This window comes from Yersinia sp. 2545 StPb PI, assembly GCF_052217125.1.
Taxonomy (GTDB): Bacteria; Pseudomonadota; Gammaproteobacteria; order Enterobacterales; family Enterobacteriaceae; genus Yersinia; species Yersinia enterocolitica_E.
This window is the reverse complement of record NZ_JAZGPY010000001.1, coordinates 1,672,476-1,787,818: the sequence shown is the minus strand read 5'-3', so window position 1 is coordinate 1,787,818 and position 115,343 is coordinate 1,672,476. Positions and strand designations below refer to the sequence as shown.

Sequence of the window (115,343 nt, the reverse complement as noted above, 5' to 3'; positions counted from 1 at the left end):
GTCGCTAAAGCCAGCGGCCGTATCACATGGCGTCAACTGGCATGTAACTGGGTTAATGTCTATATTGGGAATCTGTTCGGTGCACTATTCTTTGTGTGTCTTATTTGGTTCGCAGGCCAACATACTGTGGCAAATGGTCAATGGGGTCTGAATGTTTTGCAAACAGCCGACCATAAATTGCACCATACTTTTATTGAAGCGGTGTGTTTGGGTATTTTAGCTAACCTGATGGTCTGTCTGGCGGTATGGATGAGTTACTCCGGCCGTACCATAATGGATAAAATGTTCGCGATGATCTTACCGGTGGGGATGTTTGTTGCCAGCGGCTTTGAGCATAGCATCGCAAATATGTTTATGATTCCTATGGGTATTGTGATTAAAAATTTCGCTTCGCCTGAATTTTGGCAATCCATAGGATCAACACCTGAGCAATTTGCTCACTTAACCGTAAGTAACTTTATTATTGATAACCTGATCCCAGTCACTATCGGTAACATCATTGGTGGCGGATTATTGGTTGGGTTGACTTATTGGGTAATTTATCTGCGCGGTGACCAGCAACATTAATATGTGGCCGCTACGTCTGGTTTTCGAAGAAATTAACATTAAAAGGTAGATGCATTATGACCGAACTTAATGAAAAATTGGCCAAAGCATGGCAAGGTTTTACCAAGGGTGACTGGCAGAACGGTGTAAACGTTCGTGACTTCATCCAGAAGAACTATACCCCTTATGAAGGCGATGAGTCCTTCCTTGCCGGCCCTACCGATGCGACCGACAAACTGTGGGCGCAGGTTATGGAAGGCATCAAACTGGAAAACCGCACCCATGCGCCAGTTGATTTCGATACCGACGTAGCTGCAACCATCACATCTCATGATGCTGGCTATATTAATAAAGATCTGGAAACCATCGTTGGCTTGCAGACTGAAAAACCATTGAAACGTGCACTGATCCCATTCGGTGGCATTAAAATGGTAGAAGGCTCTTGCAAAGTTTATGGTCGTGAACTTGACCCACAACTGAAAAAAGTCTTCACCGATTACCGTAAAACACACAACCAAGGTGTGTTCGACGTTTATACCAAAGACATCCTGAACTGCCGTAAATCTGGTGTACTGACTGGTTTGCCAGATGCCTATGGCCGTGGCCGTATCATCGGTGACTATCGTCGTGTAGCCGTTTACGGTATCGACTTCCTGATGAAAGACAAACTGGCCCAGTTCAATTCATTGCAAGATGATTTGGAAAACGGTAAAGACCTGGAAATGACTATCCAGTTGCGCGAAGAAATTGCTGAACAGCATCGTGCTCTGGCTCAAATCAAAGAAATGGCGGCCAAATATGGCTGTGATATCTCAGGTCCGGCAACTAACGCCCGTGAAGCAGTACAGTGGACCTACTTCGGCTATTTAGCTGCGGTTAAATCCCAAAACGGTGCGGCAATGTCCTTCGGTCGTGTATCTACCTTCCTTGACGTGTACATCGAACGTGACATGAAAGAAGGTAAGCTGACTGAAATTGAAGCGCAGGAATTGATTGACCATTTGGTTATGAAACTGCGTATGGTTCGCTTCCTGCGTACCCCTGAGTATGATGAACTGTTCTCTGGTGACCCAATCTGGGCAACTGAGTCTCTGGCCGGTATGGGCGTTGATGGCCGTACTCTAGTGACCAAAACCAGCTTCCGCTTCCTGAACACCCTGTACACTATGGGGCCGTCTCCAGAGCCGAACATGACCATTCTATGGTCTGAAAAGCTGCCACTGAATTTTAAAAAGTATGCTGCTAAAGTCTCCATCGATACTTCATCTGTGCAATATGAAAACGATGATCTGATGCGCCCTGACTTCAACAACGATGACTATGCTATCGCTTGTTGTGTTAGCCCGATGATTGTCGGTAAACAAATGCAGTTCTTTGGTGCCCGTGCCAACCTGGCAAAAACCATGTTGTACGCAATCAACGGCGGCGTTGATGAAAAAATGAAGATCCAGGTTGGCCCGAAAGAAGCGCCAATGATGGATGACGTGCTGGACTATGACAAAGTCATGGAACGCATGGACCACTTTATGGATTGGCTGGCTAAACAATACGTTACCGCGCTGAACATCATCCATTACATGCATGACAAGTACAGCTATGAAGCTGCGCTAATGGCACTGCATGACCGTGATGTTTACCGTACTATGGCATGTGGTATTGCAGGTCTGTCTGTTGCGGCTGACTCCCTGTCTGCTATCAAGTATGCCAAAGTAAGCACCATCCGTGATGCTGACGGCCTGGCTATCGACTTCAACATCGAAGGCGAATATCCACAGTTTGGTAACAACGATTCACGCGTTGATGATATCGCTTGTGACCTGGTTGAGCGCTTCATGAAGAAAATTCAGAAGCTGCGTACTTACCGTGGTGCAGTGGCAACTCAGTCCGTGCTGACCATCACCTCTAACGTGGTTTATGGTAAGAAAACCGGTAACACCCCAGATGGTCGCCGTGCTGGTGCGCCATTCGGTCCAGGTGCTAACCCAATGCATGGCCGTGACCAGAAAGGTGCTGTTGCCTCTCTGACTTCGGTTGCTAAACTGCCGTTTGCTTACGCGAAAGATGGTATCTCTTACACCTTCTCTATCGTGCCAAACGCATTAGGCAAAGACGACGAAGTACGTAAAGCTAACCTAGCCGGTCTGATGGATGGTTACTTCCATCACGAAGCGTCCATCGAAGGTGGTCAACACCTGAACGTGAACGTAATGAACCGTGAAATGCTGTTAGACGCGATGGAAAACCCGGAAAAATATCCGCAGTTGACTATCCGTGTATCAGGTTACGCAGTACGTTTCAACTCGCTGACCAAAGAACAACAGCAGGATGTAATTACTCGTACCTTTACACAGTCGATATAATTCCCTGCCGCAGTAAAATGGCATAAACTTAAAGGCTCCACTTTAGTGGGGCCTTTATTCATCCAGCGTTGGAGAAATCCTGCTATGTCAGTACTTGGTCGTATTCACTCATTCGAATCCTGTGGCACTGTTGACGGCCCGGGTATCCGATTTATCGTATTCTTCCAGGGCTGCTTGATGCGTTGCCTGTATTGCCATAACCGTGATACTTGGGATACCCACGGCGGTAAAGAAGTTACCGTTGAAGAATTAGTCAAAGAAGCCATCACCTATCGCCACTTTATGAATGCCTCTGGCGGCGGTGTGACTGCATCAGGTGGCGAAGCTATTTTGCAGGCCGAGTTTGTGCGCGATTGGTTTCGTGCGTGTCATGAAGTAGGCATCCATACCTGTCTGGATACCAACGGTTTTGTACGCCGTTATGATCCGGTCATCGATGAGTTACTTGATGCCACAGATTTAGTGATGCTGGATTTAAAACAGATGGATGACAGTGTGCATCAGAATCTGGTGGGGGTATCGAATCATCGAACACTGGAGTTTGCCCGTTACTTGGCAAAACGTAACCAGAAAACCTGGATCCGCTATGTGGTGGTGCCGGGTTGGTCAGATGATGATAAATCGGCGCACATGTTAGGTGAGTTTACCCAGAACATGACCAATATCGAGAAAATCGAATTACTGCCTTACCATGAGTTGGGTAAGCACAAATGGGTCGCCATGGGCGAAGAATACAAACTGGATGGGGTGAAGCCCCCTACCACAGAGATCATGGATCGGGTGAAAGGCATTCTCGAAAGCTATGGTCACAAAGTAATATATTAAGTCATTACAGTTGCAAGCAGCTAATGGTGCGGCAACTTCAAACAAGAAGGGGGGCGTAGTCAGTTAATTAACGCATCCCCATAGATACCGCCAAATTGGGTTATGCCACTGGCGGTATTTTTTTGGTTGTTATATGGCAGCGTAAGGGGTCTGTTGTTTACCTGGCTTACGCAGCAACATCATCAAATACACTAAGGCGACAGCGGCTATCATGATAAACAGTAAATTATCGGAATAGCGCTGCATCAGCAGCGAGGTCATTGTCGGGCCGGTCAGACTACCGAGGGTATAACTCATCAGTAATGCCTGATTCATTGCCACTAATTCATCAGCGCTGGCCTTTTCACACGCCCAGGCCATGGCGACCGGATAAAGGGTAAAACCGGCACACCCCAGAATAAATAATGCCGGGGCCAAGGCATAATTACCTAAAATGGCTACACTGCCGAGGATGACGACAAACACTTGAATGCGCAGCACCAGTAAACGACCATAACGGTCCGCCATTTTGCCTATCGGCCATTGACCGATAATGCCTGAGCTAACCAGCAAAGCCATCCACCATCCAACGCTGGCATCACTCATGCCCTGATGCGATAAATAGAGCGGCAACAGGCCATAGAGCGAACCTAACAGTACCCCTGAGATAATGCAGCCATTAATACCCAGGCGAGCGCTACGGCGCTTAAGCATCGGCCAAATGGCAATGTGTGAGGACTCACTGCTACCCTGATGTGAGAAGTGGGCAAACAGCAGCGGCAGCATAGCTGTAATAACCAATGTACTGACCCAAGGGATAACATTGAGTAATTGCGTTGACACGACACCTAATAATAATTGCCCGGTGACGGTTCCCAGATAGTAGACCATCATATAAGCTGCCAGCAGTTGCCCACGGTTAGCTAACGTGCCGCTGCGCAGTAACGCACTTTCGACAATGACCCAAATCAGGGCGCAAGCCACGCCGGCCAAAAAGCGCCACCCCAGCCAACTCCAGAAATCCACTGATAGCATTAATCCGCAAGTCGCCAACGCAAATAAAAAACAGGCGTAATGGTAGCTGCGATTAAATCCAAGTTGCTGGATCAAGCGCCCCGCAATCAGTGTCCCAACCAGATTCCCACTAAAATAAGACGAGCTAACCATCCCCACCTGCCAAGTCGGCAATTGTTGATGGGATAACCATAAGGGAACCAATGTATTTAGCACTGCGATAGAAATCGTAAACAGCAAAAGCCCACAGAGCAGAAGCAGAACCGGGCGAGAATATGCGGACATAATAAGACAGGAGCCGTCGGGACGATAAAAGTGAGCGCATCATGCCACCGGCGATATAAAAGTCAATTACTGCGCGGGAGGGGATAGCACGATATGTTGGAAGCACCTACGAGCAACCTTCAGCCTTTACTCTGGCTATACGCCAAAAAGAAAAAGCGCCCTGGGGCGCTTTCTGCATATTGGATTAGTGATTAATCCGTATGTTATTAACCGATAAAGTCCAGGCCACCCATATATGGGCGTAATACTTCTGGAACCTCAATTCGGCCATCTGCCTGCTGGTAGTTTTCAATCACTGCAACCAGGGTGCGGCCAACCGCCAAACCAGAACCATTCAGGGTATGAACTAAACGGGTTTTTCTATCGGTTTTATTGCGGCAACGAGCTTGCATACGGCGCGCCTGGAAATCCCACATGTTAGAACAGGAAGAGATTTCACGGTAAGTATCCTGCGCTGGCAGCCATACTTCCAAATCGTAAGTCTTGCTGGAACCAAAGCCCATATCACCAGTACACAGCAGCACTTTGCGGTATGGCAGGCCCAGTAATTGCAGAACTTTCTCTGCATGACCGGTCAACTCTTCCAGTGCCGCCATCGAATCTTCCGGGCGAGTAATCTGCACCATCTCAACTTTGTCGAACTGATGCATACGAATCAAGCCACGGGTATCACGACCATAGGAACCCGCTTCAGAACGGAAGCATGGGGTATGGGCCGTCATTTTCAATGGCAGAGTGTCTTCTTCCAGAATCTCATCGCGTACCAGATTGGTCAGCGGCACTTCAGCGGTCGGAATCAGTGCATAGTTACTGCTATCTGACTCTTCTTCCAGCGGTTTGGTGTGGAATAAATCTTCACCAAACTTAGGTAACTGGCCAGTACCATACAAAGTGGCATGGTTAACCAGATAAGGAACATAAGCTTCTTGATAACCGTGTTTTTCGGTATGCAGGTCCAGCATAAACTGGGATAACGCACGGTGCATACGGGCTATTTGCCCTTTCATCACCACAAAACGCGCACCGGTCAGCTTCACTGCAGCAGCAAAATCAAGACCACCGGCCATTTCGCCCAGCGAGACGTGATCTCTCACTTCAAAATCATACTTACGCGGCTCACCCCAACGGCTGACTTCAAGATTGTCTTTCTCATCTCTCCCCACAGGGACAGAATCATCCGGCAGGTTAGGAATAGACAACGCCAGTAAGCGGATTTCGTTTTGCAGTTTGTCCAGCTCAGCCTTAGCCGCATCCAGCTTCTCACCCAGCGCATTCACTTCCAGACGTAATGGTTCGATATCTTCGCCACGCGCCTTGGCCGCACCAATCAATTTCGATCGGGAGTTACGTTCTGCTTGCAGACTTTCTGTTTCAACCTGTAAAACTTTGCGGCGCTCTTCTTGTTGGCGCAACATCTCAACATCAAGTTTAAAACCTCTGCGAGCAAGTTTTTCGGCGACTGCGTCTAGCTCATTGCGCAGCATATTGGGATCGAGCATGCTAGTCCTGTGCTTGTAGTTATAGAATGCCTTTCATCTTTGAAGTTGCAGCGGTATTAGCAGCGTTCTCTCACCCGAATCACTTACCTCAGTAAACTCATCGAGACTCGCTTACTTGCTGCCTACCTGCCACTTCAACTATTTTGGGCATAATGGTTATTAAAGGAGAATTTCATGACATAAGCGGTATAAACAGCCACTTACCATATAGCGCTAACCTTACCGCAACAGCAAGACTAGCGGTAGCGTTTTATCGGGCTATTTTGATCCTGCTCAGCCAACCATGCCAGCTTTTCACCGATTTTACCTTCCAGACCACGGGATGAGGGTGAATAGTAGCGAGTCGCGGCCATTTCTGGCGGGAAATAGTTCTCACCTGCAGCATAAGCATGCTGTTCATCATGGGCATATCGGTACTCCGCCCCAAGCCCCATCTCTTTCATCAGTTTGGTCGGTGCATTACGTAGGTGTTCTGGCACATCAAAGTCAGGCTTATCACGCGCGTCCTGCATCGCTGCTTTAAACGCGGAATAAACCGCATTACTTTTTGGTGCACAAGCTAGATAAACAATGGCCTGAGCAATCGCCCTTTCACCTTCTGCCGGACCGACTCGAGTAAAGCAGTCCCACGCTGATATAGCCACTTGCATGGCACGAGGATCGGCATTACCGACATCTTCCGAGGCAATAGCCAATAAACGGCGGGCGACATAAAGGGGATCCCCCCCTGCAGTGATAATACGCGCATACCAATATAGCGCCGCATCCGGGGCCGAGCCGCGAATGGATTTATGCACCGCCGAGATCAGATCATAATAACGATCACCTTTGTTATCAAAACGGGCGCTCCGCTCGCCAGACACTTCTTTCAGCAAATCAGGGGTTAATACTCGCACCCCGTTGGCATCTATTTCTGCCATATCTGCCATCATCTCAAGGCTGTTTAACGCGCGACGAGCATCACCACCAACCAGCTCCGACATCATGCGGCGGGTCTCGTCCGGCAGTTTGATATTCTGCCCACCGTAACCACGGCTGCCGTCTGACATCGCTTGATCAATCACTTTCTCGATATCTGCGGCGGTTAATGCCTTAAGCAAATAAACCCGCGCTCTGGAGAGCAATGCCGAATTCAGTTCAAACGAGGGGTTTTCAGTCGTAGCACCGATAAAGGTAATAGTGCCATCCTCAATATGCGGCAAAAAAGCATCCTGCTGGCTTTTATTGAAACGATGGACTTCGTCAACAAACAAGATAGTGCGCCGACCAGCATCACGGTTTTGCCGTGCGCGTTCGATGGCCTCACGAATCTCTTTAATACCGGAGGTCACGGCAGAAATGCGTTCCACATCAGCTTGGCCGTAACGACCAATAATTTCGGCCAATGTGGTTTTGCCCGTCCCAGGTGGCCCCCAGAGGATCATGGAGTGTAACTGCCCCGCAACGATTGCCCGTGGTAGCGGTTTACCCGGTGCCAGCAAATGTTGCTGACCAATATATTGATCCAACGTCAAAGGTCGCATCCGCGCGGCCAGTGGTTGAAACTCATTTTGGGAAAAGTCGAGGGACATATTACTCACGCAAACCTCACTGCCGCTGGTCGTCCAGCGTCACCCCTTTTGGTAGGGTAAATTTAAATTTGCTGGCGTCAGCCGAGCTATTTTGTTGGCCTTTCAGGGTGTAAGCACTGCGCTGCCCATCTTGCTCAACCGCAGTAAAACTCTTGATAGTCCCCGTCGGCGTAACCGTAATGGCAAATTGCTTCAGATTACCGCTGGCACTTTTAGGTGTCAGTTCAAAATCATCGCCTTTCTGCTTAACATTGTACTGTTTCCAGTCATCCGGGTTGTTGCGGGTAATCAGCATAAACGGAGTGTTACCGGTTGCATTCTTCAACCAGGTTGCCGTGGCCTGCTCAACAAAGGGGTTGTAGAACCACAAGGTTTCCCCGTCTGAGATAAGTACGCTTTCATCCGGTGAGGTCATATGCCAGTTAAACAGATTTGGCCGTTTCACCCATAGCTCCCCTTCACCTTCCTGCACCGTCGCGCCATCAGCGCTGGTCACTTTTTGCGAGAAATTAGCATGGAAACTGTTCACCTTACTCAGACGACCTTGCAAATCGGTACTGACATCCGCCAGAACTAAAGCTGAAATTAAACCCGATAACAGACAGCAAGCAACAAGCAGTTTTTTCATTATTCTAAATACCTTATAAAATTCTCTGATAAATACGGGGTTATGCTTCTTTGCATAAGGGCCGCAAAGCGGCCCTGTCTATACCCGTCATCTTTCAAGATGCAGGGGTGTTAGCTGCCATCACTCACCCAACTCATTGAGTTATCTCAACTCCTTGGGTTCATTTCGTTGCCGCCTACCTGCAACTCGAAATCTATTGGGTATATGTTAACTTCCTCAGAGCAAAATATGACTACTCATGTGGCGGCGGGGCCAACACTTCACGATTACCATTATGGCCCGGCGTACTCACAATCTGCTGGGCTTCCATCTGTTCGATAATACGTGCAGCACGGTTATACCCAATACGGAATTGGCGCTGCACGCCAGAAATTGACGCCCGGCGTTTCTCTAACACAAAGCTCACGGCCTGATCAAACAGTGGGTCCAGCTCTTCATCACTGTCCAATCCAAGACTACCGCCTTCCCCTTCTTCACTACCACTAAGAATGCTCTCAATGTATTGAGGACGACCTCGGGCTTTCCAATCATTAACCACGGCATGCACTTCTTGGTCACGGACAAAGGCACCGTGCACACGTACCGGAATCGAAGAGTTTGGTGCCATATACAGCATGTCCCCCATCCCCAGCAGTGATTCCGCGCCGCCCTGATCGAGGATAGTCCGTGAGTCGATTTTACTGGAAACCGTAAATGCGATACGGGTTGGAATGTTAGCTTTTATCAAACCGGTGATGACATCTACCGATGGACGCTGGGTAGCCAGCACCAGATGGATACCGGCAGCACGGGCTTTCTGTGCCAGACGTGCTATCAACTCTTCAACTTTTTTGCCCACTGTCATCATTAAATCGGCAAACTCATCCACCAGCACCACGATATAAGGCAGTTTCACCAGCATCGGCGGTGAGATGTCCATGCTATCGGATGGCTTCCAGAATGGATCAGGGATTGGCCGCCCCATAGCTTCAGCCTGAGCTACGCGCTCGTTATAGCCTGCGAGATTACGCACGCCCAGCGCCGACATCAATTTATAGCGCCGTTCCATCTCGCCGACACACCAGCGCAATGCATTCGCGGCATCCTTCATATCAGTAACCACTTCGGTTAGCAGATGAGGAATGCCTTCATACACCGATAACTCCAGCATTTTCGGGTCAATCATGATAAAGCGCACCTCATCTGGTGTGGCTTTATACAAGATACTGAGGATCATCGCGTTCACCCCAACCGACTTACCAGAACCGGTAGTACCGGCCACCAGCAAGTGTGGCATTTTGGCTAAGTCTGCCACCACCGGCTGCCCGGCAATATCTTTACCAAGCACAATAGCAAGCGGAGAAGGGTTATCACGGAATTTGGCACAGTCGAGCACTTCCCTCAGGTAGACCGTTTGACGATGCTTATTCGGCAATTCAAGCCCGACATAAGGTTTGCCCGGAATAACTTCTACTACACGCACAGCGATAGCTGATAGAGAACGGGCCAAATCGCGGGAAAGATTGGAAATGCGCGACGCTTTAACACCTGGAGCCAAATCCAACTCAAAGCGAGTAATGACTGGCCCTGGAGAAATACCCACTACTTCCGCTTTTACCCGATAATCACCTAAACGTGCTTCAACCAGACGAGCCGTTTGCTCTAAAGCAAACATATCAACTGGTTCTTCCTCCGCTGGCGGAGAAGAAAGTAAATCAAGCGTAGGCAGTGGTGTGGTCGGTTTAATCAACGGCTGATCATTACGCATCAGGAACGGGTGAATCAAGCTGTCCATTGCTGGCGTTGGTTGCACGGGGGCGACAGGTGGTACCGGTATTGTTGGCTCAACAGCAGACGGGGCTATTGCCGGAGCATGTGCTGTTGTCGGTGCATAAGTAGGCGTTGCCGCAGACTGCGTATAGGGTGCTGGCACCGATGTGACTTGCCCTGAATGCGTTTGATGCACTGATGGCTGCTGATATTGCGCTGGTTGCTCAGGCGAAATAGCGTCTGGAGAAGCGGCGGGTTCCCCTTCATCAACATAGGGAGAAAGCGTGAACAAGGGCTCACGAGGGCTATCATCAACAAGATCTGCGACCGGCGAGAATGTATAGGCGCGGCGGATATCAACAGGCTGCATTCCTTCTGCGACACTGTTTTTGTGATGAGTAGAGTCTTCGTGATGAACAACGTCTTGGTGCTGAACCGCCCCATAACGATGCTGTTGTTGTGCTGCGAATGCCTGCCGTAATGCGGCTTCTTCTAAAGCTTGCTCATCTTCTGGCTCAGGGGCGGTGAACGTATTACCCCCTGCGTCTGATGATTGCTCGTAACGCTCGGATTGCTGGTCGGCAAACGCTTTACGCAAGATAGCCTGCTGCAACGCATCATCATCTGCTGATAGAGGCTCGCTGTCGAACGACGCTGCAGTAACCTGAGGATTTTGCGCTTCTTGTTCGCGTTGTTCCTGTTCCGCCATACGTTGTGAAGGCAACTTGATACCGTAAGAGGCCAACTCACGCCGCGTTGGAATACGCACAGGGTTTGGCCGTGGTAACTCAGGACCGATACCCTGTTTTACCTGAGAACCGGTGTCACTAGTAGCAGTAAATGCTGGCATAAACGTCGCTGCTGCACTCGCAGCGGCGATGGCTGTTCCCGACAAACCGTGATGAGACAATGGGTTATTTGACAAGCTGCTATTGATCAATGGGTCACTAATCAGTGGATCACTGGCCGAACTTACTGCGGCCAAACCATCAAGGGCACGGCCAAAACCAGTGTTCGCATTAGGAACACTATCGACCTGATCACTATGGCGCTGTGCTGTTGAGAAATCGAACGGCGAATGGCTGACAGGTGCAGGTGGTACATCCCATGCCCCCATTTGTGGCTCTGGCCGCTCAACAGGCGTGGCAACGCGAGTCTGAACCGGTGATGGCATCTCTTGCGGAATTTCAAACGAATATAACGGCGGTGTCGCTGTCGAGTTAGCCGTCATCGGTGCCGTGCTATGGCTGCTAACAGACTCGGCTATCACCCTAGGAGCAGGTTGATAGTCATCATCTGTTGCCCGCAGGCTGCTTAATAGAGGATCATAGTCGCCATTGGACCCCGGCGCTGGGGATAAGGCCGGCTCAGGCGCATTGGCGATGGCGTCGGTTGCTGATGGCGCGGAGAATAGCACGTCGTCATCAGCATGAGCCGCAGATGCCGCAAGTGCGGCGCTAGCCGCGCCTACTGCTAGCGCTTTATTTGAAGCCGCCCGCTGCTCTTGTTCAGCAACGTCGGAATCTTCAACCTGATAATCGTCATCTTCATCGTCATAGCGTTCTTCACGACGTGAGCGATTAGTCATAAATGTCAGTGAGCCTAAGACCACTCCGCCAATTTTCTCAGCAATGACCAACCATGACCAGCCGGTAAACAGCGTCAGGCCAACAGCCCAGATACAGAGCAATGTCAGTGTTGCACCGACACCATTGAACCACGGCAACATGGCATTACTGAACAAACTGCCAATTACCCCACCAGAGGCAAAGTAATAAAGATCGTCAACATTCAATGCAGCCAGGCCACATGACGTTAAAATCAGGGCTAATGTGCCAATCAGACGTAAAGAAAGAGCAAAGTAATCAACGTGTTCATTGGCATCGCGCTGACGGAAAGCCGCCCAGCACAACATCACCATAATCACAGGGATTGCGTAAGCCAAAACACCAAAGGTGAAGAACAGTGTATCGGCCATCCAGGCACCAATACCCCCACCAAGATTGTGGATAGGCTCATGCCATGCAGTTTGGGACCAGCTTGGGTCCGAAGGATTAAAACTGAGCAGCGCCGCCATCAGGTAGGCTGCCAAAATTGTTACCACAATCAAAACCGCCTCAAGTAAACGACGCCCGCTGCTGAGTTTTTTCAGGGTAACTTCTTTATCTTCTGTATATTCCTGGCTCAAGAAAGGCTCTCCAGGTTCCTGTTAACTGGTATGAGTGACAACGCCGAGAACCCTCCCGGCGTTGAAACTGTATGAATAAACAGGAGTGTAACCAAATTACTCAGGTTTTGCACCTGCCTGTTTACCGCGTTTTAATGACTAGGCGGTTACTCTGCTTCACTTCTTCCATGACCACATAGGTACGAGTGTCATTGACGCCCGGCAGGCGAAGCAAGGTCTCACCGAGTAATGTACGGTAAGCAGACATATCAGGTACGCGGGTTTTCAACAAATAGTCGAAATCGCCGGAAACCAGGTGACACTCTTGAATTTCCTCAAGATTTTTAACAGCGGCATTAAATTGCTCAAACACATCCGGAGCGCCACGATTCAGAGTAATCTCAACGATAACCAGCAGCGATGCATCCAAATACTGTGGATTAAGCAGTGCGGTATAACCTTGGATGAAACCCTGACGCTCTAAGCGGCGAACTCGTTCCAAACATGGTGTTGGTGATAATCCTACTCGTTTTGAAAGCTCAACGTTAGAGATGCGCCCATCCTTTTGTAATTCATTCAGGATGTTACGATCTATACGATCAAGCTCTTTCCCCGGGCGTTTTTTATTATCTATCATCTTATAGTCTCTCTTAATTTCCTTGAGTCTGTGACATGCTCTCATCGTGCTTATACTTCGAGCCTGCTACAGACAACGACCCGCAGCCTGTTTTATGCAAATATATCAACACGTTGTTATCTCACACCCTGTCTGTCCAACTGTATGCGAGGTACTCGATGATTATTAGCGTTGAGGAAGAGATAGCACATCACGAACCGCCGTAGAAACTCCCCCCTACAGTTGTTCGAGAACTTACTTCACACGCCATCCAGCATTAATCGAAAACGTTCCAGGGTTTTCGCTTGGCATCACTGATACCAAATCTGAAATTTATGGCGCGCAGATAATTTCTTCTTCCTATGATGTTTTCGCAAATGCACAGCCGATTGTCAAAGTAAAAGAAGTTAAATCAGTAGAACGTGCCAGAATTAAAATCCCAGAGTGTTTCCCTTAGCTATTTTTTCGTCCTAAATTTGCTATAAAATGGTGCAAAAAGGTGGTTTTGTGTCATGGCTATTTTTTGCTCAATCGGCTTGCAAGCCACATTTTTTATAGGGTCAAAGCTTTTCAGCGCGAATTGGCGCGTAACGTAAAAATTAATTTGGGTCCAATTTGCCCGCAGCCTGACGTCGCTTCACCGCTAACTGCCGATTCTTAATACATTTAGTTCATTAAATAGGCATCACCTATCAAACAAATCGCTAACAACATTTTTGTCTGCTTTTTTTAATGCCCAATTTTCCCTACAATCGCTAACATTGTCCGCCATTGTGGGAAAGAGGTATTCATGAGCACGGCTAAACATAGCAAATTGATTATTCTGGGTTCTGGCCCTGCGGGTTACACTGCGGCGGTTTATGCTGCACGCGCCAACCTGAAACCTGTATTGATTACCGGAATGGAGAAAGGCGGTCAGTTAACCACCACTACTGACGTGGAGAACTGGCCTGGTGATCCTGAAGGCTTGACTGGTCCTGCTCTGATGGAGCGGATGCATGAGCATGCAGAAAAATTCCAAACAGAGATTCTATTCGATCATATCAACAGCGTTGATTTGCAAAACCGCCCATTCCGCCTGTTTGGTGATGGTGCTGAGTACACCTGTGACGCGCTGATTATTGCTACAGGGGCTTCTGCCCGCTATCTGGGAATGGCGTCAGAAGAAGCCTTCAAAGGCAAAGGGGTCTCTGCCTGCGCGACTTGTGATGGTTTCTTCTATCGGAATCAGAAAGTGGCGGTAGTCGGTGGCGGTAATACTGCGGTTGAAGAGGCGTTGTATCTGGCGAATATCGCAGCTGAAGTTCATTTAATTCATCGTCGTGATAGCTTCCGCTCAGAGAAAATCCTGATTGATCGCCTGATGGAAAAAGTAAAAAACGGCAACATCGTATTGCACACTGATCGCACCTTGGACGAAGTTTTGGGTGATGATATGGGTGTCACCGGTGTCCGCCTTAAATCCACCAAAAACAGTGAGACAGAAGAGATTGCTGTTGCTGGCGTCTTCATTGCGATTGGTCACAGCCCAAATACCGCCATCTTTGATGGTCAGTTGGCACTGGAAAACGGCTACATCAAAGTTCAGTCAGGTCTGCAAGGCAATGCCACACAAACCTCCATTCCGGGTGTGTTCGCTGCGGGCGATGTTATGGACCATATTTATCGCCAGGCAATTACCTCCGCCGGTACCGGCTGTATGGCGGCACTGGATGCAGAACGCTATCTGGATGGGCTAGTAAACGATAAGTAACGATTCCGCATGGGGATCCAAGCGCTATGTGGCGGGTGGTTTACGATAAGTGAACCACCCGTTTTTTATTTTCACTCGCCCGCATCCCAATTAAAAACAGTAAATTACTCCTGTTGTGGAATGCGGCGACTATCACAACCTAATGGTTTCACCTCTCGTCATGACAAGGTAATATTGCCTTTCGCGAGTTTGCCACCGTCAACGGTGACAGACACTTTTTGATATTTTCTAGCTCCCTGCGCAGATAAATTGCCTGATGAATAAAACAAGACAGTATGAGTTGATTCGTTGGCTGAAAAAACAAAGCGCCCCCGCGCAACGTTGGCTCCGCCTGTCCATGTTACTTGGCCTCCTCAGCGGGTTATTGATCATCGCTCAGGCATGGTTACTGGCCACCCTGCTGCAATCTCTGATTATCGACCAACTCCCCCGATCGGCATTGACTGCTGATTTTTGGCTACTGGCCGGAACCTTTGCATTGCGCGCCGTGATCAGTTGGTTGCGTGAACGGGTGGGATTTATCTGCGGAATGAAAGTTCGCCAGCAGATCCGTAATGTCGTTTTAGACCGATTAGAACAGCTCGGCCCTGCGTGGGTGAAAGGTAAGCCCGCGGGCAGTTGGGCAACCATCATTCTGGAACAAATTGAAGATATGCAGGACTACTACTCCCGCTATCTACCACAGATGTATCTGGCCGTATTCATTCCATTGCTTATCCTGATTGCCGTCTTCCCTATCAACTGGGCGGCAGGTTTGATCTTGTTTGTCACCGCGCCATTGATCCCGCTGTTTATGGCACTGGTCGGGATGGGTGCCGCCGACGCCAATCGGCGTAACTTTGTCGCACTGGCACGGTTGAGTGGCAACTTCCTTGATCGCTTACGCGGATTAGACACGTTACGGTTATTTAACCGCGCTAAAGCAGAAACCGACCAAATTCGTGATGCCTCAGAAGATTTCCGCCGCCGCACCATGGAAGTGCTGCGTATGGCATTCTTATCTTCAGCCGTATTAGAGTTTTTCGCCGCCATCTCTATTGCCGTGGTTGCCGTCTACTTTGGTTTTTCCTATTTGGGTGAACTGAATTTTGGTAGTTATGGTTTTGGCGTCACCCTGTTTGCGGGTTTTCTGGTATTGATCCTGGCCCCTGAATTCTTCCAACCGCTGAGAGATTTAGGCACGTTTTACCACGCAAAAGCTCAGGCAGTTGGCGCAGCAGAATCGCTGGTCACATTTTTGAGTAGTGAAGGCGAAGCGATTGGCCAAGGTGACCAAGTGCTGACAGGTAACCAAGCTATCACCCTGGAAGCCGACCAACTGGAAATTCTGGCTCCTAATGGCACCCGGTTGGCCGGACCGTTGACGTTCTTATTACCCGCAGGCAAACGCGTTGCCATTGTTGGTCTGAGTGGCGCAGGTAAAAGTTCATTACTCAACCTGCTGCTGGGCTTTTTACCCTATAGTGGCTCACTGAAAGTGAACGGGGTTGAATTACGCGAACTGGAAGCACCAGCGTGGCGTAGACAATTAAGCTGGGTTGGCCAAAACCCACATTTGCCGGAACAGACGCTGGCGGCCAACATTTTGCTGGGCCAGCCAGATGCGTCACACAGCCAATTACAACAGGCGGTGGAGCGTGCCTATATCAATGAATTCCTGGCTGATTTGCCACAAGGGCTGAATACTGAAGTCGGCGACCATTCTGCACGTCTCTCCGTTGGGCAGGCGCAACGTGTTGCCGTTGCCCGCGCCTTACTGAATCCGTGCCGCTTATTGCTACTGGATGAACCCACCGCCAGCCTTGATGCTCACAGTGAACAGTTGGTGATGAAAGCACTAGAGGAAGCCTCTCGCAGGCAGACGACGCTACTGGTTACCCATCAGTTAGAAGATACGCTGGGTTATGATCAAATCTGGGTAATGGATAGTGGCCTTCTGATTCAGCAAGGTGATTACTCCACCCTCAGCCAGTCTGACGGTTCATTTGCCAATCTGCTGTCCCATCGCAGTGAGGAGCTTTAATTATGCGCGTACTTCTTCCTTTTTTGGCGTTGTATCGCCGCCATTGGTTCCTGATTTGTCTGGGTATCGTGCTGGCAATTGTCACGCTGCTGGCCAGTATCGGCTTGCTGACATTATCCGGTTGGTTCCTGGCGGGTACCGCCATCGCTGGCCCTGCTGGATTATATACGTTTAACTACTTACTACCGGCTGCCGGTGTCCGAGGGGCCGCAATTACCCGTACGGCGGGCCGCTACGCAGAGCGAGTTGTCAGCCATGACGCGACATTCCGTGTACTGGCACATCTGCGGGTCTTCGCTTTCCAGAAGATCCTACCACTCTCCCCTGCCGGTATTGCCCGTTTTCGCCAAAGTGAACTGCTGAACCGGTTGGTCGCCGATGTTGATACCCTCGATCATCTCTATCTGCGCGTCATCTCACCGCTGGTGGCCGCCATCGCAATTATTGCTGCCGTGACGTTTGGTTTAAGCTATCTGGATGTCAATCTGGCCCTGACACTCGGTGCAATTCTGCTGGGGTTATTACTGCTCGTCCCATTGATCTTCTACCGTGCCGGTAAGCCCATTGGTCGTGACCTGACGGACCTGCGTGGTCTTTATCGTTCGCAACTGACCTCTTGGTTACAGGGGCAGGCAGAGTTATTGGTATTCGGTGCGTTGCAGCAATTCCGTGCCTCGTTGCAGGATATTGAACAACGCTGGATGAAACGCCAACAACAGCAAGCATCCTTGGCTGGTTTAGCGCAGGCGCTAATGATTCTGGCTACTGGCCTAACGGTCACGCTAATTTTATGGCTCGCCGCTGAAGGTATTGGCGGGAATAATCAACCAGGCGCATTACTGGCGCTCTTTGTTTTTACCTCTTTAGCCGCATTTGAAGCCTTGCTGCCGGTGGCTGGTGCATTCCAACACTTGGGGCAAGTTATCGCTTCCGCGACCCGCGTTGCGCAATTGATGGAACAACAGCCTGAAGTGACATTCCCGACCAATGGTCCAGAGCTGACCGCACAGGTGGCGCTAGAAGTGACAGGGTTGAGTTTTACCTACCCACAGCAGCCTTTACCCGTTTTGCAGAATATATCGCTGTCACTGGCCGCAGGGGAGCATATTGCGCTACTTGGGCGCACAGGCTGTGGAAAATCCACACTGTTACAATTATTAACCCGGGCCTGGGATGCCAGCCAAGGCAGTATCACGCTTAATGGGGAACCATTGGCCAATTATGACGAAAATACCTTGCGCCAAATGATGACAGTGGTCAGCCAGCGGGTACATGTCTTCAGCAGTACGTTACGTGAAAATCTGTTGCTGGCTTGCCCTATGGCGTCTGATGCACAGTTGAAAACGGTTTTGGAACACGTCGGGTTAGCCAACTTACTTGATAACAGTGAGGGACTGAATGCCTGGATGGGGGATGGTGGCCGGCCACTCTCTGGCGGTGAACAGCGTCGTTTAGGAATTGCCCGTGCCTTGCTACATCCAGCGCCTCTTTTGCTACTTGATGAACCTACCGAAGGGTTAGATGCTGAAACAGAACAACAAATTCTGGCTCTGCTGCGCCAACACTGTCAGCACAAGAGCCTGATCATGGTCACTCATCGTTTATACGGTCTGGAATATATGGATCGAATCTGCGTGATGGATGGTGGCAAGATAGTCGAGCAAGGCAATCACCACAGTTTATTGCAACACAAAGGGCGCTATTACCAATTCCATCAACGCCATTGAACAGTGGGCTGCGTGAATTGTGAATGAGTCACCTGATGCGAGCAGGTAATTAGCATAATTCGCGCTAATATGAATAAAAACCACTGAAGAAAAAGTGGTATTCATTGTTATTTATTATACCCAGCGAACTGAGCGTAGCAGCTAACAACGCTGTGGGTTCAAGTACCAAGGCTATGGAGCCTGAAGATATCATCAGGGGGATTTATGCGCATTACACAGCTATCTTCTCAGTCATTTGCATTCCCCTCACCTGAGCTGGCTCTGCGCGAACCTAATGGTTTGCTGGCTCTTGGGGGCGATTTAGCCGCTCCTCGCCTGCTGGCAGCTTACCAAAAGGGGATTTTTCCTTGGTTTAGCCCCGGAGAGATGATCCTATGGTGGTCACCGGACCCGCGCGCGGTGTTATTCCCAGAAGATTTGCATATTAGCCGCAGCATGCGCCGCTTTCTGCGCCGTTGTCCTTATCGCCTCACACTTAACCATGCTTTTGCCGATGTGGTCAGCGCTTGTGCTGCGCAACGTGATGAGGGGACGTGGATTGGCGAGGATGTACAGCAAGCTTATTGCCAATTACATGCATTAGGGCACGCGCACTCAGTTGAAGTTTGGTTGGAAAATGAACTGGTTGGCGGATTATATGGCATTGCAGTAGGTAAACTGTTTTGCGGAGAATCGATGTTTAGCCGAGCTGACAATGCTTCAAAAAGCGCATTAATGGTTTTTTGTCATCATTTTACCCGTCAAGGTGGAGAACTGATTGACTGTCAGGTCCTCAACGCTCACACTGCGTCGCTGGGTGCGATTGAGATCCCACGAAACTTTTTTATGCAGCAGTTGAGTCAACTCCAGTTTAGTCCACTACCGGCTGAATGCTGGTTACCGCAATCGTTGAATTTTTCATCCGCGATGCAGTAAAGATCAACCGTTGAGAAAGTACCCCACATTAGGCTTTATCCCCTCTTACCGGCAGACTAATTTTGCTGAAATGGTGCGATGACCGCCAACACTTCTTTACATAATGTGGGTTTTTCGGCATTATCTTGCCGGTTAAAAACTAAGGTAGTAACACCTAGAGGATTCGATGGCCAAAGAAGACAATATTGAAATGCAGGGCACCGTTCTTGATACGCTGCCGAACACCATGTTCCGCGTTGAATTGGAAAACGGGCACGTGGTAACCGCTCATATCTCCGGTAAAATGCGTAAAAACTATATCCGCATCCTGACGGGTGACAAAGTCACTGTAGAGCTGACCCCGTACGACCTGAGCAAAGGCCGCATTGTCTTCCGTAGCCGTTAATCGGCTAATCTGTCGCCAGTTTAAGACTGGCGAGCTCTGAGGATGTAGTCCCCCTCCGGCGCCCTTCCCATTTATGGCAAGGGCGTTTTGCGTTTTCTTTTTTATCGATTGAGTAGGTTTATTCATCGTGAAATAAACAGCAAAATGCAAAAGTCACTAATCGTGGAAAACAAAAAGGGCGATAAGTTTATAGCTTATCGCCCTTTTTTATTGCCCGGTATACTTGACGCAGTAGTCGTGTAACGCCGATATCCCCCGAATCACTCAATACTCACTCATCGGGAATCTTTCATTTGCCATCGACTGCAACGCCACTTATTTCGGACATCTTACATTTAATGAACGGCACCTTCAGTTTTGCGTTTTTGCGCACTCTGAAACTCATAAGCCAGTTGTTGTTTTTCTTTATCCAGCCCAACAGTGACCGAGCCACCATCAACCAGAGAACCAAACAACAGCTCGTTTGCCAGCGGTTTCTTCAGATTCTCCTGAATCACCCGCGCCATTGGTCGTGCACCCATCGCTTTGTCATAGCCTTTATCAGATAACCAATTACGGGCTTCTTCACTGACTTCCAGCGACACGCCTTTAGCATCTAATTGCGCCTGCAACTCAACAATAAATTTATCGACCACCTGCTGAATAACAGTAGGTGACAAGTGGTTGAACCAAATAATGTTATCCAACCGGTTTCGGAATTCCGGGGTAAACACTTTTTTGATCTCTTCCAGTGCGTCAGTGCTGTTATCTTGCTGTTTAAAACCAATTGAGGTCCGTTGCGTTTCACGCACACCAGCATTGGTGGTCATCACCAGAATGACGTTACGGAAATCAGCTTTACGCCCATTGTTATCCGTCAGAGTGCCGTTATCCATCACCTGTAGTAACAGGTTAAACACATCTGGATGGGCCTTTTCAATTTCATCCAGCAGCAGAACTGCATGAGGATGTTTGATAACCGCATCGGTCAACAGACCACCTTGATCGTAACCTACATAACCCGGAGGCGCACCAATCAGGCGGCTGACAGTATGGCGCTCCATATATTCAGACATATCAAAACGCAGCAGTTCGATATCCAGTGCTTTGGCCAATTGCACCGTAACTTCTGTTTTACCAACCCCTGTTGGGCCAGCAAACAGGAACGATCCGACCGGCTTATGCTCGTGCCCTAATCCTGCGCGGCTCATTTTGATCGCCTCAGATAGCGCATCAATGGCTTTATCCTGACCGAATACCAACATATTCAGCCGATCACTCAGATTTCTCAGCACATCGCGATCACTGGCAGAGACGGTCTTCTCAGGAATACGGGCGATACGAGCCACCACGGATTCAATATCCGACACATTGACAGTTTTCTTACGTTTGTTAAGTGGCATCAGGCGGCTACGAGCACCAGCCTCGTCAATCACATCAATGGCTTTATCCGGTAAATGGCGGTCATTAATATACTTAACCGACAACTCCACCGCTGCGCGTATCGCTTTCGCGGTATAACGCACATCATGATGTGCTTCATATTTCGGTTTCAGGCCGTTAATAATCTGAACGGTCTCTTCCGGTGTCGGCTCAGTAATATCAATTTTCTGGAAACGCCGTGCCAGTGCACGATCCTTTTCAAAGATATTGCTGAATTCCTGATAAGTGGTAGAGCCAATGACCCGGATCTTGCCACTAGAAAGCAGTGGTTTAATCAGGTTAGCTGCATCCACTTGCCCACCGGAGGCAGCACCTGCGCCGATAATAGTATGAATTTCATCGATAAACAGGATGCTATCTTTGTCATTTTCTAACTGTTTCAGCAGCGCTTTGAAACGCTTTTCAAAGTCACCACGGTATTTGGTTCCGGCCAGCAGTGAACCGATATCCAGTGAGTACAGAGTGCATTCCGACATCACTTCAGGAACATCGCCCTGCACGATACGCCAGGCCAGGCCTTCTGCGATAGCCGTTTTACCGACACCGGACTCTCCGACCAACAGCGGGTTGTTTTTACGCCGACGGCACAATACCTGAATAGTCCGTTCCAGCTCTTTGTCGCGACCGATAAGTGGGTCAATGCCCCCCACCCGAGCCAGTTGATTCAGATTGGTGGTGAAGTTTTCCATACGGTCTTCCCCTCCTGCCTGCTCTTCATTTACCGGGTTTTCTGCATTCGGTGCTTGACCCGGTTCGTCCTTACGAGCGCCGTGGGAAATAAAGTTCACTACATCCAGACGGCTGACATCATGCTTACGCAGCAGGTAGGCCGCCTGAGACTCTTGTTCACTGAAGATGGCGACCAACACGTTGGCACCCGAGACTTCATTGCGCCCAGAGGACTGGACGTGGAAAACTGCACGTTGTAACACGCGCTGGAAACTGAGCGTAGGCTGGGTGTCACGCTCTTCTTCGCTAACAGGTAATGTTGGTGTGGTTTGTTCGATAAACGCTTCCAGCTCCTGGCGTAACGCTACCAGATCAACCGTACACGCCTCCAGCGCTTCCCGCGCAGCCGGATTGCTTAGCAATGCCAGCAATAGGTGCTCCACGGTCATAAACTCGTGTCTGTGCTCACGCGCTCTGGCGAAAGCCATATTGAGACTGAGTTCAAGTTCTTGATTGAGCATAGGCACCTCCCAATAATTGCCTTAATCAGGCTTTTTCCAGCGTACAAAGCAATGGATGCTCGTTCTCCCTGGCGTATTGATTTACATGTGCGACTTTCGTCTCTGCAACTTCAGCAGTAAAAACACCGCAAATCGCCTTTCCTTGATAATGCACATTGAGCATCAGTTGTGTTGCACGTTCAATATCATAAGAAAAGAACTTTTGCAGAACGTCAATCACAAATTCCATCGGTGTGTAATCGTCGTTGTTAAGTATAACTTTATACATAGACGGCGGTTTGAGCGCCTCTTTCTGTTTATCTTTGACTAAATGTTCAAAATTTAGCCAATCGTTGTTGTTACCCATTGCCTGCCCATCGTTTCACAGAACCATACAGGAGCAATACCTCACTCCGGTTATAAGACCATTTCATGCAGATATCTATTATTATTTTAACATCACTTATGCCATAACGCCGCCAGAGAAAGAAGTCGGTTTTTTTGCGTTAAAAGTGATTAAATTGTAACCAGATAAACACAATAGCGTTAGCTACATCAAACTTTGAATAACTGCCTTGGTCAGACAAAAGCCCTCCCCTTGACGTTAAGGCCATTTCCACTAGAGTGTATTTTCGTGAGCTGTTGGAGTTTTAACCAATTCGCGCTCACTTTAACCAGTTATTACCTCATCTCAAACTAGAATAGCCTTGCGAGGAACGTAGAAGTATGGAGACGGGTACTGTTAAATGGTTCAACAATGCCAAAGGTTTTGGCTTTATTTGCCCTGAGGGCGGCGGCGAAGATATCTTCGCTCACTATTCAACTATTCAGATGGATGGCTACCGCACATTAAAAGCCGGTCAGATGGTTAACTTTGATGTCCATCAGGGACCAAAAGGAAACCATGCCAGCCTGATAGTTCCACTCGGGTTAGAGGTCCTATTGCAAGAAGCCATACCGCAGGAACTCGCTGCAATGGCCTGACACCACGCATTCACTCGCCTGCACCTGCCCATCAGCGAAACAGTCTGGTGCCAACGGTATTCCCCGGGCGGCGTGTTGCTACTAACATCGATTGCGTTTCAAAATGCCAGCCAACGATGACTGGCATTTTTATTTCTCATACTTCTAATATGCGGCCATATGAACCAAGTTCAATCCTTTGACTGATCTATTCACCAGCTAATTTATTCTCGAGCCAATTTATTCTCGAGCTAATGCATCAATCGGGTTTAGTCGAGCAGCACTGCGGGCCGGTAGATAACCAAACACAACACCTATCACTGTAGAGCACAAAAATGCGCTGAACAATGCAACCGGCGGGAAAGCTATCTGCCAGTTAGGCAGAAACATCTCTACAACCAGACCGATGGCAAAGGATAGCGTGATACCCAGAGCTCCACCGACCAGGCAAACCAGAATCGCTTCAATTAGGAATTGCTGCATAACATCACTGGATCTCGCCCCTACAGCCATGCGAATACCAATCTCTCGAGTGCGTTCGGTCACCGAAACCAGCATAATATTCATCACCCCAATTCCCCCCACCACTAATGAAATTACTGCCACCAGTGTCAGGAACAATTGCATGGTACGGGTAGTTTTTTCCGCCGTTTGCAACAAACTATCCATGTTATAGGTGAATATGTCTTTCTTGCCGTGGCGCATCGTCAACAACCGCACTAGCTGCTGCTCAGCTTCTTTGCTGCTATACCCCTCTTTAATGCGGATAGTTATCGAATCAAAGTAGGCACGCCCCATCAGACGGCTCGCCATGGTGCTGTAAGGTACCCATATTCGCAGCGCTTTACTGCTACCAAACATAGATTGCTTTTCTTCTACCACCCCAACCACGGTGGCAGGCATATTCCCCACCAATATGACCTGCCCTACGACGTCTTTCATATGCGGGAACAAGCGGCGCTGGGTATTACGGTCAATAACAGCAACTTGCGACTGGCGTTCAACCTGCTCACGGGTAATGGCCGTTCCCTGTTCGAGTTTCATACCATATACACGGAAATACTGTTCACTGACCCCCGATACGCTGGCGGCAACATCAATATTGCCATAGCGGAGCCGCATACTGCCTGCGATGGTCGGGGATACAGCACTGACGTAGGACTGTGCTTTCAGTGCTGCCATGTCGTCATAAACCAATGCCTGCCGGGTACTGGGGTCGTCATCACCGAAATCTTTGCCGGGATAAACATCAATAGTATTGGTGCCAATAGCCCGGATATCAGCAAGAACGAGTTGTTTGGCCGCATCCCCAACTACCAAGATAGAGACAACAGAGGCAATACCGATAATGATGCCCAACATGGTCAAGGCCGTGCGCATTTTATTGGCCGACATAGCACGCCAGGCCATTAATAAAGCCTCGCGGAAACGACCCGCCAGTTGCTGCCATGATGGAGCGGGTGGCGTCAGACTAATTGCCTCAGAAGCGGCCACTGCTTGCACCGTTTTCGAGCCTGAATCCGCCATAATGCGGCCATCTTTTATTTCGATAACCCGCTCAGCTTGAGCCGCAACAGTAGGGTCATGAGTCACAATAATAACCGTGTGCCCCTGCTGCTGTAGCTGTTTCAGAATAGCCATAACTTCAACGCTGGAATGACTATCCAGTGCACCGGTTGGCTCATCAGCCAAAATCACCTGCCCACCATTCATCAGAGCACGGGCGATACTGACACGCTGCTGCTGCCCACCAGATAGCTGGTTGGGTTGGTACCCGACACGGTCGCCCAGCCCCAGACGGGTGAGTAACATATTGGCCCGCTCGCGGCGTTCATTTTTACCCAAACCGGCATAGACCGCCGGTACTTCGACATTGTGGGCAGCACTGAGATGCGGCAGCAAATGATAACGCTGGAAAATAAAGCCAAAGTGCTCACGGCGCAGAGCCGCGAGTGCATCATTATCCAATACCGCCACATCCTGCCCTGCGACGCGGTAAACACCAGCACTAGGCTTATCCAGACAACCCAGAATGTTCATCAGCGTCGATTTACCCGAACCGGAAGCGCCGATAATTGCTACTAACTCACCGGCATTAATTGTCAGTGAGACATCCTGCAATACATCCACGGTCTCTTCACCGGACTGATAGCTACGACGGATGCCTTTTAACTCAAGCAATGCCGTCATTACGTCTCCTCCGTGCCACCGCGGCTAACGATGACCTCATCACCGATATTCAAACCAGAAATCACCTGTGCATCAACGTTATTACGGATACCAATCGTCACTTCACGTTTCTCTTCTTTACCGTCTTTCAGCACCGCGACCTGATAACGGTTAGTCCCTAACTCATCACCCAAGGCCGATAACGGAATAACCATTGCCTGTTTTACGTTGGCAAGTTGAATTGAAACCTGCGCAGTCATTTGCAGGCGTAATAAGCGATCTGGATTCGGCACCTCAAAACGTGCCGAGTAGAAAATGGCATCATTTACTTTTTCTGGTGTTGGTTGAATATCTTTTAACTCCCCATCAAAGTGTTTCCCAGGATCACCCAGCACGGTAAATGAGGCTTTCATCCCCGGTTTAAGATGAATGACATCCGCTTCGGATACCTGCGCATTCACCAACATAGTGCTCATATCCGCCAACGTCAGAATATTAGGCGCTTGCTGAGCGGCGATCACTGTTTGCCCCTGCAAGGTGGTGATTTGCACCACATCGCCATCCATTGGCGCAGAAATTTTGGTGTAATCGAGATTAATATTGGCTGTATCCAAACTGGCTTTAGTTTTATTAATTTGCGCATTAATCGTCTCTACCTGCGCTTTTTTCACTGCCAGCGTGGTACTGGCCTGATCCAAGTCTTGGCGTGATACCACCTGTAATTTTGCCAAATCCTGTTGGCGGCGCAGGGTGACCGCGGCCAGTTGCATTTCAGCCTTCGCCTGTGCCAACTGAGCATTCAAATCCTGTAATGTCGCCTCTACTTCTTTAATTTGGTTCTGTGCCTGTTGCGGGTCGATCATCGCCAGCAATTGTCCTTGCTTAACTTGATCGCCAATCTCCACATACAGTTTTTCCAACTGGCCACTGACCTGTGCACCCACATCAACTTTACGTACCGCATCGAGTTTGCCGGTTGCCAGAACATTCTGTTGCAAGTCACGATTGGCAACTTTTACTGTTTGGTATTGCACCGGGGCTGGGGCCGTCAGATGTCTGATGAGGAAAAAACCCCCGATAATTAACACGGCAATTATGGTAAGCCATCGGCGCTGACTGCGACTGAACTGAATCAAATCAATTACCTTCCCTATTCGTCAATTTTTCAATCTGCTGAAAATAGCATCAGAAATTCTCATTTAACTAAACCAAATATCAATACAACCGTGCTATAGGCGAAATCTAAGATGCATTGAGCCTCTGTTTAGTTCCCGTTTGTTTGAATAGCGCCAGAAACACAGCGATATTACGGATTTAATCATGCATAACATCAATAACACAGCATCAATCCCCAACAATATTAACCGTTGGGGGTTAATTACATTGCTATTCAAAGGTAGTCAGGCTCTGGGCGGCTCATGGCAAAAGTTGCGGTTTCGGCTTAAATTTATCGCCCGGACCCTTATCAGCCCAAAACTGACCTTTCGTTTATTGGGTGTACTGGTAAAACAACCGTTACTAAACAGTATACTGCGCGCACAACCCGATTTGCCTTGTAAGTTGCATCGTCCTTATCTGACTAACACGCTCAATAATCGCCAAAAACTGGGGGTGCTACAGGATCATTTCCTCTTGGTAAACCAATGTATGCCTGCAGCATTACGTCGCAACTACTTGCATACTTCGCCCTATAAACTGGCTGAATTAATTGGCAAGAATGAGGAAAAGTATTCTCTTTATTTGGGTGTTATTCCAAAACTCAATAAGGAGGGAGAAATTACGCTGATGCTGGCAAATGAGCAACAGCAAACGCTGGCGGTGCTGACTTTCAGCCTGTTTTACTATCAACAGCAAAAAACATTGTTTATTGGTGGGTTACAAGGTGCCGATAATGGAACACCACACAGCGCAATTCACACCAGCACTAAAGCTTGTCATGGTTTATTCCCTAAACGTTTGGTATTGGAAGCCGCATGCTGTCTGGCAGAGTTAATGGGAATAACACAAATTAAAGCCGTGGGGAATGAAACGCACATTTATCAAAACTGGCGCTATCGGGCCAAGAAAAAAGAGAAATTGCATGCTGACTATGACAGTTTTTGGTTGTCTGTTGGCGGAGAAGCGTGCACAGAAGGCCATTTCAATTTACCGACCAAAATCGCGCGTAAACCGATTGAAGATATTGCTAGCAAAAAACGGGCAGAATATCGCCGCCGCTATGAGTTACTTGCACAACTTGAGGGGGCGTTAGCCACGCATTTTACTCACGACGTGGCGTGACCCGTGTTGAAGTGATCTGGTGCTAATCGGCTCGACCACGCGCCAGCCAAACTACTTGAGAGAACATTTTTTTCAGTAATAGGGGGACAGATTCTACCCCCCTCTCTTTGGCCTGACTGGCAACCTCAATAGCCAGATCCGGCTTTGAGGTACGGTGAATCGCCTTTTCAATCACTCTACGCGGCTGCATTTTGGCATTGGCAGGAATTGCTGAGATCCGATGATAGACATCATCAAAGCCAGCGCGATATAAAAAGTGTTCCATATCTGGTGCTGGCAATATGGTCAGGCGATCCCGTTCATGATCGCGCCCATTGTCCGCCATATTACGCACCGTGGCGGCATACTTTTTACCGGCATCATCGCCATCAGTCAGAACATGCCATTGAATGCCCATCCGGTTGGCAAACTTAAGCAGCGGGCGCAAACCACTCTGAGCGAACTCAATAACTTTTACTCCTTCAGCTTCAAAGTGGTAACCACACTGGCGAGCAAACTCATTGAGTAACCAGATCTCTGTTTCACCTTCCACCAGCAGCCAGCAACGAGCAAACAGGGCTGAGGGCCGATTGAAACGAATATGGAAAGCGATACGGCGGCTATCTTCAGGGCTCATGCCACGAGAGCCAATACGATAAGTCGCGACTTTTGCCGATTCGCGCACCAATCGGCAAATGCTCTCTATCGGCACTAATGACACTAACTCACCGGAATTTGTCGTGGTAATCCGTTGCAGAGGGAGCTGGCTGAGCAACCCCCAGGCGACGGACAGCATTATCGGATGCAAGCGGGTTTCAGGGTCTTCTACCAGTAGCAAGGGCCGAGAATGGGGATCGAGACTCAATGGCCCTTTAGCCTGCAATAACGTTGAAAACATCCCTAAAAGTATCAACCGCATACTGCGGCTGTTCGGCTCAGCCACCATCCGGTTTATATTGTCGAGGGCCAGCCAAGCTTCACGTTCCGGTTGTGGCCGATAACGGTGATTACGCAAACCGGCGGACTGCGATCCAGACTCGGCAAAGTAGTGTTCCAGCAGTTGGCGCATCGCCTCCAAGCCCCGGCGTAATTCTGAATTAGTCAGTTTCTGTGGGTTACGGACCAACTCACGGCTTAATTGATCCAATTGCTGGTTCAACGCCACTTTATCAGGTGCATGGCTGTTTTCGGTGCTGCTACGGAGCCGGCGCATAAAGCGCGCATCACGCAATCGCAATACCGGGTGGATACGAATAACGCCACGTGCCAACTTCTCAATATCGTGCAAAGACAGTGGCTGGCCTTCTAAATCAAGGAACGTACGCCAGGTACACACCGTGCCATCATCAGCCAGTTCCCCCTCGACCCGATAATAAATACGATGCAGACCATCATCATTTTTTATCCATAATGGGGCTAAATGGCGGTAACGTGGGGAGTGCCAATGACCAATGTCTTTCTCACAAAAGGTAAAAATAACCTGTAAATGGCGCTCTTTAGCCGTCTCGTCCCCTGCCGGATAATAAAAATCCTGCACGGTAAAATGATAGAGTTGAGGTTCGGGAGACAACAGCAACGTGAGCGCATCTAATAAGCTGGATTTACCCCAGGCGTTCTCACCGATTAGCACAGTATTATCGTCAAGGCTCAATGAAATACGATTAATACCGCGAAAACCGACAATATCAACACGTTCAAGATACATGCTACGCCTCCGGTGCGAATTTATTCATACTGATACTACAGATAACACTGTTAACTCAGCAATCATAGTCGATTGTCTTGACGCCAGACGCAAAAAAACCTTACGGGTCAAGTGCCGCGGCCCGTGCGTACTGCTTTACTCTGCCGCTGATTTTAGATAGCTTATTGCGCCACAGCTCATTATTCATCTGCTCATGATAACCAAAGTCATTGGCGTTACAATAAGTCCACAAGCGAATGATTAATCGGTCTCGAACCGATTTGCACAACATTCATGCTCGTTCACAGGGTGAGTCTCAAGTAGGTTCATTCATTCCGATGAGCTTACATCGATAAGTGATTCGGGTGGGCAAGTGCAGCTAACACCACAGTAACGTCAATGAAGAAGGGTATAGGACGGTATAACTCGTGTATTCAGGATTGTTGATCATACTTTTGCCGTTAATTATTGGTTATCTGATCCCACTTAGTCGCAAACCATTAATTCAATTAATCAACCGCTTATTAAGCTGGATGGTTTACGTTATTTTATTTTTTATGGGGATCAGCTTGGCCTTTTTGGAAAACCTCAGCGCTAACCTGCTGCTCATTTTCCAGTACACCGGCATCTTTTTTCTGTGTATTTTTTGTGCCAATTTGCTCGCACTGTTTTTGCTCGAACGCAAAATACCGTGGAAGAATACTCATCGGCAGGAAGCATTACCCTCACGGCTGCATATGGCGCTAGAGTCATTAAAACTGTGCGGCGTAGTCATTGTTGGCTTCCTGTTGGGTCTAAGCCAATGGGAGTGGTTGCAGTTTGCCGCCAAAGGCAGCGAGTTGGCACTGATTTTCCTGCTGTTCTTAGTGGGGATTCAATTGCGTAACAGTGGTATGACACTGCGCCAGATAGTGTTGAACCGCCGTGGCACCATGGTGGCATTTGTGGTAGCAATCAGTGCCTTACTCGGTGGTATGCTTGCTGCACTACTGATCGGTTTGCCGGTTAAAACCGGGCTGGCGATGGCCTCTGGCTTTGGTTGGTATTCACTGTCTGGTATTTTGCTGACTGATGCGTTCGGCCCAGTAATTGGTAGTGCCGCATTCTTTAACGATTTGGCGCGTGAATTAGTGGCAATCATGCTGATTCCAACCTTAGTCCGCAGTAGCCGCTCCACGGCGCTTGGCTTATGTGGCGCCACTTCTATGGACTTCACCTTGCCGGTATTGCAGCGCAGTGGTGGGCTGGAGATGGTCCCTGCCGCTATCGTCCACGGTTTCTTGCTAAGCTTACTGGCCCCGGTATTGATCGCTTTCTTTTCTTAATCACTTTATTACCCAGCGCCGTGGATCAGCCGATTCACTGTGCGCTGTTCCTACCTAATAGTGAATAAATTCTCATTCGCAGCAAAAGTTGCGCCAAATCAAAACAAGTGAAAGTTGCATTAAAAAAGCCTTTTTAAACCTCGGGTGCACCTCTATGCTTTTAAACACGCATTACAAATGCAACTTTAAAAGGAAAAATAATTATGTTCTGTGTGCAATGTGAACAAACTATCCGAACACCTGCGGGTAACGGCTGCTCTTACGCGCAGGGGATGTGCGGAAAAACCGCCGAAACCTCTGATTTACAAGACCTATTAGTTGCTGTACTGCAAGGGCTTTCCGCATGGGCATTGACCGCCCGCGAACTTGGTATTATCGATCATCAGATTGATAGCTTTGCACCCAGAGCTTTTTTCTCGACCCTGACCAATGTGAATTTCGACTCAGACAGAATCGTCGGTTACGCGAAAGAAGCCATCTTATTGCGCCAATCACTGGCCATTCGTTGCCGCTTGCTTGATAGCACTATCACGGTTGATCACCCACTGGCTGAGCTACAACTACTGTCCGACGATATCCCTACCCTGCAACAACAATCGCTGCAATTTGCGCTAAACAACGATAAAGCTGACGTCGGTGACGATATCCACGGCTTGCGCATGCTGTGCTTGTATGGACTGAAGGGGGCGGCGGCCTATATGGAACATGCCCATGTCCTGGGGCAGTTCGATGAGCAGATTTATGCTGATTATCATGCTTATATGGCCTGGTTGGGTACCCAACCGCGTGATGTCGACACGCTACTGAATAATGCAATGGGTATTGGCAAAATGAACTTCAATGTGATGGCCATTTTGGACCACGGCGAAACCCAAGCCTATGGCGATCCACAGCCAACGTCGGTGAATGTGCGCCCGGTTGCCGGTAAAGCTATCTTGATCTCCGGTCATGATCTCAAAGACTTACAAATGCTGTTGGAGCAAACTCAGGGAACCGGCGTTAATATTTATACCCACGGTGAAATGCTGCCTGCTCACGGCTACCCTGAGTTAAAACGCTATCCACATCTGGTGGGTAACTATGGCAGTGGCTGGCAGAATCAGCAGACCGAATTCGCCAAATTCCCCGGTCCGATCCTAATGACATCTAACTGTATCATTGACCCGAACGTAGGCAATTACGGTGATCGTATCTGGACCCGCAGTATTGTTGGCTGGCCGGGTGTTAATCACCTGGATGGGGAAGATTTCACCCGCGTCATTGAACAGGCATTGGGGATGGCTGGCTTCCCGTATAATGAGCTGGAACACTTGATTACTGTCGGCTTTGGCCGCCAGACCTTGTTGAATGCGGCAGATACCGTTATTGATTTGGTCGCCACTAAAAAGCTGCGTCATGTATTCCTGGTCGGGGGATGTGACGGTAGCCGTACAGAACGTAGCTATTTCACTGATTTTGCCCGCAGTGTGCCACAAGATTGCATCATCATGACACTGGCTTGCGGCAAATATCGCTTCAACAAACTGGATTTTGGTACCTTGGAAGGCTTGCCACGCCTGCTGGATGTCGGCCAGTGTAATGATGCTTACTCCGCCATCATGCTGGCGGTTAAATTATCAGAAAAACTGGGTTGTACCGTCAATGACCTGCCACTCAGTCTGGTACTGTCATGGTTTGAACAGAAAGCCATTGTCATTCTCCTGACCCTGTTGTCATTGGGTGTCAAAAATATTTATACCGGCCCGACCGCGCCAGGTTTCCTGACTGACAACCTGATGGCCATCCTCTACGAGAAATTTGGTATGCGTCCTATTACCACCGTAGAGCAAGATATGAGTGCGATTTTGGGGAGTTAAGTCAATATTTTGGCTCATTAAGTAATGGCACATTGCCCGGCCAGAGTGGTTTATTGCCACTGGTCGGGCACTATTAATGGCTTTTTGCCCGAAAATGACCTGATTCGTTGTGAGGTTTTGATGACTGATTTTATCCCAACCGACTGTCCTACCGCCCTGTGCCCTAACCGCATGCAAGTTCATTCCATCTGGCAAGAAACACCCGATGTCTGGAGCCTGCGGTTAATTAATCACGATTTTTATCCTTATTTGCCGGGCCAATATGCCTTGGTAAGCATTCGCAATAGTGATGAAACGCTGCGGGCATATACGCTTTCCTCGACACCCGGTTTAAGTCCGTTTATCCAGCTCACCGTGCGCTGTTTAGCTGATGGGGAAGGATCACGCTGGTTGACCCAGCAAGTCAAGGTGGGGGATTACCTGTGGCTTTCCGATGCTCAGGGCGATTTTACTTGTGCTCACGCTGATGATGACCACTACCTGATGCTAGCTGCTGGCTGTGGTGTCACTCCCGTGATGTCGATGTGTCGTGACTTACTGGCACGGCGTGCACAAGCAGATATCCGGGTGATATTTAATGTGCGCTCACCAGCAGATGTCATTTTTGCCGCTAGCTGGCAAGCCTTGTTACAGCGCTATCCACAACAATTACAGCTCACATTGATGGCTGAATCAGAGGCCAGCGATGGGTTCGTTGCAGGTAGAATCAATGCACAAATAATGCAACAGGTAGCACCTGACATTGCCCACCGCCGGGTGATGACTTGTGGGCCCGCGCCCTATATGGATTGGGTTGAGCAGTATTGCCGCGAACAATCAGTTCCAGCAGATCATTTCCAGAAAGAGCAGTTCCGCACCCGTGACGACGTTGTCGATAGCGGTAATGAATTGACGATGACCATCAGCCATCCTTTGCGCAGTGTTAAAGTCCCGGTGGGTACGTCCCTGCTATTCGCCTTGGAACAACACAAAGTACCGGTGATGGCCGCCTGCCGCGCGGGTGTTTGTGGTTCTTGTAAAACCCGTATTCTGCATGGCGAATATACCACCAGCAGCACCATGACGCTGACAGCAGAAGAGATTGCTCAAGGTTATGTGTTAGCTTGTAGCTGCCAGTTACAAGGTGATGTCCAACTAGCCTGAATGCCGATTAGCCTCCATTAATGGCGCAATTATTGCCAAACGCGCCATACTTTGACCTCATAGAATAATGACTCGCCATTAATCCTTGAGGGAACACAACTATGAAGCAAACTGTGGCAACACTGGTCGCAAAAACGTTGGAACAAGCAGGTGTTAAGCGAATATGGGGTGTAACCGGCGACTCACTCAATGGCCTGAGTGATAGTCTGCATCGGATGGGCACTATCGAATGGCTGGGTACTCGCCATGAAGAGGTGGCCGCCTTTGCCGCCGGGGCTGAGGCACAACTCACCGGGCAGTTAGCAGTCTGTGCCGGTTCCTGTGGCCCGGGTAATTTGCATTTGATTAATGGCCTGTTTGACTGTCATCGTAATCATGTCCCCGTATTGGCTATTGCCGCACATATTCCCTCCAGTGAGATTGGCAGTGGTTATTTCCAGGAAACCCATCCGCAAGAACTGTTTCGCGAATGCAGCCACTATTGTGAGCTGGTTTCTAACCCGGAACAGTTGCCACGGGTGCTGGAAATCGCCATGCGTCAAGCTATCCTCAATCGCGGCGTATCAGTGATCGTATTGCCAGGTGACGTGGCGTTACAACCTGCACCAGAAGATGCCGCCATCGTGTGGCAAACACCCAAATTACCGCTAGTTCAGCCGCTGATGAGTGAGTTGAACATTTTGGCGCAAACGCTTAATCAGGCGAAAAATATCACGCTAATGTGTGGTAGCGGCTGTGCTGACGCCCACGATGAAGTGGTGAAGTTAGCTGAAATGCTGCAAGCCCCGGTAGTACATGCCCTACGCGGGAAAGAACATATTGAGTGGGATAACCCTTACAGCGTTGGCATGACAGGGCTGATTGGTTTTGCCTCCGGTTATCATGCCATGCTCAATGCCGATACCCTGATTCTGCTGGGAACACAATTCCCCTACCGTGCATTCTATCCAACCAACGCCAATATCATCCAAATTGATATCAACCCCGGCAGTATTGGTGCGCATTGCCCGGTCAATATGGCGCTGGTCGGCGATATCAAAACCACGCTTAGCGCGCTGTTGCCACAACTAGAAGTCAAAAGTGACAGCACATTTTTGCAAAAAGCGTTAGAGCACTACCGTACCACCCGTAAAGATCTGGATGGTTTGGCGATCGCCAATGATAATCAACCCATCCACCCGCAATATCTGGCACAACAGATTAGCCGCCATGCCACTGATGACGCAATATTCACCTGTGATGTCGGCACACCGACGGTATGGGCGGCCCGCTATCTGGAAATGAACGGTAAGCGGCGTTTACTGGGATCGTTTAACCATGGATCGATGGCCAATGCCATGCCACAAGCCATTGGCGCGCAAGCAACGGCCCCTGACAGGCAAGTGGTTGCCTTATGCGGTGACGGTGGTTTCACCATGCTGATGGGGGATTTTCTCACTCTGGCACAATTAAAACTGCCGGTGAAAATTGTGGTGTTTAACAACAGTGTTCTGGGGTTTGTCGCCATGGAGATGAAAGCCGGTGGCTATCTGACCGATGGCACTGACTTGCATAATCCAGACTTTGCCGCCATTGCCAATGCCGCCGGTATCAAAGGGATTCGGGTCGAGAAAGCCTCCGAATTAGATGCCGCACTAGAGAGTGCTTTCGCTCATCCGGGGCCGGTTTTGCTCGATGTGGTCACCGCCAAGCAAGAGCTGTCGATGCCACCACAAATCAAATTTGAGCAAGCCAAAGGATTCAGCCTTTACATGCTAAGGGCTATCATTAATGGCCGTGGCGATGAGGTGGTCGAGCTGGCAAAAACCAACTGGCTCCGCTGATTCCCTAAGCCATCTGGTAACAGAATAATTAGCAATGAAAGTGGTTTTTTAATCACTTTCATTGTTTCCCCCCTCCAGTTTCTGATTGAGACAGAAATTATCCTTATATTTTATGTGTCATAAACGACATTTTTTACTCGTCACCCAGCAAAATAGCAAATAGAGGCGTACTGTCTTTTAATCAGTGGTTGCCATTATTTATCAGGATAATTGTTAGTAGCTATATAAGCAGCACGCTAACTTTATTTATGGTGGTGTCATTATGTCAAAGAGAGCCAAATCAGGGACTTCGGCTACGGCTGAATTAACCTGTTTACTGCGGGCAAAGTCATACGGTGATAAACGGCCTTATTTTAAAAGTGATGATTACGTGGCGGTTATTCTAAGCCAGACCTTCCATTCATTCTTTTCTATGATGCAGAAAACCTTTCTATTGGGCGATGATAGTTTACATATCGCTACCCCGGCAGGAATTTACCCTTATATTGTCGCCAGAACCTTGTATATCGATGATCTATTTAAGAAAACCGCGGGTCGATTTAGTAAAATATTTATTCTGGGTGCGGGCTTTGATTCAAGAGCAATTCGTTTCTATCACGCACTGCAACATAGCCGGGTTTATGAGATAGACCATCCAGCCATGCAACAATCTAAAATAGAGAAACTCCGTGAGTGCGATATCACCCCACCTACCAATCTAACTTTTTTACCCCTTGATTTTAATCTGCAAAGTCTGGCGGACATTCTGGCGGATATCCCGTTACAGGCGGGTGAAAAATGCCTGTTTCTGCTGGAGGGGTTATTGATGTACCTCGAGCCAGAACAGGTAAAAACACTGTTTAGTGCCATAAGTGACTACTGCAATGAAGGTAGCCAAATTATCTGCGACTTTGTTTACGCTCATCTGTTGACGGAACTCTCGGTATTAACCGACGAAGAAGGCTTACCCCAGCACAACCCGGAATATGGCGCAAAAGAGAGTGTTGAACGTGTACGCAGTATTGGCGAAGAGTGGACGTTTGGTATCACTACCCGCGGCATAGATACCTTGCTGGAGCAATACGGTTTCATATTATTGGATAAGGCTGATGCCCACGAACTGGAAACGCGGTTTTTTACCGATAAACAAGGCAAATGCCTGGAGGAAATTAATACATCTTCGTGTTTGGTCTATGCCCAGCGAGAAAAATCCTAATAAATCAGCCAATAATGCCAATTCGAATTAATTATCAGTTATCACGATAAATATTACTCACCAAATAGCTAAATAATACCTTTCACTCCTTTCTTGTTTTATCAATCTGGCTATGATGAAGAATATCTTCTTATTCTGACCGCGAGAAAATTATGCTGATCGATTTACGTAGTGACACAGTAACTCAACCTGACACCGCAATGCGCAATGCGATGGCTAACGCTGAAGTGGGTGATGATGTCTATGGCGATGACCCAACGGTTAATGCCTTGGAAGCTAAAGCCGCCAGCCTGTCAGGTAAGGAAGCGGCACTGTTCCTACCAACCGGCACCCAGGCCAATCTGGTGGCACTATTAACCCACTGCCAGCGGGGTGAAGAGTATATTGTCGGTCAGAAAGCCCATAACTATCTGTATGAAGCTGGTGGCGCGGCAGTGCTTGGTAGCATTCAGCCACAACCTATTGAAGCCAATGATGACTGTACCCTGCCACTGGATAAAGTGTTGGCAGCCATCAAACCCGATGATATTCATTTTGCTCAGACCCGGCTGTTGAGTTTGGAAAATACCCATAGCGGCAAAGTGTTGCCTCTTCGTTATTTACAGCAAGCTTGGGCGCTGACTCGAGAGAAGAAACTGGCACTGCATATCGATGGCGCACGTATTTTTAATGCTGCCGTCGCCTTAAATGTGCCACTAAGCGAGATCAGCCAGTATTGCGATACCCTGACGATTTGCCTCTCAAAAGGGTTGGGCACACCGGTGGGTTCCCTGTTGTGCGGCAGTGCTGAGTATATTCAACGCGCCCGCCGCTGGCGTAAAATGACCGGTGGCGGTATGCGTCAGGCGGGTATTCTGGCCGCGGCAGGCTTGTATGCCTTAGAGCACAATGTCAGCCGGTTAAAAGATGACCATGACAATGCAATATGGCTAGAGCAGCAACTGCGCGCATTGGATATCGAAATTGCAGCACCCGGAGCGCAGACCAACGTACTGTATATTAAGCAATCCGCCGAGGCTGCCGCCAAGCTTGGCCCTTGGATGCGTGAACGCGGTATATTGATCAGTGCAGGCCCGGTAACTCGAATGATTACTCACCTCAATATCAGCCGCCATGATCTGGAGAAAGTGGTTGCGCTGTGGCGTGAATTTTTGACCGAGCAGCGCTCATGACACCGCAACGGATATTGGTATTAGGTGCCAGTGGCTATATCGGCCAGCACCTGGTTCCAAAGCTCAGCCAACAAGGACACCATGTTATTGCCGCCGCCCGCCGCATTGAGTGGTTAAAAGAGCAACAGTGGTCGGGGGTCGATTGTCGCTTCGTTGATCTTTATCAGCCAACCACCCTCAGTGCTGCGTTGCAAGATATTGATGTCGTTTATTATCTGGTTCATGGTATGGGCGACGGGCAGGACTTGATTGAACAGGAACGTATTGCTGCTAATAATCTGAAAACGGCGCTACAACACAGCGCCGCAACCTCATCGCCCACGGTGAAACAGATTATTTATTTAGGTGCATTACAACCCGAGGATAACAGCTCGCCTCATCTGATTGCGCGTAAGTTAACCGGTGAACTGCTGCGCCAAAGCGGCATTCCGGTCACCGAACTGCGCGCCAGTATTATCGTCGGCCCCGGTTCGGCCGCGTTTGAAGTGATGCGCGATATGGTTTATAACCTGCCCATCCTCACCCCGCCACGCTGGGTTCGTTCTAAATCTTCGCCCGTTGCACTGGATAACCTGCTGGTGTATTTGACTGAATTACTCAACCATCCGGCACAAGATAACCGAATTTTCGAGGTTGCCGGGCCGGAATACATCAGTTATCAGACCCTGTTTGAGCGCTTTATTGCGATCAGTGGTAAACGGCGTTGGCTGATTCCGATCCCACTCCCTACCCGGTTTATTTCGGTTTATTTCATCAATCTGGTCACCTCGGTACCCACGTCGATTGCCAGTGCATTGATTGCCGGATTGAACCATGATTTACCAGCCAATGGTGAGGCTTTGCAGGCGCTTATCCCACAACAGTTGATAAGTTTTGACGACGCGGTCAAAGAGACACTGCGCCGTGAAGATGAAGTGGTCGACTCCGCCGACTGGGGCTACGACCCCGAGGCCCGCGCCCGCTGGCGGCCCGGCTACGGATTTTACCCTAAACAGGCCGGTTGCCAGCTATCGACTACCGCCTCCAGTGAGGCGCTGTGGCACGTGGTGCAACAAATCGGCGGTAAAGAAGGTTATTTTTATGGCAATCCGTTATGGAAAATCCGCGCCTGGATGGATGACATCGCCGGTGGTGGCGTGGTATATGGCCGCCCAGAGCGGGAAACACTGGCATTAGGCGACCTGATTGATGGTTGGAAAGTCATTACAATCAAACCATTACGCCAATTAGCCATGATGTTCGGCATGAAAGCGCCGGGTCTGGGCCGTCTCACTTTTACTATCAAGGATTTAGGTGGCTGCCGAAGCATTGATGTGCGGGCGTGGTGGCATCCGGCCGGTTTTAGCGGTTTACTGTACTGGTTTGTAATGATGCCAGCACACCTGTTTATTTTCCGTGGAATGGCAAAACGCATCGCGGCGCTGGCCGAGCAATATGATCGTGAACCTACCGCACCCGCGCACAACGAATCAGAGCCTTAAATCAAACGGCGTGATGCATCCCCTATTTAATGGGCGTTGCAGCTAATAACGCTGCAAATTCAAGTAAGCAGGGGATTCTGATTGCATAGCACCGCATTTCACGAAAGAATGGCATCTTATTTGCTGGGCGAATGATTCCAAACGCTAGCATTCTGATTTTTGGTGGGAACCGAATTCGCTATGAAGGTATTGGTCACCGGTGCAACCTGTGGGTTAGGCCGAAATGCCGTTGAATATCTCCGTCGTCAGGGTATTAAAGTCATCGCCACCGGCAACAATCCGGCGATGGGCGCATTGTTGACAAAAATAGGTGCTGAATTTATTCATGCAGATTTGACAAACCTGGTCTCCTCGCAGGCGAAAGCCATGCTGGCAGACGTCGATACCCTATGGCATTGCTCTAGTTTTACCTCTCCTTGGGGCACCGAACAGGCGTTCGAACTGGCTAATGTGCGCGCCACACGCCGTTTGGGGGAATGGGCCGCAGCCTATGGTGTGGAGAATTTTATTCATATCTCCTCACCTGCTATCTATTTCGATTATCACCACCATCGAAATATTCAGGAGGACTTCCGCCCGGCACGTTTTGCTAACGAGTTCGCCCGCAGTAAAGCTGCCGGTGAAGAGGTTATCAAACAATTAGCACTTTCCAATCCACAAACCCATTTCACTATTTTACGTCCGCAGGGGTTATTTGGCCCTCACGACACCGTGATGCTGCCGCGCCTGTTACAGATGATTAAGTATTATGGCACTTTGCTGTTACCCCGTGGCGGTAATGCGTTGGTGGATATGACTTACCTGGAAAATGCAGTGCATGCGATGTGGCTGGCGACTCAACGTGAGAACACGCTGTCCGGTCGCGCTTATAATATTACCAATCAGCAGCCCCGCCCGTTGCGCACCATCGTGCAACATTTACTGGAAGAGTTGGATATGACATGCCGTATCCGCTCCGTGCCCTACCCGATGATGGATATCATGGCCAGAGCCATGGAGAAACTGGGGAATAAAGCAGAAAAAGAGCCGGTGCTGACACATTATGGCGTCGCTAAGCTCAATTTTGATCTAACGTTGGATACCCACCGAGCTGAAGAAGAATTAGGCTATCGGCCCATTGTCTCACTGGACGAAGGGATTATCCGTACCGCCCGCTGGCTGAAAGAGCACGGTAAGTTATGCGCTAAGTAAAACAGCACCCTAGGTAAAAATTGGTGGAAATGGTTGATTTACTGACCAACTGCAACTCTGATGACTTTGGGTATATACTGAAATAACTTTCATAACAGATTCTTTCACCTAAGGTCATCATATGAAAAAGAAAAATATTGCCGTTGTTCTTCCTCTTGCCATTCTACTTAGCGCCTGTACCAGCACCGTTGATCCCGCTTATAAGGATATCAGCAGCCGTACTGCACCTTGTGTTGAAGGTGGGCCGGATACCGTAGCGCAAAAATTCTATGACCTCCGCGTGCAACAAATTGGTCATCAAAGTGGCTTGCCTGATGATAATCTCTCGGCCCAATTTCGCCCTTATTTGAGTCAGGCGTTGTACGAACAAATTCAGATTGCCAGAAAACAGACTGGCAACCGCACTACGACCCAGGTGAATAAAACTCAAACCATAAACGGCGATATTTTCACCAGCCTGCGGGAAGGGAGTACCAGTGCCGACGTTGCCAGTGCCTCAACCATTCCCAATACCGATGCCAGAAATATTCCGCTGCGGGTTAATTTGACGCATCAAACTGCAGGTGGCCAATCGGTGATGTGGCAAGACGAAGTGCTGATGATACGTGAAGGGACATGCTGGGTTGTCGACGATATCCGTTTTATGGGGGTATCTGCACCGGCAGGGAGCTTACGGCAGCTACTGGGTGATCACTAACCAGCCCAAAATGCCACCAACACCCCTGCAATTTGAAAGAAAATGAGTATCCCCTATAGATTTCGGATTGCAGGTAGGCGGCAAAGGAGTGCATCCCGATGAGCTTACACTGGTAAGTGATTCGGGTTAGCGAGAGCAGCCAACATCCCTGCAATTTGAAAGAAAATGAGTATCCCCTATAGATTTCGGATTGCAGGTAGGCGGCAAAAGAGTGCATCCCGATGAGCTTACACTGGTAAGTGATTCGGGTTAGCGAGAACAGTCAACACCCCTGCAATTTGAAAGAAAATGAGTATCCCCTATAGATTTCGGATTGCAGGTAGGCGGCAAAGGAGTGCATCCCGATGAGCTTACACCGGTAAGTAATTCGGGTTAGCGAGAGCAGCCAACACCCCTGCAATTTGAAAGATAACGGGGATAGCTCTGTCAGATTTATGCATCGCGTGACAAATTCCCTCGGATATCAGTCAAATCCAAATGTTATGCTGTTTTGCTGGGTTTATTCTGGTTATTAATAAATTTTAACGCACAAAGATTGCATAAGTATGCCGCGGAAGTTACCATTCACCGCATCATTGGCTATTCAGATTTGGCGCATGAGTATTCAACTTAACGGAATTAACTGTTATTACGGCGTACATCAGGCGCTGTTCGACATTACATTAGACTGCCCGGCCGGCGAGACCTTAGTGCTATTAGGGCCAAGCGGTGCAGGTAAAAGCTCATTACTGCGCGTACTCAATCTGTTGGAAATGCCCCGTTCAGGGACTTTGCAGATCGCCGGTAATCACTTCGACTTTACTCAGGCTCCCGGTGCAAAAGCGATTCGCGAATTGCGCCAAAATGTGGGTATGGTGTTTCAGCAATATAATCTTTGGCCACATCTGTCAGTGGTACAAAACCTGATTGAAGCCCCTTGCCGTGTGCTGGGTCTATCAAAAGATGAAGCCATGGCACGGGCGCAGAAGCTGCTGTCACGGTTGCGTTTGACTGATTTTGCTGACCGCTTCCCCCTGCACCTTTCTGGTGGCCAACAACAGCGAGTGGCGATTGCCCGCGCGTTGATGATGGAGCCGCAAGTTTTGCTGTTTGACGAACCCACAGCGGCACTTGACCCGGAAATTACCGCACAAATCGTCAGTATCATCCGTGAATTGGCCGGCACCGGCATCACTCAGGTGATTGTTACCCATGAGGTTGAAGTGGCCCGCAAAACGGCCAGCCGTGTGGTCTACATGGAAAACGGTCATGTGGTGGAACAAGGTGATGCCAGCCACTTTACACAACCAACAACCGAAGCTTTTGCCAGCTATCTGTCACATTGATATCTATTTGGGAATTTGCGATGAAAAAATTAATAATAGCGGCCGTCCTTGCCAGTATCAGTCTGTCCGCCTCTGCCGCGGAAACTATCCGTTTCGCGGCTGAAGCCACTTACCCGCCATTCGAATTTATTGATGCTAATAATAAAATGCAGGGCTTCGATATCGATCTGGCTAATGCGCTGTGTAAAGAGATGCAAGCCGAATGTACCTTTACCAACCAAGCCTTTGACAGCTTGATCCCAAGCCTGAAATTCAAACGTTTTGATGCGGTGATTTCAGGTATGGACATTACCCCTGAGCGCCAAAAACAAGTAGCCTTTACTAAACCTTATTACGATAACTCCGCACTGTTTATCGCTGAGAAAGGTAAAGTGGTTGATTTGGCGGCCCTGAAAGGCAAACGAGTCGGGATGCAGAATGGTTCTACCCATCAGAAATACCTGATGGAAAAACACCCTGAAATTACCGCCGTACCTTATGACAGCTATCAGAATGCTATTCTTGATTTGAAAAATGGCCGTCTGGACGCAGTATTTGGCGACACTGCGGTCGTCAACGAGTGGTTGAAGCAGAATAACCAACTCGCTGCGGTGGGTGACAAAGTGACTGACGCTGACTATTTCGGTACCGGTTTAGGTATCGCAGTGCGTCAGAACAACACCGAGTTACAGGGTAAGTTAGATGCTGCACTGGCGAAAGTTAAAGCAGATGGCACCTATCAGACAATTTATAAAAAATGGTTCCAGCAGTAATCTAAACACCCATGAATGAATTTCAACCTTTAGCAAGCGCCGCCGGTATGACCGTCGGCCTTGCCGTTTGTGCACTGGCCCTCGGTCTGGTTCTGGCGATGCTGTTTGCCGTCTGTGAATCATCACGGGTGAAAGTGGTCAGCTACCTGACTACCGGCTGGGTCACCATTTTGCGTGGGCTACCGGAGATTCTGGTGGTCCTGTTTATCTATTTCGGCTCCTCCCAGTTGTTGATGATGCTGTCGGACGGTTTTACCCTGAATCTTTATCTGTTTGAGCTCCCCATTAAGCTCAATATCGATAATTTTGAGGTGAGTCCGTTCTTGTGCGGTGTTATCGCACTCGCCCTGCTCTATTCTGCTTACGCCTCGCAAACCTTACGCGGCGCACTGAAAGCAGTGCCTATCGGGCAGTGGGAGTCCGGTCAGGCATTGGGTTTGAGTCAGGCGGCCATCTTCTTCCGTTTGATCATGCCGCAGATGTGGCGTCATGCATTGCCAGGCTTGGGCAATCAGTGGTTAGTGCTGCTGAAAGACACGGCGTTAGTGTCACTTATCAGCGTCAATGACCTGATGCTACAAACCAAAAGTATTGCAACCCGGACCCAGGAACCTTTCACTTGGTATGTAATTGCAGCGGCAATCTACTTGGTGGTGACTCTGCTGAGCCAGTATGTGCTCAAATGGATTGAACTCCGTACCACTCGTTTTGAACGGAGCCCATCCTGATGCTGGAATATTTACCCGAGATCCTTAAAGGGCTGCATACCAGCCTGACGTTGACGATTGCATCACTGTTGGTGGCACTGGTGTTGTCGCTGCTGTTTACCATTGTGTTAACGCTAAAAACACCGATTATCACGCCACTGGTTAAAATTTATATCACACTGTTCACCGGCACCCCGCTGCTGGTGCAGATCTTTTTGATCTATTACGGTCCAGGTCAATTCCCCGCTATCCGTGAATATCCGTGGTTATGGAGCTTATTGTCGCAACCTTGGTTGTGCGCAATGATTGCGTTGGCATTGAACAGTGCGGCCTATACTACGCAACTGTTCTACGGTGCAGTTAGGGCAATTCCATCGGGTCAGTGGCAATCTTGCGAAGCATTGGGGATGTCAAAAGCCCAATCGTTACGCATCCTACTGCCATTTGCCTTTAAGCGCGCATTATCATCCTATTCCAATGAAGTGGTCTTGGTATTCAAAAGTACCTCATTGGCTTATACCATCACATTGATGGAAGTTATGGGCTATAGCCAACTGATGTATGGCCGTACCTATGACGTGATGGTGTTTGGTGCCGCCGGGATTGTCTATCTGTGCGTGAATGGTTTGCTGACGTTGCTGATGAGATTGGTGGAACGCAGAGCACTGGCGTTTGAGCGGCGCAATTAAGATTATTCTTTTGATTTTGTGACCAATTTGGTTGTTAGCTGTTTAGTGATCATATTCGGTTGTTAGGGCTTCACAGCTCACCTGACCTCCAATGAACCAACCGGCAAAGGGGCCATAAGCGTGGCCCCTTATGCAATCCCGCGCTTGCGCTAAATATTGCCCTGTGGGTAAACCTCCTGCGTCTTTTGGGCTAACGAGCCAGCGCGATTCGCATCCCTGCTCAAGCGCGCTTTTCGCGGGGGTAATTCGTCCCATCCCTGGAACTCACCCCTTCGGGGCCGCTGCTAGCAGCGTTCAAATCTGTTCCCGGCAGATTTGTCCATGCCCGCTCACTCTACCCTCCCTCCTGGTCGGCAACATTCCTGATTGCGCTCAACGTCAAAAGCCAATTCAAAACCATGGTTTTTAGGTTTTGATGTTTAAAAGCACATTTGAGCAGCCGAGTGAAGAGTGGAGTAAGGGAAATCCGCCATGGACGGCGGGTTGAGGCGTCATGAGCAGGGACGCGACAACACTGCGAAGCAGTTTTGAACAACGCTTGCGTTGGCCCGGAGGCTAGCCTCAAAGAGGCCATAATAAATCCGTCCGCTAGCCGAAATGATGAGCCGAGGGCACCTGCGAAGCAGGCTGGCGATACGTGCGCAAGCGCAGGGGTTCCAAGGGGGTTACGCGCTTGTAACCCCCTTGGCGGTTGAGGCACCACATGGCGAGGTGATCACCGCACTCATGTCAACCGAACTTGATCACAAACGATTATCAACCGAAACTAGATCCGATTTGCTGTCAACCAAACCCAAACCTCTCGCCTGTCCTGTCCTTCCAGTGATTAAAATAAAATTAAATTTTTAATCACATTACTTGCATATAAATTCATAAAATGGCAATGTAAATACCATAATTCATCCAAATAGAACGTGATGAAAAACCACCAGTTATAATAAAATCAATAACTAATAGCTCATTTTATTTAAAAAATTCAGACAGGAGTTTAAGCATGAAAAAGTTACTATTGGCAACCCTACTAAGTGGTATGGTTTTCAGCGCGACTGCCGCAGAAACTATTCGTTTTGCTGCCTCAGCCACCTATCCGCCATTTGAATCAATGGATGCCAATAACGAAATCGTCGGCTTCGATATGGATCTGGCAAAAGCGTTGTGTAAACAAATGGAGGCCAACTGTACCTTCACCAATCAGGCTTTTGATAGTCTTATCCCAGCGCTGAAATTCAAACGTTATGATGCCGTCATTTCTGGCATGGATATTACCCCTGAGCGTAGCAAGCAGGTCGCGTTCACCCAACCTTACTATGCAAACTCCGCCATTGTGATTGCACCAAAAGGTAAATTCAGTTCTTTTGCCGATCTGAAAGGCAAGAAAATCGGGATGGAAAATGGCACCACTCATCAGAAGTATTTGCAGGACAAACATCCTGAAATTCAGACGGTGGCTTATGACAGCTACCAGAATGCCATCATTGACCTGAAAAATGGCCGTATTGATGGGGTGTTTGGTGATACTGCGGTAGTGAATGAGTGGCTGAAAACCAACCCGAACCTGGCATCAGTTGGCGAACATGTGACCGACCCACAATACTTCGGCACTGGCCTTGGCATTGCGGTACGCCCGGAGAATACCGCATTGTTGGAGAAGTTGAATAAAGCCATTGATGCAGTGAAAGCCGATGGGACATATAAAGCTATCAATGATAAGTGGTTTCCAAACTGATTTAATAACTTCCCCAAAGTCATTGCAGTTGTAGGTAGGCGGCAAACGAACGCATCCCGATGAGCTTACTCAAGTAAGTGATTCGGGTGAATGAAGGTAGCTAACAACCCTACAACTTCAAGGCCGCAGGGTAAGTAAGATTAGAACTTCATAGTGGGCGGTATGCGGAAACATATCAAACAACTGCACCCGCTCAATATGGTAATCGGCTAATAGGCTGATATCTTTCGCCATTGTCTGCGCATTACAGCTTGAATAGAGTATGAATTCAGGTGCCATCTGAGCAAGATAGTCACACAGTTCAGCACCAATGCCACGCCGTGGGGGGTTAACCAATACCAACTGCGGCACTTGCGTTTCTGCGGCGGCGAAACGGGTGGAATCCAGTGCAGCAAAACTGACATTCTTTAATCCCAACTGCTGCGCCGATTGGCGTGCGCAGGCGATGGCTTCCGCGTTGATTTCAATACCGGTGAGTTGCGTCTCGGTGCTGGCACAATGCAAACCAAAACCACCTACTCCGCAAAACAGATCCCACATACTGCTGATATCCAGCTCCCGCACCCATTGCCGTGCCGTGGCATACAGTGAGGCGGCAACCTGAGGATTGGTCTGGAAAAAACTTTGTGGCCGGATAAACAGCGGCACCTGATTAAACAGTTCGGGCAGCGCCTGCTGTTCAGTTAACGGGACTTCTTGCTCCCCTTCCAAGATTGCCATATGCACTGGCTGAATATTAGCCGAGATAACAGCCAGTTGAGGCAATTGCTGCTGTAACCATGGCAGTGCTGCGCGTAATTGCGCCAGCTTGGTTTCAGAACGCAGTACAAAGCGCAGCATTAACTCACCGCTATAAGTACTTTCAGTCAATAACAGGAATTTAAGCTCGCCGCGTTTACGTGCAACGTTATAGGGTGTGAGACCGGCGCGGGCTATAAACGTTTTCAGCACGGTAAAGACCGGGGCAAAACTGGCCGGGTAGAGTGGACAGTCAGATAAATCGACCGGGGTACCGTCACGATGCAACATCCCTAATAGCGGCCGTTCAACACTACCACTGACCACCATTTTCGCTTTATTACGAAAAGCGTTCTCACGCCCGAAAACCGGCGCTAACCACTGAACCACAGGGTGACCAGCTAGCAGACTCTCCAAATGATGTTGTTTGTCAGCCAGTTGTTGTGGATAGGGTTTATCCAGCCACTGGCAGGAACGACAGCGACCCGCCGTATACTGTGCGCAATGCATTAATATTGACCGTTATAATCTGAGAAGTTGAATAATTTGCAGCCGAGGCTGTTGATGAGGCGAATTGTAGCATTGTGCCGCGCTAAACACTCATTTTGACTGAGGGAAATAGCGGTACCAGGGGAAAAACAGCAAACCGATAATCACCACATCAGGGATCTTCTGTAACAGTAGGCTATGTAGAATTTCGCTGCCGGTATCACCTTCAACCCGAAAAACATCTAAATACAACCAGTCCAGTGACACCATCAACAAATAAACACTCGCGATAATCTGACACGCCAAATAGCACCAACGCGCCCAGTTCTTGCGATAACACACCGCAGCGCCGCAGACAATCTCTAACAGCAATAGCACCACACTGGCCAAGAAGATCAGGCCAAAATCCCAGCTTTGCAGACTTTCACTGATAAATTCGCCGGTACCCACCCACCCCAGAGTCGCAACCAATAATAATACGCCGAGGATACGGGTAGCAATAATGGCAGTACCGGCGATGAGGACCGGTACTGGCGTCGTTGCAGAGGATGAAAATGCTAAGGATGAAAATAGTTTTCTCATGTCGCCCTATCTGCCCTCAGTCCGGTTGCTGCAACCTAATGTTATCCCTGACAATAACGCCGCTGGTCAGCGGCGTTAAAGCAGAATGAAGCCTAACAGTTTTAACGGCAATCAGCTACGGGCAGCTTTTCGTAATTCACGCAACCGCTGCTTTTCCGAACGGGACATAAACCACCACGCGATTAAACCGATTATCCCAACCACCAGCAAGATAAGTGTGGCAAGGGCATTAATCTCTGGATTAACCCCCATCCGCACACTAGAAAAGACCAGCATCGGCAAGGTTGTCGCCCCTGGGCCGGCAACAAAGCTGGCAATCACTAAATCGTCCAGCGATAAAGTAAAGGCCAATAACCAGCCGGAGATTAATGCCGGTGCAATCATCGGCACGGTAATCACGAAGAACACTTTCAGTGGTGTGGCCCCCAAATCCATGGCGGCTTCTTCAATAGAACGGTCCAGCTCACGCAGACGAGAACTTATCACTACCGTCACATAGGCAGTACAGAAGGTGACGTGCGCCAGCCAGATGGTGAACATGCCGCGCTCTGCTGGCCAACCGATAGCATGCCCCATAGCAACAAACAGCAGTAGCAATGATAAACCGGTAATCACATCGGGCATCACCAACGGCGCTGTCAGCATAAAAGCAAAACCGGTTGAACCGCGAAAACGGCCAAAACGCACCATCACCACCGCGGCTATTGTCCCCAGAACCACCGCCATCGTGGCGGAGGCGGCGGCAATAGTCAGACTCAGGCCAACGGCAGATATCATCGCTGAATCATTAAATAGCTCTGTATACCAACGGGTTGACCACCCCGCCCATACGGTTACCAGTTTAGAGCTGTTAAATGAGTAGATAACCAGCATCAACATCGGCGCATACAAGAAGGTATAACCGACAATAAGGATCACCCGACGCCAGACCGAACGTACTTCCGGTAGGTTATTCATACCGGGCCTCCTATCTCTTTATTCTGATGCTTGTGGAACCAGAGTATCGGCACAATCAGCAGCACTAACATCACCGTCGCAACCGCCGAGGCAACCGGCCAATCGCGATTGTTAAAGAACTCTTGCCACAAAATACGACCAATCATAATGCTGTCCGGCCCACCGAGCAGTTCAGGGATAACAAACTCACCCACCGCAGGGATAAACACCAACATGGAACCGGCAACAATGCCACCTTTGGTCAATGGCACAATGACACTGATAAAGGTCTTAAATGGCTTGGCCCCCAGATCCAGCGCCGCCTCCACCAACGAATAATCCAGTCGGGTCAGCGCAGTATAGATTGGCAGTACCATGAATGGCAGATAGGAATAGACCACACCAATGTATACCGCCAGATTGGTGTGCAGAATAATCAGCGGTTGATCAATAATCCCGGCCCACATCAGGAAATTATTCAAGATTCCATTGTTTTTCAGAATACCCATCCAGGCATAAACCCGAATGAGGAATGAGGTCCATGAAGGTAAAATCACCAACAGCAATAAGATATTACGAGTGGATGATTTACTGTGTGCAATCGCCCAAGCCAATGGATAGCCGATAATCAGGCAGCATAGCGTCGACACCGCAGCCACTTGCAATGATTGCAGGTAAGCATCGATATACAGCGGATCATCGAGCAGTTGCAGATAGTTACCAAGATTGAGCGAGATATCCAACTTGCCGTCCAGCCAGGTAACCAGATCGGTATAAGGGGGTACGGCGCGCGCCATCTCGGCCAGACTGATTTTGAATACAATCAGGAACGGCAACATAAACAACAGAAATAGCCACAAATAAGGCATGGCAATAACCAGTTTACGGCCATGCGCCATTTGGTAACGCTGGACAAAAGCCTTAATCGGCCCGACAGTACGGGTCGGTGGTTCTGCTGCCCCACGGGTAGATTTAGACATCACGATATTAACTCCCCAAGGCTCTTAATTACCCAAAACCACGCAACTGTCAGCATCCCAACATAATTGCACTTCATCGCCCCATGTTGGCATCCCTTTACGGTAGCGATGACCATTTTGTAGCTGTGCACTCAGCATCTGCCCGCTGTGTAACTTCACATGATAAATGGATAAATCCCCCAGATAAGCAATGTGTACCACTTCACCGACCGCGAAGTTGCAGCCATCTTCTGGCACTTGTTCACACAACATCACTTTTTCCGGGCGCAGAGCCACAAATACCGGGACACCGTCTACCACCGAGGCATCAGAATCCACTTTCAATGGATGGCGCAGACCGGGGCTGTCAATCACCAATGCATCATCCAGCCGCTCTTTTAGTACTCCCTCAAATACATTCACCGAGCCGATAAATTCAGCGCTGAATCTACTGTTCGGATGTTCATAAATCTCTTCCGGTTCGCCAATTTGCACAAACTTGCCACGGTTCATAATGGCGATGCGCCCGGCCATCGTCATCGCTTCTTCCTGGTCATGGGTAACCATCACACAGGTCGCCCCCACCCGCTCCAGGATATCAACCACTTCCAGTTGCATCCGATCACGCAGCTTTTTATCCAACGCCCCCATGGGTTCATCCAGCAACAGCAGTTTTGGCCGTTTGGCCAAGCTACGGGCCAGAGCCACGCGCTGACGCTGCCCGCCAGAGAGTTGGTGTGGTTTACGCTTAGCAAACTCTTGCATGTGCACCAATGTCAGCATCTCTGCGACGCGGCTTTTGATCTCATCAGCAGGTAACTTGTCTTGCTTCAAGCCAAACGCGATATTTTGCTCAACCGTCATATGGGGAAATAACGCATAAGACTGGAACATCATATTGATCGGGCGCTGATACGGCGGCACATGAGACAAGTCCTGCCCATCGAGCACTATCTGCCCCTGAGTCGGCTGCTCAAAACCGGCCAGCATCCGCAACAGGGTGGATTTACCACAGCCTGAAGCCCCTAACAGCGCAAAAATCTCACCTTTGTAGATAGTCAGATTGACGTCATCTACCGCGGCCTGACCATCAAATGACTTGGTTAAGTTGCGGATCTCCAACAAGGGTGTAAACACCTTCTGGGATTTTGGCTGCGGGCGGGGAATTACATCATTCACTCAGCGTGCTCTCCGTAAAAGCAGAACAGGCCGCATTTAAGGTGCGGCACAATAAAAAACAGGAACAGGAAGATAAACTCCCTGCCCCTACCCTCGTTCATTTCACTTTCCATCAATGTGATATCAGCCACGCGTTGAACGCAAGCTACTGATTCACACCAATGGGTTATTTACCACTTTTCACTTTTGTCCAAGCCCGGGTGATCACACGATCAATTTTCGGGTCTTGTACTTTCAGCGTGAACATTTTGGCGCGCACATCCGCTGGCGGATAAATACCAGGGTTATCACGTACTTCTGCATTTACCAATGGCGTTGCCGCTTTGTTGGCATTGGCATAGAACACATGATTACTGATATTAGCAATCACATCAGGGCGCATCAGGTAATTCAGGAACTGATAGGCTTCATCCTGATTTTTAGCATCAGATGGCATCGCAAACACATCAAAGAACGCTAATGCGCCTTCCTTCGGAATGCTGTAGGCCACATTCACGCCATTTTTCGCTTCTTTGGCCCGATTAGACGCCTGCATGATGTCACCGGCCCAACCGACAGCGACGCAGATGTCACCATTTGCCAGATCATTAATATATTGTGAAGAGTGGAAGTAACGGATGTTCGGCCGCAGTTTCAGCAACAATTCAGTGGCAGGACCGGTGTAGTCGGTCGCCTGAATACTGTTTGGGTCTTTACCTAAGTAATTGAGTACAGTTGCAAAGATCTCACTTGGTGCATCCAGGAAAGAGACACCGCAACTTTTCAACTTCTCAAGATTTTCAGGTTTCAGTACCAGATCCCAACTGTTTACTGGCGCATCTTTCCCCAGAGCAGCTTTCACTTTCTCGACGTTATAGCCGATACCTGTTGTCGCCCACAAATAAGGAATAGCATATTTATTTTCTGGGTCGTGTTTGCTGACCAGCGCCAACAACTCAGGATCGAGATTTTTATAATTAGGTAGCTTACTTTTATCTAACGGCTTAAAGACACCCGCAGACAATTGGCGCTCAAGGAAACTAGCTGATGGCACCACTAAATCAAACCCGGTACTCCCGGCCATCAACTTACCTTCCAACACCTCGTTGGAGTCAAACACATCATAGACAACCTTAATGCCGGTTTCCTTTTGGAAATTAGCCAGCGTATCGGGTGCGATATAATCGGACCAGTTGTAAACGTGCAGTGTTTTTTCCTCAGCAGATGCTGAGACGGACGCGGCCATTAATAAGCCAGCAGCAACACCCGATAACCACTTTTTACGATGGGTGAACATCCGTTAACTCCTCCAGAATAGGGGGTGAAGTCGTGCGCTAAATTTGTATCCGCTAGGATACAACACCTTTGCCCTGCCGAGTGCTATTGCCACCTGCACCAGATGCATGACTATGCACGGTGAGTGATTATTCACCTAGTAAGAATAATCACTGTTTAGGCGGAGGAATATTATGCCCTTTGCAGAAACAGCAGCATAACCGCACTTGGCAATCCGTACCATACTCTAGGGTAAAAAACGCCTTTTATCGATTTTTTATGCACATTCTATCTATGTAATGCGCCACTAATGGCATAAACGGCGATAAATATCTGGCAAAGTAGGGTAAAAAGCAGAATATCTTATGGTTTACAGGGGAAATAACAGTGTGCCACCGCTATCAGCGGCACATTTAATGAAGGGATATTAGTGGATAACCGGATAAGCCGTCGCCGTCTGTAGCGATTCATCGTCGTCACTGTTGCCAATAAACAGTAAATCATTGGCACGCGCTTCCAGAATGATCATCGAAATCTGCTCTTCACACTGCTGCATAAAATAGCCAAATTGAGCAAATGTGACACCCACTTCTACCGTCAGTGACTGGCAGACAATCAATTTCGGCAAATTATCATCCTGAATATCGATAAAGGCTTTAACCGTCAGCGAGCTGGCATTTATTTGACTCAGATCCGCGACTAACGGGATAAGGGCCGTCGGCCTGACTTCAGCCAGCGCCGAGAACAAGATGATGTTATCAACCAAATCAACTTTGGCATCAAACACGCCCTCAAAGTTCTGCATATGCGGCAAATGCAGCGCCTGACAGGAGTCGCACTCAAAAAATGAGATACCGAGTTGATCCAGCCAACGCCGTAATAAGGCTAAATCCGGGACGATGAGTGAATCCATAACTACCTACCTCACGATTCTCATAAGACGAAAAGTGGCATAGCTTACGGAATATTAACCGACAGTGCTATGATCAATACCGACAAATTTAATGCCCTTATAAAGACTCAGTCATTATCCTGATCGGGTTTATTATCCTTTTTGCTCTGCTCTGCCTCTGATTCTTTGTTGGATGGCGGCCTTGATATTCTATCGGCGCTACCTAATAGTGGGCCAAAACCACTCGCTACGCGCCAAACAATACACGCAGCGGCAGGGAGCATCAGGCCAATCCCGACAAAAATCATAATAATGGCGACAGCTGGTGTTCCCATTGAACCAGATAATGACAAGTAGCCATTAATACTTAGGTAGGCAACAACCAGTAACAGCATCCCCAGCACTTCTGAAATAATCACAATGCGGGGCATATCTCCTAACGAGCGCATCTTTACCTCCGATAGGCTCTGCATAAGCGTTTATACAGTGTATTGAATCCCCACAACTTGTAACAGTACCGATAAGCAAATAGGTACGATTAATCAAACTAACAGGCAAATCCTGCTTTTTTTTCACCGCGTCAAAGGGCATAGTAGACCGCAGTAAGAGTGAGTAATGCGCTAGAAGTCATTTAACAGTTGAAGATAGAAAGAGCTGTTGGCGAAGTGATTACCCCTGTTTGAGAAATGGCGGGGATAGCTCAATTTAATTAAGGAGTTTTACATGTTTGCTGTGATTTTCGGGCGTCCTGGATGTCCTTATTGTGTCCGTGCTAAAGAACTGGCAGAAAAACTGGAAACTGAACGCGACGATTTTAAATTCCGTTACATCGATATTCATGCGGAAGGTATCACCAAAGCTGATTTGGAAAAAACCGTCGGCAAACCGGTAGAAACCGTACCGCAAATCTTCATTGATGAGAAACACATTGGCGGTTGCACAGATTTTGAAGCATACGCTAAAGAAAATCTGAGCCTATTCCAGTAATCTGGTCAGCCGCACAGAGCGTTTCCTCGCCAATATTATTTGGTTTTATTCTAAAAAGGGTGCTTAGCGCCCTTTTTTTATTGCTGGGACTCTAGTACCACACAGTAAAAACCGCCTCAGGAAACCAGACGAAGCGACCTACAAACAACATATAAGCCCATCTATAATTGGTAACAAAGCATATCCTTCTAGCGAGACCAAACTTCCTGCTTATTACTGGCTGTCTCGCAGCAGACAGATTAGAATAACTCCCACTATCGCCTGCCTTTATGTGCTGTTTAGCGATAAATATTCTGAGTTTAAAGAAATGCCCCTTCTACCTTTAAACCAAGAGCGTATACATCGTGGTCATTCGAGCTAAATAGAAAGTCATACTCGTGAATATAAACGTCGCAAATCTGTTAAACGGCAATTACATCTTGCTGTTATTCGTAGTTTTAGCCTTGGGGTTGTGCCTGGGTAAACTGCGACTCGGCCCTATTCAATTAGGTAATGCTATTGGTGTGTTGGTGGTATCACTGTTGCTTGGGCAACAGCACTTTACCATCAATACTGAAGCGCTGAATCTGGGCTTTATGCTATTTATTTTTTGTGTCGGTGTTGAAGCCGGTCCAAACTTTTTCTCTATATTTTTCCGCGACGGTAAAAACTACCTGATGCTCGCTCTGGTCATGGTAAGTAGCGCAATGATTCTGGCGTTGGGGCTGGGTAAATTATTTGGCTGGGATATTGGCCTTACTGCCGGGATGCTAGCAGGCTCCATGACCTCCACACCGGTTTTGGTCGGTGCAGGTGATACGTTGCGCCATACCATCGCCAATAACCCGGCGTTGCAACACGCGCAGGATAATCTGAGCCTCGGGTACGCCCTAACCTATCTTATCGGGCTGGTGAGCCTGATTTTGGGCGCACGTTATTTGCCCAAACTCCAACACCAGGACTTACCGACCAGTGCTCAGCAGATTGCTCGGGAGCGCGGTCTGGATACCGATAGCCAGCGTAAGGTCTATTTGCCTGTCATTCGCGCTTACCGGGTTGGCCCGGAACTGGTGGCGTGGGCAGATGGTAAAAATCTACGTGAATTAGGTATTTACCGCCAGACGGGTTGTTATATTGAGCGTATTCGCCGCAATGGTATTTTAGCCAACCCAGATGGTGATGCGGTGCTGCAAGTGGGAGACGAGATTTCACTGGTCGGTTACCCTGACGCTCACTCCCGTCTTGATCCCAGTTTTCGTAACGGTAAAGAAGTTTTCGACCGTGACCTGCTGGACATGCGAATTGTTACCGAAGAAATTGTGGTTAAAAATAGCAATGCTGTTGGAAAGCGACTCAGCCACTTAAAATTGACTGACCACGGCTGTTTCCTAAACCGGGTGATCCGCAGCCAAATTGAAATGCCGATTGATGACAACGTAGTATTGAATAAAGGCGACGTACTGCAAGTCAGCGGTGATGCACGGCGCGTTAAAAGCGTGGCAGAAAAAATTGGCTTTATCTCTATTCACAGTCAGGTCACCGACCTGCTGGCTTTCTGTGCCTTCTTTATTCTCGGATTGATGATTGGTTTAATTACCTTCCAATTCAGTAATTTCAGTTTCGGCATTGGTAATGCTGCCGGCCTATTAATGGCTGGCATCATGCTCGGATTTTTACGTGCTAACCACCCTACTTTTGGCTATATCCCGCAAGGTGCGTTGAATATGGTGAAAGAGTTCGGGTTAATGGTCTTTATGGCTGGCGTCGGATTAAGTGCAGGTGGCGGTATTAATAGCAGCTTGGGCGCGGTCGGTGGACAGATGCTTATCTCTGGCCTAATCGTGAGTCTGGTCCCAGTCGTCATCTGCTTTCTCTTTGGCGCTTATGTATTACGCATGAACCGTGCTCTGCTTTTTGGTGCCATTATGGGTGCTCGCACTTGCGCACCGGCCATGGACATCATCAGCGATACTGCCCGCAGTAACATCCCGGCACTAGGATACGCAGGGACTTATGCCATCGCCAACGTACTATTAACATTGGCAGGTTCGTTGATCGTTATTATCTGGCCGGGAGTATTAGGCTAGTACACTAAAAAGGCCGTTGCAGAAAAAGCTAAACATTATTTTATACTTTTTTTATTTCCCCAGAACTTTCTTACTGGACTGGGGTCTGATTTAATGCCACTGCTTTTCTTTGATGTCCCCATATTGAGGAGCCCGATAGTCCCGCCTTCTTAGGTTCAAGACTAATCGGGTTTTTTCTTGCCTGATATTCAAGCCCTTACCTATCAATAACTTACAACCGCTTCGCATAACCATTGGCGATGAAATGGCGGCAGCATCTAGAAATTTTTCATTTGAATGCTTGAATTCTAGGTATAGTCACCTAGTATTTGTCCCTCTTATCTATAGGGATGTTCAAATGTTTACTTACAAGATGGTACAAATTCCGCCAAATATTTCCGTCAATGCCAAAGCTAACAAAAATGGTATCGCTGCCCAGTATCTTGAAGAAGTTGTTAACTCTTGGGCCTCTGAGGGCTGGGAGTTCCAGCGCGTTGATACCATAGGTATTGATGAGAAGCCGGGATGTTTTGGTGGAAACAAATCAACACTAACGCATTACTACGTGATTACGTTCAGGAAAGAAGTTTAACGTGCTCAAATGGCTAAGTATTAGATTCATTCTCTTCTATCGTGCCTATGCGCCGATGCGAATCCGTGATCGATGCCGCCATACTCCATCCTGTTCTAAATATACGTTGGTTGCTCTAAAACGTTTTGGCTTTATCACTGGTTGGAAGTTGGGTTTGGCCAGAATTTATAGGTGCAGGCCACCGAATGGTGGTTGTGATTACCCACCCAAAAAATAAAATTCTATACCTCTGCGGAGCTTGCTCCGCTTTTTGTTATTTATTTGTAGTGATTTTATAAGGTATTCTCCTCTTAAGATTAGCCAGCTAATTATTTCTTGTCTATAAAATTCACTACCTGTAACAACACTATGATTTATCTGTTGCCTGCTGCTCCATGTAATACGTGAACTACGTTTATGTTTTCAAGTTTTAACCGTTATTAACCTCATAAATTGTTATACTATAATTATCACTAATAGTTCAATGTACTGCCTGAAAGGAGTTATTAAATGACTGAGTTATATTTATACAAAAGAGAATATAGCGAAAATGCAGATAAGCTCACTGAGATTAAACCGCTCACTTCGAATGAAGTTGAATTTATTAGTAAGAACTCGTCTTTATTAATCGATTTTCAAAAGCATCATGCTTTAATTGAATACGTCATACTTAATTATAAAGTAATATCAGAAATTTTAGTTAATTTAACCAAAAAAATCACAAGTGCGGAACAGAGCTCTTTAGATTATCCTTTTGAAAATTTCTATCTTGAAGTTAACTCAGTTATCCTGAATTTCCTCGCATCAGCCAGAACTTTTCTTGATCACATGGCAACAAGCATTAGTAGAAAATATACCGAGCAGTCCAAACAGTTCTCATATTTTAATGAGATAGCATCAAAGGAGTATGATACGACTTTTTCTTACAAATTCATGAGTAGATTGAGGAACTATGTCCAACATTGCGGTATGCCGCCTTTATCCTATAATTTTCAAAAGAGTTTTGATTATGATAATTTGATCGTTGAATCTAACCTAGTCGTTTATTTTGAAAGAGAGCATCTTTTGGGAAATTTCAGTAAATGGGGAAAGATAGTCAAACAAGCTTTACTTGAACAAGATGAGAAATTCCCGGCCATTCCTTTAATTAATGAGTATATCTACTCTCTCGTGAAGATACATGTTAATTTTACAAGGGAATTTTACATGGCTGAAATACTAGAAGCTAAAGATAATATACTTTCTGTAATTAATGAAAAAGAGGGATATTCTTCTAATGGATATTGTTTTGGAAAGATAACACCTAATGGTGATTCTATAAGAATAGAAATATCAACAATACCAACATCACTACTAAGTAAAATATACCATTTTACTCACCTTCAATATTTATTAGAAGCCAAAAAAAACAAATATCATTTCCAATATGGCGAACTGTGAATTTTAGCACCCACAGAAATTAATGAATAATACATTCAGACCTAAATCAACCTGTAGCTATGAAACACTATCAATTACTTAAATTTCAGTTTAGAAATAGTCTGTAAAATCCCCCCTCCCCGTGCCAGCTCTGGCGCGGGGAGGGTTTATTCGGAATAAACAAAACCACGTAAAACGATCCATAAAACCCACGTAATTAATATAATCTCTTTTAAATTCAATGCACTAATATTTTACGCGATCCACTCCGAGATCCAAAAACTGAAAAACACTGAAATTCTTTTCAATCTTTTCAGTTGGCGAAATGCTGCAAAGCCCCAGCCACGGCGCGGGCTGGCGAGGTGTTTTGTAGGAATTTAAAACTGAAAAAACTTTATAACGCAAAGTGTGCAGGCGGGTGCGGTGTAGTGCCGTTTCCGTCATGATTACGTTTCTTTCGTGGCATGTTCTGCTACGTGTGCGTGGCGTGGCTGGCGTGATCCATTTCGGGCATTGCGGTGTGATGATGGGTTTATTGCGTGGCGTGTTGGGCTGCTGGCGGTGCTTTTGGATAGGCGTAAAAAAGCCCGCGCGCGGCGGGCATATTGGGCGAGATCGATTAGCCGATCACAGGGGAATATTTATCACATAATCTGTCTGACTTGGCCCCGGTGGCGGTGATGCTCCCGGCGTTCAGTGGGCCGCCGGTATTATCGTGGGTATGTGCGGCGGTCAGTGCTGCCAGCTCTTTCACCACATCCAGCGTATCCAGCATCAGGGCCATCACGTTAATCTGCTGGCTACCAATCCATACCACCGGCGCTATTACATCTTGTCGGGCGGCGGCGATGCTGCTGCGGATATTGCCAATCTTCTCTATCAAATCCTGCCCCACATCAGTGGTTAAGGTTTTGCCCACTTTGGCCATGTAACTGGCTTGGGTGGCCAGACTGTAATCCCCCTCACTAATCTGCTGGATAGCACCGGCCAGTAAGGTGGCCGTTCCCAGTACCGTGGTTTTATCGGTAGCCTGAACCGTGGTTTCACGGGCTACCAGTGTGCGGGTTTCATCATCGGCAGTAATTACCCGGCTCATGGATTCCTCACGGATCACCTGATCGGTTTTGCGCTCCCAGTCCCCCGCCACCGTTACCCGCTGCGATACCCCATCACGCTGTTGTTGTAATTGCTCACCCGGCAGCACCGTGGGCAGATTGTTACCCTGTGATAACGTCTGACGCACAAACGGCTTATCCGGCCTGCCACCGGTAAAACCCACTTCCACCAGGGTACCCGCCGGGGGAAACTGGAACATGCCCGACTCGACCCCCGCCATCGGCAGAGGTAACGGCACCGCAGGGTAAACCGGCGTATCTGCTGCGGCCTTTCCATCATCATCCAGCAATTGCAGATTAACGGCATAGCGGGGCCGGAACGGGTCAGCCATATCGCCACTGGTCACTGCTTCGCTTGGCCCCTCAACACGGGCCATTTTCGGCAGATGTAACCCGGCGGATAACTCCGGGTAAGCATTATCAATCTGGCGCTGGATGGGGGTTTTCTGCAACGGCTTGCCGGTGGTTTTATTGCGCGGCGTCCACGTTAACACCAAATCATCATTATTCAGCCGAACGGTGGTTAACCGCTGGCCATTCATTTCCACACCGGGGCGCACCGATTGGATCATAGGCACGGTCATGGTATTGCCTGCCGCCGCTGCGGTGCTGAATTCTGGCGGGATATCTATCGGTTTACCGGCGAACAATGAATGCTGCCAACTGCCCACATAGACCGCGCCATCTGGCAACTGGTACCAGACGTAATCCGCAATACCAAAGGCGTTGCCGATATTGGCCAGCAACTGATAACCGCTACCGCTATGGGTAAAATGGGGTATTGGCTTGTCGTTATAGTCGGCACCGGCGGCAAGCTGGAAGGTTAACCCGCTGTTGTCGGTCAGCCAGTCGGCCAACTGGCGCAGGGTCGGGTGTTGCATCGATACCGGCCACATACGCTCAAAAACACCGGTTAACTCACGCACAAATAACCGCTGTACGCCGTTCTCTGCCGGTTGCGAGCGTTCCACATAACCGGTAAACCAGCGCAATACTAATTCAGGGTAACCGGCATCCAGCCGCACCAGTTTGCCGGTGTAATCGGTACTGGTTTCAGCGGTAATAAAGCCACGCCCGCAGGCGTTCAGCTCCAATACCAGATTGGCATCAACCAACGGCACCGCATCGCCAGACAGCATCAGCCTGCGGATCGGTTTCATGAGGCTGGCCCCAGTGCATCATTGACCGGCTTTAACACCTTACGTTCAAACCAGCTTAACTGCTCGGCATCCTCGCCCGCATCACCGCCACCGGCCCCGCCTGCTGCCGTCTGTTTTTGCGCGGCGGTTTTGCCCCCGGCGCGGGCCTCGCGTTTCTCTGACACACTCAAAAACTCTTTGAGGGTGAAGGTCACCAGCCACGCCATTTTCCCATCCTGTTTCGGGGCATCAATCGCGCCGGTAAAGGTGGCCAGCCGAAAATTAATCGCCTGCGCCACCTGATTGGCCACCCGGTATTTTTTCAGTGCGCCGCCAGCGTCTTTGGATTCAGCCAGTGCAAACAGTCGGGTTAATACCTCCGGGGTGCTGAATGGCACCATCCCGGATATCCGCAGCTCTTTGGCCTTAATGCCCTGCTCTGCCGTGGCGGTGCTGGATGTTTGGCCGGATTGGTCTTTTTCCTGAAATTGCATAGTCGGGGTCACGGTCAGCCCCTTTAATGGGATGGCTTCACCGTCCAGTGCCAGCATGACTATTTGTGTCATTTATCATTGCCTCCAGCGTGGTTAAATCCTCTCCGGCAAACAAGGTGGCCAGAGTAAAAACAGCATCCTGCTGCGGTACGTTCTTTTTCATTTCACTGGCAATGGTGGCCGCGCTGCCGTTGGCGGTAAATACCCACGCCTGCGCACTGCCTGCCAGTAAGCCATTTAACGCACTTTCCATGCTGGCCAGTGCCGCCGCTTTGGCGCTGGCAAAACCGGATAATGCCGACGCCAACCCCGCCAGATTGGCCCCCGTCCCGGCAGCATCTTTGGCCTGTGCGATACGTTGGGCATTGATGGCCATGCGGCTGGTTGCACTAGATAACGGTTGTGGCAGGGGTAACCCGTTTCCTGCGTTGGCCGGTAACTGCATTTTGGTGGTAGCCAGTGTGGCCGCTGTTTTGGCCATGCGGGCTACCTGTGAAAATACCGGCAACGGCAGCACCGCAGAGAATTGTGTCAACGTCTGCATAAAGCCGGGGTGATCAGTGGCGCACACCATAAACACCACCACCGACTGCTGACCACCACTGCCTGCCAGTTTCCCCGCCAGATAATCCACCGCGTTCTGCGGACTCAGATAACTGCCCGATTCCTCGCTACGGCCCACGCCATAAACCCACGGATGTACCGGCAGCATGGCGCAATTGACTGCGGCCATATTACCGGGGATAGATAATGTTGCTTTACGCCACATCAGGCAGCTCCGGCCAGCTAATATCTGGCGCAGTCGATACAGCCAATTGCTTGAGGGCAATGACGTATTTTTTCAGTTTGATTAAATGCGTGGTATTTTCATCATCAATAATCCCTAGCATAAGGTCGGTTTGCAGCGCGGTAAGCTCGTCCTGAACTGACCAAATTCTATGATCCCGTTCTCTTTCTGCTTCAGCTACCTGCATCTCTTGTAACCAGGCGGGATTTACCACGATGGCATCTTTTGCTGTATTGAACTGCCAAGCCTCAATATATCTTTGGTCTGGGAGGTCTTCGCGCAAGATTTTCAGCCAAGGCCCATCATGCGTGAATGCCTCTAAATACTTTTGCGCAGCAAAATTGACCACCGTCATTCCACGCCCGCTTTCGTTCTCAAATACCACTACATAGATATTTTCGTAATCGCCGTTATCTGACAGCTCATTATTAATAAATTGTTCCATCTTTTATTCCTTATGGGCCAACAACGATGACATAAAACTCCGGCCAATCTCTCCAGTCGTAACTTGTTCCACCATCATTGGCATTCTGGATGCTGAATGAATTTGGCGATCGATTCCAAATATTCGCGGAGTGAGCACTTATCGCGCCGTTTTGTGAACCGCCGTTAATCCCAACGGTGACGGCATATGCACCGTTTGACGTTGACATTGTGAAGTTATAGCCGCCCACGTTGGTACGATTTATTGCGGCAAAACCAAACGAGCTGATTATTGTTCCGTTCCCTTGCACCGCCGCCCACGCCCTTATCCCTCTGTTTGACAGGTAAGTCGATAAGTAACCCCCCCATACCGGGCCGTAGATATTACCGTCAGCAGCTAACCATGCGGCAGTATTGCCAGCATACACAGTACCTTCCGCTATAATTCCAGAGCCTTTTAAAATCCCCGCAGCCGTAAGCGTTTTAGGAATAACTATATTGCCAGTAGTTCTATTGACGGTAAGAGTCGCGCCTACACCATCAGTAACTACACGGAAATTCCCGCCTGAATCGATATCAATAAAAGCGGCTTTGGCATCGGCCTTATCATATAAATCAATTTGCCCGCCCTCAGCACTGTTCGGCATCGGGTGGACTTCAAGATTCTTTACACCAAGGTTGCCGGGTAACTGAATATTGGTGTTTTTAATACTGATGGCGTCCACTATCCGGCTATCGTCACCCGCTGCCGCAGTACCGGCCGTTTTACCGATATCAACCAGCGCCGCGCCTTTCAGTGCAAGGTTTTGGCGGAATAATGCCGCGTTGGGAATATCCGCGCCGTTCCGCTCTTTGGCTAACCGCGCGTTGCCATTATCCATCGCTATTTTGGCCGCTTTTGATGTTGCGGCCAGCGTTTCGCTGTCGCTATCGGTGGCGCTGCTCATCTGAACAAAACCTTTTTCCGTTAGCGTACCGTCTGGGTGATTACGGGATTTTTCATGCTGCGCTAAGGCGTCGCTGGTTTCTTGTTCGGTCAGCGAACCTTGCGGGCGCAGGTCGGTAATATTGCCCGCTGCATCAATGCTGGCCACTGCAAACACCCGGTGCATAAACCCGGCATTGTCCTGATAATCTGCCAGCGTTGCCGCCACGGTCACCGTGACCACGCTTTCCCACTGACTGACCACATTGCCCTGTAAACTCACGTCTGCCCACACGTTCACCGGCTTGGCCGACACCGTAATATTCTTATTAGCCGCCAGCACGGCACGTAACCCGCCCACATAAGCGCGGCCTGCCGTCACGTAATATTGCTGGCCGGTCTTAGCCACCAAAAAACCATCAGCAAAAAATGCGCCGGGGCCGTAGTGGTCAAGGTTAATCAGGCGCTGCATTTCATCAATACCGGTCAGACGGGCGGTAAAATCAATCTGCCACGTTTCTGCCGGGACGGTGATCCCCGTTTCACTGGCGGCACCGTCATATTCCATCAGGAAACTGCGGGTTAACGCGTTACCCTGCTGGCCATTGGCGTTGGCAATCTTGCGCTGGGTCGGGGCATGAACAATCATGGCCACCGTGCTGCTGGCCTTATTCACCAGACCAATCCAGTTAAAATCAAAATCACCGATTTCGGTACCCAACGTGATGGAGTACACCACCGCATTCTGATTAACCACACCGGTTTTATTAACGGCCTGACGGTGAACAATCTGCCCGGCAGGCGGTAAACCCTCGCTGCGGTCAATCGGGGCATTCGGATCCAGTCCCGGCACCAAAGCCAATACAAATTCATCCACCACCACGGTGTTACCGCCTGCGGCTTCCTGCGCTTTCCATTGCTCAAAAGCAGTGGTGATAATTGATTGAGACATTATTTCTTCCCTGTTAATGAGGCGCTAAAGGTGGTGGCTACTGCGGCGTTAGCGGTGGCCACATCACTGCGGGCGCAATAAGTTACATACTCATGGCCCACCCAACCGGCGCGAATACGCAGCCCAGAATAGGTGATCACTTCAAAACGATAACGGCGGCAGGTTTTGCCGTACTGGCGAATAATTTGCATCAGCAAATCGCTGTTACTGGCTATCTGGCTGTCACTGACGCGTACCAGAATCACATCCCAGTCAATGTCTGGCTGGCGCTCCAGCAATTCCACATACCCAATGCCAAGGCGTTCAAAGATGGCGATAAATCCCGCCACTGAACCGGCATCTGCGGCGTTAATAAAGGCGTATTGCACCCGCTTACGGTACAGGCTCAACGGCTCACCGTTAAAGCGGCTGATATCGCGCTGATACGCCAGCACGTTAAGCAACGGTACCGCACAGGTGGCCGCATCCAATTGATTAAGCGGCCAGTTCAGCCAGCCATTAACCCACTGCCACCACTGGCGGCACACCTGTAATAACTTGTTGGCTTCGCCTTTGTCCATCCATGACGGCAGGCGCAGGCTTTTTAAGCGATTGATGAAATCAGGCATTTTCAGTCACCACCGTTAAACTGTTCAGGCGCGGCACACTAAGCTCACTCACAATGTCAGTCAGTGAAAAACTCAATGACTCAATCAGCGGAAACGTCTTGTGCAGCTCCCGCCCCAGATTGGAAAATGAGAAACGGGAATAGGGCCACGTTTTAAGTACCTTGTAGGTACTGTTCTGGCGAAAGGCGCAGCGGATCAGGTTTTCACAGCCGCTTTCCAGCCCGGCCAACTCATCAGCGGTTAAGTTTTGTTTGTTGCTGATATACAGCGTAACGCGCAAATCATGCTGGCTTTCCGGCAGTGGCATACATTGCATATCATCACCATGCCCGTGGTGGCCCTGATTGGTGATGTGGTCATTAACCGCATCAATAAACGGCTGGGATATCTCGCCGCTGTCTAACAGCAAGTAGGCGTTGGCGGTACCCGGCCCCCGTGGCGCATCGTGCAGAAAATAAATCCGGTCAATGGATAACCCCACCACCCCGGCTATCATGCTGCGGTACACGGCATCGGTGTGATAGTTGCCCACCAAGTTAAATTGGTTGCGGCACCTGTCCCGAAAATCATCATCTGACTCTTTATCAGCCCCCGGCACCGTTAACCAATCCCCCTCGCTTTGGGCGCGTTCAATGCCCGGCACCGCCTGCGGCAAGATACGGTAGTAACCGGGGGCCAGATTAAACGCCCCGCCCACCTCAGCCGCGTTCACCGGCACCAACCCACTGGCGGCACCGGCAGCTATCATGGTTTCAACACTGACCACCACGCTGTAAATCTTGCCGTTAATGCGTTCAGTCTGAATAAGCGTTCCGGCCGGAATAACCACATCCTGCTGAATATCGGTTTTGTAGAAGCGGATCATCCCCTGCGCAGCGGTGGCCGGTTTACGGCGGGCATTCACGCCCCAGCCAAACACCTCTAAAAATGTGCCGCTGGCGGTGGCCAGATACATATTGGCCAGCACGGTATTGATTAACACCGAGTTGAGCCATAGCACCGGGCGGGTAACAAGGGTTTTTATCAGCCGCCAAAACGGGGACATAGCGGAGGTATTGGTGATTAACCCCTCTTCTGCCACCAGTTCATCAAACTTTTGCCGAATATCGGCCTCGGTTGTCGGCATCCCGCTGTCTTTTAATACCTGCTCGTAATCTATCTCAGGTTTATTATTCATAATCCGCACTTACCGTAATAGGGCCGAAATCGTAGGTATCAGCCGTTACCCATAAGCGAGTGGCAGTTTCTTCATTAATCACCACCGTGCCGGGAATAATGCGCACATCATCTTCAATTAAAATAATCAACTGGGTGATCACATCGGCGCGTAATGTCGGGCTGCGCTCCGCAATTAATCGGGTAGTGAGGCCACTTTCAATAATGGCGTGTACACAATCCTGACCAATGCTAATCCGGTTATTACATAATGTCGGTTCATTGCCGGTATTAAGAACAAAATCACCGTCTTTAATCAGCAGGTCGATATACATTAATGTTGTCATTAATTTAATTCCTGCCATTCCATTAAATCTCGCGGCGTCATGCCACCCGGCATAGTAATATTCACGTTTTCAATTCGTTTGCTGTTATCGGTCATTGATTTAGAGCTATTACTGATTTCTTTATTAATCCCGCCCTTATCAATATTGCGCATCTGGCCACCGGTTAATAAACCACTGGCTGAATTCATCGGGTTACCTTCCGGGGCAACAATGCTTTTCGCCTCAATACTGACACCGGGAATATAGTTCAGCTTATCAATGATCCAGTTATAGGTTTCGGCAAAGGTACTTTTTAGCCAGTCCCACAACCCACTGAACACATTACCGATACTGTCAGCCATGGCACTGAACCCGGCCAGTGGTGATAAGCCGGTGATAGCCGATACCAGCCACTGCCAGCCGGATACGATTTTTTGCCATACTCCGCTAAATACGTCCCCGACAGCAGTCACCACCTCAGACAACCACTGGAATGCGGCCGTATCTGCAATGGCGGCTTTAATCTCATCCCAATAGGTAATCAGGTAGTAGATACCCGCTGCCAGTGCGGCAATGGCCACAATCACCAACAACACTGGCCATGTCAGGAAGCTAAAGGAGATCCCCGCCGAGATGGCCGCGATGCGTAGCGCCAGTAAGACACCGCGCATAATACGCATGGTGGCATTGGCGGCAATAATCGCTTTGTTATACAACCAGATGGCGGCAGTGTGGATTTGTGTCACGGCACACAATGCACCCCACAGCAGTTTTAACCCCATCCAGATAAACATGCTGATCCCCATCACCATATTGGCGATGGCACCGGCAGCGGCAAAACTCAGCAGCGCCAGCATGGCATAACCAATCAGTCGGGCGATATTGGGGAATAGCTGCATCCAGCGGGCGAACTTCTCCCCGATAGCCGATACCCGGTTCATGATGGGATACAGCACCGGTAACAGGGTTAAGCCCAAAATTACCCGCATCCCTGTCCAGATAGCCATCAGCCGTTCCCATGGGTCGGCCATTTTCTTGGCCATCTCACCGGCCCGTTTCATGCCGTCATTACTGCCCAACTCACCAATATTACGTTTCAGCAAATCGACATTGCCGTAAAGCTGTTTAATGACGTTCGCCCCATCCCCAAAGGCTTTATCCAGCTCGGCCTGCGCTTTTAAATTGCCCTCTATGGTTTTCCCGTAACGCCCCTGCAATTTCTCCAGCATTTCCGGCATGGTCAGCATCTGGCCGGAGGCATTCACAAAACTTAGCCCCAGCGTTTTGGCCCCGGCAGCGGCCCCTTTCATGTAGGTTTCATAGCTGCCGCTGGCTTCGGTTCCCAAGGTTTTTTGTAACTGGCCCAACACAGCGAATTGCTCATCCATGCCCACGCCATAGTTAGCGCCAACCCCTTTGGAACCCTCCATTAAGTCAGCCATGGTCTGCATATTGACGCCAAATGCCTGCGCCATATACGCCGTTTTACCGGCCACCTCTTCGGCAAACTTCACTTTGCCTATGCGGTCTGCATAGCTGTCAAACTGGTTATACATTTGCCCCATGTAGGCGGCGGCTTCGCTGCCGGTGGTTTTCATCCCTGCGGCCAACACATTGGTAGCCAGGGTGAAACGGGGCAAATCACGGTCAGACAGCGTACCAATAGCACTGCGCACATCGGCACTGGAGCGCACCACATCCACCGCGCTGCGCCCATACTGCATACTGAATTTCAGGGCGTCCGTGCTCATCTTTTGCAAGGCGCTGTCACTCACCCCCTTGGCGCTGGCTTCATTAAGCGCCCCGGCGAAATCAGCCGCTGGCCCCAGTGCGCCCTTTAAGCCCTGTACTACACCGAATAAAGCCGCGCCACCCACCAAGATTTTACCGAAAGCGGCCTGCGATGAATCCGCGAACCCTTTCACCGAGGATTGCACCTGCTTTAACGGGCGCGTGATTTTATCAATCATGCTTAGGGTAAAATCGAGGTGTTTCATTAATCGCCTTTAAATGCCAAGCCAATCCCATTGGCAATAGAAATACGGGTGTTATCCCAATAACGGTTATCCAACCAAACGGCACGGGCTAAACTTTCTATATCGTCATTTTCATGCGGCAGATAATGACGGCGCAGAATAAGAAATTGTTCAATATCATTATTATCAATGGCCCGTAACCGTTGGGTTAGTTTTTTACTTCGATTTCCAGTTCAGGCGCGTAAACCTTATTGACCTTTTCAATTAATTGCAGCGCCGCACCCGGTGCTTTTAAAATCTCGTCCAGAGCTTCTTTGGTTTCTTTACTGATAATACGGCGCAGGTATTTAAATGCCGGGGCAATTTTATTTTCCATACCCACTTCATTAATAAAACCGTTATAGGCGGTGGTGTTCGGTTCGAAAATAAGTTCAACGCCACCCACTACTAATACAATCTTGCTTTTGTCAGCCATGTTATTTATTTCCTTGTCGTAAAGTCATTTCATTAATTAATTGATTGTGTCGCGCCGCGCACAAGATATAGATGCTGCGATAGGCGCGTAAGGCGTTATCAAAATCATTACCGGTAGTGCCGGTTAATCGGGGTAATACGGTGTCGCACTTAGTTAACAGATTTTCCTGATAAGGTACGTTCGGCGGCATCACTGCTTTCGTTGAACAACCGGACATATTCATCAGTAGCACACACGTTAGTAAACACCGGCTTAATAATTTCCGTGTGAATAACCGGCTGGTATTTATCACCCTGCTGGCGCAACGCTTCCAGCTTATCCTCCAGTTGCCGGGCTGAATCACTGGCTATGTCCTCCGAAATTGTCCTGCCCTGTTCTGCCGCTTGGTTGGCGGCACGGGTAATACTCAGTTCAAGGCGGTCATGCTGCAAATCATTGAGATACCACCCGGCGACAAATGCCGCCACTATCAGCGCCAGTATCTTGGCCATCAGCGAACCCCGTTATGCTCAAGGCTAAAGTGGTTGCCATCAGGGTTGGATTTGAAGCGCCCGCCCCATGTCCCGCCCAACGACTCCCAATACTCACCCAACGGCAAAAACGCCTCGCTTTTAGTCTGGTACACCCCATTGATAAACAGATTAAAATCCACCGCCAGCCGCGAGGTGTGCAGACTGTTACTGATACCGGTTCCCGCTTTGGCATTCAGTTTGGCCTGCTCCGGGGTGCGGTAGGCTTCGCCAAAGGTCAGACGGTAGCCCCGTTCCCCGGCCCAACTAATCAACTGCGCAATCAGTTGGGTAAATAGCTGCTGTTTTTCACTTAACGTCATGGTTTCTTTCCCTTTAACAAACTGCCAGCCCTGCGGCGCAACCACAGCTCAAGCGCCTGATATCCTGCAATCCCGATTGCTGCCCCTAAGCCGTTGATGGCCAGCGGAGGCAATCCCGGCACCCAGACCAGTGCTGCCGCTGCGGCCATGCTGGCCCCCGAACCCAAGATGATCCGGCCTATAAATCGCCGTACAGTGATCGGTTCATCACTGGCCAGAATCTTGCCTAAAGCCAGTAAGGCACCGATAACCCCCAATGAAATAATGGCTTTTTCATGTTCCTGCATCCTTGCCCCCTAGCCTATCAAGTTGCGCGTGGCGTCTTCTTCCAGATACGGAATGCCGTTAATGCGCACAAAATCCGGGCTGGTAATGAAATACTTAATTTTGTGGGTCAGTACCGCCCCACCTTTCGGATCAACATCCAGCGCGGAATCAAACTTCAATTTCACCCCGAACACTTCCACTTTTAACTCTTCATCCCCGGCCTTGGCATAGAACAAGATGTCAAACGCCGGGATACCGCGCCACGAACCGGCGCGCGAGGCTTTGGCGGTCAACTGTTGCAGCACTTTGGTACTGACTTCAATATCACCCTCGCCGCCGACATCGCCTTTTACATCCCCATCCGGCACACCGTTGGTTTGTGCCGGGCCGCTGTTATCGGTAATGGTCAGCCCGATTTTTTCCACATGGATCAGATCACCGTCCATATTCACATCAACCGACTGACCAGAAATACGGGTACTCATTGGCTATTCTCCAGTGTGGTATCCAGCATCAGACTCACCGTGATACCTTTCGGGCATTCATACGGGCGAACCACAATATAAATCTCCACTTTGGTGGCGGTGCGCCACGTAATCACCACATCACCCTCTTTTGGTGGCTTTACCTCACCGGGGAAGGTGATCCCGTTAATCTGTGTACTGCGGGCCATTTCGCGCAACACCTTGGAAAAATAGGTTTTGTGCGCGGCAATGCTGCCGGGGGTGCTGTTCAGTGAACGGTCTGCAATCTTGGCAATCGCCTGCAAGCGAATACGGCGGGCCGCTTTATCGACAATGCGCAGATATTCAATCACCTGATAATCCCCGCCCTCCACATCCAGCGTGCGGCCATCTGACCAATACATGCCGTCATAGTCCGGGTACCACATCGGGACGCTGTAGCGCAGGGTTTCCAGCGCCTGCAAGGTGGCCAAATCCAGTGCCACACCTTTGCCATCCACTGGCTGCACATCACTGCCCATGTCCAGTAGCGGGCCGGTGGCGACACGGGCCGGACTGTCTGCAATGGTCACCGCGCGGTTACACAGACGCCCCGCCAACACGCCCGGCTCATTGCCCCACAACCGTGGCACCAGTTGCACCGATGAAGCCGCAACGCCCTGCTGTAATGCTGCCAGACGTGCCAAATACTCCGGCCAACCCTCTTCGGCTTGCGGGCCATCAACGGCCAGCACAAACCACATCCAGCGGCCAAACTTGGCCAGCAATTCAGCCCGCAGACTGGCGGCGGCGGTGATAGTCGCTTTATCCGTGGGCAACACCACCACCACGCCCTCAACACTGGCCACCTGTTGGGCTGCTCTGACCGCTGCCACCCACGCCAGTGGATCAAGCTGTTCATCTTTGGCTGGCTCTGCCAGCACATGCACAAAGCCGTTCCAGTTCTGACCTGCATTGAGCATCGCCGCATTGGCGCAGCTTTTTACCGCGCTGGCATCCGGCCCCAGCAACACATCAAAATCCGTCTGCGTGTTCACCGCCAGCGTTTTCCCGGCGTTTACCTTGCCGGTACCGATGTACAGCACGGCCCGTTCAATCTCTTTGGTTTCGCCCTGTAACTGGTTTTTTTGGTCAATATTGACTTGTGGCCAACTCATCGTTACCCCTTCATATCCTGTGCTTTGACGTCCCAGCCAAACCCGATGGCCTGTAACTGACGCGCTAAGGCTTTATTAAAATCGTCGTCGCTCATGCCCAAGAACTCACGCGCCGGGACATCCACTGTCCACGCTGATTTAGCCGCCTTGCCACTCAGTTTTTTAATCAGCAAACCCGCTTGGGCGAAACGCATGTTTTCTACAATTTCTTTGTAAGGCGGCTTACGCCAGCGCTTACCCTGTTTTACCCGGTAACCCAAGGCCCGCAGTTTTTTGGCCTGTTTGACCGTGGCTGGCCGCTCCGGGGGTGCCGATTTGGCCACTGCGCTGCGGTTAATGGTGACGTGCATCCCGTTTTGCTGGCCGTACCCCACCACGCCCGCCGGTACCGGCTTTTCGCCGTTGCGGTAACCACCGCCCTGCAAATACAGCCTGACCGCGCTAATCTCCGGCATTTCACGGATATGCAGCAATTTCGGCATGTTGCGCAGCATCTTGCCGCGCTGGTTGGTCTGCCGTCCCTGCCACGGGGTGCCATCCGGTGATTGCTGGTTACGCACATTGCGCTTGGCGGCGACAATCACCCCGTACTTGGCCAACCGCCATAACAACCTCTGGCGTTTTTGTGGCGGTAACTCCAGCCGTTTAAGTGCCTGTTGCAACTCGGTTAACTGTTTTTTACTCAGCTCACCGTTGATAATCATCAGCTTTCACCCAGTGGTGCGCCGCTGGTATCAGCGCCAAATACTGCGCCCTCGGTGGCCAGCCATAACTGCGGATCAGTTAGCCGCCATTTAGCCCCCATAAAGGGGATATCCCCGGCCTTATCTTTGGCAATACTCAGTGATTCCGTGATACCCACTGACACCACGACCACAGCCGTTTTATCGTCGATCACATCGATATCAATGCTCGGCAACTCCGGCTCCGGCCCGTGGTCAGGCGTGTTCTCAATCATCCACACCAGCAACAAGGCGCACAGGTTGCGCGGGTCATAGTCACGGTAAGGGAAGCGGCCCCAACTCAGTACCGCATCAAACTGCATCAACGCCAGTTGATACTGATCCAGCCCTAAATCCCGCTGCGCCGGAACAAAGCGCAGTTCGTCCATGTCGCTGTTAAATTCCAGCTTGCGCAGCCGCTGCGGTAAATTGCCCTGCACAAAGGCGGTTAATGACTGTAATTTGCTCATATCTGCCTCACAGTGCAGCGGCCCACACCTTTCATATTGCGCAGTACCGTACTGGCCTCTGCCAGCAGGCGGCTGCGGGTTTCGGGGTTTTCCTGCCCGGCATTGGGTACCCGGCTAAACTGCGTCGAATACTCCCCCAGTAAATCGGCTTTAGCGCGGGCAAAGACGGCCTTTTTATACTGGCTAATCAGTGCCGTTTGCCCGTTCATCGCCACGCCCGGCACCTCTATAGCCTGCTGGTATCCCTTGGCCACATAACCCGCTGCTAACTGACGCAGGTCTAAATTCACTTCGGCCACACTGGCCAGCAAGGCATCCGCTTGCGTATCGGCATCAATATCAGCCGGAATACTGCGGTTACGCTGGAACTCGCTCAGATTGAGGTCTGGCCAAAACCCGTCATTGGTTAGCTCAACATCCTGATAATCAATTTCTTTTCCGTTAAACATACAGCCCCCGAAAAAAGCGGGCAGACCGGTTTCCACGGCCTGCGAACAAATGTTGCAGCCTCCACCGCGCCCGCTTTGGCTCTCGGTAGTCGTTATTATTCTTTGTCTAGCATCCGTAATCGGGCGGCAATCCGTTGCCGATGGGTTTTAACGCCACACCCCGGATGGAAGATATTAGCCTGCGCCAGTAGCGCATCAGCCTGTTGCAACGTGGCCACATCCTCTATGGCACTGGGCAACGGCTCGCCTTTGTCATTACGCAGCAGCATCAACCCGGCAAACTTGAACCACTTGGCACTGGCCTGCTCCGGGATACGCCAGTTATCCCGCACCTTCTCAAATACCCGCGAGAAATACGGCTCAATACTCTGGCCCTGTTCCGCGGTGGCCTCAGACCACGCCAACATGCTATCAGCCACAAAGTGGGCAATGCTGCGCCGCTTGCCAAAAGGCGTTATCTGCCGCTGTTCTATCGCAATGTCTGCCCAGTCCAACGCCGGATCAAAGTCCCCGACATCAAACAGCCATGCAATGCAGTAAGTGAATACCGGATTGCTGTAGACCTCACCTGCCGCCAAATACGCTTCAACACTGGGTAACCAGCGGGGCAGCAGTTCCCGGCGTTTCAACTGCACTTTTTCAGCCAGAGTCAGCCCGTGCAACCGTTGGGCATCTTTCTCGATAGCCATCTTTTGCAGGTGCATACTGGCCACACCGGCCAGTGCCTCATGATTATCCAGCTTACGTTCAGCCTGAATTCTGGCCGTGTGCCGCTGTGCAGGTGATAACGCCATGATTACCCCTTATTCCCCGGCTTTCGGGTCTGCCAGTTCCGGCACCTTGCCGATGGTTACCGCTGATTCGTCATAAGAGGCGTACAGCTCTGGCTCTTCGACGGCGTAGCCCTCATTACGCAGGTACTTGTTTTCGTACTGCTTACGGTCATCAACAAACTCCGCTTTACGCTGGCGGGTATTGCGTTGGGTATAGATATGCAGGTTGGACAGTGGCGTAACCACCATACGTTTACCCGGCATAAACGGTGGGATCACGCCCGGACGACCTGCAATGGTGCTGGACAGCATCTGTGCGGCGATTTTCTCAGTCGGGCGATCGGCTTTGTTGTATAAACGGTATTGCTCTGCCGCCACCAAATCGGCCCCCACCAGTACCACCAAACGTGGATCACTGCGGTGCTGTGCCGGGATTTTGCTGTTAATCAAATCAGCAGCCATCGCGTCCAGAGAGATAAAATCGCCGCCCTCGCCCAGCGTGATTGCATCATCAATGACCTGAATCCCGTCTTTGTACTCTTTCATGCGCTGTTGCCAGCCTTTGTTGACATCTTCGCCACTGGGATTAGCTTCGGGGTCAGTGGTTTTGGCCACAGACGTGCCGTTAAAACCGATACGCAGCATATCCAGCGCAAACGAATTGTTGGTAAAGGTCTGCATCAACTGGAAAAATTCGTTTTCACCGCCCGCATTCGCCCAAATAGACAGCAGATCCCACGGCAAGGCTGCGCCGGAATCGGTTTCAACCAGTTCATATTTGTTACCGTCAACACCGGTTTTACGGATGAAGCGGCCACCCTCTTTACGCCCGGTAAAGATGCCGGAATTACCCACTGAAACCACTTGGCCAGATAACTGGTCAACATCGGCGCAGGTGATCATGGACAGGAATTCGACCGATTCCAGCAATGCGGCCCGCAATGCAGTTTCTTTCGGGTCAGTCAGCGAAAAATAACGCCCTACATCACTGACTCCGTATTCTGATGCCAGACCGGCGCTATACAGGTCTAATAGCGCTCGCGCCCGTGGATTTAAATTCATAGATTTTCTCTGTTATATAAAAGATGAATTAATAATTAACAGCCAATACGTTGGCTATTAAGCCTTACAGGAATTTAAACGGCTTTTTCCCCTCACCTTTAGAAAACTTATTCGGCAATTTAGTGACTTTATTATCCAGTTTGCCAAAGTTCTTAATAATGCCCGGCAAGTTATCGCGCAGGGTGGCAAATTCTTCGGTATCCACCACTTCTTTTACCGTTTCAACATCGGCCACCACTTCTTCTACAGCGGTATCGGTTTCTTCGGTTTTTGTTTCAAGTGCAATAACGCGAGCTTCCAAACTGGCCAGCGCCTCGGCTAATACCTGCACTTTACTGTCCGCATCTGGAATTTCTTCCGGCGTTTCTTCGGAATAGTTCTTAATACCAAACATACTCTGCCACGGACTTTTCTTTTTATTTACTGTTTTACTTTCTGCCATTGTTTTTTCCTTACCCAAATTCTTAAATTCGCTAATTACCAGCGGTTCCAGCGCACCGAATAATGAATGTTTACGCTTGCTGCTAAAACGTAAGCGCTGCGTGCCGACACTCGCCGGGGTATTGGTGACGCCCAAGCCCTCCAGATAGCACTTTCCCGATCCCCTGAAATTACGGCTAGGGGTCAGTTCAACCGAACAAAATAACAATTGGCCATCCCGATTGGCCTGTAACAGATGGGTGGAGGGACACAAGCGAGCGAACAGCCGCATTATCCCGTCCACTTCCTCCGCCTTTAGCTCTAAGACTTCGCCCAAGTTATAACCCCAGTCTTCATGCTCAGGCCAAATCAAGGCGGCATAGAATTCATAGTCATAAGTTTCAGCGCAATCAATTAGCCACTGGCGCTCCATATGGCGTCCATCTACGGTTTCACCCTCAGACGCAATACGTATCCAGTTAGTCATGAGTTGAGAGCCGGACATAAAATACAATCTCGTTATTAGTGGTTTTAATTCAGTGATGGCAGTATTGCGGATTATTTTAATCGACGCACCCACCCTATTTCGGTTCAATTCGGATATAACCCGTTAGCCGAATACAACCGATTTATTAATAACGTCTATCCAAAATAAACCCCGCATAATTACATTCATGGCTAAACACTCACAAACTATTATCGGTGTGGCGCGTTCACTTTATTTACAACGGTGGACACCGAAAGAAATCGCCAACGAATTAAATCTGCCGAATACGCGGATCATTTACTATTGGGCACAAAAATGGCATTGGGCTGATATGCTCAGTCATGAAAGTATTGAGGAGGCAATCAATCGCCGCATATTGGTACTGGCCAATCGCGATAATAAAAACGAGCTGGAATTAAAAGAGGTAGACAGTTTAATCGCCCAGCACTGCAAATTAATGGCGCAGAAAAGCAAACAAGCTGAAAAACTAGCAGCGATTAAAGCGCAGACACAAGGCAGTTATGCCAGCGGTGAAGAAGCTGCCGCGCGTGATGAGAATGGCGGCGGCAAACGTAAATACCGCAAAAATGATATTTCAGGCATTCAACAGGAAGAGCTGGAACTGTTTGCCGGGGAAACGCTGTTTTTCTATCAGCAATACCTGCGGGCCAATAAACACCACGCTATCCGCAATATCCTGAAAAGCCGCCAGATTGGGGCAACGTGGTATTTCTCCTTTGAAGCACTGGAAGACGCGATTATCAGCGGCGACCCACAAATATTCCTGTCTGCTTCCCGTGCGCAGGCCGAAGTATTCCGCTCGTATATCGTCAATATCGCGCAGCAGTTCTTTGGGGTGACGCTGACCGGTAACCCAATACGCCTAAGTAACGGCGCGGAGTTGCGTTTCCTGTCTACCAACAAGAACACCGCCCAATCCTACAGCGGCCACCTGTATTGCGATGAATATTTGTGGGTACCGAATTTTGCCAAATTAAATGAAGCGGCCAGCGCCATGGCCACCCATGATAGATGGCGTACCACCTATTTCTCCACACCCAGCGCCAAGACCCATCAGGGCTATCCGTTCTGGACGGGTGAGGAGTGGAAGCAAGGCGACAAACAGCGCAGCAAAATCACCTTCCCGGAATTTGATGAGTACCGCGACGGCGGGCGGCTCTGCCCGGATGGCCAGTGGCGCTATGTCATTACATTAGAAGACGCGATAGATGGCGGTTTCAATCTGGCCAATATCGAGCGCCTGCGCAATAAGTACAACCGCGACACCTTTAACATGCTCTATATGTGTGTGTTTGTGGACAGCGGCGACAGCGTATTTAAGTTCCATATGCTGGAAAAATGCGGCGTCGATATTGAGATGTGGCAAGACCATGATTTCAGTGCGCCACGGCCATTCGGTAACCGCGAAGTGTGGGGCGGCTTCGACCCGGCCCGCAGCGGTGATACCTCAACCTTTGTCATTATTGCCCCGCCTCAGTTTGAGGGTGAGCGCTTTCGGGTGCTGGCCACGTTCTACTGGCAAGGGCTGAACTTTAACTATCAGGCCAACCAGATAAAAGAACTGTTTCAGCGCTACAACATGACCTACATCGGCGTAGATATCACCGGGATCGGCAACGGCGTATTTGAGTTGGTACAGAACTTTGCCATGCGCCAAGCAGTGGCCATCCACTACGGGCTGGAAAGTAAGAACCGGCTGGTCATGAAAATGGTGGATGTGATTGAAAGCCAGCGCCTTGAATGGGACGCCGAAGCCAAAGAGATCCCCGCGTCATTTCTGGCCATTCGCCGCACCAGTACCGCCAAGGGCGGCGGCATGACCTTTGTTGCAGACCGTACCAAAGAAACCGGCCACGCCGATGTATTTTGGGCTATATCCCACGCAATAGATAACGAACCGCTCAACTTTGAGCATAAACGTAAATCCACATGGAAGACGAGCAAAGCCGCATGAAGAAGAAAAAACAGGACCGCCGCGCCCCAGTGACCCACACCAACAGCAAAATGAGCATTATCAGTTTGGGCAAGCCCGAACCGGTTTTAACCACCGGCACTGATTATCAGGAAATCTGGTATGACAATGATTTTGACCACTACAGCCAACCCATTGACCGGCTGGCCCTTGCCCAACTGGTTAATCTTAATGGCCAGCATGGCGGCGTTCTCTATGCCCGGCGCAATATGGTGGCGGCTGATTATGTGACCGGAGGTCTGAGCCATGCGGAATTGAAAGCCGGGGTGTTCGATTATCTGACCTTTGGTGATGTGGCCATTGCAAAAGTGCGTAACGGTTGGGGGGAAGTGGTAGCACTGGCCCCGCTGCCCTCGCTTTATTTGCGGGTGCGTAAAGACGACAGCATCGTGATTTTGCAGAAAGGGGAACCGCTGGTTTTTAACCAGGAGGAGGTTATTTACCTTAAACAGTATGACCCGCAGCAGCAGGTTTATGGCCTACCGGATTACATCGGCGGGATTCATGCCGCCTTACTCAACTCTGAGGCCACCATTTTTCGCCGCCGCTACTATCACAATGGGGCGCATACGGGCGGGATTATCTACACCAATGACCCGAATCTCAGTACCGAAGTGGAAGACGAGATTATTAAAAGTCTGGAACAGAGCAAGGGTATCGGCAATTTCAGCACCTTGTTTGTGAACATCCCGAAAGGTGACCCGGAGGGGATTAAATTTATCCCGATTGGTGATATCAGCGCCAAAGATGAATTTGCCAATATCAAAAATATCAGTGCGCAGGATATTTTGACCGCTCACCGATACCCGGCAGGGCTGGCGGGCATTATTCCCAGCAATAGCGCGGGATTGGGTGACCCGGAAAAGGCGCGGACAACCTACCGAAAAGATGAGGTTATTCCGCTGCAACGCATGATTATGGACGCTATCAACAGCGACCCGCAGATTCCGGCACATTTACACGTTAAATTCGACATTGAAGAGACACAATCGGGTGCGTTATGAGCAGAAACACGTTAAAATTCCAGAAGTTCGCCACTTTTGGAGCCAGAAACATGCGAGTGATGAAAGTCTTATGCCCTGAATGCGGTGGCGCGGCCATTATCCGAAAAACCAACCGTAAACACCGGCAGATATCAGATTTATATTGCGCCTGCAATGATGTGGAATGTGGCCACACTTTCGTGATGAATGTGACCTTTTCACACACCATCAGCCCCAGTGCTAAAACTGGGGATAAACTGATTAAAACCGTTGTAGATTCAATGAATCCGCAGCAGCGGCAAATGATGCTTAACCTGTTGCAAGGTAGTGCATCAGCCGCATAACTACTGGCCTCCGATATGGAGGCCTTTTTGTTGCTGTTTATCCAGTTCAATGGTTAATGCGGTAGTCATTTCGGCAATCCAAACTAATGCCAAATCCCTGTCCTCTTCATTGCACTGGTTATTCGTGACCAACCTTGCAACCAAATCAATGCGCTGCAACGCTAAAGATTCAAAAAATAAATCCGTCACGACTCCCTCCACTCATTATGTTTATACTGTGTTTATATACAGTATAATAAAATTAAGAAAATAGGAAACAGCTAACTGCCTGTTTCCTCGGAATTTCATGAGCGTAATCAATTCCAGCCCGGCCAACGCTGGTGTTCTGGCCGTGGGGACACCTCTTCTAACCGACCATTATTTAACCTTACTGAACGGTCACCGTAAATTTTTAGGCTGCTGCCCCGTTCCAGTATCGAAATTTCCTCTGCATCACCGGCAAAACCTCTAAGGCGTAATTCTTCCGTTAATCGTTGCCGGGACTCCGGCGTACAGTTATTGACAGAACTCCTAGCGGCGGCGCTGCCGCCAGAAAAAGCCAAAACCCCGGCCTGCGCTGCGCTTTCGGCCAACTTCGGCACAATCTGCCATTTAACCAAACGGGTGCAGACAGCGGAGTCCTCCCCCAGTAACGGCGAATAGATACCCAAAACCCGTTTAACGTCTTCGGCGTAAACATTGCCCATTTCGGTGATTTCATATGACAGGCGCACGGTCAAACAATCCCGGCTCACCATTGGCCCGCCCTGAAATTCGGTATAGGCGTACCAGTTGCCCAGATCCGCAGCAAAGCGCACGTTATCCATATCCTGATCCGGTAAAATTTGCTCATCACTAGGCAAGCGGCGTAACTCACGCCAGACAGTCACCGGCGCACCACCGATTTGCTGAAATTGTCTGATACGCCAACGACTGGCCCATGCGGTGACCGCCTTAGCCATTTCCCGCGCATTACCGCCCGTCTCGCCGTCTTCTTCCTCGCCCAGCGCGTAGCCGTCGATATTCTTTGAGATATATTTCGCGATATAGCCGGTTGCACTGCCTTTGGCCGGATCAATGGGTTCAGCATGGAAACGGGCTTTTAGTGCCTCTTGGCTTTGCAGTGTTTCGCTATCCTCCAACCGAGCGTAATAACAGAGAATGTCACGCACCTGATCAACGTGTTGCGGCAACATAAACAGCAACACATGCCAGTGAGGGGTGCCATCGTGATGCGGTTCTACCACACGGAAACCAAAGACATTAATCCCGGCACGGGCAATCGCTGCACGGGATTTAGCCCATACGCTGCATAAATATTTTTGTGTCTGACGTGGGCTGGCCCCATTCCAATTGGTGACAAAACCGCCACCGTGATACACCGCATGATATTTAGACGGTGCAGTAATGGTGTAGAACTCCCCCACGCAGCCCATTTCATTGGCTAAATCTTCAAAACCTCGCATTCTAACCATCAGTTCACATCTCCGGATTGCGGGATTGGCGTTGCTGCCGTTCACCATGTCTTCTAACGAAACTCGTTCGCCGTCCTGATTTTCCAGTTCAAACGCTTTGAAAAACTCACGGTTACGGCGTTTTTGCTCTACCCATTCGGCCATGGTTGACCGGCTGACATAGGCTGACGCTGATTTCTGTACTTGCCCCACCGCAATGGCCATATGTTCACGGCGCACATCCCGCAGGCGCTTTAAACGCACACGCCACCAATCCGGTGACATCATGCGCAGCAAACCAGACTCAATTTTCCGAGGGTTAATTGTCTTGCGGCTGGAATTGAATTCCCGCCAGTACGGCGGCTCGGTTCCCACTTGCTTACTGAGTTTTACAAGGCAGATATAAGCGCGTTGGGTGCGCTGCCAGAGTTCTTTTGGGTCGCTGCTCTGCCCGTTGAAATTACGCTCGATATAGTCAGTAAAACTTTCAGACATAAAATCAGCCACCCGGTGGGACAGGTTGCGTAACTCATCCCGGCCAAACGATGGCAGACGTTCTAAATCATCGGCGAAGGGCCACGGCAAAAAACCGGGGGCTTTAATGACCGGTTGATATTGGCGGTTAACCATCTGTAGACGTGGCAATACATTCTCGCCCACCCTAGTGCGTAAGAATGTATTGGCATGGCGACGGCCTTTAGATTGGAACAGGTTGGAATACCGGTCACCAAAATAGCGGGCTAAAAATTGGGGCATTCCCCCTAAAAACTGGCTGCGCCATTGATGATCGGTTGGGTTCTGAACAAAGAGTTCATCTTCGGTGATACTGATATCTTGTGGGCGGCGCGGCCCCTCCGGCTCCCGACTGAATTCCCCATTAAAAGGTAAAGACAGGGATAAAATATCCCCGTCCATAAAGTCACTTACTGGGCGCTGAATGGTAGCGGTCATTCGCTCCAAACCCGTCCACGGCTCATGTTTTCCGCAACTTGCCTCAGTAACTCGACAATCTCAGTTGAAGACATTCCCTTATTAGCAATATCAGTGGCCAACCGGTCAAAATGGCCAGATAACTTAACAAGTGTGTCTATTCGGGCCTCCTTTCTAGCTACTAGCAAAGCATGCTGACGAGACTCAGCCGCCGCTCGGTTACTCATTTCCTGCCCTACTGTTTTATGCATATGCATATTGTTTTCTCCGAATTTAGGTAATAAAAATCCCCTGCCACCTATGGGAGGCCACTGGTATTTATGGTTGTGGGTTAATTAATGCAGTTGCTTGGTTGTGTTGGCTGACGTACAGGAATGGTTTATTTGCACCAGCCCGTGGATCTCAATGGTTTTAATCCACCAGTTATTAATATTCCAAGTGACAACACCTAATCCCAGCGCACTGGATATATAAAAAATGGCGCGAATAGAGGCCAGCGCTTCAATTTGATCACCCTTTGATTCTGCTTCACGGTATGCCCGGCACCAAAATGCCGCATTGGCCGCAAGCCACTGATGCGGGTTATTCAAATGCATGGTGTCATTAAACATAAGCGGCTGTAATTCCACACTGTTATCAACTAAGCGACATTTCCCTAAGAAGAATTGAGCATAGTTATGGGCTACTCCCCAATGGCCAAAATCTGCCAACAAGCCTTTTTTATCAACTGAGATTGCTTTCATCGTGTTCCCCTTAATTATCGGTGTAATGCATATTGGCCATCGACTGGGCTGTAATCATTTCCGGACCATAAGATTTGACAGGTGCCGGTTGATGCTGCGGCTTTCGGTTACGCTTATCCTCTTTCACAAAATCTAACGTACTGACTTGACCGAATGTATCTACCAGCGCCCGTAATCGCTGAATCCCTCGCTGCAACTGATGTAATTCTTCACGGGAAAAATCATCCCACAGATACCGGCAGTGCTCTGACTTCATCCCCGCAGAATGGAGCACTATCCCCCTGTGTTGTGCTGGGAGTTTTTCCCATATCACCCTTGCCCGACTGTGGCTGCCGGTCACTTTGTTGCGGATAATGGCTATCCATTTGCTGTTATTAACTGACATGGTTACCCCCTTAATCCCATCAAACGGAACCACCACCGGCGGCGTTTGGTTTTAAAGATGGGTTTACGTAATTCTCCTAGAAACACCACTCGGCTGGCACAAGGTTGCCAGCGTTGGCCGTTTGGTAATTCAATCCAGCCGTGGCCAAAATGGTTTAATTGTTGGCTGGGTGATTGTTGTTTCAGGTAGTTAGCGAAAACTTTCATAAGTTCCTCAGTTCAGGCCCGGAACCAGCCCGCTGGTGCTGATAAAATCAACCGCTGCGGCCAGTGCTGGCGTGGATTGGAAACGCGCTTCAACCGATACAACAATCAGCGACAGGTCACGAATGGCCTGATTCGCACGGTCAAGAATGGCGTTTCTACGGGATTGCGTCATAGGCCCGGCTGTTACGGTTTCACCGGCAATTGCGCCGATTGCCGCCGTAGCGCTCAGGGTATGAACAGGTAAATTAGCGGGATTGGCTTCATTAACCGGTACCGCTGGTAAACATTGCAGTTGAGACAGCAAGCCATCTAACAGCGTTGGATCTTCGGTAATGTCAGTGAGCGTCAACAGTTCGATGCAGCTCAACTGGTGCGGCTGGTCAGGGTTAAGTTTGTTACGCAGCATTTGCGGCTTCATACCGATTTGCTCTGCAACCGCCGTTAAATTGTTATTCCGGGCAAAAGCACGGCATGACATATCAAAGCGCGGGTGTTTAGAAAGCTGGAAATCAAACATGGTCGATACCCTCCCAATAACGCAATATCGAACTAGGCGATTGCAATATCACAATTCGAGAGAGCATCTACGGTAAGTGCGGCCATGTTGATCATGACTTTTTCGCGCTTCATATCTTTACGCAGGCGGTGGCGAACTAAACGGCCATCAGCAAGCATTGCTCTGATGGTGTCCGAATCTAAGCCCGTTAATTCACTATATTTCTCTACTGTGACATGGGGGGTCAGAAGAGTGATTGAAATGTTAGGTCTCATAGTGCAACATCCCTCTTTTATCAGTGCTTATTAGTGACGAATAGTACTAGTTCACATTTTGAAATCATGAGAACTATAAGATCACAATAAACGAACGTCAATAAAAAAAGTTCACACGGTGAAATCTTATGGATTTAAATAAAGGTGGCCGCGGCGCTATCGAGCGCATGGTGGAAGCCTATGGTTTTACAACCCGTCAGGCACTTTGCGATCAATTGCATGTGTCGAAAAGTACACTAGCGACACGTTATATGCGTGATTCATTCCCATCTGATTGGGTTATTCAGTGTGCTTTAGAGACTGGGGCATCATTGCGTTGGTTAACAACGGGCGAAGGTGTGATGTTTGAAAGCGCCCAACAGACAGATATCGTGCAGGTTCCTCGCAAAAAGTTGTTAGATGGAAAACTCTACGACTCGAATTTCTATATGTTCGATAAGGCGTTCTTGCCTGATGGATTGAAAGACCCGGTTGTTATCCTTGATGGTGATGTTACCTATATTGCTGATCGCAAATTCGATGAAGTACAGGATGGAAAATGGGTTGTTGATATAGAGGGAACAATCAGCGTTAGAGATATTATTCGTATTCCCGGAGGTAAAGTGCGGGTTGAGGGCGGGAAGTTTGCTTTTGATTGTAAACTTGATGAAATTTTAATTTCCTCAAGAATTGTGTCTATAAATATCTCCTACCAAAATTTTCAAAATTAATCATGAGTATGAAATATGGAAATTAGAAATATAGATAGTTATCTTACTGAGCTTGAGTTTTTATTATCCAATGAATTGATCGATGTTAAATCTCATGAAAGACTTATTAGTTATCTGAGAAATAACAATTTCAAGATGGTTGACAAATTTATAAATGAAATCAAAGAGTTACATAGATTAGATTCAGATAGCAAAGAAGATTTCATTTTCGACATAAATACTAGCGAAAAAGATAAATTAAGTTATGCCAAGGATGCATCTGAGTTAAAGCACGAAAACAGAAGGTTAAACCTAACTCTAAGAAAAACAAAAGAATGGACAATAAACCTTGAAAAAATAATCAGTGATATTACGGAAAAATGTAATACATTAGTTCTAGAAAAGGACATTTTAATCAATGAGAAAGACTCAATAATTGAAGAAAAAAATATCCTTCTAAAAGAAAATAAAGAATTAAAAGAATTATCGCAACAAAAAATAATCGATAAAGAGATACCAGGTTACGTGCAAAAGGTAAGTGAAAAACTTGATAAAGATGACCTCTTCTTTACTGAAATGTCACGTAATTGGTCAATCACTGGTATTGTCGTAACTTTGTTTGCGGTGTTCGCTGCATTTTGTACATTCTCCCAAGGAACAGATTTAATATTGAAGAATGAAAATTTCGAATGGGTTGGATTGTTATATATATTTATTCGTGGTGGCTTAGGTATTGGTTTACTTTCATGGCTTGCATTTGTTTGCTTCTCTAATTCCCGTAATTATACTCATGAGTCAATTCGAAGAAAAGACAGACAACATGCATTAAGTTTCGGTCAATTATTTTTGCAAATTTATGGTTCTAGTGCAACAAAAGAGGATGCAATGTTAGTTTTTAAAGACTGGAATATGTCTGGGGACTCTGCTTTTTCAAAAGAAAACAATCATACTCCCCCTAATATTATTGATACATTCAAGTCATTAAGCGGCTCTCTGAAAAAAAATAAAGAAGAGTAAGTAGCAGACTTAATTTCAGATGGATTACCACATGAATAACAATGTATTTAACCTTGATTGGGATTGGAATAAAGAGATTATTTTCAACTTAGATGGTGAAAATGAACTACTACCTGCCGATAAACTAGGCAGAAGAAGATATGCTGAATATCTATATTATTATCTTAATGAAAAAGGGAGTAAAAACAATACTGTTATTAATTTGAATGCAGAGTGGGGCGCAGGGAAAACCTTTTTCGTAAAAAGACTTTATAGCTCATTAAAGGATAAACATCCATGTATTTATATAGATGCATGGAAACAGGATTATTCAGATGATCCTTTTCTTACACTGTTTTCATCATTAATATCCCAAATAGAACATTATTCTGGCCGAATTGACTCTCGATTAATTAAGATAGGTGACTCAATCGGGCGTTTTACCAAAGGTGTAATTCCGGAAATATTATCTGGATTACTAAAAAACTATGCAGGGATGGATAATATTGGTGAAATTGCCAAATCAGCTGCTACGCTAATGTTGAAAGAGCATAAAGAAAAAAACAACGCAATTATCACGCTAAAAAAAGAACTTAGTTTCTGGGCACAAATGAGTTTTAATAAAGGATATGAAGCACCAATATTTATATTTATAGATGAACTTGACAGATGTCGGCCTAATTATGCAATCACTATTAGAAGTTGTAAAACATATATTCAATATAGAAAAATTTGTTTTTATTATTGCAACAGATACAAACCAGTTGCAGCACTCTATAAAAAACATCTATGGTAATGGTTTTGGTGCAAACGATTACTTAGGCAGGTTTTTTCATCGGAGATTTTCATTAAAAGCACCCGATGTTAATGAGCTTATAAAAGAAAAAGTAGAAAAATTTCTCTCTCACAACCTTGAGATGTTCGTTAGCAAATTACTCCCAAAACCATCAAGTACAGACCAATTATCAAGAAATATTTCTGAAGTATTTAATTTATTTTCTTTAAATCTGAGAGACTCACTCCGCAATACAGAACGATTCATTGATCTTTTGCTTAATAAATCGTTTAAAAAAACAATTGACTATATAGCGCTACTGATTCTTATGGTTATATATGATAAAGATCAAGAAATGATGGATAAACTCTTGGGAAAAGCATTAACTACCGAAGGTATTGAAGAACTATTTATTAACAACAAAAACATTCGTGGATTCGGGTTAAAAAAACTTAACTTAATACTTGATTGCAGTGAGAAAAATATAGGCGATATAGTTTTTAGAACCATGAAAAATGGACAAGAAACAAACTTTTCTAATACTTTAGGTATCGAAAATATAAGTATAAGCTCTAAAGTCTATATGAGTGATTTTAAAAAATTCGTTATGTTAAATTCAAGTGAAACAAGAGATTATGGTAAAAGTTTTTTGAAGTTTGATTCAAGAATTGACGATAGAGTTAAATCCACCGCTCATAGAGGTGCTATATTTTATCTTGACAACAATCCCAAAATATACAAATTTGACGATTATTTGAGTTTTATAGAACTAGCTATATCATTTGATTAAAATAATTTTTCCAGTGTTTTTTAACTTATAAACAAACATTGACCACTGTCTATTCATACAGTTAAATACCCCCATTATCTTTCAAGGGGGTTCTTAATGTCAGTACGCAAACAACCAACAGGCCAATGGTTATGTGAATGCTACCCGGCAGGCCGTACAGGTCGCCGGGTTAGAAAAATGTTTGCGACCAAAGGTGAAGCCCTAGCCTTTGAACGTTACACCATGGATCAACTGAGCAATAAGCCTTGGTTAGGGGATGCACCAGACCGACGTACATTAAGCGAGGTTGCCGAACTTTGGTATAACCTGCATGGTCGTTCTCTGGCAGCCGGTGAAAAGGTTTATAAGAAACTGAAATTGATAGTTGCTGCGCTAGGTAATCCCCCCGCTCACAGTTTGAGTGGCAAAGATTTTGCTCACTATCGCTCTAAGCGTTTGTCTGGCGAGATTTACTTCTCTGAAAAATGGAAGAAAGGTGCAAAACCGGTAACCGTGAATCTGGAACAAAGTTTTTTGAGCGGTATGTTTAGCGAGTTGGCCAGATTAGGCGAATGGAACTTACCGAACCCATTAGACAATCTGCGCAAGTATGCAGTGGCGGAAAAAGAGATGGCTTGGCTCACTCATGAGCAGATTAAAACGCTATTGGCCGCATGTAGTTCTGGTCGGGCAGATTTGCCGATGGTGGTAAAAGTTTGTCTCAGTACCGGGGCGCGATGGAATGAAGCTGAGAAACTCACCCGCTCGCAGGTCAGCCCGCACAAAATCACCTTTGTCAGAACAAAAGGTAAAAAGAACCGCAGTGTGCCAATCAGCAAAGAACTTCATGACGAGTTAATCGCGTTAGAGGGAGACCGGCTTTTCAGTGAGTGTTATTTCCGCTTTATGGCCGCAATCAATACCACAGATATTAAGTTACCCGCTGGCCAGCTCACACATGTTTTGCGCCATACGTTTGCCGCTCACTTTATGATGTCCGGGGGCAACATTCTGGTATTGCAGCGCATCCTTGGCCACAGTGATATTCAGATGACAATGCGTTATGCTCACTTCGCGCCTGAGCACCTAGAAACCGCTGTGCAGTTCAACCCGCTAACCACCATGAAAGCTGGCGACAAAGTGGCGGCGGAGGTTACTCTTCCCTAGTATTTACTACCCCTCAATAACTAATCAACTCATTGTATTTATTGTATATTGTTGTTTTATATAGAGTAATGAGACTATCGGGTTTTTTCTTGCCTGAAATTTGAGTTCTGCCTATTTCTACTCTCGTCCATATCGCGCCATCTGCCCCTTAAGGCTTTCTTAAGACAATATTATTACAGTATTAGTATTCCCTATTTCCGCTTCAGGTTACTTCGTGAAGACCAGTAAACCCACCTCTCAAGCCGATGTCACTCCAGTGACATTAAATAATGCCTCAACAGCACAGATAATTAAGACAAACTCCCTTTACTCGTTGCCGTTATCCTTCTATTTTTGGCAGGTTTTTGGGTTAGTGATCTGTGGATTGCTCTTTCTGTGGCTGTCGAACAACGAGCAACTAGATTGGTTTATCAGTAATTACTGGTTTGATCCCGTCGGGCAAAATTTTCCATGGGAAAACAATTACTGGCTGGATTTACTCAACCACCGATTATTGAAAATAACCATTATCAGTACTGCCGTGGTGGCATTGTTATGGGGGATTTATCGCCGTAATGGGCGCTTGGTGACGACCATGTTGTTGTTTGGCAGCGGTCCATTGGTAGTTGGGGTGCTAAAGGCCGTCAGCGCCCACTCCTGCCCTTGGGATCTGGTGGAGTACGGTGGCAAAGCTATCAGTTATGCGCTGATGGGTACCGCTCCTGTAGGTGCAGGTCCCGGCCACTGTTTTCCCGGTGGCCATGCATCCAGCGGTTTTGCCGTGATGGCACTGTTCTTCCTGTTCTACCCCGAGCGGCCTCGGTTGGCTTCGCTGTGTTGGTTGCTCGGTATTGGTCTTGGCATGTTGATGGGGTTTGGTCAAATTATGCGCGGGGCACATTTTCTTACTCATAACCTGTGGGCGGGTTGGTGGGTATGGCTGAGCCAGTTGGCTCTGTTTTGGATGATTAGCGGTTTTTACCGCCGCGATAAAGGTACTGAATAATGGAACAAATGAACTATTTTTTCTTTTCCATGATAAATGCGACCCCGGCATCACCGCCATGGATGATTTCTTTTGCGACCTTCATCGCACGTGACCTGATCATGATTATCCCCATGTTACTGGTGGCACTGTGGCTATGGGGGCCAAAAGATAGCATTAACTTGCAGCGAGCAGTGGTAACCAAGGCAGCAATCGCTCTTGCTTTCTCTATGCTTTCAGCGGCTTGTATCGGGATGCTTATCCCACACGATCGCCCTTTTGTTGTCGGTTTTGGCTATAACTTTATGAGCCATGCACCCGACAGTTCTTTCCCAAGTGATCACGGCACTGCTATTTTCACCTTTGCCTTAGCCTTTGTTTTTTGGCACAAACTCTGGTCCGCAGTCAGCATGATGGTCGTCGCGGCCGCCATTGCATGGTCACGTATTTACCTGGGTGTTCATTGGCCATTAGATATGGTGGGTGCCTTCTTATTAGGGATTATTGGTTGCCTATTCGCACAGTTAGTATGGAATTTATTCGGTGACGCTATCGCAAGTGGTATGACTCGCCTTTATCGTATTAGTTTTGCTCTGCCTATCAGTAGAGGATGGGTCAGAAGCTAGTCACGCTAGGTTATAAATCTCACATTGCCGATGGCTCTAAAAGATCGGCAATATCCACCGCCGCCAGTCACATTATAAAATAATCCTTTAAAATCAATTTACAAAAGAAAGTCACCTATTGATTACCGGTGCATTTAAGCCGCTAAAATGTAATTAAAATAACAAAATAAAATGTAAAACAGTTGAATATGTGAGAATTACCTTTGTTTTCCTCTGATAATGTTACTATTATAACAGTAGTGATAACTTACAGATGAACAAAAGGATAAAAATCATGACGATCAATTATGCTAATTACATTGACCATACTCTATTGGCAATGGATGCCACGGAAGCCCAAATTATCAAGCTGTGTGAAGAAGCTAAACAGCATCATTTCTATGCCGTATGTGTTAATTCTGGATACGTGCCAGTCGCCGCCCAACAGTTAGCCGGTAGTACGGTTAAGGTGTGCTCAGTCATTGGTTTTCCACTGGGTGCGGGTCTGACTGAAGCAAAAGCCTTTGAAGCTCAGGCAGCAATCAACGCTGGGGCGCAAGAGATTGATATGGTTATCAATGTTGGCTGGCTAAAAAGTGGCAAAATTGCCGAAGTTAAAGCCGATATTAAGGCTGTACGTGATATTTGCGCCACTACACCGTTGAAGGTAATATTAGAAACCTGCCTGCTAAGTGATGCTCAAATCGTACAAGTTTGTGAAATGTGTCGTGAGCTTGACGTAGCTTTTGTGAAAACCTCAACAGGCTTCAGCACCGGTGGTGCCAAAGAAGAACATGTTAAATTGATGCGTGCTACGGTTGGTCCGGTAATAGGCGTTAAAGCCTCTGGTGCAGTTCGTGATCAAAAGACAGCAGAAATCATGATCAACGCAGGGGCGACACGCATTGGTACCAGCTCTGGTGTAACCATTGTTTCGGGCCAACAGGCCGTGGCATCAAGCTACTAACTCATTGTAAGTCTATTAATCGATTGTTTAGATTCGAATCGATTGTCAGCCCGGCTACTGCCGGGCTTATTTATTGCAATACGTTGTATTATAAGAAACTATAGTGCAACGTATGGTATTAATAATTGTTTGTCAGGAATAGCTTATGGAAACCCGCCGTGCAGAACGAATCAATAAACTTACTCAGGCCCTAAAGCGTTCCGACAAAATCCACCTCAAAGACGCGGCCAATTTGCTGCGAGTCTCTGAAATGACTATTCGCCGTGATCTTAGCGCCGAGCCGACCGCCGTGATTTTGTTGGGTGGTTATGTGGTGATGGACCCTAAAAGCAATAACGCCAATAACTATTTTGTTTCTGACCAGCAAGCCAAACAGGTGGAAGAAAAACGCCGTATTGGTCAGTTGGCAGCAAGGTTGATCGCCGAAAATGATACGGTTTTTTTTGACTGCGGCACTACAATTCCCTCTATTATCGACGAGATAGACGAAGAACTGGTATTTACTGCCATTTGTTACTCCCTTAACACCTTTCTTTCCTTACAAGACAAACCCAACTGTAAAGTGATTCTGTGCGGTGGTGAATTCAAACCCAATAACTATATTTTCACACCGATCAGTCAGCACAATGAGCTGGACAATGCCTGCCCAAACAAAGCTTTTATCTCCGCAGCCGGCGTTTCAATTGAGTATGGCGCCACCTGTTTCAACTTCGATGAAATTCTGTTAAAGCACCGAGCTATGGCCAAATCACAACAGAAAATCCTGGTGACCGACCACAGTAAGTTCGGTAAAATAAAACCTGCCAGCATTGGAGCATTGACCCTGTTTGATGCGTTAGTCACCGACCGCCAGCCTGATGCCGAGTTCAGCCAGTTCTTTTTACAACATGGCATCAAAATCGACTGTTAGACTTGATTACATAGCAAAAATCTTAACCCGGTAAATACCGGGTCGATAAACCTATCCGTATATATCAAGTAAAAATTGGATTATATTTAAGCAGAATAGCACAACATTAAATAACCATATTATATTTGTGGTTAAATCACTCTTTGCCTATCAAATTTCTAAAACACAATTCCATTATTAAATGAACATGCAACAGTATAAAGATTTAAGGTAAATTAATTTAACATTTAGTGTTCATTTAACGCATTTAAATAAAAGAATAACGTTAGTTTATTGTCAGACAAATTAGTGACAGAAAAAATTTATATGACAAATATAGGGCTCGATACTAATAATCATGCGCTGACTTATTCCCCCTCACTATGCCTATTGTCTTTTTTCCTCTTATTTTCCTGTTGAATTTATCATCAAATCCATAAACCACCATCACATGATAATTGATTTAATAACATTAAAAATCAACAAGTTAAATTATTTTTGTTGTTTTAAACTAATGATATTCATCAATAAATCAGTGAAAAAATCGATTTCCGCTAGATCCATAAGCGTGGTTAAAATATATTGCACGCCAAGAAGCAAGGAATAAAGAATAGTCTGTTTATTTATCGACCAGAAGGGAAAGTATACTTTTCATTATTTCTAGTGATAAATCATAAACATTTACATAACAATCAGTTTTAAATTCGTAACAAATGATCGGCGGCGAGTTTATTAAGCATTTGGGAGCATGATCACGGTAGTTTTCACTGCAAATCGCTATCTTGCCGCCAGCAAAAACTATTGTTCTTCCAAGAACACCAAAAATATCCGATACCGCGAATTCATCTTCTTAATATCGGTTAAATTTTGCACTTGACAATTTAGGTATAAAGCACGATTACGGCACCAAAGTAATAACCAGGGCACCAATTTTAAACGAATCGTTTTGACTGAATTTTTCGCCTGATTATGCAACTCGATAATGCATAGCGGGTATCTAACTTTCGGCTCTTAATTTTAAATTAACGTGTTCACAGTGGAGATCTTTATGGACACTACTCAAGCAGGCACTATTGCCTCCCCGGGAAAAGTTTCATCAAGCACATGGCGTAAAAGTGACACCATGTGGATGTTGGGCCTGTACGGTACTGCAATCGGTGCAGGCGTATTGTTCCTGCCTATCAATGCCGGCATCGGCGGCCTTCTGCCGCTAATTGTAATGGCCATCATTGCTTTCCCGATGACCTTCTTTGCTCACCGTGGTCTCTGCCGGTTTGTGCTGTCAGGCAAAAACCCAGGTGAAGACATTACTGAAGTGGTTGAAGAGCACTTTGGTATCGGCGCAGGTAAGTTGATTACCCTGCTTTACTTCTTCGCTATCTACCCGATTTTATTGGTATACAGTGTGGCAATCACCAACACCGTTGATAGCTTCATTACCCACCAGATGCATCTGCCATCACCACCGCGTGCTATTTTGTCCCTGATTCTGATCGTGGGCCTGATGACTATCGTGCGTTTTGGTGAGCATGCCATTGTAAAAGCAATGAGTATTCTGGTATTCCCGTTTGTTGCAGCATTGATGTTGTTGGCTGTGTACCTGATCCCTAACTGGACCGGTGCAATATTTGAACATGTATCAATGGACGGCAACGGTACTGGTAGCGGTCTGTGGATGACCATGTGGCTGGTTATTCCGGTCATGGTGTTCTCATTCAACCACTCCCCTATCATCTCGGCGTTTGCAGTATCAAAACGTGAAGAGTACGGCGTAGATGCAGAGAAAAAATGTTCACGCATTTTGGCTTTTGCTCACATCATGATGGTTGTCACCGTTATGTTCTTCGTCTTCAGTTGCGTACTGAGCCTGTCTCCTGCGGATCTGGCGGATGCGAAAAGCCAGAACATTTCTATTCTGTCTTACCTGGCTAACCACTTTAATACTCCAATAATTGCCTACATGGCGCCGGTTATTGCCTTTATCGCTATCACCAAGTCTTTCCTGGGTCACTATCTGGGCGCACGTGAAGGCTTTAATGGCATGATGATTAAGTCTCTGCGTAGCAAAGGCAAAACTATCAATCATGACAAACTGAACCGTATTACTGCCCTGTTCATGCTGGTAACAACCTGGATCGTCGCAACCATGAACCCAAGCATTTTGGGTATGATTGAAACCTTGGGTGGCCCAATCATCGCGATGCTGTTGTTCCTGATGCCAATGTACGCAATCCATAAAGTTCCAGCGATGCGTAAGTACAGCGGCCATATCAGCAACGTATTCGTGGTTATCATGGGCCTGATTGCTATCTCTGCAATCTTGTTCAGCCTGTTCGGTAAATGATTCTGAGGCTGGCCAACGTCCACGGCCAGCCAGTTATCATGGTCTGATGTTGTAAATTGTTTCAAAAACCGGAGCGTCCGCTCCGGCTTCCTACCACGGCAATGTCATCACTTTAATAATTAGAACCTTTAAGGGGCGATATATGGTCAGCGTTTTTGACATTTTCAAGATTGGTATTGGTCCATCCAGCTCTCATACCGTCGGCCCAATGAAGGCTGGCAAGCTGTTTACCGATGACCTAATCGAACTGGGGCATCTTTCTGCCGTCACCCGAATCACTGTTGATGTTTACGGCTCTTTGTCTCTTACCGGTAAAGGCCATCATACCGATATTGCGATTATTATGGGTTTGGCGGGGAATCTGCCTGATACCGTTGATATTGATGCAATCTCTGGTTTTATCCGCGATGTAGAGTTGCGGGAACGTCTGCTGTTGGCAAACGGCAGCCACGAAGTTGATTTCCCGGCCAATGGCGGGATGAACTTCCACAGCACTAACCTGCCATTGCACGAAAATGGTATGACCATCAGCGCTCATGCGGGTGATGACTGTATTTTCAGTAAAACGTATTACTCTATCGGCGGTGGTTTTATTGTCGATGAAGCACACTTTGGTCAGGAAGATAGCCAAGCGATTACTGTGCCTTATCCGTTCAAGTCTGCCCGTGACTTGCAAAAGCACTGTAAAGATACCGGTTTATCACTGTCCGGTTTAGTGATGCAAAATGAACTGGCATTGCACAGCAAAGCCGAAATAAGTGCTCACTTTGCCGCAATCTGGGCAGTGATGCGTGCCGGTATTGAGCGCGGCATCAATACTGAAGGGTTATTGCCTGGTCCAATGAAAGTACCACGTCGCGCCGCAGCTTTGCGCCGAATGCTGGTTAGTACCGATAAAAATAACTCGGATCCGATGATGGTTGTCGATTGGATTAATATGTATGCATTAGCCGTCAATGAAGAGAACGCTGCTGGCGGGCGGGTCGTGACTGCCCCGACTAACGGCGCGTGTGGCATTATTCCGGCAGTTTTATCTTACTACGACAAATTCATTCGTCAGGTAAATGAGAACTCATACAGTCGCTACTTCCTGGTCTCTGGTGTGATTGGGGCGCTGTATAAAATGAATGCGTCTATTTCCGGCGCTGAAGTGGGTTGTCAGGGCGAAGTGGGTGTGGCCTGTTCCATGGCCGCAGCAGGCTTGGCTGAGTTGATGGGCGGTAGCCCTGCTCAGGTGTGCATTGCAGCAGAAATCGCGATGGAGCATAACCTGGGGCTGACCTGTGACCCAGTGGCAGGGCAAGTTCAAGTGCCGTGTATTGAGCGTAATGCAATTTCTGCGGTGCAAGCCGTTAACTCTGCGCGCATGGCGCTACGTCGTACTAGCGAACCCAGTGTTTGTCTGGATAAAGTCATCGAAACGATGTATGAAACCGGCAAAGATATGAATTCTAAATACCGCGAAACCTCCCGAGGGGGGTTAGCAATCAAGATCGTTGCCTGTAACTGATTTATCTCAGTGATAGGTCACCTAATATGCTAAAAGGGCTACTTTTCAGTAGCCCTTTTTCTTATTAATCAATCATCTTCTTTAAACTAGCCAAATACGCTACCAAACCATTGACTGAGTTTCATCATCACGAAGTCCCAGATGCGACTAAAGAAACCGCCCTCTTTTACTTCGTTTAATACCACCAGCGGGCGTTGGTCAATCGTCTTGCCATTAAGCTGAAAATCGATGGTTCCGACCACTTGATTTTTGGCCAGCGGCGCACGCAGCTCCGTTTGATCCAACTTATAACTGGCTTTAAGATCCTTCATCTGCCCTTTCGGGATAGTGATAGCGGCATCCTCTGCCACCCCAAGCTCGGCCTCGCCGGTATCACCAAACCACACTTTCTGCGTCACAAAAGGTTTGGTGGCTTTAATCGGCACCACGGTTTCATAGAAACGGAAGCCCCAGGTCAACAGTTTTTCACTTTCACTAAAGCGAACCCGATCACTGGGTGCACCTAACACCACAGAGATTAAACGCATTGGCCCTTCGGTTGCAGACGCGACCAGATTATGCCCCGCACCGGAGGTAAAACCGGTTTTCATGCCATCCACATTGAGATTAGTGCTCCATAGCAGACGATTACGGTTAATCTGACGAATCTTATTAAAAGTGAATTCTTTCTCTTTGTGCAGCGCATACTCTTCCGGCACGTCGCGGATCAGTGCCTGACCTAATACCGCCATATCCCGCGCAGTGCTGTACTGCCCTGGCGCATCAAGACCATGGACGGTCATAAAGTGAGTATTCGCCAGACCCAAGGCTTTGGCGTAATTGTTCATCAGGCCAACAAAACTGTCTTGGCTACCAGCCACATAATCGGCCAACGCAATACTGGCATCATTGCCTGACTGAATCACAATACCTTTATTCAAATCGGACAATTTTACCTGATCGCCCGGTTTCAAAAACATCAGTGAGGAACCACGTAATGCCGGATTACCCGTAGCCCAGGCATCTTTCCCCACGGTCACTAAATCATCAGGGTGCACTTTCCCCGCTTTAATGGCCTGTCCAATCACATAACTGGACATAATCTTAGTCAAACTGGCCGGATCGAGGCGCTGGTCACTGTTCCCTTCCACCAACACCTTTCCACTGTTGTAATCCATCAGCACATAGGCTTTGGCATCTACCGGCGGAGCAGCCGGGTCTCCAGCCGCATGCGCGGCGGGCAGCACCAAAAGCAATAAGCCAGCACTGAAGGTTAATTTCTTTATCTTAAAGGGGAGGATAAATTTCATCATGAGGTCGCCAGAGTATCCTTGCTAATAATTGGAAATAAGTGGTATTCCCAGAACCAACCACTGTCCAATTAGCGAAAAAATAACGTCTTTTCACTTAGACTGAAATATTAGCTTAGTCATATTTCAGTCCCTTTTCTAAATTTATCCCATTGCTGGCTCAATTGGGCGTAGTTTTACGTTTTGTTTTGTAAAGAGACTGTTTTTTGTGAATATCGATGGCTATACGGCTAACCATCTTCCTGTCTGAACATCCTTACACCTAAGCACCTAAACGTCTAAAAAAACATAAATATATAACAAAAGGTAATATGGGCAGGTTATTTGTTCTTTTTAATGCTTAAGCCGCTAGCGCTATTATCCAGCCCATCAGTTGTTATCCAAATTCATGCTGTTAAACAATTTATGCTGTTAAACAAATAATGCTGGAGTATGCAATGGCTATCCCACGCTCGGTACTTGATCTTATCGGCCACACCCCGCTACTGGAACTGACCCACTTTGATACCGGCCCATGCCAACTGTTCGTCAAGCTGGAAAATCAGAATCCCGGTGGGTCGATTAAAGACCGTGTCGCGCTCTCGATGATTGAGCAAGCTGAAAAAGAAGGGTTGCTGCAACCTGGCGGAACCATCATTGAAGCCACCGCTGGCAATACCGGCCTTGGGTTGGCATTGGTGGCGGCGCTAAAAGGTTACAAACTGCTATTAGTGGTACCGGATAAAATGAGCCAGGAGAAAATTTTCCACCTGCGGGCATTGGGCGCACAAGTGCTATTGACTCGCTCGGATGTGGGCAAAGGGCATCCGGCTTATTATCAGGACTATGCTCTGCGTCTGGCGCAGGAAACACCGGGGGCTTTCTATATCGATCAATTCAATAACCCGGCAAACCCCGCGGCGCACCGGACATCGACCGGCCCTGAGCTGTGGCAACAGATGGATGGGCAGGTCGATGCCATCGTGGTGGGTGTTGGCTCCAGCGGCACCCTGAGCGGCCTGAGTCAATACTTTGCCGAGGTTTCACCCGCCACCGAGTTCGTACTGGCCGATCCTGCGGGATCTATTTTGGCAGATTACGTCGACAGCTCGCAGATTGGCGATGCGGGTAGCTGGCTGGTCGAAGGAATTGGTGAGGATTTTATCCCGCCACTGAGCAACTTTTCTCAGGTAAAAAAATCTTATCGCATCGATGATGCTGAAGCCTTCAGCACCGCACGCGCGCTATTGCGGGAAGAAGGGGTACTGGCAGGCTCATCTACCGGCACCCTACTGGCCGCAGCATTACGCTATTGCCGCGAGCAAACCACACCAAAGCGAGTGGTCACCTTCGTTTGCGACAGCGGCAACAAGTACCTGTCCAAAATGTTCAACGATTACTGGCTCATGGAACAAGGTTTGCTGAGCAAGCCCCAGTATGGCGATTTGCGTGATTTCATCACTTATCGTCATGAGGACGGCGCAACAATTTCTGTTTCACCGCAGGACACGCTGGCCGTGGCTCACGCCCGAATGCGCCTATATGACATCTCCCAACTACCCGTATTAGACGGCGAAAAAGTGGTCGGGTTAATCGACGAATGGGACTTGCTGAACACCGTACAAGCAGATGCCAGCCATTTCAAATTACCGGCCAGTGCCGCTATGACCCATCAAGTGAACACATTACAAAAAGAGGCCGATTACCGCTCTCTACTGGCAACATTCAATGATGGCCATGTAGCAGTAGTGTTGGATGGAGAGCGTTTCCTTGGCTTGATTACCCGCACTGATGTTTTGAATACCTGGCGTCAAAAGCTGGCTTAATCTTCTCATATTAAGGATTTTTATTATGGCAAAGTTCGATACCTTAACCGTTCATGCCGGTTATACCCCCGATAGCACCGGTGCGGTGATGCCCGCAATTTACGCGACATCCACCTTCGCACAACCCGCTCCCGGCGAGCATACTGGGTATGAATATTCGCGCAGCGGCAACCCAACGCGTGCCGCGCTGGAAAAGGCGATTGCGGAACTGGAAGGGGGCACTCGAGGTTACGCCTTCGCCTCTGGTCTGGCAGCCTGTTCAACTGTGCTTGAACTGCTGGATCAGGGTAGCCATATCATTGCCGTGGATGATTTATATGGTGGAACCTATCGCCTGCTGGAAAAAGTTCGCAGCCGAACGGCCGGTTTGCGAGTGACCTATGTCTCCCCTGCGGATACCGAGGCATTAGAACAAGCAATATTGCCAGAAACCAAAATGATCTGGGTGGAGACACCGACCAATCCATTGCTGAAACTGGCTGACCTGGCGGCCATTGCGGCGATTGCCAAAAAGCATCAACTTATCAGTGTGGCCGATAATACCTTCGCCTCCCCTTACATCCAGCGCCCGCTGGAACTGGGCTTTGATATTGTGGTGCATTCCGCCACCAAATACCTTAATGGCCATTCTGATGTGGTCGCTGGCGTCGCGGCGGTGGGCAATAACCCTGAACTGGCAGAACAGTTAGGCTTTCTGCACAATGCGGTGGGCGGAATTTTAGATCCTTTCAGCAGCTTTCTGACGTTACGCGGACTGCGCACCTTGGCTTTGCGCATGGCGCGACATAATCACAGTGCTCAGCAGATAGCCGAGTGGCTCGAAGGGCAACCACAAGTTGAAAATGTCTATTACCCAGGGCTGAAAAGCCACCCACAACATGAGCTGGCATCACGGCAAATGGCGGGTTTCGGCGGTATGATTTCTGTGCGATTGAAAGGGGATGATGAATACGCTCGCGCGGTAATCAAACGCTCACATCTGTTTACCCTGGCCGAAAGTTTGGGCGGGGTGGAAAGTTTAATCAGCCAGCCATATAGCATGACTCATGCCTCCATCCCCTTAGAAACCCGGCTGAAACACGGTATTACGCCACAATTGCTACGTTTGTCGGTGGGTATTGAGGATACCGAGGATCTGATTGCGGACTTGGCACAAGCACTAAACGGTTAATCTCCTGCTGACAGGACGTTGCCGCGTTGATAGCGGCAACGTCCATTATTACGCAGTGAAACCACAGCAATCAATACCGCGGCTGTTATATCAAATATAGGTGGTGATAAATTTTAGCGCCGGTGAGCCAACGACCTGACCCATCTATCGCCCAGGCTTTGTACGCCCTGAACCAAAATGACCAATATGATTAATGTCGCTACCATCACTTCATTATTAAAACGTTGATAACCATAACGAATAGCCAAATCACCTAATCCACCGCCACCAATAACCCCCGCCATTGATGAGAATCCCACCAGCATCACGACAGTTAAGGTAATACCGGCCAATAAAGCGGGAAGTGCCTCTGGCAACAGAACTTTTTGAATCACATGGCGTGCCGAGCCGCCCATCGATAAAATTGCCTCAATCCGCCCTTTATCCACTTCATCCAAGGCCGCTTCGACCACTCGGGCAAAAAATGGGATGGCCCCCAGAGTAATTGGCACGATGGCCGCGGTACTGCCTAACGTGGTGCCGATAATCCAACGGGTAATCGGAATCAACGCAATCAGTAACACCACAAAGGGCATTGAGCGCCCCAGATTAACAATGGCACCGACCAATGTATTCAAGCGCGGCGCAGGCAAAACCCCATTGGGGCGCGAAATAAATAACAACACCCCCAGTGGTAAGCCAATCAATACAGTGAAAAAGGTGGCAATTACCACCATATAGATGGTTTCGCCGGTGGCATTGGTGACCAGTGCCAGCAGATCTTGCCAACTCATGCCGCTGTTCATATCAGTTCTGCCCTCACGCCACGCTCATTAAGAAATTGTAAGACCTCAGCTAAACTCAACCCGCCGTCTGGGTGGCTGAAATCAACCTGCAAACGCCCAACCCGCTGGCCACCTATCGATTCCACCCCACCGCCAAGTAGGGTTACCCCCACGGCATGTTGCTGCGCCAACTCACTGAGCACGGGGGAAGCCGATAAGGTATCGAAAAAGGTTAGCTCCGCCACTGGCGCACCAGACAACGACGCCGGCCCCCGAGCGGGAAGCAATGAACGCCCTAAACGGGAATGTGTTGATGCCAATAAGTCAGCAATAGCGCCGGTTTCCACCACCCGCCCCCGCTCCAACAGTGCTGCGCTATCACAGATGGATTTCACCACCTCCAATTCGTGAGTGATCAACACGATGGTCAATCCAAGTTGGCGATTGATATCACTGAGCAATGCCAGGATCGATGCGGTGGTTTCAGGGTCCAGCGCGCTAGTCGCTTCATCAGATAACAAATATGACGGTTTGGCGGCCAGCGCTCGGGCAATTCCCACGCGCTGTTTTTGTCCGCCCGATAACTGCGAGGGGAAAGCATAAGCCTTGTCACTCAAGCCAACCAAATCCAATAACTCCGCAACGCGCTGCTGGCGTTGCGCTTTGGGCATCCCAATAATTTCCAAACCAACAGCAATGTTGTCCCATACATTACGTGAATGAAGTAAATGGAAATTCTGAAAAATCATGCCGATATTTTGCCGTTGCAGCCGCAATTCACGGTCTGAAAGTGTAGTTAATTCCCGGCCATCCACTTGAATACGGCCCGAAGTGGGCCGTTCCAATAGGTTTAGACAACGGATTAAGGTACTTTTACCTGCCCCGCTACGGCCAATAATACCGAACACCGAGCCTGTCGGGATCTCAAGCGAGACCTCCTCCAGGGCCACCATTGGCAGCCCTCCTTGTGGATAGGTTTTACTCAGGCGTTCGATGCTAATCATGATTTAAGACCTGCCACAGGGATAACTGAACCGGCATATTTTTCAGTGATAAACTTCGCCACTTCGGGTGACTGCAAATCTTTCGCCAATTGTTTGATTCGTGGATCACTGGCCAGCGCGGGGGTGGTGACCAGAATATTGGCATAAGGGTTACCGGCAGCTTTCTCCAGTCCTAATGCATCTTTCGCCGGATTAAGCCCTGCCTCCAACGCATAATTTCCATTAATCACTGCTAAATCAACATCATCCAATGAACGAGGGATTTGCGGTGATTCAATCTCTAAAATTTTCAGGTGTTTTGGATTGTCCGCGATATCCTTCGGCGTCGCCTGATTTTTAGCCGGATCGGTAAAGCCCGGCTTCAAGGTAATCAGTCCCTGATCTTTCAGTAAATAGAGCGCACGGCTGAGATTAGTCACGTTATTCGGCACCGCTACCGTGCCATTTTGCGGGACATCAGCAAAGGTTTTATGTTTGTGGGAATAGACGCCAAGTGGCTCAATATGCACCGTTGCGGCCACGGCAAATTTTTGCCCCAGCGCCTGCTCCTGGGAGTGCAGATAAGGCACATGCTGGAAGTAGTTGGCATCGACATCACCGTGTGCCAGCAACTCATTCGAGTTCACACCATTGGGGATCTCGATGACCTTCAGGTTCAGAGAGGGATCGAGTTTTTGCACAAATTGCAGAATTTCTGCATGAGGAACCGGATCGGCGGCTACCCGCAGCGCTTCGGCTGCCTGTGCTGACAAACTAAAAGAAGACACCCATGCAGTTAGTAAGGTGGCACTAATCAGGCCGGAAATACGTGTTTTAGTCATTATCATCACCCCAAAAATAAAGTTTTTAATTCAAGCGACCCAAAAATCAGTGCGCCAGGTAGATTGCCAGCAGACGATCCGCGATGAACTTATCCAACCCCTACAGCTTCAATTGCGCAGGGTAGTAACGCTCGGCAACATCGGGGTGAGAGCGCAAACGGCCCTTGAGATAATTAAGCCCAACATCACGAAACAGCGGGTTATGAGGATCACTGGCTGGCCCACGCGCTTGCGCCACCAGCGGCGCTGGCAGTTGATACAGCGGAACCACCGCATCCAGACGCGCCCCCAGGAAGAAGGCGATAGATAACCGGTCTGTACCGGCAGGAGGTGTTTCCACCCGGTGCACCGTGGCGCGCAGATAACCATTACTGGCCAGCTCCAGCAGCTCTCCAATATTGACCACGAAGGTGCCGGGTCGTGGTGCGGCATCAATCCAGCGCCCTTCCTCCACCTCCACCTGCAAGCCGCGTTGCTGGTCTTGCAATAAGAAACTGAGGAAACCGGAGTCTTTATGCGCACCGACCCCCTGACCGCTTTGCGTGGTTTCACGCCCCGGATAGCGAATCAGCTTGATATGTTCATTGGGTTTATCGCCATACAACTCATCAAATGCATGTTCATCCAGTTCCAATGCCAGAGCGAAAGCCCGCAGCAAACGCAGCGCCATGCCGGTCATTTCCCGCTGCCATTGCAGTATTGTTGGTTTTAATTCCGGCAGAGCCTCGGGCCACTGGTTTGGCCCTTGTAGCCGTGCCCAACTTGGCGTATCTGGCGTTTGCGGTAATGGGGCTCTTTCAGCACCAATATCGAACTGTTCACGCCAGTCCGGCTGGCCTCGTGTTAACTCAGAGGCCGCACGGTTATAGCCACGAAAATGTGGCGAGCGCACCATGGCCACCGCCAGTTTGTCCTCATCAGGCAAGGCAAAAAATTCACGGGATAAGGTTTGGATTTGTTGTAATAACGCGGGGTCAATGCCATGTCCGGTGAGATAAAAGAATCCGATATCTCGTGCGGCATGGCGTAAATCGACTAAGAATGCCTGACGTTCAGTTTCACTGCCATTAAGCAGGGAAAGATCCAATAGTGGTAATGTGTTGGCAGATAATGGGTTAACCGCGGTTGGGTTAACAAATAATGGGTTGCTTAGTGTTTGATGACTCATGTTTCACTCCAGGATTTTCAGTCGGTTGCTTTTTTTGCTCAGAACCAATGAAAACTGGACAACCATATAAACGAATAATCAGCATAATCAGCTCCTGGGCTGTGGGGTGAAAGCAGACAGACGACAACACTCTTTCTTTAGCCATCGGGCGTTTAGTGACAAACCGCGTTAATAACCTGTCATTTAAGGATAAAAAGCAGTTTTAAGAGCGTTCTCGACTAGATACTTAACAATCTATATCTAAACGATATAAACAATTAACACCGAAACTGAGTAACTCACCAATATCAATCCGTTCTATGTTATTTCTTTCATTACTGATAACAATGCCGTATCGCCTGCCCGGCAACATCGAAAACCAGAGTCATAACGTTGTCTTAATATTCAGATAATCTGCCATCCATAACTGTATCGGGGTGAGCTAGCAACCCTGCCGTGCTAAGTAAGCTTCCATGTTTTGCTAGAAAGTATTAGCTTAACGGTTGATACCCTTTTTTCCGTCGGGGAATTTCAGATGCCCAGCACATGCACTGTTAAGTTTCACTTCAATCTTTCTGTCAGCCGGGAGGTGACTTAATGGATTTGGCCCTGTTTGATCTCGATGAAACGCTGATCAGTGATGATAGCTCCGGCCTTTGGTTACGCTGGCTGGTTGATAAAGGGCTGGCTCCTAGTGAGCTGGCAGAACAAGAACAGTATTTGATGAAACAGTACTATCAAGGGCAGATGTCGATGTCCTGTTATATGGAATCAACATTGTCGCCCTTAATCGGCAAACATACGGCTGAAGTTGCTGGCTGGGTTGAGCGTTTTATCGAGCGAGATATTCTGCCTCGGATTTATCCGCAAGCCAGGAAGCTACTGGCCTGGCACCGTAATCGCGGTGATTACATCGTGATTATTTCAGCTACCGGCGAACATTTGGTTACCCCTATTGCGCAGCATTTCTCTGCCAATGCAGCATTATCTATCGGTGTTGCGGTGGAGGATAACCGCTACACCGGCAAGACCTATGGCACCCTGACTTACCGTGAAGGCAAAGTCGAACGGTTAAAACAGTGGCTCATGGCGTCGCCTCAGTTAGATTTTCAGCATACCTACGGTTACAGCGACTCGATTAATGACAAGCCGCTACTGGAATATGTTGATCATGCGGCAGTGATTAATCCCGGTAATGAATTAGTGGATTTGGCAATACTGCATGACTGGGATATCCACCATTGGCAACGGCGTTAAATAACGCTGTTTCAGGGGCGTTGGTAGATAAAAATCAAATAAATAGAGAGAATTATATGCTGACTGTTTGGGGTCGGAATAACTCGACCAATGTCAAAAAAGTACTTTGGTGTTTAGAAGGACTGGGTATCAGCTATCAGCGCATTGATGTCGGTGGCCAATATGGCAAGCTCAATGATCCCCTGTATCGCTCAATGAATCCAAATGGCCTGATCCCTTGCCTGCAAGATGGAGACTTCATCCTGTGGGAGTCCAATACGATTGTCCGCTATCTGGCCGCACAATACGGCGATAGTGCACTTTATTTACCTGATGCACAGTTACGCGCAGGGGCAGAAAAGTGGATGGATTGGGCCACTTCCAGCATGGTGGAGCCGTTTAAAGCGGTGTTTATCGGGTTGGTACGCACCCCACCAGAACAGCAGGATAAAGTGAAAATTGCTCAGGGTATGACACAACTCAATACCCTGATGGCAATTGCCGATCACGCACTTGAGAAACAAGCGTATCTGTCTGGCGATAAATTCGGTATTGGGGATATCCCGTTAGGGTGCCTGGCCTATGCCTGGTTTAACCTGTCGATCGAACGTCCATCACTGCCAAGTTTACAGCGGTGGTATCACAGCGTGTCACAACGTGCTGCATTCAAAAAAGTGATTGATATTGGCCTGAGTTGATTAAACAGGGGTGAGCTAACGCCGCTAACACCCCTGTGGCTTCAAGGACAAAGGGAGTACCCAAAGTCATTGGAGTCACAGGTAGGCAGCAAGCGAACAAATCCCGATGAGCTTACTCAAGTAAGTGATTCGGGTGAGTGAACGCCGCTAACCCCCCAGTGACTTCAAGGACAAAGGGAGTACCCAAAGTCATTGGAGTCACAGGTAGGCAGCAAGCGAACAAATCCCGATGAGCTTACTCAAGTAAGTGATTCGGGTGAGTGAACGCCGCTAACCCCCCTGTGGCTTCAAGGACAAAGGGAGATTAGAAATCGTAGCTGGCACCAACCATATAACGGCGCCCATCCAGCACTTTATCGTTAACTTCGATATCTACACGTTTATCCAGTACGTTATACACGCCTCCCATCAAACGGAACTCTTTGGTCAGTTGATAGTTAGCCCCTAAATCGACAAAAGTGTAAGACGGCGTTTTATTGCCCATACTGGTACGATCAAGATACTCTGATGTTCTACCCCGGTAGTTAGCCCGAACCCAGGTGGCTAATTCTTCATTTGCCTGCCAGTTCAGCGTACCGTTCAACATGTGCTTAGGCATCTGGTTCAACGGTTGACCCGAGAATTGCCCACTTTTCTGCTCAGATTGAGTAAAGGTGTAGTTCGATGTCAGTGACCAGGCTTTATTGATTTCCCAACCGAAAGTCGCTTCCACACCACGGGTCATGGCTTTATCCACGTTGGTGCGATCACTAATAAATTTATAGCTGGTACCATTGATCATACATTGGCCGGACGCATTGCCCGTGGTATCAGTACAACGGCGTACCTCGGTGATTTTATCTTTAAAATCAGTATTAAACAGTGTCACACCGGCATTCATACCTTCCTGATCATCCCACAGCACACCAATTTCCTGGCTGAGGCTTCTTTCTGGTTTCAGGTTGGCATTACCGACAATGATAGCAGGATCACCCCGACCACCGCCGGTGATTTGTCCCCAGTTTTCCGTGGCCTGACGTAAATCAGGTGAACGATAGCCACCAGATACCCCGCCCTTTAATGTCCATTGTTCAGCCAGATGCCAGACACCGTACAGACGTGGTGTCCAGTGAGTACCGTAGTTTTCGTCCTGATCCATACGGACACCACCGGTCAGCGCGAAATCATTGGTCATCTGCCATTCATCTTCTGCAAATAACGCCCAACTCCAACGGGTCAATTTAGTCAAATCTTTGGCGGAGGCTAGTTGATTACCCTTGTCATTCAGCTCTTCATAACGATATTGACCGCCAAGAATTAAAGTATGGCTATCGAACAGGAATGAGGTTTGGCTATTAAAGATATTATCAACACTCTTCATGTCACGTGATGGATTACGGGTTTCATCTCGTTGAACATAGCTGGTTGAATTACCGAAATCATAATAACCGTGGTGGGTAATCGCATAATTATTACGGTCATATTGCACGTCACTGCTTTTACCGGTTAATGCCACTGAACGCCCGGCGGTTGAGTTTCGGTCCTGCACATAATGGCCGATATCAAAATCAAATTCGTTTTTATCATCGGGAGTCAGGGTAAATGTTGCCGCACCGTTTCTCATGCGCTGTTCATTGTAGCCATCGATTATCTTATCTTCGCTACGATGCGAGAGAAGCCCGCTAACTTTCAATCCCAGCAAGCCATCAATTAATGGACCAGAAGCGTAAGCATTGGTCTGATATATATCGCCGGAGTCTGAATCCTCCTGCAAGGTGGCATCTGCGCGCACCGTGCCTTGCCACTCTTTACCCACCTTCCGGGTAATAACGTTGATTACCCCTCCCATGGCATCCGAACCATATAAAGAGGACATCGGGCCACGTACAACTTCAATACGCTCAATGGCGGCAAGTGGTGGCAGCCAGCCTTGCTCAATCCCTGAACCGTCGCTGTTAGGGCGGGTGCTACGGGTATCAACACGTTTACCATCCACCAGAATCAGGGTGTATTTAGCGGACATGCCACGAATACTGATATCACTGTGGCTACCACCACCGGTGACAACAACGCCGGGAACATCTTTCAGCGCATCGGTAATATCACGATAGGCTTTATTTTCAATCTGCTCGCGGGTAACCACAGAAATAGATGCCGCAGAATCTTGAATGCGTTGTTGGAAACCGGATGCCGTGACAACCATGGTGTCAGTTGCCGTGGTATTTTTTGTTTCAGCGGCGGATGCCTGAGATGAGATAATTGCAGCTATCACTAATGCCGCACTGTGAGATTTTCTAAAACCCTTGTTAACCTTAACCATTACACGATCTCCATGAGGTGTAAATTTATCAACAACCTTTTCAGCAGGCGTTTTTTACTTGCAGCAATGCCGCCTGGCGGACAGGTGAAAATTTATTTTTTATTAATGTCGGCAATAGCTCACCACAGCAGAAATATCGCTTCCGGCCCTTTCTGCCTAATTATTATTTTATGAAATCTGTTACTGCCAAAATATACCCAAAGTAATTAGAGTCACGGGTGAACTGCGTCCCGATGCGCTTAGACGAGTAAGTGAATCGGGTGAACCAGCATCGCTAACCCCCCCTTTGGCCATGCTCCGTGACGACTGTTGCACCGCTTCCCCTTATCGTTCCTTATAAGATGGCGCTAACAATAAAACAAACGATAATACTTATCAATAAGATTGCGATAAACAATTAGGTACAATACGATGTAAATCCTTATTTTATAATATTATTTAATCAATAAGCCTGATTTATCCCCGCATTCAAAAGGGCAATAAAGAGAAGTTAGCGAAATTATTTGCTTAACTTTGCTTAAATAATCACCAGCTTACAGCCCAAAAAAAGGGCGATAAGATTATCGCCCTGCCATCACTATGGCTTAATTTTGATTAGCGCTAAAAACTAGTCAGCGGTCATCACCGGCTTTGTCGGCTCAGGATTATCTTCACTGTCATCACGCCATTTCGGGAATTCCATCTCTTGGTATTTGATAACCTTAGTGCCACGGCTCAATTTGTAGCCAAACCAAATCACCAGGAACAATGGAATACCAATATAGGTTGCAGTCACACCATACCAATCAATGCGGTCTTGCAAGAAAGCCTGATAGTTCTGCCCCAAAGTAATAACCAAACACAGTACGAAGGCGAAAATCGGCCCTATCGGGAAGAAACCAGACTGATACGGTAAGTCGTTCAAGTCACGGCCTTGCATCATATAGCCACGGCGGAAACGATAATGGCTGATAGCAATACCCAACCAAGCAATAAAGCCAGTCATACCTGAGGTATTAAGTAACCACAGATACACAGTTTGGTTGCCAAACATTGAACTTAGGAAGCACAATCCGGCCACTACCGTGGTGGCATACAGAGCATTACGTGGCACCCCGCCCTCAGACAGCTTGGCAAAGATACGTGGCGCTTTACCTTCTGAGGCCAGGGTAAACAACATACGGGTTGAGGCATACATCCCCGAGTTACCCGCTGACAACACTGCCGTCAGGATAACCGCATTCATCACCGCGGCCGCTGACAGCAAACCTGCATTCTGGAATACCAGCGTGAATGGGCTAACACTGATATCTTTGACATCATTACGTAACAGACTTGGATCGGTATACGGAATAATCAGGCTGATAATCAAAATAGCAAAGATATAGAACAGTAAAATACGCCAGAACACCTTGCGCACTGCGCGTGGAATATTTTTACCTGGATCTTTTGATTCACCGGCCGCAATACCAATCAGTTCAGTGCCTTGGAAAGAGAAACCAACAATCATTGCCACACCAATCATCGCCGAGAAGCCCCCTGCAAAGGGTGCATCACCAATGGTCCAGTTGTGCCAACCCGCGCTCTCACCGCCTTTCATAATGCCGCTAATCATCATTACACCAATAATGATGAAGATAATGACTGTGGTGACTTTAATCAGTGAGAACCAGTATTCCGCTTCACCAAAGCCTTTTACTGAGATGTAGTTCAGTAAAAACATCAGGGCGAGGAACAGCGCACTCCAAATCCAGCCTGGTGCGTCTGGGAACCAGTAATTCATCACCAATTGTGCCGCGACCAAGTCAACAGCGATAGTGACGGCCCAGTTGTACCAATAGTTCCAGCCAAGGGCGAAACCAAAGCCTTCCTCGACGTATTTGGAGCCATAAGTTGAAAATGAGCCTGATACCGGCATAAATGCCGCCAGCTCACCGAGACTGGTCATCAGGAAATAAACCATCAGGCCAATCAATGCATAGGAGAGCAATGCTCCACCCGGGCCTGCTTGCGATACCGTTGCCCCTGAGGCAACAAACAAACCGGTACCAATAGAACCACCGATAGCAATCATGGCTAAGTGCCGTGATTTAAGCTCCCGACGTAAACGCTGCGCACCCTGCTGCACTGGGATTTTAGTATTTTGCTGAGTCATTCTTACCCTAATCCACCCTTAAAAAATAAGGCGGGATTGTAACAAATCCCACCGACTCTGATAGTAACAATGCGCTGATATAAGATACCTTCATGATCCCGGTGCAATTATTAGCAAAAGCTCATTTGCCAGTAAAAGCCTCTCTCTATCGGGTATTCTTGCCGCAATAGCCAATATCATTGGTGTAAAACGCTTAAAAACCTTATCCCTACAGGAGTAACTCACTCTCGGCTAATTCTGCGGTTCAGACCTCTTCCTGACAGTAGCTGAGAAAGCGCTGCAAGGCGTTAGAGATATGTTTTTGCCGATGATGAATCAGATATAAGGTTCGTATCAGTGGTGGCAAAGGGATGTTGAGTACGATCAGTTCGCCGTTGGCCAGTTGATCGGCAATCACCCGGCGCGACAAACAACTGATTCCCATGCCATAACGCACCGCCCGCTTAATCGCTTCTGAATTCCCAAGCTCCATAACCAACTTGAAATGCGGTAATTTTGCCAACAGTAAGTGATCGAGCACTTCGCGAGTGCCAGAACCGCGCTCACGTAGGATCCAAGCTGCATCGGCCAGTTCTTCCAGTGTCAGCATCTTATGGCATAACGGATTATCTGGGGCCGCAAACACCACCAACTCATCCTGTTGCCAGGCTTTAGTCATCAGTTCCGGCATATGGCACGGCCCTTCAATCAGCCCCAGATCACCGCGAAAATCTGCCACTGCTTCAATCACATCCTGACTGTTACCGATATTCAATTCCAGCGGTGTGTCGGGAAAGTCACGCCGGTATTTGGCAATCATGCCCGGTAACATATAGTTACCAATAGTGCTGCTGGCAGCAATCCGCAACGCGCCTAAGTCCTGCAAAAAAAGCTGTTCTATTTCAATTGCCTGATCCAGCAATGCCAATGCTTTGGGATAAAGCAACCGCCCATGCTCATTGGTGACTAAACGCTTACCGACCCTATCAAACAGTTGCACCCTCAATTGCCCTTCCAAATCCGCCAACGCAGCGCTGACTGCCGATTGTGAAAGCGCGAGCACAACCGAGGCTTGGGTCGTAGAGCCGCTTTTTAGCACCTCAGTAAAGACTTCAAGTTGACGTAAGGTTATGTGCATAACGGTCTCTGTAGTAAAAAATGGAGGACGCTATCATCACTCTGTTCGTCAGTGACTGGATGAAACGAGCTACCTAATTAGTTGTTAATACAATAACTGACGGACAAAAGTGTACCCAATAGATTTCAAAATACAGGCCGACGGCAAGCAACAGAACCCTCGATGAGCTTACACCAGTAAGTGATTCGAGTGAGCGAGCACAGCCAACACACCTGTAACATGAACGATGGCGGGTATATAGCCTCTATTACCGTATAAGACTAACACCTTTGAGTAAAATCGGGAGGTTATCGGCGGATGAAATTAAGCAGTAAGAATACTATTCATTATCATCTGAATAAAAGAATATGCGGTAAATAATAGCCACTATAGCGCTGATAACCGCGTTAAAAATCAACCAGATAAATAATAAATAGCTAAACGTTTGAGATAAAGGAATCCCACGTTCACTCTTGAAGGGATTAAAATGGGGTAGCGGGACAATATGAAAAGGATTCAAGTTATATAACTTGAAAAAATAAGCGATCAAATAAGGAGGGATCAACAAATAAATAAGTGAGGCAATCACCAATATCACCCACAGCGACTTTTCATGTTTTGCTTTCTTCATATCAAAACTGCTGCCTTGACGGTTATGGGGATACCCCCGCCCGTGTACATTTCCGTTATGTATATCATACCAAACTTCATGGTCATTCACGCTCCCTCACAGAGATAGGCAAAATCAGGTGTTGGGCGCTGCCATCACCGCCCTTACCACTTATATAGATTAATTATAAATATATAATGAATTTATCTATTAAGATTGAAGTCGTTAAACTGTGTGCAATCTTTACAGAACACAGGACACAAACATGGCGACTTCTCATACTAAAGAACTCCCTCGAACACATCAGTTCCCCCTAAGCCGCTATATTGCGGGCTTGGTGTTAACCGGCGTGATTACCGGGTTGGCGCTCAACGTGGGTGATATGCCGTGGTTTATCAATATGGGGTTGGGGGCACTGACGCTGGCCATTTTGTTTGGCATCGTGGTCGGCAATACCTTGTATCCGTGGGTACAACCCGTCTGCTCTGATGGCGTCGTCTTCGCCAAACAGCATTTATTGCGTCTGGGTATCATTTTATACGGCTTCCGGCTGACCTTTCAACAAGTGGCGGATGTGGGGGCTACCGGTATGGTTATTGACCTTTTGACCCTCAGTTCAACCTTTGTGCTGGCATGTTGGCTGGGTAAACGGGTATTTGGTCTGGACCAGCAAACCGTAATGTTAATTGGTGCCGGTAGCAGTATTTGTGGCGCCGCAGCTATTATGGCCACCGAGCCGGTGCTAAAAGCTGATGCCAGCAAAGTGGCGGTTGCTGTCGCCACTGTGGTGATTTTCGGCACGCTCGCCATTTTTGTCTACCCATGGTTGTATCAGCTAAACCTGCATTACCAATGGTTGCCGTTTAGTCAGGAAACCTTTGGTATTTTTGCCGGTTCAACGATTCATGAGGTCGCACAGGTGGTTGCCGCCGGGCATGCCATCGGTGATCAAGCTGAAAACGCCGCCGTGATTACTAAAATGATCCGGGTAATGATGCTGGCTCCATTCCTGTTGTTACTCTCAGCCTATTTGGCGCGTTGCAACATCAAAGCCGGCAGTGAAAAACGGGAAAAAAGTGCCATCACTATTCCTTGGTTTGCAGTGATATTTATTCTGATGGCCGGGTTTAACTCACTGAATCTATTACCTGCGGCATGGGTGAATCACCTGATTACACTGGACACCATTTTGCTGGCGATGGCGATGGCCGCACTCGGACTGACCACTCATGTGGGCTCTATCCGTCAGGCTGGGGTAAAACCGTTATTATTGGCACTGCTGCTGTTTGTCTGGCTGATAGTCGGTGGGACCGGCATCAATTTGCTGGTGCAACATATCGCGGCATAAAACCTGTCACGTCAGGGCCGCTCGCGGCCCTTTTCTTTTCCTTGCAGCTTCGCCCATTCAATCATGGCGTTATCAGTGCCATAATGGCCCGGTTATCAAAGGAGAATGGAATGAAATTTGTCGGTGCACATGTCAGCGCAGCAGGTGGTGTAGACCAGGCTGTTATTCGGGCGCACGAACTTGAGGCCACCGCCTTTGCCCTGTTTACCAAGAATCAACGTCAGTGGCGTGCCGCACCGCTGGCAGAAGATGTGATAGAGAAGTTCAAGCAAGCTTGTGAGCTATACGGTTATAGCTCCGCTCAAATTCTGCCACATGACAGCTATCTGATTAATCTGGGCCATCCCGTCACTGAAGCGCTAGAGAAATCCCGCGAAGCCTTTATCGACGAGATAGCCCGCTGTCAACAACTGGGGCTGTCATTACTGAATTTCCACCCAGGCAGCCATTTACTGCAAATTGATGAAGATAAGTGTCTGGCACGTATTGCCGAATCTATCAATATGGCGCTCGATGTCAGTGAAGGGGTGACAGCGGTGATTGAAAACACCGCCGGTCAGGGCAGTAATCTGGGGTTTAAGTTTGAGCACCTGGCCGCCATCATTGATGGGGTGGAAGATAAGAGCCGCGTCGGTGTCTGCATTGATACTTGCCATGCTTTTGCTGCCGGTTATGATCTGCGCACGGAAGAAGATTGCGAACATACCTTCAAGCAACTTAGCGATATCGTCGGGTTTCAGTATCTGCGCGGTATGCATCTTAATGATGCGAAAAGTGAATTTAACAGCCGGGTCGATCGACACCACAGTCTCGGTGAGGGCAATATTGGTAAAACCGTGTTCAGCTATATTATGCGTGATCCCCGTTTTGATAATATCCCGCTGATTTTAGAAACGGTCAATCCTGATATTTGGGCTGAAGAGATAGCCTGGCTGAAGTCACAAGCTGAACTCACAAGCTAACGTTTAGCTGAATGGTATTTAGCCGAATCACAGTGAGTAAACATAAAAAAAACCGGCACATAAGGCCGGTTTTTTATGGGTGAAGCTTATGATGCCAGGCTTATGCCGCTTTTGCGACCACGACATCAGCGCGTTTCAACATCGCATACAGACCACCGGCCAATACGGTACCGGCAATGATTGCCACCAGATACAGCAGCACCGGATGAATTGCCCCAGGGATCAGTAACACGAACAAACCACCGTGTGGGGCCATCAGTTGCGCACCGAATGCCATAGACAATGCACCTGTCAGCGCACCACCGGCGATACAGCACGGCAAGACACGCATCGGGTCACGGGCAGCAAACGGAATTGCCCCTTCAGAGATAAAGCACAGCCCCAGAACCAATGCAGCCTTGCCCCCTTCCTGCTCACCTTTGTCAAACTTGTGACGTGCCAACAGTGTTGCCAGTCCCATCGCCAGCGGAGGAACCATCCCTGCGGCCATGATAGCGGCCATCGGCGCGTAAACAGAAGAACTCAGGAGTGCCACACCAAACGCGTAGGCGGCTTTGTTCACCGGCCCCCCCATATCGGTACACATCATGGCGCCGAGGATAGCCCCCAACAACACGGCATTGGCGGTACCCATGGATTGCAGCCAGTTAGTCAGACCTGCCATGATTTTTGCCACCGGCGTACCGACCACATAAATCATAATCAAACCCACTATCAGACTCGCTACCAGTGGAATAATCAATATCGGTTTAAGTGCTTCCATACTTTGCGGCAAACGCAGCTTAGTGCTGATTGCTTTCGCCACATAACCGGCCAGGAAACCTGCGATAATACCGCCGAGGAAACCAGCCCCGGTACTCACTGCCAACATCCCGCCAATCAAGCCTGGGGTCAGACCCGGACGATCAGCAATTGAGAATGCAATGAAACCGGCCAGAACAGGTACCATCAGCGCAAAAGCAGAACCGCCACCAATTTGCATCAAGGCGGCAGCCAATGTGCCTTTCACTTCAAAGGCTTTAATACCGAACACAAATGACAGGGCAATACACAAGCCGCCAGCAACCACCATTGGCAACATGTAAGACACACCGGTCAGTAGGTGACGATAAGGACCACCGGTTTCTGTTTTTTTGGTACCGGTGCTGCTGCCGGTTTTAGGCTGATAGACTTCAGC

At 48.5% G+C, this 115,343-nt stretch carries 108 protein-coding genes and 1 pseudogene (2 of these 109 cut by a window edge); 48 read left to right on the top strand and 61 right to left on the bottom strand.

All coding sequences use genetic code 11. The features are described from left to right. The 3 genes from focA to pflA all read left to right on the top strand — a co-directional run. Positions 1–567 carry the 3' portion of a formate transporter FocA gene (gene focA / locus V1955_RS08195; protein ID WP_050084953.1) on the top strand. Its footprint begins 291 nt before the window's first position, so 567 of the gene's 858 nt are visible here — the last part of the coding sequence; the start codon falls outside the window, past its left edge; it ends in the stop codon at positions 565–567. A gap of 56 nt (positions 568–623) precedes the next feature. Continuing rightward, positions 624–2,906 (top strand): formate C-acetyltransferase, encoded by a 2,283-nt coding sequence (gene pflB, locus V1955_RS08190; RefSeq protein WP_083158433.1) that lies wholly within the window; start codon positions 624–626, stop codon positions 2,904–2,906. Between the two features lie 84 nt (positions 2,907–2,990). Continuing rightward, entirely contained in the window at positions 2,991–3,731 is a 741-nt protein-coding gene (gene pflA / locus V1955_RS08185; protein ID WP_083158432.1) for a pyruvate formate lyase 1-activating protein, read from the top strand. A 129-nt stretch (positions 3,732–3,860) separates the two neighbouring features. Here pflA and V1955_RS08180 read toward each other — a convergent pair whose 3' ends face one another. The 6 genes from V1955_RS08180 to lrp form a co-directional block, all read right to left on the bottom strand. Then, positions 3,861–5,009, bottom strand: a complete 1,149-nt coding sequence (locus tag V1955_RS08180) for an MFS transporter (RefSeq protein WP_083158431.1) — start codon at positions 5,007–5,009, stop codon at positions 3,861–3,863. A 206-nt stretch (positions 5,010–5,215) separates the two neighbouring features. Next, the gene (gene serS / locus V1955_RS08175; protein WP_083158430.1) at positions 5,216–6,508 is read right to left on the bottom strand and encodes a serine--tRNA ligase; all 1,293 of its coding nucleotides are present in this window, start codon (positions 6,506–6,508) and stop codon (positions 5,216–5,218) included. A gap of 236 nt (positions 6,509–6,744) precedes the next feature. Next, complete coding sequence (locus V1955_RS08170; RefSeq protein ID WP_372569320.1) at positions 6,745–8,088, bottom strand: replication-associated recombination protein A; 1,344 nt, start codon at positions 8,086–8,088, stop codon at positions 6,745–6,747. 7 nt (positions 8,089–8,095) lie between these two features. Beyond that, a complete protein-coding gene (lolA, locus tag V1955_RS08165; protein ID WP_442820775.1) occupies positions 8,096–8,707 on the bottom strand; it encodes an outer membrane lipoprotein chaperone LolA in 612 nt (203 codons plus the stop codon). 232 nt (positions 8,708–8,939) lie between these two features. After that, positions 8,940–12,644: a DNA translocase FtsK 4TM domain-containing protein gene (locus V1955_RS08160; protein ID WP_442820774.1), complete on the bottom strand. Its 3,705-nt coding sequence runs from the start codon at positions 12,642–12,644 to the stop codon at positions 8,940–8,942. Between the two features lie 121 nt (positions 12,645–12,765). Continuing rightward, a complete protein-coding gene (lrp, locus tag V1955_RS08155; protein WP_005184714.1) occupies positions 12,766–13,260 on the bottom strand; it encodes a leucine-responsive transcriptional regulator Lrp in 495 nt (164 codons plus the stop codon). A 769-nt stretch (positions 13,261–14,029) separates the two neighbouring features. On the opposite strand from lrp, the gene trxB reads away from it, so the two are divergent. From trxB to infA, 5 genes are all read left to right on the top strand, one after another. After that, complete coding sequence (trxB, locus tag V1955_RS08150; RefSeq protein WP_372559344.1) at positions 14,030–14,992, top strand: thioredoxin-disulfide reductase; 963 nt, start codon at positions 14,030–14,032, stop codon at positions 14,990–14,992. A gap of 256 nt (positions 14,993–15,248) precedes the next feature. Next, positions 15,249–17,015 carry a heme ABC transporter permease/ATP-binding protein CydD gene (cydD, locus tag V1955_RS08145; protein ID WP_442820773.1) on the top strand — a complete coding sequence of 589 codons (1,767 nt, stop codon included), beginning with the start codon at positions 15,249–15,251 and terminating at the stop codon, positions 17,013–17,015. A 2-nt stretch (positions 17,016–17,017) separates the two neighbouring features. Continuing rightward, positions 17,018–18,742, top strand: coding sequence for a heme ABC transporter ATP-binding protein/permease CydC (gene cydC / locus V1955_RS08140; RefSeq protein ID WP_442820772.1), 1,725 nt, complete (start codon positions 17,018–17,020; stop codon positions 18,740–18,742). 204 nt (positions 18,743–18,946) lie between these two features. Beyond that, positions 18,947–19,657: a leucyl/phenylalanyl-tRNA--protein transferase gene (aat, locus tag V1955_RS08135; RefSeq protein WP_083158424.1), complete on the top strand. Its 711-nt coding sequence runs from the start codon at positions 18,947–18,949 to the stop codon at positions 19,655–19,657. Positions 19,658–19,823: 166 nt separating this feature from the next. Further along, positions 19,824–20,042 carry a translation initiation factor IF-1 gene (gene infA / locus V1955_RS08130; protein ID WP_002211347.1) on the top strand — a complete coding sequence of 73 codons (219 nt, stop codon included), beginning with the start codon at positions 19,824–19,826 and terminating at the stop codon, positions 20,040–20,042. Between the two features lie 335 nt (positions 20,043–20,377). Here the strand turns inward: infA and clpA are convergent, their stop codons facing one another. Both clpA and clpS read right to left on the bottom strand, forming a co-directional pair. Beyond that, positions 20,378–22,654 (bottom strand): ATP-dependent Clp protease ATP-binding subunit ClpA, encoded by a 2,277-nt coding sequence (gene clpA, locus V1955_RS08125; protein ID WP_050084965.1) that lies wholly within the window; start codon positions 22,652–22,654, stop codon positions 20,378–20,380. 25 nt (positions 22,655–22,679) lie between these two features. Continuing rightward, on the bottom strand, positions 22,680–23,000 hold the full coding sequence (gene clpS / locus V1955_RS08120; protein WP_005184739.1) for an ATP-dependent Clp protease adapter ClpS: 321 nt from the start codon (positions 22,998–23,000) through the stop codon (positions 22,680–22,682). A 359-nt stretch (positions 23,001–23,359) separates the two neighbouring features. Here clpS and cspD point away from each other — a divergent pair, with 359 nt between their 5' ends. Then, positions 23,360–23,617 carry a cold shock-like protein CspD gene (gene cspD / locus V1955_RS08115; protein WP_083158423.1) on the top strand — a complete coding sequence of 86 codons (258 nt, stop codon included), beginning with the start codon at positions 23,360–23,362 and terminating at the stop codon, positions 23,615–23,617. Positions 23,618–23,836: 219 nt separating this feature from the next. Here the strand turns inward: cspD and macB are convergent, their stop codons facing one another. After that, a complete protein-coding gene (macB, locus tag V1955_RS08110) occupies positions 23,837–25,786 on the bottom strand; it encodes a macrolide ABC transporter ATP-binding protein/permease MacB (protein WP_083158422.1) in 1,950 nt (649 codons plus the stop codon). Continuing rightward, a complete protein-coding gene (gene macA / locus V1955_RS08105) occupies positions 25,786–26,898 on the bottom strand; it encodes a macrolide transporter subunit MacA (protein WP_442821431.1) in 1,113 nt (370 codons plus the stop codon). The genes macB and macA overlap by 1 nt, the downstream gene beginning before the upstream one ends. Positions 26,899–27,085: 187 nt before the next feature. Between macA and V1955_RS08100 the strand changes: the two genes are divergently transcribed. Then, positions 27,086–28,045 carry a VirK/YbjX family protein gene (locus V1955_RS08100; RefSeq protein WP_442820771.1) on the top strand — a complete coding sequence of 320 codons (960 nt, stop codon included), beginning with the start codon at positions 27,086–27,088 and terminating at the stop codon, positions 28,043–28,045. A gap of 22 nt (positions 28,046–28,067) precedes the next feature. Here V1955_RS08100 and V1955_RS08095 read toward each other — a convergent pair whose 3' ends face one another. After that, positions 28,068–29,729: an ATP-dependent endonuclease gene (locus V1955_RS08095; protein WP_083158419.1), complete on the bottom strand. Its 1,662-nt coding sequence runs from the start codon at positions 29,727–29,729 to the stop codon at positions 28,068–28,070. Positions 29,730–30,136: 407 nt separating this feature from the next. Here V1955_RS08095 and V1955_RS08090 point away from each other — a divergent pair, with 407 nt between their 5' ends. The 14 genes from V1955_RS08090 to artJ (V1955_RS08025) all read left to right on the top strand — a co-directional run bounded on the left by V1955_RS08090 (position 30,137) and on the right by artJ (V1955_RS08025) (position 46,790). Next, positions 30,137–31,033 (top strand): lysine exporter LysO family protein, encoded by an 897-nt coding sequence (locus V1955_RS08090; protein WP_083158418.1) that lies wholly within the window; start codon positions 30,137–30,139, stop codon positions 31,031–31,033. A 203-nt stretch (positions 31,034–31,236) separates the two neighbouring features. Beyond that, the gene (gene hcp, locus V1955_RS08085; protein ID WP_083158417.1) at positions 31,237–32,889 is read left to right on the top strand and encodes a hydroxylamine reductase; all 1,653 of its coding nucleotides are present in this window, start codon (positions 31,237–31,239) and stop codon (positions 32,887–32,889) included. Positions 32,890–33,009: 120 nt separating this feature from the next. Next, positions 33,010–34,032, top strand: coding sequence for an NADH oxidoreductase (gene hcr / locus V1955_RS08080; protein WP_442820770.1), 1,023 nt, complete (start codon positions 33,010–33,012; stop codon positions 34,030–34,032). A gap of 101 nt (positions 34,033–34,133) precedes the next feature. Further along, positions 34,134–35,855, top strand: a complete 1,722-nt coding sequence (gene poxB / locus V1955_RS08075) for a ubiquinone-dependent pyruvate dehydrogenase (RefSeq protein WP_083158416.1) — start codon at positions 34,134–34,136, stop codon at positions 35,853–35,855. Positions 35,856–36,117: 262 nt separating this feature from the next. After that, entirely contained in the window at positions 36,118–37,050 is a 933-nt protein-coding gene (locus tag V1955_RS08070) for a class I SAM-dependent methyltransferase (RefSeq protein ID WP_372559353.1), read from the top strand. A 152-nt stretch (positions 37,051–37,202) separates the two neighbouring features. Beyond that, positions 37,203–38,222 (top strand): low-specificity L-threonine aldolase, encoded by a 1,020-nt coding sequence (gene ltaE / locus V1955_RS08065; RefSeq protein WP_442820769.1) that lies wholly within the window; start codon positions 37,203–37,205, stop codon positions 38,220–38,222. Beyond that, positions 38,219–39,703 (top strand): DUF2867 domain-containing protein, encoded by a 1,485-nt coding sequence (locus tag V1955_RS08060; protein ID WP_372569328.1) that lies wholly within the window; start codon positions 38,219–38,221, stop codon positions 39,701–39,703. The genes ltaE and V1955_RS08060 overlap by 4 nt, the downstream gene beginning before the upstream one ends. Positions 39,704–39,883: 180 nt before the next feature. Then, positions 39,884–40,894, top strand: a complete 1,011-nt coding sequence (locus V1955_RS08055) for an NAD-dependent epimerase/dehydratase family protein (protein WP_083158412.1) — start codon at positions 39,884–39,886, stop codon at positions 40,892–40,894. A gap of 121 nt (positions 40,895–41,015) precedes the next feature. Next, a complete protein-coding gene (locus V1955_RS08050; protein ID WP_372569329.1) occupies positions 41,016–41,591 on the top strand; it encodes a lipoprotein in 576 nt (191 codons plus the stop codon). A 596-nt stretch (positions 41,592–42,187) separates the two neighbouring features. Continuing rightward, on the top strand, positions 42,188–42,916 hold the full coding sequence (gene artP, locus V1955_RS08045; RefSeq protein WP_050074082.1) for an arginine ABC transporter ATP-binding protein ArtP: 729 nt from the start codon (positions 42,188–42,190) through the stop codon (positions 42,914–42,916). 20 nt (positions 42,917–42,936) lie between these two features. After that, positions 42,937–43,668, top strand: coding sequence for an arginine ABC transporter substrate-binding protein (artJ, locus tag V1955_RS08040; protein WP_442820768.1), 732 nt, complete (start codon positions 42,937–42,939; stop codon positions 43,666–43,668). A gap of 11 nt (positions 43,669–43,679) precedes the next feature. Continuing rightward, entirely contained in the window at positions 43,680–44,396 is a 717-nt protein-coding gene (gene artQ / locus V1955_RS08035; protein WP_005184781.1) for an arginine ABC transporter permease ArtQ, read from the top strand. After that, complete coding sequence (gene artM / locus V1955_RS08030) at positions 44,396–45,064, top strand: arginine ABC transporter permease ArtM (protein ID WP_032899150.1); 669 nt, start codon at positions 44,396–44,398, stop codon at positions 45,062–45,064. The genes artQ and artM overlap by 1 nt, the downstream gene beginning before the upstream one ends. 994 nt (positions 45,065–46,058) lie before the next feature. Beyond that, the gene (gene artJ / locus V1955_RS08025) at positions 46,059–46,790 is read left to right on the top strand and encodes an arginine ABC transporter substrate-binding protein (protein ID WP_083158405.1); all 732 of its coding nucleotides are present in this window, start codon (positions 46,059–46,061) and stop codon (positions 46,788–46,790) included. A 117-nt stretch (positions 46,791–46,907) separates the two neighbouring features. Here the strand turns inward: artJ (V1955_RS08025) and rlmC are convergent, their stop codons facing one another. From rlmC to V1955_RS07985, 8 genes are all read right to left on the bottom strand, one after another. Further along, positions 46,908–48,038 (bottom strand): 23S rRNA (uracil(747)-C(5))-methyltransferase RlmC, encoded by a 1,131-nt coding sequence (rlmC, locus tag V1955_RS08020; RefSeq protein WP_442820767.1) that lies wholly within the window; start codon positions 48,036–48,038, stop codon positions 46,908–46,910. A gap of 90 nt (positions 48,039–48,128) precedes the next feature. Next, on the bottom strand, positions 48,129–48,599 hold the full coding sequence (locus V1955_RS08015; RefSeq protein WP_083158403.1) for a YbjO family protein: 471 nt from the start codon (positions 48,597–48,599) through the stop codon (positions 48,129–48,131). A 111-nt stretch (positions 48,600–48,710) separates the two neighbouring features. Further along, positions 48,711–49,556, bottom strand: coding sequence for a putrescine ABC transporter permease PotI (potI, locus tag V1955_RS08010; protein WP_050084992.1), 846 nt, complete (start codon positions 49,554–49,556; stop codon positions 48,711–48,713). Then, the gene (gene potH, locus V1955_RS08005; protein ID WP_372569332.1) at positions 49,553–50,515 is read right to left on the bottom strand and encodes a putrescine ABC transporter permease PotH; all 963 of its coding nucleotides are present in this window, start codon (positions 50,513–50,515) and stop codon (positions 49,553–49,555) included. Before potH ends, potI begins: the two co-directional genes overlap by 4 nt. Positions 50,516–50,539: 24 nt before the next feature. Continuing rightward, complete coding sequence (potG, locus tag V1955_RS08000; RefSeq protein ID WP_083158401.1) at positions 50,540–51,673, bottom strand: putrescine ABC transporter ATP-binding subunit PotG; 1,134 nt, start codon at positions 51,671–51,673, stop codon at positions 50,540–50,542. Positions 51,674–51,839: 166 nt separating this feature from the next. Beyond that, on the bottom strand, positions 51,840–52,949 hold the full coding sequence (gene potF, locus V1955_RS07995; RefSeq protein ID WP_083158400.1) for a spermidine/putrescine ABC transporter substrate-binding protein PotF: 1,110 nt from the start codon (positions 52,947–52,949) through the stop codon (positions 51,840–51,842). Positions 52,950–53,354: 405 nt separating this feature from the next. After that, positions 53,355–53,840, bottom strand: coding sequence for a YbjN domain-containing protein (locus V1955_RS07990; protein WP_083158399.1), 486 nt, complete (start codon positions 53,838–53,840; stop codon positions 53,355–53,357). 107 nt (positions 53,841–53,947) lie between these two features. Next, a complete protein-coding gene (locus V1955_RS07985) occupies positions 53,948–54,268 on the bottom strand; it encodes a YbjC family protein (RefSeq protein WP_083158398.1) in 321 nt (106 codons plus the stop codon). Positions 54,269–54,542: 274 nt separating this feature from the next. Between V1955_RS07985 and V1955_RS07980 the strand changes: the two genes are divergently transcribed. The 5 genes from V1955_RS07980 to V1955_RS07960 all read left to right on the top strand — a co-directional run bounded on the left by V1955_RS07980 (position 54,543) and on the right by V1955_RS07960 (position 58,862). Next, positions 54,543–54,806: a GrxA family glutaredoxin gene (locus tag V1955_RS07980; protein WP_004873700.1), complete on the top strand. Its 264-nt coding sequence runs from the start codon at positions 54,543–54,545 to the stop codon at positions 54,804–54,806. A gap of 377 nt (positions 54,807–55,183) precedes the next feature. After that, positions 55,184–56,872, top strand: a complete 1,689-nt coding sequence (locus tag V1955_RS07975) for an aspartate:alanine antiporter (RefSeq protein WP_083158397.1) — start codon at positions 55,184–55,186, stop codon at positions 56,870–56,872. A 337-nt stretch (positions 56,873–57,209) separates the two neighbouring features. Then, positions 57,210–57,443: a hypothetical protein gene (locus tag V1955_RS07970; RefSeq protein ID WP_050880204.1), complete on the top strand. Its 234-nt coding sequence runs from the start codon at positions 57,210–57,212 to the stop codon at positions 57,441–57,443. 1 nt (position 57,444) lies between these two features. Further along, positions 57,445–57,660 (top strand): membrane protein insertion efficiency factor YidD, encoded by a 216-nt coding sequence (yidD, locus tag V1955_RS07965; protein ID WP_072100547.1) that lies wholly within the window; start codon positions 57,445–57,447, stop codon positions 57,658–57,660. A gap of 272 nt (positions 57,661–57,932) precedes the next feature. Continuing rightward, entirely contained in the window at positions 57,933–58,862 is a 930-nt protein-coding gene (locus V1955_RS07960; protein WP_442820766.1) for a hypothetical protein, read from the top strand. Between the two features lie 225 nt (positions 58,863–59,087). On the opposite strand, the gene V1955_RS07955 is transcribed toward V1955_RS07960, so the two are convergent. The 24 genes from V1955_RS07955 to V1955_RS07840 form a co-directional block, all read right to left on the bottom strand. Continuing rightward, a complete protein-coding gene (locus tag V1955_RS07955) occupies positions 59,088–59,285 on the bottom strand; it encodes a hypothetical protein (protein WP_442820765.1) in 198 nt (65 codons plus the stop codon). Positions 59,286–59,460: 175 nt separating this feature from the next. Continuing rightward, entirely contained in the window at positions 59,461–61,116 is a 1,656-nt protein-coding gene (locus V1955_RS07950; protein ID WP_442820764.1) for a hypothetical protein, read from the bottom strand. Next, on the bottom strand, positions 61,113–61,661 hold the full coding sequence (locus V1955_RS07945) for a baseplate complex protein (protein ID WP_442820763.1): 549 nt from the start codon (positions 61,659–61,661) through the stop codon (positions 61,113–61,115). The genes V1955_RS07950 and V1955_RS07945 overlap by 4 nt, the downstream gene beginning before the upstream one ends. After that, a complete protein-coding gene (locus V1955_RS07940) occupies positions 61,627–62,358 on the bottom strand; it encodes a hypothetical protein (protein WP_442820762.1) in 732 nt (243 codons plus the stop codon). The genes V1955_RS07945 and V1955_RS07940 overlap by 35 nt, the downstream gene beginning before the upstream one ends. Next, entirely contained in the window at positions 62,348–62,821 is a 474-nt protein-coding gene (locus tag V1955_RS07935) for a tail fiber assembly protein (RefSeq protein WP_442820761.1), read from the bottom strand. Before V1955_RS07935 ends, V1955_RS07940 begins: the two co-directional genes overlap by 11 nt. Positions 62,822–62,831: 10 nt before the next feature. Then, the gene (locus tag V1955_RS07930; protein ID WP_442820760.1) at positions 62,832–64,676 is read right to left on the bottom strand and encodes a phage tail-collar fiber domain-containing protein; all 1,845 of its coding nucleotides are present in this window, start codon (positions 64,674–64,676) and stop codon (positions 62,832–62,834) included. Next, positions 64,676–65,284, bottom strand: coding sequence for a hypothetical protein (locus tag V1955_RS07925; RefSeq protein WP_442820759.1), 609 nt, complete (start codon positions 65,282–65,284; stop codon positions 64,676–64,678). Before V1955_RS07925 ends, V1955_RS07930 begins: the two co-directional genes overlap by 1 nt. Further along, a complete protein-coding gene (locus V1955_RS07920; protein ID WP_442820758.1) occupies positions 65,277–66,461 on the bottom strand; it encodes a baseplate J/gp47 family protein in 1,185 nt (394 codons plus the stop codon). Before V1955_RS07920 ends, V1955_RS07925 begins: the two co-directional genes overlap by 8 nt. Beyond that, positions 66,454–66,786, bottom strand: a complete 333-nt coding sequence (locus V1955_RS07915) for a DUF2590 family protein (RefSeq protein ID WP_411917299.1) — start codon at positions 66,784–66,786, stop codon at positions 66,454–66,456. Before V1955_RS07915 ends, V1955_RS07920 begins: the two co-directional genes overlap by 8 nt. Next, positions 66,786–68,762 carry a phage tail tape measure protein gene (locus V1955_RS07910; protein ID WP_442820757.1) on the bottom strand — a complete coding sequence of 659 codons (1,977 nt, stop codon included), beginning with the start codon at positions 68,760–68,762 and terminating at the stop codon, positions 66,786–66,788. The genes V1955_RS07915 and V1955_RS07910 overlap by 1 nt, the downstream gene beginning before the upstream one ends. Beyond that, positions 68,762–68,899 (bottom strand): DUF6890 family protein, encoded by a 138-nt coding sequence (locus tag V1955_RS07905; RefSeq protein ID WP_371836857.1) that lies wholly within the window; start codon positions 68,897–68,899, stop codon positions 68,762–68,764. Before V1955_RS07905 ends, V1955_RS07910 begins: the two co-directional genes overlap by 1 nt. Positions 68,900–68,949: 50 nt before the next feature. Beyond that, positions 68,950–69,216 (bottom strand): putative phage tail assembly chaperone, encoded by a 267-nt coding sequence (locus V1955_RS07900; RefSeq protein WP_004389570.1) that lies wholly within the window; start codon positions 69,214–69,216, stop codon positions 68,950–68,952. A 1-nt stretch (position 69,217) separates the two neighbouring features. Then, entirely contained in the window at positions 69,218–69,406 is a 189-nt protein-coding gene (locus V1955_RS07895) for a hypothetical protein (RefSeq protein ID WP_392387063.1), read from the bottom strand. After that, positions 69,366–69,707, bottom strand: coding sequence for a hypothetical protein (locus tag V1955_RS07890; RefSeq protein ID WP_049525362.1), 342 nt, complete (start codon positions 69,705–69,707; stop codon positions 69,366–69,368). The genes V1955_RS07895 and V1955_RS07890 overlap by 41 nt, the downstream gene beginning before the upstream one ends. Beyond that, positions 69,707–70,048: a M15 family metallopeptidase gene (locus V1955_RS07885; RefSeq protein ID WP_049525361.1), complete on the bottom strand. Its 342-nt coding sequence runs from the start codon at positions 70,046–70,048 to the stop codon at positions 69,707–69,709. The genes V1955_RS07890 and V1955_RS07885 overlap by 1 nt, the downstream gene beginning before the upstream one ends. Further along, entirely contained in the window at positions 70,045–70,335 is a 291-nt protein-coding gene (locus tag V1955_RS07880; RefSeq protein WP_049525360.1) for a phage holin family protein, read from the bottom strand. Before V1955_RS07880 ends, V1955_RS07885 begins: the two co-directional genes overlap by 4 nt. A gap of 9 nt (positions 70,336–70,344) precedes the next feature. After that, a complete protein-coding gene (locus V1955_RS07875; protein WP_050157936.1) occupies positions 70,345–70,800 on the bottom strand; it encodes a phage protein in 456 nt (151 codons plus the stop codon). After that, the gene (locus V1955_RS07870; RefSeq protein WP_442820756.1) at positions 70,797–71,936 is read right to left on the bottom strand and encodes a DUF2586 domain-containing protein; all 1,140 of its coding nucleotides are present in this window, start codon (positions 71,934–71,936) and stop codon (positions 70,797–70,799) included. Before V1955_RS07870 ends, V1955_RS07875 begins: the two co-directional genes overlap by 4 nt. A 2-nt stretch (positions 71,937–71,938) precedes the next feature. Continuing rightward, positions 71,939–72,640: a phage virion morphogenesis protein gene (locus tag V1955_RS07865; protein ID WP_442820755.1), complete on the bottom strand. Its 702-nt coding sequence runs from the start codon at positions 72,638–72,640 to the stop codon at positions 71,939–71,941. After that, the gene (locus V1955_RS07860) at positions 72,640–73,128 is read right to left on the bottom strand and encodes a phage tail protein (RefSeq protein ID WP_442820754.1); all 489 of its coding nucleotides are present in this window, start codon (positions 73,126–73,128) and stop codon (positions 72,640–72,642) included. Before V1955_RS07860 ends, V1955_RS07865 begins: the two co-directional genes overlap by 1 nt. Next, positions 73,125–73,577 carry a head completion/stabilization protein gene (locus V1955_RS07855; protein ID WP_072087891.1) on the bottom strand — a complete coding sequence of 151 codons (453 nt, stop codon included), beginning with the start codon at positions 73,575–73,577 and terminating at the stop codon, positions 73,125–73,127. The genes V1955_RS07860 and V1955_RS07855 overlap by 4 nt, the downstream gene beginning before the upstream one ends. 95 nt (positions 73,578–73,672) lie before the next feature. Next, positions 73,673–74,371 (bottom strand): phage terminase small subunit, encoded by a 699-nt coding sequence (gene gpM, locus V1955_RS07850; RefSeq protein ID WP_442820753.1) that lies wholly within the window; start codon positions 74,369–74,371, stop codon positions 73,673–73,675. A 9-nt stretch (positions 74,372–74,380) separates the two neighbouring features. After that, complete coding sequence (locus V1955_RS07845) at positions 74,381–75,412, bottom strand: phage major capsid protein, P2 family (RefSeq protein ID WP_050138351.1); 1,032 nt, start codon at positions 75,410–75,412, stop codon at positions 74,381–74,383. 64 nt (positions 75,413–75,476) lie between these two features. Continuing rightward, a complete protein-coding gene (locus V1955_RS07840; protein ID WP_442820752.1) occupies positions 75,477–76,337 on the bottom strand; it encodes a GPO family capsid scaffolding protein in 861 nt (286 codons plus the stop codon). A gap of 169 nt (positions 76,338–76,506) precedes the next feature. Between V1955_RS07840 and V1955_RS07835 the strand changes: the two genes are divergently transcribed. From V1955_RS07835 to V1955_RS07825, 3 genes are read left to right on the top strand one after another with little or no spacing between them, the layout of a single operon-like run. After that, entirely contained in the window at positions 76,507–78,294 is a 1,788-nt protein-coding gene (locus V1955_RS07835) for a terminase large subunit domain-containing protein (protein ID WP_442820751.1), read from the top strand. Continuing rightward, complete coding sequence (locus V1955_RS07830; protein WP_442820750.1) at positions 78,291–79,316, top strand: phage portal protein; 1,026 nt, start codon at positions 78,291–78,293, stop codon at positions 79,314–79,316. Before V1955_RS07835 ends, V1955_RS07830 begins: the two co-directional genes overlap by 4 nt. Continuing rightward, entirely contained in the window at positions 79,313–79,639 is a 327-nt protein-coding gene (locus V1955_RS07825; protein ID WP_050138358.1) for an ogr/Delta-like zinc finger family protein, read from the top strand. Before V1955_RS07830 ends, V1955_RS07825 begins: the two co-directional genes overlap by 4 nt. Here the strand turns inward: V1955_RS07825 and V1955_RS07820 are convergent, their stop codons facing one another. The 8 genes from V1955_RS07820 to V1955_RS07785 form a co-directional block, all read right to left on the bottom strand. After that, positions 79,640–79,828, bottom strand: a complete 189-nt coding sequence (locus tag V1955_RS07820; protein ID WP_004389555.1) for a hypothetical protein — start codon at positions 79,826–79,828, stop codon at positions 79,640–79,642. Between the two features lie 107 nt (positions 79,829–79,935). Beyond that, on the bottom strand, positions 79,936–82,023 hold the full coding sequence (locus V1955_RS07815; RefSeq protein WP_442820749.1) for a replication endonuclease: 2,088 nt from the start codon (positions 82,021–82,023) through the stop codon (positions 79,936–79,938). Next, positions 82,020–82,229 carry a DUF2732 family protein gene (locus V1955_RS07810; RefSeq protein WP_442820748.1) on the bottom strand — a complete coding sequence of 70 codons (210 nt, stop codon included), beginning with the start codon at positions 82,227–82,229 and terminating at the stop codon, positions 82,020–82,022. The genes V1955_RS07815 and V1955_RS07810 overlap by 4 nt, the downstream gene beginning before the upstream one ends. Positions 82,230–82,337: 108 nt before the next feature. After that, positions 82,338–82,745 carry a hypothetical protein gene (locus V1955_RS07805; protein ID WP_442820747.1) on the bottom strand — a complete coding sequence of 136 codons (408 nt, stop codon included), beginning with the start codon at positions 82,743–82,745 and terminating at the stop codon, positions 82,338–82,340. Positions 82,746–82,755: 10 nt separating this feature from the next. Next, complete coding sequence (locus V1955_RS07800; protein ID WP_442820746.1) at positions 82,756–83,130, bottom strand: hypothetical protein; 375 nt, start codon at positions 83,128–83,130, stop codon at positions 82,756–82,758. Positions 83,131–83,132: 2 nt separating this feature from the next. Continuing rightward, on the bottom strand, positions 83,133–83,336 hold the full coding sequence (locus tag V1955_RS07795) for a phage filamentation protein Fil family protein (RefSeq protein ID WP_050310545.1): 204 nt from the start codon (positions 83,334–83,336) through the stop codon (positions 83,133–83,135). 7 nt (positions 83,337–83,343) lie between these two features. Further along, positions 83,344–83,853: a phage regulatory CII family protein gene (locus V1955_RS07790; protein WP_442820745.1), complete on the bottom strand. Its 510-nt coding sequence runs from the start codon at positions 83,851–83,853 to the stop codon at positions 83,344–83,346. Positions 83,854–83,885: 32 nt separating this feature from the next. Further along, positions 83,886–84,107: a hypothetical protein gene (locus V1955_RS07785; RefSeq protein ID WP_005171278.1), complete on the bottom strand. Its 222-nt coding sequence runs from the start codon at positions 84,105–84,107 to the stop codon at positions 83,886–83,888. Positions 84,108–84,235: 128 nt separating this feature from the next. Here V1955_RS07785 and V1955_RS07780 point away from each other — a divergent pair, with 128 nt between their 5' ends. From V1955_RS07780 to V1955_RS07735, 10 genes and pseudogenes are all read left to right on the top strand, one after another. After that, positions 84,236–84,817: a phage repressor protein CI gene (locus tag V1955_RS07780; RefSeq protein WP_442820744.1), complete on the top strand. Its 582-nt coding sequence runs from the start codon at positions 84,236–84,238 to the stop codon at positions 84,815–84,817. Positions 84,818–84,832: 15 nt separating this feature from the next. Further along, positions 84,833–85,813: a hypothetical protein gene (locus V1955_RS07775; RefSeq protein ID WP_442820743.1), complete on the top strand. Its 981-nt coding sequence runs from the start codon at positions 84,833–84,835 to the stop codon at positions 85,811–85,813. Between the two features lie 19 nt (positions 85,814–85,832). After that, positions 85,833–87,357: pseudogene (locus V1955_RS07770) on the top strand (KAP family P-loop NTPase fold protein). Positions 87,358–87,453: 96 nt separating this feature from the next. Continuing rightward, entirely contained in the window at positions 87,454–88,503 is a 1,050-nt protein-coding gene (locus V1955_RS07765) for a phage integrase (RefSeq protein ID WP_442820742.1), read from the top strand. A 313-nt stretch (positions 88,504–88,816) separates the two neighbouring features. Further along, positions 88,817–89,488 carry a phosphatase PAP2 family protein gene (locus V1955_RS07760; RefSeq protein WP_442821430.1) on the top strand — a complete coding sequence of 224 codons (672 nt, stop codon included), beginning with the start codon at positions 88,817–88,819 and terminating at the stop codon, positions 89,486–89,488. Then, a complete protein-coding gene (gene ybjG / locus V1955_RS07755) occupies positions 89,488–90,093 on the top strand; it encodes an undecaprenyl-diphosphate phosphatase (RefSeq protein WP_372569333.1) in 606 nt (201 codons plus the stop codon). The genes V1955_RS07760 and ybjG overlap by 1 nt, the downstream gene beginning before the upstream one ends. Before the next feature lie 274 nt (positions 90,094–90,367). Then, the gene (deoC, locus tag V1955_RS07750; protein WP_083158395.1) at positions 90,368–91,039 is read left to right on the top strand and encodes a deoxyribose-phosphate aldolase; all 672 of its coding nucleotides are present in this window, start codon (positions 90,368–90,370) and stop codon (positions 91,037–91,039) included. A gap of 145 nt (positions 91,040–91,184) precedes the next feature. Beyond that, the gene (gene deoR / locus V1955_RS07745) at positions 91,185–91,949 is read left to right on the top strand and encodes a DNA-binding transcriptional repressor DeoR (protein WP_442820741.1); all 765 of its coding nucleotides are present in this window, start codon (positions 91,185–91,187) and stop codon (positions 91,947–91,949) included. Positions 91,950–92,976: 1,027 nt separating this feature from the next. Continuing rightward, positions 92,977–94,272 (top strand): HAAAP family serine/threonine permease, encoded by a 1,296-nt coding sequence (locus V1955_RS07740; protein WP_083158393.1) that lies wholly within the window; start codon positions 92,977–92,979, stop codon positions 94,270–94,272. 142 nt (positions 94,273–94,414) lie between these two features. Then, positions 94,415–95,782 carry an L-serine ammonia-lyase gene (locus tag V1955_RS07735; RefSeq protein WP_083158392.1) on the top strand — a complete coding sequence of 456 codons (1,368 nt, stop codon included), beginning with the start codon at positions 94,415–94,417 and terminating at the stop codon, positions 95,780–95,782. A gap of 86 nt (positions 95,783–95,868) precedes the next feature. Here the strand turns inward: V1955_RS07735 and V1955_RS07730 are convergent, their stop codons facing one another. Beyond that, a complete protein-coding gene (locus tag V1955_RS07730) occupies positions 95,869–97,074 on the bottom strand; it encodes a serine hydrolase (protein WP_083158391.1) in 1,206 nt (401 codons plus the stop codon). A gap of 434 nt (positions 97,075–97,508) precedes the next feature. Here V1955_RS07730 and V1955_RS07725 point away from each other — a divergent pair, with 434 nt between their 5' ends. Together V1955_RS07725 and V1955_RS07720 are read left to right on the top strand one after the other, a co-directional pair. Further along, a complete protein-coding gene (locus V1955_RS07725; protein ID WP_083158390.1) occupies positions 97,509–98,876 on the top strand; it encodes a pyridoxal-phosphate dependent enzyme in 1,368 nt (455 codons plus the stop codon). A 25-nt stretch (positions 98,877–98,901) separates the two neighbouring features. Beyond that, positions 98,902–100,047 (top strand): trans-sulfuration enzyme family protein, encoded by a 1,146-nt coding sequence (locus V1955_RS07720; protein ID WP_083158389.1) that lies wholly within the window; start codon positions 98,902–98,904, stop codon positions 100,045–100,047. A gap of 113 nt (positions 100,048–100,160) precedes the next feature. On the opposite strand, the gene V1955_RS07715 is transcribed toward V1955_RS07720, so the two are convergent. The 4 genes from V1955_RS07715 to V1955_RS07700 all read right to left on the bottom strand — a co-directional run bounded on the left by V1955_RS07715 (position 100,161) and on the right by V1955_RS07700 (position 103,804). Next, positions 100,161–100,832 carry a methionine ABC transporter permease gene (locus V1955_RS07715; protein WP_083158388.1) on the bottom strand — a complete coding sequence of 224 codons (672 nt, stop codon included), beginning with the start codon at positions 100,830–100,832 and terminating at the stop codon, positions 100,161–100,163. Continuing rightward, positions 100,829–101,815 carry a methionine ABC transporter ATP-binding protein gene (locus tag V1955_RS07710; protein ID WP_372569337.1) on the bottom strand — a complete coding sequence of 329 codons (987 nt, stop codon included), beginning with the start codon at positions 101,813–101,815 and terminating at the stop codon, positions 100,829–100,831. Before V1955_RS07710 ends, V1955_RS07715 begins: the two co-directional genes overlap by 4 nt. Next, a complete protein-coding gene (locus V1955_RS07705) occupies positions 101,812–102,636 on the bottom strand; it encodes a MetQ/NlpA family ABC transporter substrate-binding protein (RefSeq protein ID WP_083158386.1) in 825 nt (274 codons plus the stop codon). Before V1955_RS07705 ends, V1955_RS07710 begins: the two co-directional genes overlap by 4 nt. Before the next feature lie 100 nt (positions 102,637–102,736). After that, a complete protein-coding gene (locus tag V1955_RS07700; protein ID WP_442820740.1) occupies positions 102,737–103,804 on the bottom strand; it encodes an isopenicillin N synthase family dioxygenase in 1,068 nt (355 codons plus the stop codon). 576 nt (positions 103,805–104,380) lie between these two features. Here V1955_RS07700 and V1955_RS07695 point away from each other — a divergent pair. Together V1955_RS07695 and V1955_RS07690 are read left to right on the top strand one after the other, a co-directional pair. Further along, positions 104,381–105,040, top strand: a complete 660-nt coding sequence (locus V1955_RS07695; RefSeq protein ID WP_083158385.1) for an HAD family hydrolase — start codon at positions 104,381–104,383, stop codon at positions 105,038–105,040. Between the two features lie 56 nt (positions 105,041–105,096). Then, positions 105,097–105,717, top strand: coding sequence for a glutathione S-transferase (locus V1955_RS07690; protein WP_442820739.1), 621 nt, complete (start codon positions 105,097–105,099; stop codon positions 105,715–105,717). 304 nt (positions 105,718–106,021) lie between these two features. Here the strand turns inward: V1955_RS07690 and V1955_RS07685 are convergent, their stop codons facing one another. From V1955_RS07685 to V1955_RS07670, 4 genes are all read right to left on the bottom strand, one after another. Further along, the gene (locus V1955_RS07685) at positions 106,022–108,016 is read right to left on the bottom strand and encodes a ligand-gated channel protein (RefSeq protein ID WP_083158383.1); all 1,995 of its coding nucleotides are present in this window, start codon (positions 108,014–108,016) and stop codon (positions 106,022–106,024) included. A gap of 607 nt (positions 108,017–108,623) precedes the next feature. After that, positions 108,624–110,150, bottom strand: coding sequence for an amino acid permease (locus V1955_RS07680; RefSeq protein WP_083158382.1), 1,527 nt, complete (start codon positions 110,148–110,150; stop codon positions 108,624–108,626). A gap of 244 nt (positions 110,151–110,394) precedes the next feature. After that, a complete protein-coding gene (gene yieE / locus V1955_RS07675) occupies positions 110,395–111,267 on the bottom strand; it encodes a DNA-binding transcriptional regulator YeiE (protein WP_372559375.1) in 873 nt (290 codons plus the stop codon). A 319-nt stretch (positions 111,268–111,586) separates the two neighbouring features. Then, positions 111,587–111,967, bottom strand: coding sequence for a hypothetical protein (locus V1955_RS07670; RefSeq protein WP_227746528.1), 381 nt, complete (start codon positions 111,965–111,967; stop codon positions 111,587–111,589). A 154-nt stretch (positions 111,968–112,121) separates the two neighbouring features. Between V1955_RS07670 and V1955_RS07665 the strand changes: the two genes are divergently transcribed. Together V1955_RS07665 and nfo are read left to right on the top strand one after the other, a co-directional pair. Further along, positions 112,122–113,204, top strand: a complete 1,083-nt coding sequence (locus V1955_RS07665) for a YeiH family protein (protein WP_442820738.1) — start codon at positions 112,122–112,124, stop codon at positions 113,202–113,204. Positions 113,205–113,314: 110 nt separating this feature from the next. After that, the gene (gene nfo / locus V1955_RS07660; RefSeq protein ID WP_083158379.1) at positions 113,315–114,166 is read left to right on the top strand and encodes a deoxyribonuclease IV; all 852 of its coding nucleotides are present in this window, start codon (positions 113,315–113,317) and stop codon (positions 114,164–114,166) included. A gap of 100 nt (positions 114,167–114,266) precedes the next feature. Here the strand turns inward: nfo and fruA are convergent, their stop codons facing one another. After that, positions 114,267–115,343, bottom strand: the 3' portion of a protein-coding gene (gene fruA / locus V1955_RS07655; protein WP_083158378.1) for a PTS fructose transporter subunit IIBC. The gene runs 609 nt beyond the window's last position; only the last 1,077 of its 1,686 coding nucleotides appear in the window; its start codon lies off the right edge, out of view; it ends in the stop codon at positions 114,267–114,269.

Bases quoted from the DNA above. Each gene is read 5' to 3' on its own strand.
- pflB (WP_083158433.1), top strand. From the start codon at position 624: ATGACCGAACTTAATGAAAAATTGGCCAAAGCATGGCAAGGTTTTACC.
- pflA (WP_083158432.1), top strand. From the start codon at position 2,991: ATGTCAGTACTTGGTCGTATTCACTCATTCGAATCCTGTGGCACTGTT.
- V1955_RS08180 (WP_083158431.1), bottom strand. From the start codon at position 5,009: ATGTCCGCATATTCTCGCCCGGTTCTGCTTCTGCTCTGTGGGCTTTTG.
- serS (WP_083158430.1), bottom strand. From the start codon at position 6,508: ATGCTCGATCCCAATATGCTGCGCAATGAGCTAGACGCAGTCGCCGAA.
- lolA (WP_442820775.1), bottom strand. From the start codon at position 8,707: ATGAAAAAACTGCTTGTTGCTTGCTGTCTGTTATCGGGTTTAATTTCA.
- lrp (WP_005184714.1), bottom strand. From the start codon at position 13,260: ATGATAGATAATAAAAAACGCCCGGGGAAAGAGCTTGATCGTATAGAT.
- trxB (WP_372559344.1), top strand. From the start codon at position 14,030: ATGAGCACGGCTAAACATAGCAAATTGATTATTCTGGGTTCTGGCCCT.
- cydD (WP_442820773.1), top strand. From the start codon at position 15,249: ATGAATAAAACAAGACAGTATGAGTTGATTCGTTGGCTGAAAAAACAA.
- cydC (WP_442820772.1), top strand. From the start codon at position 17,018: ATGCGCGTACTTCTTCCTTTTTTGGCGTTGTATCGCCGCCATTGGTTC.
- aat (WP_083158424.1), top strand. From the start codon at position 18,947: ATGCGCATTACACAGCTATCTTCTCAGTCATTTGCATTCCCCTCACCT.
- infA (WP_002211347.1), top strand. From the start codon at position 19,824: ATGGCCAAAGAAGACAATATTGAAATGCAGGGCACCGTTCTTGATACG.
- clpA (WP_050084965.1), bottom strand. From the start codon at position 22,654: ATGCTCAATCAAGAACTTGAACTCAGTCTCAATATGGCTTTCGCCAGA.
- clpS (WP_005184739.1), bottom strand. From the start codon at position 23,000: ATGGGTAACAACAACGATTGGCTAAATTTTGAACATTTAGTCAAAGAT.
- cspD (WP_083158423.1), top strand. From the start codon at position 23,360: ATGGAGACGGGTACTGTTAAATGGTTCAACAATGCCAAAGGTTTTGGC.
- macB (WP_083158422.1), bottom strand. From the start codon at position 25,786: ATGACGGCATTGCTTGAGTTAAAAGGCATCCGTCGTAGCTATCAGTCC.
- V1955_RS08100 (WP_442820771.1), top strand. From the start codon at position 27,086: ATGCATAACATCAATAACACAGCATCAATCCCCAACAATATTAACCGT.
- V1955_RS08095 (WP_083158419.1), bottom strand. From the start codon at position 29,729: ATGTATCTTGAACGTGTTGATATTGTCGGTTTTCGCGGTATTAATCGT.
- hcp (WP_083158417.1), top strand. From the start codon at position 31,237: ATGTTCTGTGTGCAATGTGAACAAACTATCCGAACACCTGCGGGTAAC.
- hcr (WP_442820770.1), top strand. From the start codon at position 33,010: ATGACTGATTTTATCCCAACCGACTGTCCTACCGCCCTGTGCCCTAAC.
- poxB (WP_083158416.1), top strand. From the start codon at position 34,134: ATGAAGCAAACTGTGGCAACACTGGTCGCAAAAACGTTGGAACAAGCA.
- V1955_RS08070 (WP_372559353.1), top strand. From the start codon at position 36,118: ATGTCAAAGAGAGCCAAATCAGGGACTTCGGCTACGGCTGAATTAACC.
- ltaE (WP_442820769.1), top strand. From the start codon at position 37,203: ATGCTGATCGATTTACGTAGTGACACAGTAACTCAACCTGACACCGCA.
- V1955_RS08060 (WP_372569328.1), top strand. From the start codon at position 38,219: ATGACACCGCAACGGATATTGGTATTAGGTGCCAGTGGCTATATCGGC.
- V1955_RS08055 (WP_083158412.1), top strand. From the start codon at position 39,884: ATGAAGGTATTGGTCACCGGTGCAACCTGTGGGTTAGGCCGAAATGCC.
- V1955_RS08050 (WP_372569329.1), top strand. From the start codon at position 41,016: ATGAAAAAGAAAAATATTGCCGTTGTTCTTCCTCTTGCCATTCTACTT.
- artP (WP_050074082.1), top strand. From the start codon at position 42,188: ATGAGTATTCAACTTAACGGAATTAACTGTTATTACGGCGTACATCAG.
- artJ (WP_442820768.1), top strand. From the start codon at position 42,937: ATGAAAAAATTAATAATAGCGGCCGTCCTTGCCAGTATCAGTCTGTCC.
- artQ (WP_005184781.1), top strand. From the start codon at position 43,680: ATGAATGAATTTCAACCTTTAGCAAGCGCCGCCGGTATGACCGTCGGC.
- artM (WP_032899150.1), top strand. From the start codon at position 44,396: ATGCTGGAATATTTACCCGAGATCCTTAAAGGGCTGCATACCAGCCTG.
- artJ (WP_083158405.1), top strand. From the start codon at position 46,059: ATGAAAAAGTTACTATTGGCAACCCTACTAAGTGGTATGGTTTTCAGC.
- rlmC (WP_442820767.1), bottom strand. From the start codon at position 48,038: ATGCATTGCGCACAGTATACGGCGGGTCGCTGTCGTTCCTGCCAGTGG.
- V1955_RS08015 (WP_083158403.1), bottom strand. From the start codon at position 48,599: ATGAGAAAACTATTTTCATCCTTAGCATTTTCATCCTCTGCAACGACG.
- potI (WP_050084992.1), bottom strand. From the start codon at position 49,556: ATGAATAACCTACCGGAAGTACGTTCGGTCTGGCGTCGGGTGATCCTT.
- potH (WP_372569332.1), bottom strand. From the start codon at position 50,515: ATGTCTAAATCTACCCGTGGGGCAGCAGAACCACCGACCCGTACTGTC.
- potF (WP_083158400.1), bottom strand. From the start codon at position 52,949: ATGTTCACCCATCGTAAAAAGTGGTTATCGGGTGTTGCTGCTGGCTTA.
- V1955_RS07990 (WP_083158399.1), bottom strand. From the start codon at position 53,840: ATGGATTCACTCATCGTCCCGGATTTAGCCTTATTACGGCGTTGGCTG.
- V1955_RS07985 (WP_083158398.1), bottom strand. From the start codon at position 54,268: ATGCGCTCGTTAGGAGATATGCCCCGCATTGTGATTATTTCAGAAGTG.
- V1955_RS07980 (WP_004873700.1), top strand. From the start codon at position 54,543: ATGTTTGCTGTGATTTTCGGGCGTCCTGGATGTCCTTATTGTGTCCGT.
- V1955_RS07970 (WP_050880204.1), top strand. From the start codon at position 57,210: ATGTTTACTTACAAGATGGTACAAATTCCGCCAAATATTTCCGTCAAT.
- V1955_RS07960 (WP_442820766.1), top strand. From the start codon at position 57,933: ATGACTGAGTTATATTTATACAAAAGAGAATATAGCGAAAATGCAGAT.
- V1955_RS07955 (WP_442820765.1), bottom strand. From the start codon at position 59,285: ATGACGGAAACGGCACTACACCGCACCCGCCTGCACACTTTGCGTTAT.
- V1955_RS07950 (WP_442820764.1), bottom strand. From the start codon at position 61,116: ATGAAACCGATCCGCAGGCTGATGCTGTCTGGCGATGCGGTGCCGTTG.
- V1955_RS07945 (WP_442820763.1), bottom strand. From the start codon at position 61,661: ATGACACAAATAGTCATGCTGGCACTGGACGGTGAAGCCATCCCATTA.
- V1955_RS07940 (WP_442820762.1), bottom strand. From the start codon at position 62,358: ATGTGGCGTAAAGCAACATTATCTATCCCCGGTAATATGGCCGCAGTC.
- V1955_RS07935 (WP_442820761.1), bottom strand. From the start codon at position 62,821: ATGGAACAATTTATTAATAATGAGCTGTCAGATAACGGCGATTACGAA.
- V1955_RS07930 (WP_442820760.1), bottom strand. From the start codon at position 64,676: ATGTCTCAATCAATTATCACCACTGCTTTTGAGCAATGGAAAGCGCAG.
- V1955_RS07925 (WP_442820759.1), bottom strand. From the start codon at position 65,284: ATGCCTGATTTCATCAATCGCTTAAAAAGCCTGCGCCTGCCGTCATGG.
- V1955_RS07920 (WP_442820758.1), bottom strand. From the start codon at position 66,461: ATGAATAATAAACCTGAGATAGATTACGAGCAGGTATTAAAAGACAGC.
- V1955_RS07915 (WP_411917299.1), bottom strand. From the start codon at position 66,786: ATGACAACATTAATGTATATCGACCTGCTGATTAAAGACGGTGATTTT.
- V1955_RS07910 (WP_442820757.1), bottom strand. From the start codon at position 68,762: ATGAAACACCTCGATTTTACCCTAAGCATGATTGATAAAATCACGCGC.
- V1955_RS07900 (WP_004389570.1), bottom strand. From the start codon at position 69,216: ATGGCTGACAAAAGCAAGATTGTATTAGTAGTGGGTGGCGTTGAACTT.
- V1955_RS07895 (WP_392387063.1), bottom strand. From the start codon at position 69,406: ATGCCGCCGAACGTACCTTATCAGGAAAATCTGTTAACTAAGTGCGAC.
- V1955_RS07890 (WP_049525362.1), bottom strand. From the start codon at position 69,707: ATGGCCAAGATACTGGCGCTGATAGTGGCGGCATTTGTCGCCGGGTGG.
- V1955_RS07885 (WP_049525361.1), bottom strand. From the start codon at position 70,048: ATGACGTTAAGTGAAAAACAGCAGCTATTTACCCAACTGATTGCGCAG.
- V1955_RS07880 (WP_049525360.1), bottom strand. From the start codon at position 70,335: ATGCAGGAACATGAAAAAGCCATTATTTCATTGGGGGTTATCGGTGCC.
- V1955_RS07875 (WP_050157936.1), bottom strand. From the start codon at position 70,800: ATGAGTACCCGTATTTCTGGTCAGTCGGTTGATGTGAATATGGACGGT.
- V1955_RS07870 (WP_442820756.1), bottom strand. From the start codon at position 71,936: ATGAGTTGGCCACAAGTCAATATTGACCAAAAAAACCAGTTACAGGGC.
- V1955_RS07865 (WP_442820755.1), bottom strand. From the start codon at position 72,640: ATGATTATCAACGGTGAGCTGAGTAAAAAACAGTTAACCGAGTTGCAA.
- V1955_RS07860 (WP_442820754.1), bottom strand. From the start codon at position 73,128: ATGAGCAAATTACAGTCATTAACCGCCTTTGTGCAGGGCAATTTACCG.
- V1955_RS07855 (WP_072087891.1), bottom strand. From the start codon at position 73,577: ATGTTTAACGGAAAAGAAATTGATTATCAGGATGTTGAGCTAACCAAT.
- gpM (WP_442820753.1), bottom strand. From the start codon at position 74,371: ATGGCGTTATCACCTGCACAGCGGCACACGGCCAGAATTCAGGCTGAA.
- V1955_RS07845 (WP_050138351.1), bottom strand. From the start codon at position 75,412: ATGAATTTAAATCCACGGGCGCGAGCGCTATTAGACCTGTATAGCGCC.
- V1955_RS07840 (WP_442820752.1), bottom strand. From the start codon at position 76,337: ATGTCCGGCTCTCAACTCATGACTAACTGGATACGTATTGCGTCTGAG.
- V1955_RS07835 (WP_442820751.1), top strand. From the start codon at position 76,507: ATGGCTAAACACTCACAAACTATTATCGGTGTGGCGCGTTCACTTTAT.
- V1955_RS07830 (WP_442820750.1), top strand. From the start codon at position 78,291: ATGAAGAAGAAAAAACAGGACCGCCGCGCCCCAGTGACCCACACCAAC.
- V1955_RS07825 (WP_050138358.1), top strand. From the start codon at position 79,313: ATGAGCAGAAACACGTTAAAATTCCAGAAGTTCGCCACTTTTGGAGCC.
- V1955_RS07815 (WP_442820749.1), bottom strand. From the start codon at position 82,023: ATGACCGCTACCATTCAGCGCCCAGTAAGTGACTTTATGGACGGGGAT.
- V1955_RS07810 (WP_442820748.1), bottom strand. From the start codon at position 82,229: ATGAGTAACCGAGCGGCGGCTGAGTCTCGTCAGCATGCTTTGCTAGTA.
- V1955_RS07805 (WP_442820747.1), bottom strand. From the start codon at position 82,745: ATGAAAGCAATCTCAGTTGATAAAAAAGGCTTGTTGGCAGATTTTGGC.
- V1955_RS07800 (WP_442820746.1), bottom strand. From the start codon at position 83,130: ATGTCAGTTAATAACAGCAAATGGATAGCCATTATCCGCAACAAAGTG.
- V1955_RS07795 (WP_050310545.1), bottom strand. From the start codon at position 83,336: ATGAAAGTTTTCGCTAACTACCTGAAACAACAATCACCCAGCCAACAA.
- V1955_RS07790 (WP_442820745.1), bottom strand. From the start codon at position 83,853: ATGTTTGATTTCCAGCTTTCTAAACACCCGCGCTTTGATATGTCATGC.
- V1955_RS07785 (WP_005171278.1), bottom strand. From the start codon at position 84,107: ATGAGACCTAACATTTCAATCACTCTTCTGACCCCCCATGTCACAGTA.
- V1955_RS07780 (WP_442820744.1), top strand. From the start codon at position 84,236: ATGGATTTAAATAAAGGTGGCCGCGGCGCTATCGAGCGCATGGTGGAA.
- V1955_RS07775 (WP_442820743.1), top strand. From the start codon at position 84,833: ATGGAAATTAGAAATATAGATAGTTATCTTACTGAGCTTGAGTTTTTA.
- V1955_RS07765 (WP_442820742.1), top strand. From the start codon at position 87,454: ATGTCAGTACGCAAACAACCAACAGGCCAATGGTTATGTGAATGCTAC.
- ybjG (WP_372569333.1), top strand. From the start codon at position 89,488: ATGGAACAAATGAACTATTTTTTCTTTTCCATGATAAATGCGACCCCG.
- deoC (WP_083158395.1), top strand. From the start codon at position 90,368: ATGACGATCAATTATGCTAATTACATTGACCATACTCTATTGGCAATG.
- deoR (WP_442820741.1), top strand. From the start codon at position 91,185: ATGGAAACCCGCCGTGCAGAACGAATCAATAAACTTACTCAGGCCCTA.
- V1955_RS07740 (WP_083158393.1), top strand. From the start codon at position 92,977: ATGGACACTACTCAAGCAGGCACTATTGCCTCCCCGGGAAAAGTTTCA.
- V1955_RS07735 (WP_083158392.1), top strand. From the start codon at position 94,415: ATGGTCAGCGTTTTTGACATTTTCAAGATTGGTATTGGTCCATCCAGC.
- V1955_RS07730 (WP_083158391.1), bottom strand. From the start codon at position 97,074: ATGATGAAATTTATCCTCCCCTTTAAGATAAAGAAATTAACCTTCAGT.
- V1955_RS07725 (WP_083158390.1), top strand. From the start codon at position 97,509: ATGGCTATCCCACGCTCGGTACTTGATCTTATCGGCCACACCCCGCTA.
- V1955_RS07720 (WP_083158389.1), top strand. From the start codon at position 98,902: ATGGCAAAGTTCGATACCTTAACCGTTCATGCCGGTTATACCCCCGAT.
- V1955_RS07715 (WP_083158388.1), bottom strand. From the start codon at position 100,832: ATGAACAGCGGCATGAGTTGGCAAGATCTGCTGGCACTGGTCACCAAT.
- V1955_RS07710 (WP_372569337.1), bottom strand. From the start codon at position 101,815: ATGATTAGCATCGAACGCCTGAGTAAAACCTATCCACAAGGAGGGCTG.
- V1955_RS07705 (WP_083158386.1), bottom strand. From the start codon at position 102,636: ATGACTAAAACACGTATTTCCGGCCTGATTAGTGCCACCTTACTAACT.
- V1955_RS07700 (WP_442820740.1), bottom strand. From the start codon at position 103,804: ATGAGTCATCAAACACTAAGCAACCCATTATTTGTTAACCCAACCGCG.
- V1955_RS07695 (WP_083158385.1), top strand. From the start codon at position 104,381: ATGGATTTGGCCCTGTTTGATCTCGATGAAACGCTGATCAGTGATGAT.
- V1955_RS07690 (WP_442820739.1), top strand. From the start codon at position 105,097: ATGCTGACTGTTTGGGGTCGGAATAACTCGACCAATGTCAAAAAAGTA.
- V1955_RS07685 (WP_083158383.1), bottom strand. From the start codon at position 108,016: ATGGTTAAGGTTAACAAGGGTTTTAGAAAATCTCACAGTGCGGCATTA.
- V1955_RS07680 (WP_083158382.1), bottom strand. From the start codon at position 110,150: ATGACTCAGCAAAATACTAAAATCCCAGTGCAGCAGGGTGCGCAGCGT.
- yieE (WP_372559375.1), bottom strand. From the start codon at position 111,267: ATGCACATAACCTTACGTCAACTTGAAGTCTTTACTGAGGTGCTAAAA.
- V1955_RS07665 (WP_442820738.1), top strand. From the start codon at position 112,122: ATGGCGACTTCTCATACTAAAGAACTCCCTCGAACACATCAGTTCCCC.
- nfo (WP_083158379.1), top strand. From the start codon at position 113,315: ATGAAATTTGTCGGTGCACATGTCAGCGCAGCAGGTGGTGTAGACCAG.